This window comes from Microvirgula curvata (assembly GCF_054781615.1).
The window spans coordinates 1-109,824 of record NZ_BAAGUB010000036.1; the positions used below are offsets into that span (position 1 = coordinate 1).

Consider the following 109,824-nt stretch of genomic DNA (forward strand, 5'->3'; position numbering starts at 1 on the left):
GATTCGCGGGCGACGGGGAGAGACAGCGGGATGTCGAACGAGACCAGGCCGGCGGAGAGGGTGGGCCCGCTGCCGTCACCGGGGCCGGGAAGGGCGTCGTGGATGGTGGGCAGGGTCGGGCTGCTGAAGGTGACAGCAGGCGTGAAACGTTCATTTTGCACGATGGGGAAACCTGTCACAGGGTGCGCGTTGGGTCGCTGGCCATGGATAGCCGTGACATGTTTCTATGTTTACAAAGCGACCCCTGAAGATTCCAGCCGGGGCTGACGAATGGGGTCCGCAAGGCCGGCCGGGGGCAGGGAGGACGGGCTTCCGGTAAACTGGCGCTCTTGTATCGGGCCGGAAAAGGAAAGTCGTCGGATGAGTGAATGGATCAAACTGTGCGGGGTCGACGAGGCGGGCCGCGGGCCATTGTCGGGCAGCGTGTTCGCCGCCGCGGTGATTCTCGATCCGGCGCGGCCGGTTGCCGGTCTGGCCGACTCCAAGACGCTCAGCGAGGCGAGGCGCGAGGCGCTGGCGCCGCTGATCAAGGCCAATGCGCTGGCCTGGTGCATTGCCGAGGCGACGGTGGAGGAAATCGACCGGCTCAATATCCTGCAGGCGACCATGCTGGCGATGCGCCGCGCGGTGGCGGGCCTGACGGTGCTGCCGGACGAAATCGAAGTGGACGGCAATCGGTTGCCGGGCTTCGAACTGGATGTGCCGTCCCGCGCCATCGTCAAGGGAGACAGCAAGGTTGCGGCCATTTCCGCGGCTTCCATCCTGGCCAAGACGGCGCGCGATGCAGTCTGCATTGCCATGGACGGGCAGTATCCTGGTTATGGCTTTGCCCAGCACAAGGGCTACCCGACCGCCGCACACGTGGCGGCCATCGAACGCCTGGGGGTGCTGCCGGTGCACCGGCAGAGCTTTGGTCCGGTCAAACGCGTGCTGGCGGCCCGTCAGGGCGGGCTGGATCTGCCGGTCTGAACGGATGCCGGCCCATCCCTCCACACCTGAGGCGCCGGCGCTGAAACGCTGTTTCCCGCCGGTGGTCGCCGCCGATACGCGGGTACTGGTGCTGGGCTCCCTGCCGGGCGAGGCCTCGCTGGCCGCCGGTCAGTATTACGCGTATCCGCACAACCAGTTCTGGCGCCTGCTTGGCGATGTGCTCGGGCACGATCTGGTCAGTCTCGATTACCCGGCGCGCCTGCAGGCGCTGCTGGCGCAGCGGATCGGGCTCTGGGACGTGGTGGCCGAGGCCAGACGGCGCGGCAGTCTGGACGTGGCGATTCGTGATGCGCGGCAGAACGATCTGGTCGATTTTCTGGCGTCATTGCCGGCGCTGCGGCTGGTTGCTTTCAACGGCAAGACGGCGGCGCGGGCCGCGGTTCAGTTGCAGGGCATGGCATTGCACTGCCTGGAACTGCCATCGTCCAGCCCGGCCAATACCCGGGCCTATGCCGCCAAGCTGCAGGTCTGGCAGCAGATCGACGGCTGGCTGCGCGACTGATTCCCGGTTCCGGATGTTCGTTTCATGACAATGATGGTGACGCGCGGATGAAGGTTCGGTTTCGCAAATCACTGAAAACCGGGCGGATGGCCGTCCGCGGGCGGTGCATGGCTGCCTGTCCGGGCGGCGGCTCGCTGCGGATTTTGCCGGTGTGGCCGGAAATCCACTAGAGCATATTCTCTACAATGCATTGATTATCAAGAATTTTGCCGGATCGGAGTTGCGCGGGCAAAAAAAATGGCGCGAACCTTGCGGTCGCGCCGAATTCTACAAAGGAGAAATAGAGGAGAAACTATCAAGAAGCAATTGCTGCGTCTCAATTGCTGCGAATTATGGGGGTCGGTTTGTTCGTTGTCAATCGCGAAACGTTCAAAAGTGAAGATTTGTAATCCGGTGTCGTGATTTCTGAACTTCGCATGGGTTCGTCATCGGACATGGCGCGCCAGCGGGCCTCGCCGCCACTGGAACCACCGGGGGTGCGTCCGGCGGACAGTCTGGTCATCCTTTCTTGCCACCATCATTACGTGGTTCAATATTCGGTAATGAACATGCTCACCGCCGGCTGGCGTTGCGCCCTTGCCAAAGCCCGCCGCGGCTTGTGAGACAATGCACGATCGCCTGCTGGAAAAACCGAGGAACCCGTTTTCATGATGCTGCCTGATCCGCGCCTGATGCCGCGCGTCGCCCCCAAGAACGAACTGATTCGTGCCGTCATGTCGCTGCTGACCGAGCCGGATGGCGCGGAGGCCGAGCGCAAGCGCGGTGAACTGCGTCGACTGACGGCGGAAAAGCTGGAGTTCGACGACAACCAGTCGCTGTCGGTCGCCCTGCAACTGGCGCCTGACCAGACGGCATTCCGCACGCTGTGGCACAGCCTGGTCGATACGCTGGCGTCGCCGTCGACGGCGCGCCATGCGGTCGTGTTTGCCGTGCCGGTGGTGCTGGCCGCCGGCAGCAAGACGGCCACCACGCTGCCGGCGCAGGTCGACGCGGCGCCGCTGCTCGCGATCCTCAGACAGCACGGCGTGGTGCGTGCCGATGCCGAAGTGTCGCTGTCCGGTCGTCTGCTGCATGCCGACACGCTCGCCAGTGTCGCGTTCTCGCAATGGTTCCGCTTCGGCAGCTTCCTGACTGATGCCGCGCGCGGTGTGCCGCTGGACCTGGCCGGCAGTGAAGTGCCGGTGCATGAGGAAGGCGTATTCGTCCGTTATCTGCTCGGCGTGGCGATGCAGAACCCCGGTGAGGCACCCGCCATCTGCCTGGGCGGTTCGATGGGCGAGTGGGGGATGCCGTTCATGCAGCAGCTCAACGAACAGATGAAGACCCCGGGCGTGACGCTGTTCCCGATTCCGGCCGTGCCGAACGTGGTGCCGGAAGCGCTGCGTCAGGGCGCTGCGCTGCGGCTGGACGTCAATATGCAGATGTGGGCGTCCAATATCATCCGCAAGCTGCGCGCCGGCAATGCCGGGATCGCCGGCGTGGCGGCTGCGCACGAGAATGGCGAGCTGCGCTTTACCGTGTCCAGCCCCGGCGACGACAAGAACTGGGCTGCCTTCGTCTGGCCGCTTGCGCCGCTGGATGCGGTCGAGCGGATCGAGGAAAACTTCCGTGCGCTGATGGCCGAGTGTCAGGTCGAGGACGTGCGGGTGGTCGGGACGATCCAGCCGGACCGCATCGACGAGGTGCCGGTTTTTCTGACCTGCAACGACGCGATCACGCTGACGCCGCCGGAAAATCTCCACTGAACCCGACTGTACCGGTCGCAAACCGATACGGCTGTGCCGTGTCGGTGTCGCGGTCCATGGGTTAGAATTCACACCAGTTGTGCCCCTTGTTCACTTGGAAAATACGATGTTCGCAGCCGACCAAACCATTCATGTCTTCGATCCCGAACTCGCCGCCGCGATGGATGCCGAGTCTCGCCGTCAGGAAGACCACGTCGAACTGATCGCTTCGGAAAACTATGTCAGCCCCGCCGTCATGGAAGCCCAGGGCTCCGTGCTGACCAACAAATACGCCGAAGGTTACCCGGGCAAGCGCTACTACGGCGGCTGTGAATATGTCGACCAGGTCGAACAGCTCGCCATCGATCGCCTGAAGGCGCTGTTCGGTGCCGAATACGCGAACGTGCAGCCGCATTCCGGCTCGCAGGCCAACCAGGCCGTGTACGTCTCGGTGCTGAAGCCGGGCGACACCATCCTCGGCATGAGCCTCGCCCATGGCGGTCACCTGACCCACGGCGCGTCGGTCAACATCTCCGGCAAGCTGTACAACGTGGTGCAGTACGGTCTGAACGACAAGGAAGAACTCGATTACGAACAGGTCGAACGCCTGGCACGTGAACACAAGCCGAAGATGATCGTGGCCGGCGCCTCGGCCTACGCGCTGGAAATCGACTGGGCGCGCATGCGCAAGATCGCCGATGAAGTCGGCGCCTACCTGTTTGTCGACATGGCCCACTATGCCGGTCTGATCGCCGCAGGTGAATACCCGAACCCGGTTCCGCACGCCCACTTCGTCACCACTACCACGCACAAGACCCTGCGCGGTCCGCGCGGCGGCGTGATCCTGGCCAAGGCCGAATTCGAGAAGGGCCTGAACTCGGCCATCTTCCCGTGCCTGCAGGGCGGTCCGCTGATGCACGTCATCGCCGCCAAGGCCGTGGCGTTCAAGGAAGCGGCCAGCCCGGCGTTCAAGGACTGGGCCAAGCAGGTCAAGGTCAATGCCCAGGCGATGGCGGAAGTGCTGACCGCGCGCGGTCTGCGCATCGTGTCCGGCCGTACCGAGAGCCACGTGTTCCTGGTCGACCTGCGCGCCAAGCAGATCACCGGCAAGGACGCTGAAGCCGCACTGGGCCGCGCCCACATTACCGTCAACAAGAACGCGATCCCGAACGATCCGGAAAAGCCGTTCGTGACCTCGGGCATCCGCATCGGTACCCCGGCGATCACCACCCGTGGCTTTACCGAAGCCGACTCGCGTGAACTGGCCAACCTGATTGCCGACGTGTTCGACAGCCCGGCCGACGACGCCAATCTGGCCACGGTGGCCGAGAAGGTCAAGGCGCTCTGCGCCCGCCTGCCGGTCTACGGCAAGTAACAATCCGGCTGCCGTTCAGGCGGCGCCGGGCGGTACCCAAGGCGACGGACGCGAGTCCGTCGCTATTTGCCTATCTGGAGTCCCCGAATATGAAATGCCCGTTCTGCGGCCATCTGGATACCCAGGTGGTCGACTCGCGCGTCAGCGAGGACGCTTCCAGCATCCGTCGCCGTCGCCGCTGCCTCGGCTGCGACAAGCGCTTCACCACCTTCGAGACGGCGGAGCTGCGCATGCCGCAGGTGGTCAAGCAGGATGGCCACCGCGCCGAGTTCGACGAGGACAAGCTGCGGATCGGTTTCAACCGTGCACTGCACAAGCGGCCGGTATCGACGCAACTGGTCGACGAGTCGGTCGAGCATATCAAGCAGAAACTGCTGGCACTGGGCGAGCGCGAAGTCAGCGCCCGCGAGCTGGGCGAGATGGTGATGAGCGAGCTGGCCAGGCTCGACAAGGTTGCCTATATCCGCTTCGCGTCGGTTTACCGCAGCTTCCAGGATGTATCGGAATTCTCCGAAGCCATTCGCGAAATTTCGCGCAAGCAACACTGAACCGGTGGGCGGGCACAGCGCCCGTTGCCGTGACGGACTGTCGATGTTTACTGCTGAAGATCACCTCCACATGTCCCGGGCGCTGCAGCTTGCCGCGCTCGGCATGCGTACCACCTCACCGAATCCGCGCGTCGGTTGCGTCATCGTCAACCGGGGCCGGATTGTCGGCGAGGGCTGGCATGTGGCCGCCGGTACGCCGCATGCCGAACCGCATGCACTGGCCCAGGCAGGAGAGCTCGCCCGCGGCGCCACGGCCTATGTGACGCTGGAGCCGTGCAGCCACCATGGTCGCACTCCGCCGTGCGCCGATGCGCTGGTCGGTGCCGGGCTGGCGCGGGTGGTGGTCGCCAGCACCGATCCCAATCCGCTGGTGGCCGGGCAGGGCATGGCGCGATTGCGTGCTGCCGGCATCCTGGCCGAGTCCGGCCTGATGGAGGCCGAGGCGCTGGCGCTGAACCGGGGCTTCATGTCGCGGATGACGCGCGGCCGGCCATGGGTCACCGTCAAGCTGGGCATGAGCCTGGATGGCAAGACGGCACTCGACGACGGTCGCAGCCAGTGGATTACCGGACCCGCCGCGCGTCGCGATGTCATGCGCCTGCGGGCGGAAAGCTGCGCCATCCTGACCGGCAGCGGCACGGTGATGGCCGACGATCCGCAACTGACCGTGCGCGGCATCGATCCGCTGCAGCCGCCGGCGGACTGCATGTCGCCGGCCGCTGCGCTGATGCGCAAACAGCCGCTGCGGCGTCCGCTGCGCGCCGTGGTCGACAGCCGGCTGGCCACCAGCCCGGTGCGGGCCATTTATCTGAATGGCGGGGTGCGGCTGTATACCTGTGTCAGCGAAGGCGCACGCCATGCGCCGTATATCGGTCATGGCAATCTGGTGAGGGTGGTGCCGGCCCCGAACGGCCGGGTCGATCTGTCCGCCATCGTTGCCGACCTTGGCCTGCAGGGCTGCAACAATCTGCTGGTCGAGGCCGGCATGGGACTGGCCGGCGCCGTATTGCGTGCAGGCCTGCTGGACGAACTGGTCTGTTATGTCGCGCCGGCGATCATCGGCCACCAGGCGCTCGGCGCATTCAACCTGCCGCCGCTGGCATCGCTGGAAGACAAGGTTCGTCTGGCCTGGCATGACGTGCGCCCGGTCGGTGACGATCTGCGGCTGACACTGCGCCCGGTGCGCTGACAGCGGAGGCGGGCGCGCATCGGGCTTTAGCCCGGCAGCCGGTCGGCGCTATAGTCAGGGCAAGTTGTTTGCCGGATATCACGTAATGAAAATTTCTGTAGACCGTCTGCGCCGGCTGGCGCCGGCCACCCTGCGCGCCCTCGGCTGCGCACCCGACGAAGCCGACCTGGTGGCGACCCATCTGATCGAGGCGAACCTGCGCGGCCACGACAGCCACGGCGTCGGCATGCTGCCGTTCTATATCGCCAGTGCCCGCCAGGGCACGCTGAAACCGAATGCGCCGGCACGCCTGCTGAACGATGGCGGCGCCATCCTGCAGTTTGCCGGCGACCGCGGCTTTGGTCAGCGCACCGGGCGGGAGGCCATGGACGCAGCCATCGCGCGTGCACAGCAGACCGGCCTGGTGCTGATGACGCTGTCGGCGACCCATCATCTGGGTCGCATCGGCAGTTATGGCGAGCAGGCGGTTGCTGCCGGCATGATTTCCATCCACTTCGTCAATGTCATCGATTTTCCGCAGATGCTGGTCGCGCCGTTCAACGGCTCGTCGCCACGCTTCGGCACCAATCCGGTCTGCATCGCCATTCCGGGCGGTGAGCGGCATCCGGCCTTCGTGCTTGATTTCGCCACCAGCATGGTCGCTTACGGCAAGGCACGCGTGGCCTACCTGGCCGGGCGCCAGTTCGACGACGACGTCCTGCTCGATGCCGCGGGGCACCCGACCCGCGAGCCGCGCGTGATGTTCGAGCCGCCGCTGGGGGCCTTGCGGCCGATTGCCGGGCACAAGGGCGGCGGCCTGATCATGGCGGCCGAGCTGCTGGCCGGCCTGCTGTCCGGCGGCGGCTCGGCCCAGCCGGCGCATCCGCGCGATGGCGGCATCGTCAACAACATGACCACACTGGTCATCGACCCGGCACGGCTGGTCGACATGCAGTGGTTTGCCGCCGAGTACGATGCGCTGGTCGATTACGTCAAATCGTCGCCGTCCCCCGATCCGGCCGATCCGGTGCAACTGGCCGGCGACCCGGAGCGGCAGCGCCGCGCGCAGCGGCTGGTCGACGGCATCGAGATTGCCGACGGCGAGTGGGACGGCATCCTCGCCGCCGCTGCTCAGCTTGGCGTCGACGTCGCGGGCTGAGCTTCCGGAAACGCTTCCCGGCACAGTGCCAGCCAGGCACGGGCGGCCTGTGACAGATAGCCGTCATGCCAGACCATGCCGAGCTCCCAGCGCAGCGGCGGGTCGACCAGCTCGCGGCAGCAGATGCGCAGCGGGTCGAGCAGGGCGGCGATCGGCGCCGGCAGGATGGCAATGCCGGCGCCGGCCGCGACCAGTTCGCCGATAAAGTCCCAGTGCCGGCTCTGGCCGGCGATCTGCGGGCTGAAACCGGCGGCGGCGCAGGCATCGAGAATGACGCGGTACAGCACGAAATCGTCTTCGTACAGCACCAGGGGTTCGTCGCGCAGATCCGCCAGCCGGACCCCGTCGCGACTGGCCGGCGCGCGCTCGGCCGGAAAGGTCACCATCAGCGGATGGCGGGTCACCGACAGCGTCAGCAGTTCCGGCGCCATCTGCGGCAGCACGGTGACGCCAAGATCCAGTTCGCCGGCGAGAACCGCCTGCTCCAGTGCCTTGCCGCCCTGCTCGCGCAGGCGCAGCGTCACGCCGGGATACAGCTTGCGGTAGCGGGCGATCAGGCGGGCAAAGTAGCGGCCGGCCATCGGCGGAATACCGACATCCAGCTCGCCGCGCGCCAGCCCGGCGACCTCGTCCAGCTCCAGCTGCAGCCGCGCCACTTCGGCCAGCACCGCCTGGCCACGGACGAACACCACCTGGCCGGCATCGGTCAGCCGCAACTGACGGCCTTCGCGCAGCAGCAGTGGTCCGCCCAGTTCTTCCTCCAGGCTTTTGACCATCTTGCTGATCGTGGGCTGGGTCACGTGCAGCACTTCGGCGGCCCGGGTAAAGCTGTGTTGCCTGACCACCTCCACGAAGTAGCGCAGCGCACGAATGTCCATGTCATGTATTCCATATTGGAATGATTCGCATGATTTTAATTCATTTTTTTAATTGAAGGCGGGTTCATATACTGCGCAGTAACAAGGTGCCCCGGCTGGCCGGGCTGTTCCGCGCGGCGGGCACCCGGCAAGGAATGAACATCATGGAAACGCAGGCGCAACGGTCCTTTCCGTTCATGCGCGCACTCGTCACCATCCTGCAGGTGGTCGGGATTTCGGTGCTGTGGCTGCTGGCCGATCTGGCCCGCCACCGCTTCGACCTCGGCCTGCCGTCGAACATGATCGGCATGATGGTCATGGTCGGCCTGCTGTTTACCGGCATCGTCCGGGCGGACTGGATCCGGCGTGGCGCCAACTGGCTGCTGGCCGAAATGCTGCTGTTCTTCATCCCGGCCGTGCTGGCGGTGATCAAGTATCCGGATGTGGTGGTGGTGGACGGCTGGCGCGTGCTGGTGGTCATCGTCGTCAGCACGCTGATGGTCATGGTGACGACCGCCTTCGTGGTCGACCGGCTGTACCGCTTCGAGCTGAAGCTGTCGCGCCGCCGCAGCAACCGTCACGTTGCCGCCGGCCCGGCGCCGGCCGGCGCCCTGCAGATGCCGCGAGGCCGCCGCCATGACTGAAACCCTGATTGCAGCCGGCTGCTTCGTGCTGACGGTGGTGTTCTACTACATCAACAAGCGCATGTACGTGAAGCAGCACAAAATCTGGCTGATGCCGCTGCTGGCCACGCCGATGCTGCTGCTGGCCATCGTGCTGCTGGCCGGCATCAGCTACAGCGAATACATCGCCGATACCCGCTGGCTGATGTGGCTGCTCGGCCCGGCGACGATCGCCTTTGCGCTGCCGATCTACGATTACCGCGACATGATCCGCAAGCACTGGCTGTCGATCTCGGTTGGCGTGCTGGCCGGCTCGGCGATGTCGGTGGTCAGCTCGGTCTGGCTGGCCCGCCTGCTGGACCTGCCGCTGATGCTGCAGAAGGGGCTGGCCGTGCGTTCGATCACCACCCCGTTCGCGATGGAAGCGGCGCGCAGCATTGGCGGGCCGGTCGATCTGAGCGCCCTGTTCGTGGTCATTACCGGCGTGGCCGGCATGGCGATGGGCGAGACGGTGCTGCACCTGCTGCCGGTGATCCGCAGCAAGCTGGCCCACGGCGCGATCTTCGGCGCGGCAGCCCACGGCGCCGGCACCGCCAAGGCGCGCGAGATGGGCGATGCCCAGGGCGTGGTCGCCTGCCTGGTGATGATGATCGCCGGTTTTGTCACCGTGCTGGGGGCACCGCTGATTGCGAAGCTGATGTTCTGAGTGCCGGGCTGTTTGGGGGTGCCGGCAGCGGTGGTGCTGGTATTTGCCTGACTGCTGAAACTGCACGGAAAGACGGACTGAAAAAAACCGCCAATCAATATTGGCGGTTTTTTGCTGACGGGGTTTGCCCGCGTTACAGTTTGATCACCGTACTCTTCAGTTCGGTGTATTTTTCCAGCGCATGCAGCGATTTGTCGCGGCCGTTGCCGGATTGCTTGAAGCCGCCGAACGGCATGTTCATGTCACCGCCCTCGTCGTAGCAGTTGACCCAGACCGTGCCGGCACGCAGTGCGCGGGAGACGGTGTGGGCGGTGCTGAGATTGCTGGTCCAGATTGCACCGGCCAGGCCGTAGATGCTGTCGTTGGCCAGACGGACGGCGTCGTTGACGTCGTCGAAACCGACGATGGACAGCACCGGGCCGAAGATTTCCTCGCGCTCGATCACCGAACCGGGCTCGGTCAGGAAGGCGGTCGGCTCGATATACAGGCCGTTCTTGACCGGTTCCGCCGCATTGCCGCCGAACAGCAGCGTCGATTCGCGCCGGCCGGCATCGATATAGCCGCGCACCTTGTCGAACTGGATGCGGTCGACGATGGCGCCCATCGTCGTCTCCGGATCGAGCGGGTTGCCCGGTTGCCAGCCGCGTGCGGCCTCGGCCAGCGCCTCGACGAAGCGGTCCTTGATCCTGTTGTGCACCAGCACGCGCGAGCCGGCCGAACACACCTGGCCCTGGTTGAAGAAGATGCCGCCGGCGGCAGAGCGTGCCGCGCGCAGCAGGTTGGGGCAGTCATCGAGCACGATATTGGCCGACTTGCCGCCGAGTTCCAGCCAGACGCGCTTGAGGTTCGACTGGGCGGCATAGCCGGCGATCAGCTTGCCGACCCCGGTCGAGCCGGTAAAGGCCAGGCAGTCGATATCCATGTGCAGGGCCAGCAGGCGGCCGGTATCGCCGGCGCCGGGCAGCACCTGGAACACGCCGTCCGGAATGCCGGCGTCGCGGGCCAGCGCGGCCAGCCGGATGGCGGTCAGCGGCGATTTTTCGCTCGGTTTCAGAATCACGCTGTTGCCGGCCGCCAGCGCCGGAGCGATCTTCCAGCTGGCCATCATGATCGGGAAATTCCACGGCACCACGGCGGCGACCACGCCGATCGCTTCGCGGGTGACCAGACCCAGCAGCTTCGGGTCGACCGGCGCGACTTCGCCGCCGATCTTGTCGATGGCCTCGCCGTACCACTCGATCGCATAGGCCGCACCGCTGACGTCGACCGACGCCGCGTCGGCGACCGGCTTGCCCATATCGAGCGATTCGAGCAGCGCCAGTTCGTCGGCGTGCGCGCGCACCTGGTCGGCAAAGCGCTTCAGCGTGTCCTTGCGCGCGCGCGGCGCCATCTGCGACCAGACGCCGCTGTCGAATGCCTTGCGCGCAACCGCGACTGCGCGTTCGACGTCGTCGGCACCGGCGAGCGAGATGTCGGCCAGCTTGCGGCCGTCGATCGGCGATACGCAGGCGAAGGTTTCGCCCGATGCCGTCGGCGTGTACTGCCCGTCGATGAAGGCGCGTCCCTCTATATTGAGGATGGCCGCGCGGGCCTGCCAGTCACTAAGCGTCATGTCTGCCATGGTTTTATGTCCCCTGTGTTGTCCCTGCCGGGATTTCCGGCCACCGCGTCATGCCGTGGCCAAAATGCGTGCAGGTCAGAACGACGGCGGGGTACTGGCGCTGATGACCTCGGCGACCTCGCTGCCGACATTGCGGAAGCGATGCGGCTGGCGGGAGTCGAAGTAGTACGCCTCGCCGGCGCCGAGGATGCGCGTCTCGTCGGCCACGGTGAGTTCGATCTCGCCGCTGACGACAATGCCGCCTTCCTGACCTTCGTGTTGCAGCATGTCCGGCCCGGTGTCGGCGCCGACTTCGTAGCGCTCGGACAGGATGGCCATGTCACGCTTCGGGTGGGCCGAACCGACCAGCGACAGCCTGATCCGCTCGTTGCCGAGATTCGGCAGTTCTTCGGCCCGGTAAAACACCTGCATGTGCTGGGGCTCGGCGTCGAAGGTGAAAAAATCACCCAGCGTCATCGGCAACCCTTCAAGGACTTTCCGCAGCGAGCTGATCGACGGGCTGACCCGGTTCTGCTCGATCAGCGAAATGGTGCCGTTGGTGACACCGGCCCGCTTGGCCAGCTCGCGCTGGGACAGTCCGAACTTCTCGCGCACCATTTTCAGGCGCATGCCTACATCCATCGCATCAGCTCTCATCTGTCCGGTCTCTTTGAACCCGACCGTGGCGCCGCTCCGGCCCGTCGTGCGCGGAGTCAGGACGGCCAGAGCCAGTCCGCCGTGTCCGTCGTGGGGCGCGCGGCTCATGGCGCGACCTCCGGCGTGGTGGGGAAAGGGGTCCGGAATGTTAATGATATTAGACGTATGGTGTTTACGATTTTAGGCATTCGAATTGCTTAATGTTGCGTGGCAGCAATGAAAAACCTTGCCACTGCCAAGATTTTATAGTCAAAATCATAAACACACAAAGCCTGTTTTGTGCATTTTCTTAAACGTCTGCAACAGTACCGACGCAGTCTTCAAACCGTGAAGAACGAGGACGTTACCATGTTGATCGGTGTGCCCAAGGAAATTAAGAATAACGAGTACCGGGTGGGGTTGACCCCGGCCGGTGCCCGGGAACTGCTGTCGCTGGGCCACACGGTCCTGGTGCAGCGTCAGGCCGGCGCCGCCACCGGATTCGATGACAGCGAATACGTGGCCGCCGGCGCGCAGATGGCCTCCACTGCCGCACAGGTCTACGAGCAGGCGGAGCTGGTGATCAAGGTCAAGGAACCGCAGCCGGTCGAATGCCGCATGCTGCGTCCCGGTCAGACCCTGTTTGCCTATCTGCATCTGGCACCCGATCCCGAACAGTGCCGGCTGCTGGTCGAGTCCGGCTGCATGGCGATTGCCTATGAAACCGTCACCGATGCCCAGGGGGGGCTGCCGCTGCTGGCGCCGATGAGCGAAGTGGCCGGCCGCATGGCGATCCAGGCCGGTGCAGCATGCCTCGAAAAGGCGCATGGCGGCCGCGGGGTGCTGCTGGGCGGTGTCCCCGGCGTCGCGCCGGGCCGGGTGCTGGTGCTGGGCGGCGGGGTTGTCGGCCTGAATGCAGCCCGGATGGCCGCCGGACTCGGCGCCGACGTGACGCTGCTCGATACCTCGCTGGCGCGGCTGAAAGACATCGACATGGTGTTCGGCGGCCGGATCAAGACACTGATGTCGACTGTCCAGAACATCGAAGACGGGCTGCGCGAGGCCGACCTGGTGATCGGTGCCGTGCTGGTGCCGGGTGCCACCGCACCAAAGCTGGTGCGGCGTGCGCAGCTGAAGCTGATGAAGCCCGGTACGGTGCTGGTGGACGTGGCTATCGACCAGGGCGGCTGCTTCGAGACCAGCCGTCCCACCACGCATCAGCAGCCGACTTTCGAGGTGGACGGCATCGTCCACTACTGCGTTGCCAATATGCCCGGCGCGGTGTCGCGCACGGCAACCATGGCGCTGACCAATGCGACGCTGCCTTTCATACGCAAGCTGGCGGCGCTCGGAACCGGCCCGGCACTGGCGGCCGATCCGCATCTGCTTGCCGGGCTCAATGTCTGTGCCGGGCAGGTGACCCATGCCGCCGTGGCCCATGAGCTGGGCTATGACTATGTGCCGGCGGCCACGGCCGTTGAAGCACTGTTGTCACGATAACAATACGAGTCTGCAACACAGAGGAGAACACGCATGCGACCCCTTATCGCCATTCCGTGCGACATCAGACAGATCGGTGCGCACCCGTACCATGCCGTCGGCGACAAATACGTGCGCGGTGTTACCGATGGTGCCGGCGGCATCCCGTGGCTGGTGCCGGCGCTCGGCGACGGGGCGTGGCTGGACGAGGTCGTCGACCGGGTCGACGGTGTCATGCTGACCGGCAGCCCGTCCAATATCGAACCGTTCCACTATCACGGCACGCCAAGCCGCGCCGGCACCCTGCATGACCCGGCCCGCGACTCGACCACGCTGCCGCTGATTCGCAAGCTGCTGCAGCGGGGCGTGCCGTTTCTCGGCATCTGCCGCGGCTTCCAGGAAATCAACGTTGCCTTTGGCGGCACGCTGTACCAGCACGTCCAGGAAGAACCGGGCATGCGCGATCACCGCGAATCGCCGGACGATCCGCTGGAGCAGCAATATGCACCGGCCCACCGTGTGGCCTTCACCGCCGAGGGTCTGCTGGCGCGGCTGACCGGCCTGAAAGAGGCCCAGGTCAACTCGCTGCACCAGCAGGGGGTCAGGGAACTGGCACCGGGCCTGAGCGAGGAAGCGCGGGCTGACGACGGACTGATCGAGGCGTTCTCGGTGTCCGGCGCGAAGCAGTTTGCGTTTGCGGTGCAGTGGCATCCGGAATGGCGCTGCACCGGGAACCCGGTGTCGCAGGCGATTTTCGGTGCGTTCGGCGAAGCCTGCCGTGCGCACCAGAGCGCGCGGCGGGCGTAAGCCGTCTCCCCGCGCACGGCGGACGGGGCGGGAGGACGGCCCGTTACGCCACCCAAAGCAAGAAACTGAAAACGGCTTGAATCAGTTGAGAAACCATCATGAGTGACTACATCAGCGAATGGCTCCGAGAACATCGGATCACCGAAGTGGAATGCATCGTGCCGGACATGACGGGCGTGGCACGCGGCAAGATCATTCCGAAGGACAAGTTCCTGTCGGAACCGGACATGCGGCTGCCTGAAGCGGTTCTGATCCAGACTGTCACCGGTGATTATCCCGATGACTGCTACCTGGACCTGACCGACCCGGACATGGTGCTGCGTCCCGACCCGACCTCGCTGCGCTTCGTGCCGTGGGCGACCGATCCGACCGCGCAACTGATCTACGACTGCTACCGTTCCGACGGCTCGCCGGTCGAGACCTCGCCGCGCAGCGTGCTGCGCCGGGTGCTGGAACTGTACTCGGCCCGGGGCTGGGAACCGGTGCTGGCGCCGGAAATGGAGTTCTACCTGCTGTCGCCGAACCCGGACCCGGACATCCCGGTCCAGCCGCCGGTCGGCCGGACCGGCCGCGCCGAATTCGGCCGCCGCTCGTACTCGATCGATGCGGTCAACGAATTCGACCCGGTGTTCGAGGACATTTACGACTACTGCCATGCGCAGAACCTCGAAGTGGACACCCTGATCCACGAGGTCGGCACCGCGCAGATGGAAATCAACTTCGAGCACGGTGATCCGCTGGCGCTGGCCGACCAGGTGTTCCTGTTCAAGCGCACGGTGCGCGAGGCGGCCTTCCGCCACAACATGTACGCGACCTTCATGGCCAAGCCGATGGAAGGCGAGCCCGGCAGTGCGATGCACATGCACCAGAGCATCATCGACAAGCACACCGGCCGCAATCTGTTCTCGAACGAGGACGGCTCGCCGTCGCAGGCGTTCTTCCACTTTATCGGCGGGCTGCAGAAGTACCTGCCGGAAACCATGCCGTTCTTTGCGCCGTACGTGAACTCGTATCGCCGGCTGACGCCGAACGTGGCCGCACCGACCAACGTCGAGTGGGGCTACGACAACCGCACCGTCGGTCTGCGCGTGCCGCATTCGAGTCCGGCCGGACGCCGGGTGGAAAACCGCGTGCCGGGAGTGGACGTGAATCCGTACATCGCCATGGCAGCCTCGCTGGCCTGCGGCTATCTCGGGCTGGTGAACAGCATCGATCCGCGCGATCCGGTGGCCTCCAACGCCTATGACGTGCCGACCGAATTCCCGCACGGCACCGAAGAGGCGCTGGTACGGCTGACCCACTGCAAGGAAATCGCCGCCGTGCTTGGCGAACGGTTCGTCGAACTGTTCATCGGCATGAAGCAGAAGGAATTCGCCGAGTACTTCCGCGTGATCAGCCCGTGGGAACGCAAGTTCCTGCTGCTGCACGTATAAGCCGGACCCCATTCCGGTCGCCGGGATGGACCCGGTGGCCGATCGCGTGCGCCGCCAGTGCCGGACGCGCGCAGAACCGAGAGGAATCGACCATGAGCACGACTGCCCGTTCCACGAACGAATACCGCGAACTCGACGCCGCCCACCACCTGCACCCGTTCAGCGACATGGGATCGCTGAACAGGCAGGGCTCACGCGTCATCGTCAAGGGTGACGGCATCTATCTGTGGGACTCTGAAGGCAACAAGATCACCGACGGCATGGCCGGCCTGTGGTGCGTCAACATCGGCTACGGTCGCAAGGACCTGGCCGAAGTCGCCAGACAGCAGATGGAAGACCTGGCCTATTACAACACTTTCTTCAAGACCACCCACCCGCGCGTGGTCGAACTGTCCACGCTGCTGGCCGAAGTGACCCAGCCCGGCTACCAGCACGTGTTCTATACCAACTCGGGCTCGGAGTCGGTCGATACCGTGATCCGCATGGTCCGCCAGTACTGGTCGATCAAGGGCAAGCCGGGCAAGAAGACGCTGATCTCGCGCTGGAACGGCTATCACGGCTCGACCATCGGCGGCGCCAGTCTCGGCGGCATGACCTATATGCACGAGCAGGGCGACCTGCCGATCCCGGGCATCGCCCATATCGGTCAGCCGTGGTACCTGAAGGAAGGGCGCGACGGCGAGAGCGAGGCGGACTTCGGCCTGCGCGCCGCCAGCTGGCTGGAAGAAAAGATTCTGGAAATCGGCGCCGACAAGGTCGCGGCCTTCGTTGGCGAACCGATCCTGGGCGCGGGCGGGGTGATCATCCCGCCGGCAAGCTACTGGCCGGAAATCGAACGCATCTGCAACAAGTACGACATCCTGCTGGTCGCCGACGAAGTCATTTGTGGCTTTGGCCGTACCGGTGACTGGTTCGGTCACGAACACTTCGGCTTCCGGCCGCACCTGTTCACCATCGCCAAGGGCCTGTCGTCCGGCTACCTGCCGATCGGCGGCGTCATTATCGGTGACGAGGTCGCCCGCACCCTGATCGAAGGCGGCGACTTCAACCACGGCTTCACCTATTCGGGCCACCCGGTCTCGGCCGCCGTCGCCCATGCCAATGTGCGCGCGCTGCGCGACGAGGGCATCGTCGAGCAGGTGAAGAAAGACACCGGCCCGTACATGCAGAAGCGCTGGCGCGAGGCGTTCGGCGGTTTCGAGCATGTGACCGATGTCCGCGGGGTCGGGCTGATCCAGGCCTTCACCTGGGTGAAGAACAAGGCCACGCGTGAAATGTTCGCCGGCAGCGATGACGTCGGCACGCTGTGCCGCGATATCTTCTTCAAGCACAACCTGATCATGCGCGCCTGCGGCGACAGCATGGTCAGCGCGCCGCCGCTGATCATTACCCGCACCGAAATCGACGCCATGCTGTCGACCGCCGTGGAATGCGTCGAGCAGACCGAAAAACTGCTGCAGGAACGCGGACTGGTATAAGCAGATTCTCTCCGGGAGGTCACCTGGTCGTCAGGTCGCCACGTGCGCCCTGACGTTTTTTTTTGTCTTTTCGGACTTGGGTCATGCGGTTTGCAAGGCGACTTTGTTAGAATCTTGCCGGTATTCTTGCGGCATGACAGACGCTGGTTGCAGCGATTTCGGAATTGTCTCTTGTTAGGCCCCATGTTTTCCGCACGGTGGCCGATAACAGACAACGGAGGCCGGCGTGGACCCGATGCAAATACGGTTCGCCTCCTCGTTCACCAGATAAAGAGAAGACGGGATCTCCCTACATGTTCGTTATTATTGGTTACGTCATCGTACTCGGTTGCGTGTTCGGTGGTTTCCTGTTTGCCGGCGGTCACCTGGCCGCCCTGTGGCAGCCTGCAGAGCTGATCATCATCTTCGGCGCGGCGATCGGTTCCACGGTGGTCAGCGGTGGCGGTGCGCCGCTGAAGGCGACCCTGAAAGCAGTGCCGACCCTGTTCAAGGGCGACAAGTACAACAAGGCGCTGTACATGGAGCTGTTCGCGCTGCTGTACGAAGTCCTGACCAAGGTGCGCAAGGAAGGGATGATGTCGATCGAAGCCGATGTCGACGCGCCGCAGGAAAGCCCGATCTTCTCCAAATACCCGATCATCGTCGGTGACCATCACGTCATCGAGTTTGTCTGCGACTACCTGCGACTGATGGTCGGCGGCAACCTGAACCCGTTCGAGATCGAAAACCTGATGGACATCGAAATCGAAACCCACCACCACGAGGCCAGCGTGCCGGCGTCACTGCTGGCCAAGATGGGCGACGGCCTGCCGGCCTTCGGTATCGTGGCGGCGGTGATGGGCGTGGTGCACACCATGGAGTCGGTGGGCATTCCTCCCGCCGAGCTGGGCATGCTGATTGCGGCGGCCCTGGTCGGTACCTTCCTCGGTATTCTGCTGTCCTACGGCTTCATCACGCCGCTGTCGGTACGCCTGGAAAGCAAGGTGGCCGACCTGTCCCGGGTCCTGACCACGGTCAAGGTCACGCTGCTGGCCAGCCTGAACGGCTATGCGCCGCAGGTGGCGGTCGAATTCGGCCGCAAGGCGCTGTACGGCGTCGACCGTCCGAGCTTCCTCGAGCTCGAAGAGCACGTGAAGAGCACCAAGAACCGCTAAGCCCGTGACCGGCCCCGCCTCGGGGCCGTGTTGCATGACGGATCGGCCTGCGGGCCGATCCGCGTAATCCGGAGTCTCCATGGCTGACGAATCGCAACGTCCCATTATCGTCAAACGCATCAAGAAGGGGGGCCACGGCGCCCATGGCGGCGCGTGGAAAATCGCCTACGCCGACTTCGTGACGGCGATGATGGCGTTCTTCCTGCTGATGTGGCTGCTGTCGTCCGTATCGCAGGGCACGCTGGCCGGCATCGCCGAATATTTCAAGACCCCGCTGAAGGTCGCGCTGGCCGGCGGCGAGGGCTCGGGCGACACCACCAGCGTCATCAAGGGCGGCGGTGCCGACGTGACCCGCTCGGCCGGTCAGGTCAAGCGCTCGGACAAGAGCGAGGAACGCCGGCGCGAACGGATGGTGCTGTCCAAGCTGCAGCAGCGTATCTCGCAGGCGATCCAGTCCAGCCCGGAACTGCGCAAGTACCAGAACCAGCTGCTGCTGGAGATGACGCCTGAAGGGCTGCGCGTGCAGATTGTCGACGAGAAGAACCGGCCGATGTTCGACTCCGGCCGCTCGGCGTTGCTGCCGCACACCAAGGTGATCCTGCACGAGCTGGGCAAGATGTTCAACGAAGTGCCGAACCGCCTGTCCATTTCCGGTCATACCGACTCCGCCGCGTACTCCGGCGGCGAAAAGGGCTATTCGAACTGGGAACTGTCGGCCGACCGCGCCAACGCCGCGCGACGCGAGCTGCTTGATGGCGGCATGACCGAGCAGAAGATCCTGCGCGTGGTCGGGCTGGCGGCCGCCAACCCGCTCGATGCCGCCAACCCGTACAACCCGACCAACCGCCGCATCACCATCATCGTGCTGAACAAGCAGAACGAGGAGCAGATCCTCGGCGAGGGAGGAACGCCAAACAACGAGGCCGATGCGCCCGATGCCGCTGCTCCGGTCGTGCCGTCGCCGGCGACGGCGGCCGGTACGGCCAAGGCGGGCCCGCCGCAGTGATCTCGCGCCTGCCGCGCCACCTGGCCGCGTTGCCGCTGGCGGCGCTGCTGGCGTTCGGACTGTCTGCCTCGGTCGCCGTGGCGCCGATCTGGATCGCGCCGCCGCTGACGGTGCTGCTGGCGCTGGCGCTGGGGGCTCGTGGCCTGGTGCTGGCGGTGTATGCACTGTTCTGGCCGCTACTGGTCGGACTGGCATCGCTGGCCCTGCCGGCCTGGGCCTGGGCCCTTGCCGCGCTGGCGCTGTTCGCCGTGTGCCGGCATGCGATGACCGAACGGGTGCCCCTGTTTCTGTCCAGCCGCGCCGCGGTCGATGCCCTGGCCGGCAGCGTGCCGCAGGGCGTGCGTTTCGCCGATCTCGGCGCCGGTACCGGCAGCGTGGTCGTGCCGCTGGCACGGCGCCGGCCCGACCTGACCGTGATCGGTGTCGAGAGTGCCTGGCTGCCCTGGCTGCTGTGCCGCTGGCGCGGTCGCGACCTCGACAACCTCCGGGTGCGCTACGGCGACATCTGGAAGCAGGACTGGCACGGTTTTGACGTGGTCTATGTGTACCTGTCGCCGGCGCCGATGAGCCGGGTCTGGGCACGCTTCCGCAAGGATGCGCCGGCCGATGGCTGCCTGATCAGCAATACTTTTAGCGTCGACGGTGCGCCCCCTGACCGGACCGTGCCGCTCGACGATGCGATGGACTCGCAACTCTATTTCTGGAAGAACCGGCGATGAACCGACTCGAACTGCAACGTTTTGCCGCTCAGCCCTGGCCGGTCATGGGCTTCTCCAGCGAGCACATGGCTGCGCTGGTGATGGCCGACCGCGAGCGACTCAATAGCGTGGATATCGCCAACGTCGTCCTGCACGATCCGCTGCTGGTGTTCCAGCTGCTGCGGCATATCGGTACCGTTGACCGGGCACGGACCCTGACCGATACCGTGTGCGTCGAACATGCGCTGCTGCTGACCGGCGTCGACCCGTTCCTGACCCACTTCGGCCACCTGTCATCGATCGACACCCATCCGGGCATCACCCGCCAGCGCAAGCGCAATGTGGCGGCGCTGCTGGCCCGGGCGCGGCTGGCGGCCCTGCTGGTCAAGGAGTGGCTGTCGATCATCGAAGTGCACAAGGTCGAAGAATTCTTTACCGGCGCGCTGCTGTACAACGTGCCGCTGGCGTTCTACGCCATCGACAACGATCTGGTGCTGGATGGCGATGTCGAGCGTGCCGCCCAGCGCGCGCTGGGCGAGGATTACAGCCTGTTCGTGCGCTCGGTGTTCCAGGCTGCCGGCCTGCCGGCCAAGATGACCGAACTGCTGCTCGGCCAGCAGGACCTGTCGCGTCAGCGTCTGCTGCTGCGGCATGCGATCTACACCGCCAATCACCTTGCCTCCGGCTGGTGGCAGCAGGACCTGCAGTCGCACCTGCGCGGCGTGGCCGGCCTGCTGCTGGTGCCCGAGGACCAGGTATGGGCCAGTGTGGTCCAGTCCTCGCTGACCCTGGCGCGTTCTCCCTATACCCGTGCCTATGCCGACCCGGCCCGCTCGCTGCCGCTGGTGGCCGAACCGCCGCTGGTATCGGAGAACGAATTTCTCGAACTGGACTGGACTGACGACAGCCGTGCCGAAATGGCCCGTTTCGAACTGTCGGTCTGTGATGTCATGCGTCGCATCATCACCGTGTTCGGCGTTGAACGGACGGCCTATTTCCCGATCGGGCCGGACGGCAGCCTGCTGTGCCGCTTCCAGATCGGTTTTGACAGCAAGGACCCGCTGATCAGCGTCCATGTCGACCCGGCCGCCCCCGGCTTCTTTGCCTCGCTGACCGCACGGGCGCAGGCTTTCCGCGCCACGGCCGAGCAGTGGCCGACCCTGACGTCGCGCTACCCGCACCCGTTCTGGGACGCGGCCAGCCCGCTGGGCTGCGTGATGGTGTCGATCTTCCACAATGGCAAACTGGCCGGCGTGCTGTACGCCGACAACAAGGACCGCCACACCGGCATCGACGACGAAATCTATGCCCGGATCAAGCATGCCGCCGGCGCGCTGTCGGCCTGAGGCCGGGGCCGCCGCGCGGCGGTGATACACTTCGCCGCCATGAAACACATCTCCTCGGCGCACAACGATGCGCTCAAGACCCTGGAACGGCTGCTCGGCAAGCCGGCCGAGCGCCGCCGCAGCGGCCTGCTGGCGCTGGAAGGCCTGCATCTGGTTGATGCCTATCTGCGCGCCGGCCACACACTCGATGCCCTATATCTGCGCGAGGATGCGCTGGCGCATCCCGAAGTCGTCGCCCTGCTGGGCCGGATTGGCACGGCCTGCGACTGTGCAACGGTCAGTGCGCCGCTGCTCGGCAAGGTCAGCGAGCTGAGCTCGCCGCCGGAAGTGGTGGCGGTGGCGCGCATCCCGCAGGCGATGGCGGTGGCCGATCCGTCCTGCATCCTGCTCGATGACGTCCAGGACCCCGGCAACCTCGGCACCCTGCTGCGGACCGCGGCGGCCGCCGATGTGCGCAGCGTATACCTGTCACGCGGCTGCGCCGATGTCTGGGCCGGCAAGACGCTGCGTGCCGGCATGGGCGCACAGTTCGCCCTCGCCATTCATGAGCGTGCCGACCTGCCGGCCGTGCTGTCGGCCTTCGACGGACGCCGGCTGGTGACCCATCTGTCCGGCAGCGTGCCGCTGTGGCAGCTGGACCTGCGCGGACCGTGCGCATTCGTGTTCGGCAACGAGGGGGCCGGTGTGTCCGGGGCCGTGCTGGCCGAAGCCGGCGACCGGGTGCGCATCCCGATGCCGGGCGAGGCCGAGTCGCTGAATGTCGCCGCGGCCGCCGCCATCTGCCTGTTCGAGCGCGTGCGCCAGCGCGGCTGATTGTTTTTCTGCACACTCTCTCCTTATTTTCCTCATATTTGCACCATATAGGATGGGTAATCTGGTTCCGTCACCCAAACAAGGAGAGTCAGACATGAAACGCCATCTGCTCGTTACCGCACTGGCCGCCGCCGTTCTTTCCACCGCCGCCTTTGCTGCCGCCCCGGCCGACAACGGCGACATGATGATGCCGCGCCATGGTCGTCACCACGACATGGACAAGAAGGACTTCGAGCGCATGCGCGCCGATTTCCTCGCCCGGGTCGATACCAACAAGGACGGCAAGATCAGCCGCAGCGAAGCCGAAGCCAATGCCCCGCATCTGGCCGTGCTGTTCGACGCCATCGACACCAACAAGGATGGCCAGCTGACGCAGGAAGAGCTGGATACCTTCCACAAGAAGATGCAGGAAGCCCGCGACAGCGAACGCAAGCATTTCCTCGATGCCCGCTTTACCCGCCTCGATACCAACAAGGACGGTTTCATCAGCAAGGCCGAGGCCAGGGGCGACCGCTTCCTGGAACGTCGCTTTGACCAGATCGACACCAACAAGGACGGCAAGATCTCCAAGGCCGAGTTCGCCATTGCTGCCGACGGATTCGGTCGCCAGGGTGGCCTGCGTCACGGCGGTCCCGGTTTCGGCCCCGGCTTCTGATCCGGCGGTCTGCCTGATTGCATCCAGTCCCTTCCGTCCCCGCCGCTGCGGGGGCAGGGAACAGTCTGGCGCCGGCACGGTATCGTGCCGGCGCTTTTTCGTTCCCGCTTGACGCTGGGGGTGGTGCAGGCAATGATGGGAAAATTAAAACGACCGTTCTATTTTCCCATGACCCTGTCGCCGCGCGTACTGAAGACCGTGATCAACCTGTGGCCGCCGTTCCTGGGCGCGGGCATCCGCATCGAACATATCGACCCGTGCTGGGCGTCGGTCGACGTCGCACTGCGGCTGGGACGGCTGAACAGGAACTATGTCGGCGTGCATTTCGGCGGCAGCCTGTACGCGATGACGGATCCGTTCTTCATGCTGATCCTGATCCAGCGGCTGGGGCGGGACTACATCGTCTGGGACCGGGCCGGCCGCATCGACTACCTGAAGCCGGGGCGGGGCACGGTCAGGGCGCGCTTCAGCATCAGCGATGCACAGCTGGACGACATCCGCGCCCGCACCGCCAGTGGTGACAAATACCTGCCCGAACTCGGTGTTGACGTGCTGGACGCCAGCGGCGAGGTGGTCGCCCGGGTGGTCAAGACGCTGTATATCCGCCGCAAGGACAAGGGCGGCGGCGCCTGACGCTACAGCAGCGGGCGCAGCCTGGGTTCGACCAGTTTGACGATCAGCGGCTGTGCCGCCGCGACCGGATGGATGCCGTCATTCTGGAACAGCGCGGCATTGGCGCCGAAACCGGCGACCAGCGACGGCACCAGCGGCACTTTCTGCTGCCGGGCCAGGCCGGTGTATACGGCGGCAAAGTCGCGGGTGTAGCGCTGGCCGTAGTTCGGCGGCAGCTCGATGCCGGCCAGCAGCGGTCGGGCATGCTGCTGGCGGACCAGTGCCACCATGCTGGCCAGATTGGAACGCAAGGCGTCGAGCGACAGCCCGCGCAGTCCGTCGTTGCCGCCGAGTGCCAGAACCACCACATCCGGTTTATGCTGGGCCAGGGCGGCCGGCAGCCGCGTCAGCCCGCCGGCGCTGGTTTCCCCGGACTGGCTGGCATTGATGACGCGATGTCTCGGCCCCAGGTCCCGCGCCAGCAGGCTGACCCAGCCTTCACCCGGACGCAGTCCGTAGCCGGCAGACAGAGAATCACCGAATACCATGACCGTGGCGGCTTGCGCCTGCACGGCCAGCCAGCACCCCAACAACAACAGCAGAAAGCGAATGCGCATGTCGACTCCTTCCGAACCCCGGACCATTGTGCGAGCCAGCGGGCTGTCCCGGCAAGTCGAGTTGGGTGCGGAAACCCTGACCCTGCTGTCAGGGCTTGACCTCGACGTCGAGGCCGGCGACACGCTGGCGATCGTCGGTCGTTCCGGTTCCGGAAAGTCGACCCTGCTGGCCCTGCTGGCCGGACTGGATTTGCCGACGGCGGGCGATGTCTGGCTGGCCGGGGAATCACTGACCGGACTCAGCGAAGACGGGCGGGCGCGGCTGCGCCAGCGCGCGGTCGGCTTCGTGTTCCAGAATTTCCAGCTGCTGCCGGCGCTGACCGCACTGGAAAACGTCATGCTGCCGCTGGAACTGGCTGGCCGGCGCGATGCGCGCGAACAGGCGGCCGCCCTGCTGGAGCGGGTCGGGCTGGCCGATCGCCAGCGGCATCGCCCGCGCGAACTGTCTGGCGGCGAGCAGCAGCGGGTCGCACTGGCGCGCGCCTTTGTCGCCGAACCGGCCGTGCTGTTCGCCGACGAGCCGACCGGCAATCTCGATGCCGATACCGGCGCCATGATCACCGACCTGCTGTTCGAACTGAACCGTGAGCGTGGCACCACCCTGATCCTGGTCACCCATGACGATACGCTGGCTGCGCGCTGCCGCCGCGTGGTCCGGCTCGACCACGGACGCCTGCACGAAGAAACCCGGGAGGCGGCATGATCGGCCTTGCCTGGCGCATGGCCTGGCGCGAACTGCGTGCCGGCGATCTGGTGGTGCTGCTGGCAGCCGTGGCGATCGCCGTGGCTGCCCTGGCCAGCGTGACCCTGCTGGGTGACCGCACCGGCCGGGCACTGGAAAGCCGGGCTCGCGAACTGCTGGCCGCCGATCTGGTGATCAATGCCGACCATGTGCCGCGCGCCGGACTGGCAGCGGCAGCAGGGCGTTATCGGCTGGAAACCGGGCTGACGGCCACGCTGCCGTCGATGGCTTTCGCCGGCGGCATGCCGCAACTGGTGACGCTGAAGGGCGTCAGTGCAAACTGGCCGCTGCGCGGCGAAGTCACCCTCGGCGACGGCGCAAGCCGGCACAGCGGTCGCCTGGCGCCGGCCAGCGGCACGGCCTGGGCCGACCCGCGGCTGCTGAACCGGCTCGGGCTCAAGGTTGGTGACACGCTGTCGCTCGGTGACCGGGCCTTCCGCCTCGCTGCCGTGCTGGAACGGGAGCCCGACGGGACGCTCGACCTGTACAACTTCGTGCCGCGCGTCATCATCAATCAGGCCGACCTGCCGTCGACCGGGCTGCTGCAGGAAGGCAGCCGGGTGCGCTGGCGGCTGCTGCTGGCCGGCAAGCCGGCGGATGTCGCCGCGTTTGCCGCGTCGGTACGGCCCGGACTGGCGCGAGGAGAGCGGATCGAGGATATTCGCGAAGCGCGGCCGGAAATCCGTTCCGCGCTGGAACGCGCCAGCCGCTTTCTCGGTCTGACCGCACTGGCGGCTGTCTGTCTGGCCGCCGCTGCCGTGGCGCTGGCCGCCCGGCACTGGCTGATGCGGCAGACGCGGGCTGCCGCCGTGCTGTCGACGCTGGGGGCGACCTATCGCCTCCGGCTGCTGGTCTTTGGCGGGCAACTGGCGCTGGTGGCATTCGGGGCCTCGCTGCTTGGTCTGCTGGCCGGTGGCTTGACCCAGTCCCTGCTGGCGGCACAACTGACGGCCTGGTCCGGCGCCGCCCTGCCGCCGGCCGGCATCGGGACCTGGCTGCTGGCACCGGCGATCGGCGTCGTGCTGGTGGCCGGCTTTGCCTTGCCGCCACTGCTGGCGCTGATCCGGACGCCGGCGATGGCCGCGCTGCGAGCCGGGCTGTCGACCTCGACATCCGGCCGGCTGGCGGGGGGCATGGCACTGGCCGCGCTGGCCTGGCTGGCATGGGTGGCCATTGGCGATGCTGGCCTGGCCGCCTGGGGGCTGGGCGGCTTCGTGGTGTTCATGGCCGTGGTCTGGCTGGTGGTGCGCAGCCTGCTGGCCCTGCTGGTACGCCTGCCGGCGCGCGGCGTCGGCTTCCGTTACGGACTGGGCCTGCTTGGGCGGCGGCCGTGGCTGGCCAGCCTGCAGGCCGGGGCGCTGGCGGTCGGCACCATGGCCCTGCTGACCGTGGCCGTGGTGCGCGGCGACCTGCTCGATGCCTGGCAGCGCCAGTTGCCGGTCGACGCGCCCAACCGCTTTGCCATCAATATCCAGCCGGAACAGCGTGCGCCATTTGCCGCGTCGCTGCGGACGCTGGGCCTGGGTACGCCCGAGATTGCACCAATGGCGCGCGCGCGGCTGCTGGCCATCGACGGCCGGCCGATCCGTGCCGACCAGTATCCGGACGAGCGGGCGCGCAATCTGGCCGAGCGCGAATTCAACCTGTCATGGCGTCCCGGCGTCCCGGCGTCGAACCGGATCACGGCGGGTGAATACTGGACTGCCGCCACAGCGGGCAAGCCGGCCTTTTCGGTCGAGACCGGGCTGGCGAATACACTGGGTATCCGCCTTGGCAGCCGGCTGGCCTTCGACGTGGCCGGCCGCCGGGTCGAGGCGCCGGTCACCAGCCTGCGCGAGGTGCACTGGGACTCGTTCCAGGTCAACTTCTTCGTTCTCGCCAGCCCTGGCCTGCTGGACGATACGCCGGCCAGCTATGTGTCCAGCTTCTATCTGCCTGCCGCTGCGGTGAAGCCGTTCGAGCGGGCCTCGACTGCCTTCTCCAATGTCACCGTGGTCGATGTCAGCGCGATTCTGGCGGAAGTCAGGGCGCTGATCGACCGGCTGGCTCAGGTGATCGAATTCCTGTTCCTGTTCACCCTGGCGGCAGGCGGCATCACCCTGCTGGCGGCGACGGTGGCGACGCAGGCGGAACGCACCCGCGATGCCGTCCTGCTGCGGACGCTGGGGGCGACGCGACGCCAGCTGGTCGCCGTACTGATGGCCGAATTCGTCTGGCTGGGTGTGCTGGCCGGCACACTGGCCGCCGCCGGCGCCAGTACGCTGGCCATGGTGCTGGGCCGTCAGGCGCTGGATGTCGATATCGGCGTGAATCCGTGGCTGTTCGTCCATGGCGTGGCCATGGCGGGCGGGGCGGCGCTGCTGGCCGGCGCCTGGGCGGTGTCCCGGGTACTGAACCGGCCGCCGGCACGAAAACTGCGGGAGATCGCTGCCGACAGCTGATTATCAAACCGGAAAACACTGCCTGACCGGCAAAAAACCACACTTTTATCTGATATTTCCCGGCGCGTTTTCGGACTCTTCCTGCATACAGGGCCGCAGGGCGCGACTAGCCTCTCTGGGATCGCGGGACTGACCGCCCCTACCGGCGCGGCACCCGGCCATGTCAGGGAGACGGTGTGCTTGAATACCGGATAGGAACGATCGTACAGCTCCCCTCGGGGAAGACGGCGACGATAGTCGAGTTGCGATGTCAGTCGATGGTGCTGCGAACTTTCGACTTCGAACTGGTCGAGCTGACGCGGGAGTTCGTCAAGAAAATGCCCGTGCTGATGCACGTCGTGCCACCGCTGAGCGGGCGCGCGGCGCGCATCCGCCAGCGCTACGAGGACGCGCTGGGCACGCAGCGGCGCTAGCGGGAAGGGGGCGCCGCCGCAGCGCGCGAATCCGGCCTTGTGTCAAGTGGCCGCTCGCAATGTATAATACCGGGTACATCAACTTTTGATGTGGCACGAATGGTTGCATTTCCCGCCGCTGCCTGTCCTCTTCCTGTAGGGATAAGTCACTGGCCCGTTTCTGCGAACCATCACGATCGCAACGCGGCGTTTCACCTGACTTTCCCCCCCGCTGCAACTGACGCATTCAGCAGTCGAACGCGAACCCGCCCCGGGTTGTCGATGTCATGACGGCCGGTCGGCTTTGCGCGACTTTACTATCTGCTTCCCGCTGATCAAGCAGCCGGGAGCGAACAAGGAACATTATGGCTAAAGAAGAACTGATTGAAATGGAAGGCATCGTTGAAGAAGTTCTGCCGGATACCCGCTTCCGGGTCAAGCTGAACAACGGACACGAGATTTCCGCCTACGCGTCCGGCAAGATGAAGAAGCACCGCATTCGCGTGCTGGCCGGTGACCGCGTGACCGTCGAGATGTCGCCCTACGACCTGAGCAAAGGCCGGGTCCGCTTCCGTCACAAGGAAGAACGTCCCCATGTCCCTGCATCCAACAACTCGTCCTACAACGGCCGCCGCTGATCCGCTAACGCCGCCAGACCAGACGTACAGACAGCCCGTCGACACGACGGGCTTTCCTTTTCTGATAATTCCTGGCGTATTGCGATAGCCTGCGGCGCCCCGCTGGGGTAGACTTGCGGCGCAGTTCGGCGGGGGATCACGCCTCGCCCGTCTTTCCGCTCTTCGCGGGGCAGAAAGATGAAAAAAAGTGTTGACCCGGGTTTCTGACCCGCGTATAACTTTCCGCGCAAGAGTTTCAAGGTTGTGGAGTTTGGTTCAATTGCAGTTTCCGCCCGTCGGTACTTCAGGTTCATATTCCCTTCTTGATTTCTGTGTTTTCGCTGTACACATAATGTGTAGGGCATAATTTTTATCTTTAAGGAAGATAATATGGAAACCGGTACCGTTAAATGGTTCAACGACGCTAAGGGCTTTGGCTTCATCACTCCGGACGCGGGCGGTGACGATCTGTTCGCTCACTTCTCCGAAATCGCCGGCAACGGCTTCAAGACCCTGGCCGAAGGCCAGAAGGTCAGCTACGTGTCCGGCCGTGGCCAAAAGGGCCCGCAAGCCACCAAGATCCAGCCGCTGTAATACGCTGTAATACAGCCTGAATCCAACCCCCTGTCACGCATGGCGTGACAGGGGGTTTTTCTTTGTGGGTGCAGGCTATGCCGGTATAATCACGGCCTTGCAGGCAAGGGTAGGAAGGCGTCCCCGGTGGGGCGACCGGTCTTCAAAACCGAGTTGGGGCCGCCAGCGGTCCCGGGTGGGTTCGACTCCCATTTCCTACCGCCAGAACATGAAGAAAGCCGGACCTGGAAAGGTCCGGCTTTCTCTTTTCTGTCGCAGGCCTACGCGGCTTGCCTGCGGTTGAAGTCCCAGTTTGCCATGTGGATCAGGCCACCGGCCATGGCCAGGTTCTTCAGGAACATCAGCTGCTGAATCTCCGCCGCTTCCGGCGCCGCTGCCCAGAAGGCATGGAAGACTGGCGTGATGGCCAGAGTGAACAGGGCCAGCAGTGCCGCGCTGTAACGGACCTGGAAGCCCAGCGCCAGCGCGATGCCGCCACCGAGCTCGACCACGGTGGCCAGCACCAGCAGCACGGCGGGGAACGGCAGGCCCATCGAGGCCATCCAGGCCGTCGTACCGGCGAAGCCGGTAATCTTGCCGAAGCCGGAGATGATGAAGATAACGGCCATCAGAATGCGGGCGATGGCGAACAGCGGTGCGTTGCGGGTCATGACTGGATTCCTGGTAAAAGCGCGATGAGCAGGGCGAAACGCCTGATTCAGCGCAGATCAAACAGCAGCACTTCGCTGTCCTGGACCGATTCGAGATCGAGCCGGGCTTCGTCCTCGATAAACAGCCCGTCTCCTTCGTCGAGCGGCAGCCCGTTGACAGTCAGCGAGCCCCGGGCCAGTTGCAGATAACCGCGTCGCCGGGCCGGCAGTGCATGGGTCAGGCGTGCGCCGGTACTGAAACGACCGGCATGCAGGCGCGCATCCTGGTGTATCGCGACGGCGGCGCCTTCGCCGGCCGGCGCTGCGATCAGCGCCAGCCTGCCGGCCAGTGCCGCCGGGTCGAGCCGGGTCTGTTCGTAGCTCGGCGGATAGCCGTCACGGTCCGGCTGGATCCATATCTGGTAGAAATGCACGCAGTGGCTTTCCGATGCATTGAACTCGCTGTGCATCACACCGGTGCCGGCGCTCATGCGCTGGACGTCGCCATGCATCATCACCGAACCGTTGCCGAGGCTGTCGCGGTGCTCGAGCTGGCCGTCCAGCACATAGCTGATGATTTCCATGTCGCGGTGGCCGTGCCGGCCGAAGCCCTGGCCCGGCGATACCACGTCATCATTGATGACCAGCAGGTCCGAATAGCCGTCGAAACGGGGATTGCGGTATTGGCCGAAGGAGAAGGTGTGGCGGCTGGACAGCCAGCCGAACTCGGCGACGCCCCGGTCTTCCGCACGTCTGATTGTCAGCATGATGCCCTCCTGGCGTCTGTTTCCTGAGTGAATGGACGCATGTTACGCACAGCAAAATCGGGAAGATAGCGAAAGAATCGGTTCGGATTGTTCAATTTTATTGAACATTATTTCCAGGACGGGCAGGCGAAAAAAAACCGCGGACGATGCCGCGGTTCTCTCTGGGCCGGAAGGGGCTTACAGCTTCTGGATATTGGCTGCGGCGATGCCCTTGGGGCCGGTCTTGGTTTCATACTCGACCCGGTCGCCTTCGGCGAGCGTCCGGAAACCCTTGCTCTGGATTTCCGAGAAGTGGGCGAACAGATCGTCGCCGCCTTCGTCCGGAGTAATGAAGCCGAAGCCCTTGGTTTCGTTAAACCATTTCACCGTACCGGTTTGCTTGCTCATGAACTACGTTCCCTAAACGTCAGACAGAAACCCGCCCGTACCGTGGTTCCACGGCGGGCGTGGCAGGCCGAGGAAGGCCTGATTCGCGGATAGTAGCGTTGTGCCGGAGCGGGAGCAAGAGGGGCCGGGCAGTGACAGGATCCTACCCGTATGTGATGTGGCGGAGGTGGTCGGAGCCGGCTCAGTCCGGCTGCGGATCGCGGACGAATCCACCCCGTTCCGGCACCGTGGCGGCATCGACGGCGTGAAGCGGCAGCTGCAGACCCGCAAGTCGTACATGCCAGCCGTCGATCTTTCCTGCCAGCAGCATGGCTTCGTCGCCGGGGTGGTCATCGGCGGCCAGAAAATCGGCGCGGGCAAGATCACGACCGTCGAGCAGGGCGACCCGGCCCGGTCCGGCATACAGGAACAGGTCGCCCTCCGCGGTCAGCCATGCTTCGTGCGGCAGCAGGGCGGTATCGGGGCGGGTCTGCAGTCCGGGGGCGAGGCGGGCCACGAACGGCGCTGCCCCGAGGCGGGCAAATACCCGTTGCGGACCATTCTGGAAAAACCAGGCGCCCTGTGCGTCCGGCTGGTAGTTGCGGGCGATAAAGGCCAGCGTGGCCGGGTGATCGAGTCGCGCATCGCGTATCCACCAGTGGCCGCGCGCATCGAGCGTCAACCAGCCGTAGACGTCAGGGACGTTCGGCCATCTGGCCAGGGCGCGATGCACGATGTCGTCCATCGCTGTTCAGCCCTCAAGCCAGATCAGCGATACCATGCGGCCGGTCACGCGGTCGCGGCGGTAGGAAAAGAAGCGGTCACGATCGGTCACCGTGCAGTGCTCGCCGCCATGGACGGCGGTGATGCCGAGCCGGGCCAGACGCCGGCGGGCCAGCAGGTAGATGTCGGCCAGGTATTTTCCGTCCGGTATGGCGTGAAAGGCCTGTGCGGCATCCGCATCCCGGGACACAAAGGCGGCGCGGACCTCGGCGCCGACCTCGAAGGCATCGGGGCCGATGGCCGGCCCGAGCCAGGCCTGCAGCTCGCCGGCCGGACGCTGCATTGCCTCGACCGTGGCCTCGATCACGCCATCGCACAGGCCGCGCCAGCCGGCATGGGCTGCGCCGACCACGCTGCCGGCGCGATCACTGAGCAGGACCGGCAGGCAGTCGGCGGTCATGATGGCGCACACCGCACCTGGGCCCCGGGCGATGCTGGCGTCAGCGGCCGGCGGTTCGCTGGTGGAGACCGTGGCGGCATCGACCACGGTCGTGCCATGTACCTGGTTCAGCCAGGCCGGTTCGACCGGCACATGCAGGCGCAGCGAGGCGCGGTTGGCGGCCACCGCAACCGGGTCGTCGCCGACATGGGTGCCGACATTGAAGCCGGTATACGGGCCGGTGCTGACTCCGCCGGTCCGTGTGGTGATCAGGGTCCGGACGTGCGGCGGAGCGGGCCAGTCGGCGAGAAGGGAAGAGAGGGTCTGCATGGCGATGGCCGGGGTGACCGGCAAGGTGATGAACGGGAATGGACGACCGGAGCGGGGCTTGTGGCCGCGCACGGGCGTGCTCGAACCTTACCATGCGGGTCGGCGGGACGCGACGAAACGACGGCCGGGGGGAAGTCCGGCCGTCGTTTCGTCATCGGGAACCTGCTGTTACCAGAACTGGTACCAGGGCACCTGACGCGGGGTCCAGTTCTTTTCCAGATACTGGCTGTTCGGGTAGTTCTTCGCCAGCACGCGCTTGCTGTCGTCGCTCAGCTGGGGCTGCCCGAGCTTGTCGTAGGCGGTGACCATGATGGCCAGCGCTTCTTCGACGAACGGCGTGTCGGAGAATTCCTTCACCATGTTCTGGGCGCGGTTTGCTGCCGCGATGTAGGCACCGCGGCGCATGTAGTAGCGCGACACGAACAGGTCATGCTCGGCCAGACCGTAAACCAGATTGGTCATCTTTTCCCGCGCATCGGGCGCATACTTGCTGTCCGGGAAGCGGGTAACCAGCTCGTTGAATGCCAGGTAGGATTCACGGGCGGCCTTCGGGTCACGCTCGGCACGGTCCTGTCCGGTGTACTTGGCCAGGATGCCGCCGTCCTCGTTGTAGTTGATCAGGCCCTTAAGGTAATAGATGTAGTCGACGTTCGCATGCGCCGGGTGCAGCTTGATGAAACGGTCGCAGGCAGCCAGCGCCAGCGCAGGCTCCTGGTCCTTGAAATGCGCGTAGGCCAGGTCCATCTGGGCCTGTTGCGCATACCGTCCGTACGGGAAGCGCGCCTCCAGCGTTTCGTAGAGCTTGATCGACCGCGTATAATTTCCGCTGTTCAGCTCGTCATGCGCTTCATAATAGAGCTTTTCCACCGGCCAGCCGCGCGTCTCGTCGTTCGGCTCGGACGAACTGGCGCAGCCGGCCAGGCCCGCCACAATCAGCATCACAACCGCAATATTTTTCATGACCGATCTCGTTGCAAAGTTCGACGATTATAACGATATCGTCGAATCTCGTGTCCTCAGCATACCGGCCGAATTGGCCGGGGACCGTCTTGATGCCGCTCTTGCCGCACTGATCACCGATCAGTCGCGCAGCCGGCTGTCGCAATGGATCAAGGATGGCCATGTGCGAGTGGACGGTCTTACCGTTACGGTACCCAAAACGCGGGTCATCATTGGCCAGCAAATCGAAGTGGATGAACAGCTGTCACAGGAAGAACTGGCATTTGCGCCGGAAGACCTCGACATCCCCATCGTGTATCAGGACGACCACATCCTCGTGGTCGACAAACCCGCCGGCATGGTGACCCATCCCGGCAGCGGCAACTGGAGCGGCACCCTGCTCAACGGGCTGCTTTTCCACGTGCCGGCGCTGCGTTTCGTACCGCGTGCAGGCATTGTCCACCGGCTCGACAAGGATACCAGCGGTCTGCTGGTGGTCGCCAAGACCGTGGCCGCGCAGCTGGACCTGATTCGTCAGCTGCAGGCCCGCACGGTCAAGCGCCACTACCGCGCCATCGCCTGCGGTGACGTGGCGGGCGACATTACCGTCAACCAGCCGATCGGTCGCGATCCGCGCAACCGGATCAAGATGGCGGTGCTGTCGCACGGCGGCAAGCCGGCCATCACCCATGTCCGGCCGCTGGAACGCTTCGAGCATCACACGCTGGTCGAGTGCCGGCTGGAAACCGGCCGCACGCACCAGATTCGCGTGCACATGGCCCATATCGGCTGCCCGCTGGCTGCCGATCCGGTGTACGGCAACCCCCGTCTGCCGGCCACGCCGGAAGTGCGCGGCGCGCTGGCTGATTTTGGCCGCCAGGCGCTGCACGCGGCCAGGTTGGCGCTGATCCATCCGGACAGCAAGAAGCTGATGGGCTGGCGTTCGCGCATTCCTGACGACATGCAGGAGCTGATCGCCGTGCTGCGTGACGGCACGCTGGTGGATGATGACGACGACTGGGACGAGGAAGACGACGAGCTCAATGGCTGGGAAGTCGTCTACACCAAGGACTGACAGTCGCTGCATGTCAGCGTAAAACGGGCACCTCACGGTGCCCGTTTTCTTTATGCCTGTTGCGTGAAACCTGATTCCGGCCGGCGATCGCGGCGCGCATAGCGCTGTGCGATCACTGCGCAGACCATCAACTGGATCTGGTGGAAGATCATCAGCGGCAGCACGATGCCGCCGACCGCATGGGCGGCGAACAGCACCTTGGCGATCGGCACGCCGCTGGCGAGACTTTTCTTCGAGCCACAGAACACGATGGCAATCTCGTCCTCCTTGTCGAAGCCCAGCTTGCGGCTGCCGACCACGGTAATGGTCATGATCAGCGCCAGCAGCAGCCCGCTGGCGACGACCAGCCCGGCCAGCGCCGGCAGCGGCGTGGTGTGCCACAGCCCCTGGATCACCGCTTCGCTGAAGGCGGTATATACCACCAGCAGGATCGAGCCCTGGTCGACGAACTTCAGCACCGGCTTGTGGCGGTCGACCCAGGCGCCGATCCAGCGCCGGGCGATCTGGCCGGCGATGAACGGCACCAGCAGTTGCAGCACGATCTTGCCGATCGCGTCATACGAGAACGAGCCGCCACCCTGGCTGGCGAAAATCAGCCCGCCGATCAGCGGGGTCAGGAAAATCCCGATCAGGTTCGATGCCGAGGCGCTGCAGATGGCCGCCGGGACATTGCCGCGCGCGACCGAGGTAAAGGCGATCGACGACTGCACGGTGGACGGCAGCGTGCACAGGAACAGCACACCGAGGTAAAGCTCCGGGGTCAGCATCGGCTTCAGCAGCGGGCCGAGCGCCAGGCCCAGCAGCGGGAAAACGGCAAAGGTGCACAGCAGGACCACCAGATGCAGCCGCCAGTGGGTGATGCCGGCGACCACCGCTTCGCGCGGCAGCTTGGCGCCATGCAGGAAGAACAGCAGCCCGATGGCGAGATTGGTGATCAGATCGAAAGTCTCGGCGACCCGGCCTTCGCACGGCAGCAGGCTGGCGAGAATGACGGTGGCGACCAGCGCGAGGGTGAAATTGTCCGGCAGGAAGCGGGGACGTCTCATGGCAGGTTCCGGCGGAGGTGGAGGACAGGAATACGGCGGGATGGCCGTCATGCGCTGCATTTCACCGCGAAACCGAATAGGATACAAATTCATTTATCAGATGCATTGATGAATTTCACGCATGAACATTACCTTGCGCCAGCTGCGCGTATTTCTGGCCGTCGTCCGCCATCGTGGCTTTGGCCGTGCCGGTGCCGAAATCGGTCTGACCCAGTCGGCAGTCAGCCGCTGCCTGCGTGAGCTGGAGGCCGAACTGGCGGTCCGCCTGGTGGATCGCACCACGCGCGATGTCGAAACCACGCCGGAAGGCCGGGTGCTGGCCGGTGAGCTGGAACGGCTGCTGGGGGAACTCGACACCCTGCTGCTGACGGCGCGCAGCCGCAGCGCACAGCGCAGCGGCCGGGTGCAGGTCGCCTGCGCACCGACGATTTCCGCCAGCCTGATGCCGACGGTCATTGCCGAATCGAACCGGCAATACCCGCAGGTCCGGCTGGTGCTGCATGATCTGGCACAGCGGCAGGTGCTGGAGGCGGTGCGCGATGGCGAGGTGGACTTTGCCGTAATCGTCGATCCGATCCGGCATGACGAACTGGAGCTGGAGACGGTACTGACCGATCCGTTCTGCCTGATCTGCCCGAGCGGTCACCGGCTGGCCGGCCAGCACGCGGTACGCTGGGAGGCGCTGGCCGGCGAACGGCTGGTGCTGCTCGATTGTCACTCCGGCAGCCGGCCACTGATCGACCGGGTGCTGGCCGAACGGAAAATTGTCTGCGAGATCGCGCAGGAGGTCGGGCACGCGACCACGGTGTTCCGGCTGGTCGAGGCGGGCATCGGCATTTCGGTGATGCCGGCGCTGGCCCTGCCGCTGCCGGACAATGCCGGGCTGCTGGCCTTGCCGCTGTTGCCGCAGGTTACGCGGCAGATCATGCTGGCCAGACGTCACAACCGCTCGCTGTCACTGGCGGCCGAGGTCATCTGGAATCTGGTCCGCGCCACGGCGCGGGCCTTGCCGGCAACGAACGCAGGGGGAAGGGCATGAACTATCTGGCGCACCTGGTACTGGCCGGCGACGACCCGGCCGACCGGCTGGGCGGGCTGGCCGGTGATTTCGTCAAGGGCGTGCTGCCGGGCTCGCTGCCGGCTGACCTGGCTGCCGGGGTACGCCTGCACCGTGCGATCGACCTCTACGCGGATGCGCACCCGGCATTCCGGCAGAGCCGCGAGCGGGTCAGCACCCTGCGTCGCCGCTATGCCGGGGTGATGGTCGACATGTTCTATGACCATTTCCTTGCCGTGCACTGGGCGCGTTATCGCGATGAACCGCTGCGCGTCTACACCCGAAGCGTTTACGGGCTGGTCGCCGAGCGCGCCGGCGAGTTGCCGGCCTCGTTCGGCGATGTCGCGCCGTACATGGCCGCCCAGGACTGGCTGGCCAGCTATCGCGATCCGCGCGCGATTGCCACCGCGCTGGACCGGATGTCGCAGCACCGGCTGCGGCGGGCCAATCCGCTGGCCGGCGGCGGCCTCGAACTGCTGGACGACTACGCCGGCTTCGAGACCGATTTCCTGGCGTTCTTTCCCGACGCACAGGCTTTTACCGCCAGCCTGCGCGCAGACAGGGACCGGACCGGTGCCTGAGTGTGGCTATCGCCGTGCAAGGCAACTGCGATAGCGCCCTTCGACCCGGTCGGCAAACCAGGCGGTGGTGATCTTGCGCTGGATCTTCGGGCCGGTCAGCTGGATCTGCGGCAGCGTTTCGCGCGGCTGGTGGCCGTACTGGCGGTCGGCCAGTGCGAACAGGCGCTGGTAGGTCGGGGTGGTGGCGAACGGGCCGACCTTCTCCAGCTTCAGATCGCGCTGGATCTCGCCCGCTGACAGGCCGAGCCGGCCAGCCAGCGACAGGACGGCTGCCCGGGTGTCGCTGGCACCGGCCGAGCCGCCGTCGTAACTGAGGATATCGCCGTCGGCCGACAGCCTGCGACCGCTGAGCCGGGCGACTGCCTGCTGGAAGGCGGCATTGCGGCTGGCGTAGCGGCCGGCGTTGAAGTCGGCGAAGCGATAGCGCATCTGCGAGTACGGCGCCGGGTAGTCGAGCAGGATCGAGGTGCCGAAATAGATGCCGCCACGACGGGTAAACACTTCGTCGCGGATCGTGCCCTTCTTCGGGTACGGATACGGACGGTATTTCGCCTGCTGCTCGGCAAAGGCGACGCTGACCTGCATCGGCCCTCCGGTGCGGATCGGGTTCTTGCCGGCCAGCAGCGTCTTGCCGTACGGCAGTTCGTCGATCATGTCGCCGAACAGGTCGTTCATTTCGCGTTCGGTGCGCAGCGAGTCGATGCGGTCCTTGTAGCTGCGCCCGTTCGGCGAATGTTTCAGCAGCGCGGCGTCCAGCACCAGCTTCGGAATCAGGTATTTCTGCCGCCGGGTCTCGATTTCCTTCCACACCATCTGGTTCAGGCCCGGAATCGCCCGGTCAGCCTGCCACAGCGATTCCTGCTCGATGATTGCCATCACGGCGCAGAAGTTGTCGGCGCGATAGGACAGGTGCAGGGCGCTGAAGGCATTGACGATATCGTTGGTCCAGCCGGCGCGATCGCGCACATTGCCGGGCAGCAGACGCTGCACGGCGGCACGGGCCGCCGCTTCGTTCGGATAGGCCGGGAAGGCCGGCATGCCGGTCGGGTGCGGCGTGCCGGCTGGTGCGGTGACCGGCGGTGTCGGTGTGGCCGGTTCCGGGACCGGCTCGGGGGCCGGTTCCGGGAACAGCACTTCCGGGGTGACGGGCTCGGCCGGCCTGGCGGTCGGGGCCGGGGCGACGGGAGCCGGAGTCTGGGTGGCGCAGCCGGCGAGGGCAGCGGCAACCAGCAGGGACAGAAGGGGGATAGGCCGGATCATGGACGGGGGAGGAAAAATAGGCAGCCGCCATTGTATGCCCGTGGCGATTCCGGCTGCATGGAGGAATGCGCCGGTGCCGTTTCGCCCCGGCGCGCGCTGGCCGATAATGGCGCCAGCTTCAGGCTGGATTAAACCGCTCCGGATTTACTGCCACCGTATTGCCTTGCCAGGATGCCATGCCGATGGATACCGACCGACTGCCCCGCTGCCTGATCGTCGAGGATGACCGCATCCTTGGCGAAACCCTGTCCGACGCCATGGCTGACGCCGGTTTCGAGGCGGAGTGGATTGCCGACGGGCTGGCCGCGCGCGATCGTCTCGCTGCCGGGCCGGAGCCGGCACTGGTGATTCTCGACCTTGGCCTGCCAGGGCTGGACGGCACCGCGCTGCTGGCCTGGCTGCGCGCACACGGCAGCGAACTGCCGGTACTGGTGCTGACCGCGCGCGACAGCGTGGAGAACCGCATCGAAGGGCTGAACCTCGGCGCGGACGACTACCTGGTCAAACCGTTCGACCTGGCCGAGCTGCTGGCCCGGGTCCGGGCGCTGCAGCGGCGGATTGCGCCGGTGACGGTGGAGCGCGATCGCTGGGGCGATATCGAAGTGGCCTGCGACGCCAGCCAGGCGTGGCTGGGCGGCGAGCCACTGGAACTGACCGGGGTCGAGCTGCGCATGCTGCATGCTTTTGTCACCCATCGCGGGGCGACCCTGTCGCAGTCCCATCTGGAGCAGCATATCTACGACGACATGCCCGAGCACAGCAGCAATCCGTTTGCCGTTCACCTGTCCCGGCTGCGGCGCAAACTCGGTGAGGGGCGCATCGTCAACGAGCGTGGCCTCGGCTGGCGGCTGGCATGATCCGCTGGCTGACGGGGTGGCGCCATTCACTGCTGCTGCGGGTCTGTCTGCGGCTGGCGGTCGGCATTGTCGTTGCCGGCGCCGTGGTGATGGTGACGGTGACAGTCCAGGTCCGGCACGAGGTCCGCGATCTGCTGAAGGGCGAACTGCGGCGTGCCACGCAGTTGTACGACATCCAGCATGCCGATGCGATCGAGCTGCATCTGGACCGGGATTCGCACAGGCGCGAGCACAAGAAGATCAAGCGGCCCGACAGCGGGTATGCGGTTTACGGCGCCGATGGCGGCCTGCTCGATTCGCAGGGGCCGTCCCTGCCGCTGCCGCCGCTGCTCGGCAGCCATACCATCCGCCTCGATGACCATGACTGGATGCTGTACGGTGAGCGGGTCGGCACCCGGCTGGTCGTGGTCGGCGTGCCGCATGCGGTGGAGACCGAGCTGGCGCTGGAAGTGGCCGACGATATCCTGGTCCCGCTGCTGCTGGCATTCGGGCTGCTGATTCCGTGGACGCTGTGGGGGGTGTGGCGCGGCCTGCAGCCGTTGAACGCCTTTGCCCGCGAGGTACAGTCGCGGCCGGCCGACGACCTGTCGCCGTTTGCGACCGCGGTGCCTCGCGAGGCGCTGCCGTTGCGCGAGGCGCTGAACCGGCACCAGCATGCGCTGGCGGCCCGGATCGAGCGTGAACGGCGCTTTGTCGCCGATGCCGCGCACGAATTGCGTACGCCGCTGGCCGGTATCCAGGCCAGCCTCGATCTGGCGGCCAGCACCTCGCGCGACGAGGCGCGGGTGCGGGCGCTGGCCAATGCCCGTTCGGCCACGGCCAATGCCGGCCGGCTGGTCGCCCAGTTGCTGGAACTGGCCCGGCTCGACCACGATACCCATCCGTCACTGGAAATCATCGATCTGGCCGCCTGTGTGGACGAATACGAGCGCCATGGTGGCGAACGGGTCGAGCGGCGGGTCGGCACGCCATTGCCGGTCTGGGGACGCTGTGACTGGCTGGCGCTGGCGGTGCGCAATCTGGTCGACAATGCACGACGCTACGGCCGGCCCGATGGCAAGGTGTGGATCGATATTGACGGCACACGGCTGACGGTCAGCGACGACGGGCCGGGGGTCGACCCGGCAGTGATGGCGCGGCTCGGCGAGCGGTTCTTCCGGCCACCGGGACAGAGCATGCCGGGCGCGGGCATCGGCCTGTCCATCGTGTCGCGCATTGTCGAGCTGTGCGGCGGGCGGGTGTCGTTTGCCCGTTCGGCCGACGGCGGGCTGGCGGTCACGCTGCATTTGCGCGAAGCAGGCGGAAAATAGGCGCCTGGATTCGATCCGGGGCGGCGCGGAAAACCGAATCGCAATAGACTGTGGCCATTCCACCCTGTCCAGGACATTGAACGTGCACCTTTCCAACTGGCTGATCTTCTGCAGCGTCGCGCTGCTGGTGACCTTTACTCCCGGCCCGGCCGTGCTGATGGCCATTTCGAATTCGGTGTCGGTCGGCCCGCGCCGGGCGATGATCAGTTCGCTGGGCAATGCCGCCGGCCTGTTTCTGGTGTCTGCCGTGGCGATGGCGGGCATGGGGGTGGTGCTGGCGACTTCGGCCGTGGCCTTTACCGCCCTGAAGCTTGGCGGCGCCGCCTATCTGGTCTACCTGGGCATTCGCCAGTGGCGCAGCAAGGTGAGCCTGTTTTCGGAAATGGCCAGCACGCAGGCACCGGCCAGCGCCGGCGCGGACTGGCGGCTGTTCGGCCATGGCATGACCGTTGCGCTGACCAATCCGAAGGGCATTCTGTTCTTCTCCGCGCTGTTCCCGCAGTTCCTGACCCGGGAAGCGCCGGTCCTGACCCAGTTTTTTGTCCTGACCGGCACTTTTGCCTGCTGCGCGGTGCTGGCCCATGCGGTCTATGTGCTGCTTGGCCGGGCGCTGAAGCAGCAGTTCGCCAGTGCATCGCGCGTCCGCCTGTTCAACCGGATCTCGGGCGGGCTGTTTGTGGCGCTGGGGTTCAGCCTGCTGAGCCTGCGCAACAAGGCAGTCTGACCGACGGCAGCAAGGCCCGCCGTGCGCAGATTTCGCGGTGACTGACAAGACTGGCGAATTGCCGGATGTGGCTGCAGAATCTGCCGCTTGCTGTCGGGAGTCGTCGTGAAGAACTGGGTGTTTCTGCTGCTTGCCATCGTCTGTGAAACCATTGCCACATCGGCATTGAAATCCAGCGACGGCTTTTCAAGGCTGTGGCCGTCGCTGCTGGTCGTCGTCGGCTACAGCGCGGCTTTTTATCTGCTTTCGCTGACCTTGCGCACCATACCGGTCGGCATTGCCTATGCGATCTGGTCCGGCGTCGGCATTGTCATCGTGGCGCTGGCCGGGTGGCTGGTCTTCGGCCAGAAGCTCGACATGCCGGCCCTGCTCGGCATGGGGCTGATCCTGTCCGGGGTGGTCATCATGAACGTCTTCTCGAATGCGGGCGGGCATTAGCCCCGTCGCCTGACAGTGGCATCAGTCCGGCCATGGCCATGCCGGCTGCATGGTGTGTCGAGCCGCGCCTTACCCCCGCTGGCACGAGGGTTTATCCCGAATGAAATCAATCACTTCGTGCCGGTGGCGGGCAAATCTGGCACAATGCGCGCCTTGCCGTAGAACCTGCCGTCCATGACCCCGCATTCCGTTCCCCCGTTGCCGATCTTCTCCTACCCGAAATACTGGGCGGAGAGCCCGGAGCCCGCGCCGTTTCTGCCGATGAGTCGTCGGGAAATGGATGCGCTTGGCTGGGACAGCTGCGACATCATTGTCGTGGTCGGCGATGGGTATATCGATCATCCGAGTTTCGGCATGGCGCTGGTTGGCCGGCTGCTCGAGGCACAGGGATTCCGGGTCGGCATCATTGCCCAGCCGGACTGGCATTCGGCCGAGCCGTTCCGCCAGCTTGGTCAGCCGAACCTGTTCTTTGCCGTGTCGGCCGGCAATATGGATTCGATGATCAACCGCTATACCGCCGACCGCAAACCGCGCTCCGACGATGCGTATACCGCCAATGCCGAGGCCAACCGCCGGCCCGACCGTGCGGTGGCCGTTTATGCGCAGCGCTGTCGCGAAGCCTATCCGGGCGTGCAGGTGATGATCGGCGGCATCGAGGCCTCGCTGCGTCGCATTGCCCAGTACGACTACTGGAGCGACAAGGTACGCCAGTCGGCGCTGATCTACTCGAAGGCCGACATTCTGCTGTATGGCAATGCCGAACGCGCACTGGTCGAGGTTGCCCACCGCGCGGGGCGTGGCGAGCGGCTGGCCGACATGCGCGATGTGCGTGGCGCCGCTTTCCTGGTGCCGCAGGGCTGGTTGCCCGGCGATGACTGGAGCGTGGTCGATTCGAGCACGGTCGACACCCCGGGGCGGGTCGAGCCGCACCAGAACCCGTATGCGGAAGAGGGCGACAGGCAGGCGACGGCCAGCGATCCGTCCGCGCCGCAGCCGGTGCGGCTGGTGTCCGCCGCCGAGCGGGTCGCCGCGCGCAAGGCGACGCGAACGCGGACGGCGGTGCGCATTCCGGCTTACGAGGCGGTCGCCTACGATCCGGTGCTGTATGCGCATGCAAGCCGCACGCTGCATCTGGAGTCGAACCCGGGCAACGCCCGCGTGCTGATCCAGCAGCATGGCAATCGCGATGTCTGGATCTCGCCGCCGCCGATCCCGCTGACCACCGAGGAAATGGACTATGTGTTCGGGCTGCACTATGCGCGCAACCCGCACCCGAGCTATGGCGATGCGCGCTTCCCTGCCTGGGACATGATCCGTTTTTCGGTCAATATCATGCGCGGCTGTTTTGGTGGCTGTACCTTCTGTTCGATCACCGAACACGAGGGACGCATCATCCAGAGTCGCAGCGAGGAAAGCATCCTCAAGGAAATCGAGGATATCCGCGACAAGACCCACGGTTTCACCGGCCATATCACCGACCTCGGCGGGCCGACCGCAAACATGTACCGGCTGGCGTGCAAGGACCCGAAGATCGAGTCGTCCTGTCGCCGGCTGTCCTGTGTCTATCCGGGCATCTGCGAAAACCTCGGTACCGACCACGGGCCGCTGATCCAGCTGTACCGCAAGGTGCGCACGCTGCCCGGCGTCAAGCGTGTGACCATCGGCTCCGGCCTGCGCTACGACCTGGCGGTGCGCTCGCCGGAATACATCAAGGAACTGGTGACCCACCATGTCAGCGGGCTGCTGAAGATCGCCCCGGAGCATACCGAGGAAGGTCCGCTGTCGAAGATGATGAAGCCGGGCATCGGCACCTATGAGCGCTTCAAGGAGCTGTTCGAGCGCTTCTCGAAGCAGGCGGGCAAGAAACAGTATCTGGTGCCGTATTTCATTGCCGCGCATCCGGGCACGTCGGATCGCGACATGCTGAACCTGGCGCTGTGGCTGAAGCACAACGGCTTCCGCCCCGATCAGGTGCAGTCGTTCACGCCGACGCCAATGTCGCTGGCCACCACCATGTGGCATACCGGGCGCAATCCGCTGAAAAAGATCGGACGCAGCTCGGAAAAGGTCGATGTGATCAAGGACGGTTACCGGCGCAAGCTGCACAAAGCCTTTCTGCGCTATCACGATCCGGACAACTGGCCCTTGCTGCGCGAGGCATTGCTGAACATGGGCCGGGGTGACCTGATCGGCAATGGGCCCTGGCATCTGGTGCCGTCGCAGCAGCCGGGCGGCGGGCGCAGCGGGCCGGCATGGCAGGAGCGGGCTTATCACCATGCGCCGCCGGTGGCGGCAAAACCGCGCAGTGGTGGCGGGGGCCGGCCGGCCGGCAAGTCGGGCGGCGGCAGGCAGGCGGCTGCAGCGGGAAAGCCGCGCGGTCGCAGGTAGCCGCGCCGGCGGGGTGTCAGGTCATGCGACCCGGCATCCCGTGCTTACGTCTGGCGCAGCAGATTGCGGGCATCGACATGGGCGATGTAGCGGATGGTCTTGCCTTCCCTGGCCGGTACCAGCGCCTGCAGTGACACCAGCTTCTGCAGGTCGGCGCGCGCAGTGTTTTCGGTAACGCCGAAATCGTGCTTCACCTCCTTGACGGTGAAGGCCCGGCCCGGATGGCGCAATGCCTTGCGCAGCAGCAGGCCCTGTCGTGCATTCAGCGTGTCGGCGATGCCCTGGGTGTCCAGCCAGCACAGCAACTCGGCATGCTCTTGCTGCTTGCGCTGCAGGTGGGCGAGGAACTGACGAATGGCCCGGTGGATGATGCGCAGCTGGAAGTCGATGAAGTAGGTCAGGTCGAACGCGTCGGTTTCGCAGAACAGGTATGACTCGCCATACTGGACCGGCGCTTCCTTCAGCAGCGCGCTGATGGAGATGTACTCGAACGGCCAGTAGCCCTGCCTGAGCATGAACCAGTAGAACAGCGCGCGAGCGGTGCGGCCATTGCCATCGGTAAACGGGTGTTCATAACCCAGCATGAAATGCAGGATGATGGCCTTGACCGCCGGATGAATGAACGGGCGTCCGTCCAGGCCATCGTGAGCCGTATTGGCGAACGCACACAGCTGCTGCAGCCTGGAAACAAGCTGACTGGCTGGAGGCGGCCGGTGCAGCACGTCGCCATGCAGCCCCTGCACGACAACCTCGTCATGGTCACGCAGCCTGCCGGGCTGGACGTGCGCATTGCCGGTGTCGCGGGTGGCGATGTCGTGCAGACGGCAGATCCGCTCCACTGACAGCGGCTCATTCCGGGCGCGTTTGGCCGCTTTCATCAGCAGGAAATTGTTGAACACCATCTGCTCGCCCTCATCGCGGGGCAGACGTTCGTTTTCCAGCATGGCCTTGGCGATCTTGCGCGTGGTCGCCGCGCCTTCCAGCTGGGCGCTGGTGATGGCTTCCTCCATGGTCAGTGCATCGACCAGATAGCGATTGCGCTCGGGACCGGCAGCTGCAGCATCGTCGTCGGTTTCCAGTAACGGCGCGCACAGGCGGTCGATGGCATGCAGGTGGATCTGCAGGCTGGCAGGGATGGCGTAGACCAGCGCGTTGCCCTGTTCGCTGTGCAGGCCATCCAGGCGGTGTTGCGAGCAGGCGCGCGCCAGCCGGGTGGCAGCCCATGCCACTTCCTTGTCGATGCCGCCGGCGACGCGCCACCTGAATTCATGCCAGTGCAGGTAGCGCCCCCTGGCGTCGACTGCCGTATGGCGGGCGAGCTGCGCCAGCACCGCGTCGCCTTTGCTTGCCATGATGGCCATGAAGTCGGGAGGAATTTCAACCTTTGCCATTTTTCAACGCAAAATCAAGAGAATTGCGTCGAGATATAACGACCGCCGGTGGCCGCGTCAATTTCACGGCGGCATCAAGTGATGCCGCCGCAACAGTCAGCGCCGGAAACCGCCATGGAAGCCGCCGCCAGCGCGCGGGAAAAAACCGCTAGCGGGTCGGCTGGCACCCTGACCGGGTCGGGCACCGCCTTCCGGGGGCTGGAAATACTGTCGTGCCGGCGCCTGCTGCAGCCGCTGGTTGCCGGCCTGCCTGGCCTGGTGCTCGCTGTTCAGGCGCGATGTCTCCCTGTTGCCGGCCGGCACTGGCTGCCAGCCGTCAGGCGTGTGCTGTTCCCAGCTGCCGTCCGGGCTGCGGCGGTAAACATTGTTGTCATGGCCGGCATAGACCTCGCCGTTGTTCCAGGCCACGCCGGAGTCGGTGCGGCGGTTGCCGACAAAACCCTTGCTGTTCACGGTGCGGTCACCGCTGGCGGTATTGCCGGTCACCGTGGTCTGCTCGGCGCCGAAACGGCCGGTGCGGCGGTTGACGCCGGCGGCCTGGCTGCCTCCCGCATAGTTGCCGGTTGCGGCGTTGCCGGCAATGCCCTGCCGGCCGGCCCCGGTGCGCCCGGTTGCCGGACTGCTGAACGATCCCTGCCGACCGGCGGCATAGTTGCCGGTATAGGCGTTGCCGATGGCACCCCGGCTGGCCTGGAAGTGACCACCGGTATACGGGTTGAAGCCGGCGGCAGCGGTGCCGTGCCACTGGTTGCCGTTCCAGCCGTTCCAGCCGTCGACATGAGTGACGGTGCCCTGGCCCCAGCGACCATAGATATTGGTCTGGTTGACATTCACGTATTGCCAGCTTGGATAGCCGCCGCCCCACCAGCCCCAGTACGGCCCCCAGTACGGTGACGGAGCGCCCCACCAGGCACCGGCGGCAAAGCCGAAGGCGAACCCGACCGTGGTGCCGACCGCAAAACCGGCGCCATAACCATACGTGTCCGGATAGCCGTACCAGACCTCGCCGGTATATGGCGCATAGCTGTAGCCGCTGCCGTAGACGACGGTACCGCCGGGGGCGACCATCACGCCGAAATAACCCGGGGTATAGCCGACGACCACGTATTGCGGCGTGTGCGAGTACACATGGACATAGGTTACGTAGTGCAGCGGCGACGAGACCGGGATGGTGTAGATCGCCCCCGGTACGCTGTCCGCTACCCGCCAGGCACCGGTCGGCGTGGCCGCCGTGAACCAGATGCCGCTGGACAGCGCATAGTAGTGGCGGCTGTCGACCTCGATGACCGGCAGTGCGCTGTTCGGCGCGTAATGCAGGCTCGTGCCGGCGACCGGGATGAAGTGCGGCGCGCCGTCGTAGCTGACAGTCAGGCTGGCCTTGTTGCGATAGACCGTGGCGGTCTGCGGAATGGAGGCGGCAATGACGGCTTCGCGCGCTTGCGGGGTGCCGGGCACCGACACCAGCACATTGGCTTTTGGGCTACCGGCCGGGATGCGGGCGAAGTCGGCCGGCAGCGCTGAACCGGCGACCGCATGCCAGGGACCGGCCAGGTCACGGCCGGCAAACCAGCGCCCGGAAATCAGGAGATAGTAGTCATTGCTGGCCGGGTCGAGAAACAGCGCATGGTCGGCATTGCCGACAGTCAGCAGGTTGACACCATCGACCGGCTGCATGGCCGGCTGGCCGTCGGTGACGACCAGCTCGGTCGGTTCGGTGGCGATCAGTACCGCCGGTGCCGTTGCCGGTTTTTTGCCGCTGGTCGGCAGCATCGGGTCCGGCTTGACGGCCTTCGCGGCCGCCTGGGCGGCGGCCAGCAGGTTCGTCGCCGGCTTGCCGGTCACGACCCAGCTGCCGTTCAGCGCCGGCGCCTCGTACCAGCTGCCGGCGGCGTTCAGGTGATAACGTTCGCTGGCGTCGCGCAGCAGCAGTGCCCGGGTATTGATCACGCGTTGCCAGCCACTGGCGCCGGAGACCGGACGCAGTACCGGCGTGCCATCGATGCGGACCAGCAAAGTGGGCGTGCTGGCAAACATGATATGTGGAGGATCATTGCGTACGGCGACACTGCCGGCCTTGCTGATCTGCTGTGAAACCAGATAACTGGTCTGCAGCTCGTCAAGCGGGACCGACATGCCGCCTGTGGGCAGACGCTGCTGCAGCATGGTGCGGTAGCCGGCCGCCCGGTCCTGGGCGGTCGGGATCTGCACGTCGTCGATAACGATGCCGGTCAGCGTGACGATGCCGCCGGGTTTGTCGATGGCAGCGTTGGCACGAAAGTGGGCGATGCCGTACAACGGCGCGCCCTTTTTGCTGCTGATGGCCAGCGCCGCGCGGCCGGACAGCTGATTGCCATCCCATTTTTCGATCTGCGGCTGGAACAGCTCGACGTGACTGTCGCCGGCGCTGAGGGTGCGCGGCCAGGTCGGGGCCAGGGTCGGTGCGGCAGCGGCCTGCGCCGGTGCCACCAGCACGTGCGGCGGCAGGGTGCTGCCGAACGCCAGGGCCAGACCGATGAGCAGTGCCGGGCGGGTGATGAGGCGGGTACGCATGGAAATCTCCAGGGACGGGAAAGCCGGGCCGTCCCTCTGCGTTGTAGACAGGGCCCGGTGGATGAGCCAGTGGCTTTGCTGTTATACATTCATATAGAAATGTATAACAGCAAAGCCAGCAGACTGTGTCCATCCGGCACAAATCTGTTTCCAGAGATGTCTGCCGCGTTCAGTCGCGGCCGTTGCTGCGTTCGATTACCGGGTAGGCGATGGCGCAGATATGCGAATGGATGCGCTTGAAGTCGCGCAGCACGTCCAGATGCAGCGAACTGGTCGAAATGCTGTCCTTGCGACCCTCACGCAGCCGTGCCAGGTGGTTGTCACCGGCCTCGCGGACAATGTCGCGCACCCGGGCCTTGTCTTCCAGCAGCCGGCCGGCCGCGTGCAGGTCATTGGCCATGAAGGCGGCCATGGCGCGGCGGAAGCTTTCCAGCACCAGTTCGTGCAGGGCACTGAGCTCGGTTGCGCCGTCGCCGGAGAAGCGCAGCCGGTTCTTGGCCTTCTTGGCCGCGAGTTCCATCAGGTTGCGGTCGATGATGTCGCCGATGTGCTCCATATTGATGACGAAGGCAATGATGGCCATCGCCTTGCTGCCCTGTTCGGGGTCCAGACTGTCGCGGGTCACGGCGGTCACATAGAACTTGATGCGTTCGTACAGCCGGTCGACTGCATCATCGCGGCGGGCGATGGTGGCAATCAGCCGCCGGTCGCCGGTCAGCAGCGCGGGCAGGCTCTGGGTCAGCATGTCCTCGACGATATCTCCCATGTGCAGCGCTTCGCGGGTCGCGTTGACCAGGGCTTCTTCCGGCGTGCCGATGGCCGACGAGTCCAGATGACGGGGCGCGTCCGGATCTTCCGCCGCTTCATTATTCTGCGGGTAGATCTTTTCCAGCAGGCGGGCGACCGGATCGAGCAGACCGATAAACAGCACCGCAATGGCGATATTGAGCCCGGTATGGAAATCGGCGATCCGGTGGCCGGGGATACCCGGCAACTGCATCAATGCATCGGCCAGCGGGCCCGTGACGGCAAGCAGCACGAGACAGACACCGCCGCGCAGCAGCAGATTGCCGGCCGGCAGGCGTTTCCGCAGGTTGTCATTGCCCTTCGCACCGGCGAAATACGGATTCAGCGCGCTGCCGATATTGGTGCCCAGCACCATGGCGATGGCCGTGCTCATCGGGATGGCGTTCGAGGTGGCCAGCGACATGACGAACAGCACGATCGGAATGCTGGAGTGGGCGGCCCAGGTCAGCAGCGCGGCGATGGCGGCATTCAGTGCCGGCATGTCGGCCAGCGCCCCGAGCACCGTGCGCAGGGCCGGGGCCGCCTCGGCCGGTGCCATGGTGTCGACCAGCAGTTCCAGCGCCAGCAGCATCAGGCCGAGACCGATGATGGCGCGGCCGAAATCGCGCATCTGCGAGCCCTTGCCGCGCTCGAACATGGCCATGCCGACAACCAGACAGGCAGGCGAGATCCAGCTCAGGTTCAGCGAGAACGCCTGCACGATCAGGGTCGAGCCGATATTGGCGCCAAGCATGATGGCCAGCCCGGTCACCGGGCGCATGATGCGCCGGGCGGCGAACGAGGTGGCGATCAGCCCGGTGGCGGTGGCGCTCTGCAGGGCGGCGGTCACCGCCAGTCCGGCGAACAGCGCGCTGAAGCGGTTGCCGAGGCTGCTGGCCATGAAACGGCGCAGCGACGAGCCCAGCGCCCGCATGAAACCGGACTCCACCATGTGGAGTCCCCAGGTCAGCAGCGCCACGCCTCCGGCGAGATGCAGCAAGATGAACATGTTCTTTCCTCCCGGGTGGCGGCGCGGCGGGCAGGATGCCGGCAAAAGCGGGCGGGACGGTCAGCAACGTGCGGGAGAATGCCCTTGCCGGCAGGCATGGGGCCTGAATCAGGTCCTCGGACTGTCCGCATACCCCGCTTGCGAAGAATGGACGGGCGAAGCAAGGTTTCTCCCCGGCGGCGGGGGCGGAAGAGGCAGGATTCAATCAGGCAGACTGCCGTGCTTGCCGACAGATCCTGTCAGTCGGGCGACGCCACTGTAATCATTGTGCTCACATCCATGAGCCGTCCGGGCTCATGGGGCAGGACCTGTATACATAGGCGAAATGCACGGGAAAGGCAAATCGCGCCCGGAGGCGGGCGCAAACGGAAATGCCCGCGCCGGTGGCGCGGGGCTGGAAGCGATGACCGGATCAGGTGTTGTTGCTGCTCAGTGCCCGGCGGCGCTCGGCGGCAAGCAGCGACACGATGCACAGATTGGCAGCACCCAGGGCCAGCGCCGTGACCAGACCGGCTGCGGCACCCAGTGCCTGCATCGCACACAGCAGCGCCACCAGGGTGAGCAGGCCTGCGTAGCGGCGACCGGCCCGCAGCCGGCGGGCGATCAGTTGCTGGGTGGGCGAGGCGACATGGAGCGCCAGCGCGGCAGCCAGCGAGAACAGGAAGGCAAGAACCAGCATGATGGGGACTCCGGTAAAACAGGGTTGCATACCATCAATAATAATGATTCTCATTTGATATGCAAGCCGGACGACAAGGCCGCGGCGATCGTGTCTATATTCAGAGGCCTGACGGCGCCCCGTCACCGCCCCTTACCCACAAGAGGAGAAACCATGAACAAACGACTGCCCGCTCTGCTGATGATGGCCGGCCTGACCGGTTCCGCACTGGCTGCGGCACCGGTGCCGGTCGACATGCAGCTGGTCGACCAGAAAGGCCCGGTCTGGCAGATCGGCACGATACAGGCCACCCAGTCGGCCTACGGTGTGGTGTTCACGCCGAACCTGGACGGCCTGCCGCCCGGTGTTCATGGCTTCCATCTGCATGCCAGTGCGGACTGCGGTCCGAAGCTGATCGACGGCAAGATGGTGCCGGCCGGCGCGGCCGGCGGCCATTTCGATCCGGCCGGAACCGGCCGGCATGAAGGCCCGTGGGGCGAAGGCCATCTCGGAGACCTGCCGGCGCTGTATGTCGGTGCCGATGGCCGCGCGACCCAGCCGGTGCTGGCGCCACGGCTGAAACTGTCCGATCTGGCCGGGCATGCGCTGATGATCCATGCCGGTGGTGACAATCACGCCGACATGCCGGCGGCGCTGGGCGGCGGCGGTGCCCGTGTCGCCTGCGGGGTAATCCGCTAGCAGAACGTATCGCCGCAAACGACAAACGCGGGCCCGAAGGCCCGCGTTGTGGTTGAAGCTGCTGCTACGTGATCAGCGCGTGACCGGCTTGTAGCGGATGCGCTTCGGCTTCGCGCCTTCTTCGCCAAGGCGTTTCTTCTTGTCGGCTTCGTATTCCTGATAGTTGCCATCGAAGAAGGTCCACTGCGAATCGCCTTCCGCCGCCAGGATATGGGTGGCGATACGGTCGAGGAACCAGCGGTCATGGGAGATCACGAACACGGTGCCGGCGTATTCCAGCAGCGCGTCTTCCAGTGCGCGCAGCGTTTCGACGTCGAGGTCGTTGGACGGTTCATCGAGCAGCAGCACGTTGCCGCCCTTCAGCAGCGTCTTGGCCAGGTGCAGGCGGCCGCGTTCGCCGCCGGACAGCGAGCCGACCTTCTTCTGCTGGTCGCCGCCCTTGAAGTTGAACCGGCCCAGATAGGCACGGCTCGACATCTCGAACTTGCCGACGTTGACCAGTTCCTGGCCACCGGACACGTCCTCGAACACGGTCTTGTCGTCGTCCAGCCCTTCACGGCTCTGCTCGACGAAGGCCATCTGCACGGTCTGGCCGATCTTCACCGTGCCGCTGTCCGGCTGTTCGCGGCCGGCGATCATCTTGAACAGCGTCGATTTGCCGGCGCCGTTCGGGCCGATGATGCCGACGATGGCGCCGGCCGGTGCCTTGAAGCTCAGGTTGTCGATCAGCAGGCGGTCGCCGAAGCCCTTCGACACCTGGTCGAACTCGATCACTTCGCTGCCGAGCCGCTCGCCGACCGGAATGAAGATTTCCTGGGTTTCATTGCGCTTCTGGTATTCGAACGACGACAGTTCCTCGAAGCGGGCGATACGGGCCTTGGACTTGGCCTGGCGTCCCTTCGGGTTCTGCCGCACCCATTCCAGTTCCTGCTTCATGGCCTTCATGCGCGCAGCTTCACCCCTGGATTCCTGCTCCAGGCGCTGTTCCTTCTGTTCCAGCCACGAACTGTAGTTGCCTTTCCACGGGATGCCGTGACCGCGGTCGAGTTCCAGGATCCATTCGGCAGCGTTGTCGAGGAAGTAGCGATCGTGGGTAACGGCGACCACGGTGCCGGGGAAGCGCACCAGGAACTGCTCCAGCCATTCGACCGATTCGGCATCGAGGTGGTTGGTTGGTTCGTCGAGCAGCAGCATGTCCGGCTTGGACAGCAGCAGCTTGCACAGTGCCACGCGGCGCTTTTCACCACCGGACAGCTGACCGATGCGGGCATCCCATGCCGGCAGGCGCAGCGCATCGGCGGCCAGTTCCAGCTGCAGCGAGGTGTTGTCGCCGGCGCCGGCGGAAATGATCGCCTCGAGCCGCGCCTGCTCCTCGGCCAGTGCATCGAAGTCGGCATCCGGCTCGGCGTAGGCGGCATAGACTTCTTCCAGCCGCTTTTGCGCGTCCATGACGTCGCCCATGCCGGCTTCGACTTCCTCGCGCACGGTGGCGTCATTGTCGAGCAGCGGCTCCTGCGCCAGATAGCCGATCTTTACGCCGGCCAGGTGCTGGACTTCGCCGTCATACTCCTTGTCGACACCGGCCATGATTTTCAGCACGGTGGATTTGCCCGCGCCGTTCAGCCCCAGCAGGCCGATCTTGGCACCGGGGAAGAAACTCAGGGAGATGTCCTTGATGATCTGACGCTTGGGGGGGACGATCTTGCTCACGCGGAGCATCGACATTACATATTGGGCCATGCAGAATTCCGTAGGAAGAGTCAGTGTCTAAGCCGTGGAGTGTAGCAAAGCCGGCCGCCCCGGTGGCCGGCATGACAAGAAGAAGGGGGCAATGATGAGCAGGCATTCGATACCCGCGGGCATGCACAACGAGGGCAATGACGAGGACGAGGAGGTTGTCCCGGTTCCGGTACCCTATTTCCGCCGCTACGACAGTCAGGTGGTCGCCCGGCAAATCTCCTTCTATCTGTCCGGCGAGATCGGTCCGGCGATCGCCTATACCGATCTGCTGAACGCGCTGTCGACTGCCAGCGAATACGACGTGATCTTCCTGCACCTGAATACCCCCGGCGGGATTTTCGACACCGGGTTGCAGATCATCAACAACATCCAGGCCTGCAAGGCCAAGGTCATCACCGTGCTGGAAGCGCGCGCCTACTCGATGGGTTCGCTGATCTTTCTCGCCGGCGACGAGCTGATCGTGCACGACAACTGCCAGCTGATGTTCCACAACTACTCCGGCAGCCTGATCGGCAAGGGCAACGAGCAGCACGCGCAAGTGATTGCGCATGGCAAGTGGTTCGACAAGGTCATGCACCGGCTGTGCTACCCGTTCCTGTCCAGCGAGGAACTGGAGGCGATCATGCGTGGCGCCGACATCTGGATGGATTCGGACGAGATCCGCCGCCGCATGCAGAAAGTCATTGCCGCGCGGCAGTTGCCGGCGCCGCCGCGCGCCGCACGCGGCAAGAAGGCGGAGGCAACGACGCCGCCGGTGCTGGATGCGGAGCCGGTCCGTCCGGTGGAGGTCGAGGTCAAGGCCATGAAGCCGGGCGGCAGCAAACGCCCCCGGACCCGCAGCTAGGGGCGCCTGGCCGGCAGCGCGGTCCAGATTTCCGCCCAGCAGCACGAGTGGTGCAGGTCGGAAACGCACGCACTGCCGGTTGCCGGCCGGCGGGAAAACCGTCGGCGTAGGCATCGGCCACCTGGCGCGGCACGATGCGATCAGCGTCGCCGACCAGCAGCCACTGCGGGTTGCGTTGCGCAATCTGCTCGCCAATGCCGACCGGCATGCCCCGGCTGGTAAGGTCAGCGCACGACGACGCCGGCGTGACCGTGGGCCAGCTCGCCGATGTCTGCCGCGTAATCGAAGCCGGCAGCATGGAAACGGGCCAGAACGGCATCGGCCGCTTCCGGCGCCACGGCGACCAGCAGGCCGCCGCTGGTCTGCGGATCGGCCAGCAGCCGCTGTTTCCAGGCCGGCACGTCGTGGGCGAAGCGCACGCCATCGCCGAAACTGGCCCAGTTGCGTTCGATGGCGCCCGGGCCGATGCCCTGTTCGGCAAAGCCAAGCGCTTCGCGGATGACCGGCACCCGGTCGATGTCGATCATGCCGGTCAGGCCGGCGCCGCGGCAGACTTCCAGCAGGTGGCCGGCAAGGCCGAAGCCGGTGACGTCGGTCAGCGCATGCACCTCGTCGAGTTCGGCCAGTTCGGTGCCGACCGTGTTCAGCCGGGTAGTGCTGCCGATCAGCGCGGCGTAGCCGGCGTCGTCGAGCAGTCCCTTTTTCATGGCCTGGGCCAGGATGCCGACTCCCAGTCCCTTGCCGAGGATCAGCCGGTCACCGGCGCGGGCGCCGGCATTGGTCTTGATCCGGCGCGGGTCGATAATGCCGATGCCGACCAGACCGTAGATCGGTTCCGGGCTGTCGATCGAGTGACCGCCGGCGATCGGGATGCCGGCCGCCGCGCAGACCGACTGGCCTCCGTCGAGGATGCGGCGGATGGTTTCCGGCGGCAGCACATTGACCGGCATGCCGACAATGGCCAAGGCAAACAGTGGTTTGCCACCCATGGCATAGATGTCCGACAGCGCATTGGTGGCGGCGATGCGGCCGAAATCGAACGCGTCGTCGACGATCGGCATGAAAAAATCGGTGGTGGCGACAATGGCCTGGCTGTCGTTGATGCGGTAGACCGCGGCATCGTCCGAGGTGTCGATGCCGACCAGCAGGTCGGGGAAGGGCAGCGACGGCCGTACGCCGGCGAGGATGGTTTCCAGAACGGCGGGCGCGATTTTACAGCCGCAGCCGCCACCGTGAGACAATTGCGTCAGTCTGACATCACTCATTTTTACTGCCCTTTATCATGCGTTTCTTGCCGCCCGCGACCATAGCACAGCGCGACGAATTCGATGAGGTCATCGACGTGCGCACACCGGCGGAGTTCGCCGACGATCATATTCCCGGTGCCATCAATTGTCCGGTGCTGTCCGACGACGAGCGCGTCGTCGTCGGCACGCTGTACAAACAGGCATCGCCCTTCGAAGCGCGCAAGGTGGGAGCTGCGCTGGTCGCGCGCAATATCGCCCATCACCTTGATGCCCGTTTCCACGACCGGCCCAAGAGCTGGCGCCCGCTGGTCTGCTGCTGGCGCGGCGGACAGCGTTCGGGTGCGATGACGCTGATCCTGCAGCAGGTTGGCTGGGGCGCGCGGCAACTGGAAGGCGGCTACAAGCAGTACCGCAAGCAGGTAATGGATGCGCTGGCTGAAGCGCCGGCCCGGTTCCGGTTCCGCGTGCTGTGCGGGCCGACCGGCTCGGGCAAGAGCCGGCTGCTCGATGCGCTGGCGGAGGCCGGGCATCAGGTGCTCGACCTCGAACGGCTGGCCTGCCATCGCGGATCGGTGCTGGGGGCGTTGCCGGACGAACCGCAACCGTCGCAGAAGCGTTTCGAGAGTCTGCTGTGGCTGGCACTGTCCGCACTCGATCCGGCCAGGCCGGTCCATATCGAGGCCGAGTCGCGCCGGATCGGCCGTCTGACCGTGCCGGGCAGCCTGATCGATGCGATGCATCAGGGGGACTGTCTGTGTCTGGAGGTGCCGCTCGGCGAGCGGGTCCGTTTCCTGCTGGAGGATTACGACTACTTCCTGCGCCAGCCGGCGCCGCTGATGGCGCGGCTCGGTCAGTTGCGCGAGTTGCACGGCCGGGAAAAACTGGCGCAGTGGGAAGCGCTGATCAAGGCCGGCGCTTTCCCTGCACTGGTCGAGGCGCTGCTGGTCGAGCATTACGATCCGCTGTATGGCCGTTCGACGGATCGTCACTATGCGAATCTGGCCGAGGCGCAGCACTTGCGGCTGGACAACCTGTCCGTTCCGGCGCTGACCGCACTGGCGGCGAAATGGCAGGATGACCGGCAAAAAATATCGGCGCCGCCCCCCTCGTCTTGAGACAGGCTGACGGCTTTTCGCCGACGACCGGCGCAAACAGTGCTGTCACCATGTCATCCCCTGCCAGAAGTCGTGTTTATGTCTTGGCGGCGGGTGCAAGCAACCCTTATTCTTGTGGCATCGCCCCGCCAGACCGGACCGACTGATGAACCTGTGGCGCTATATCGCCAAACGCCTGCTGCTGATGGTGCCGACCCTGTTCGGCATCCTGCTGGTCACCTTCATGGTGATCCAGTTCGTGCCGGGCGGCCCGGTCGAGCAACTGGCCCGCGAACTCCGTGGCGCGCAGGTCGGCGAGATGGTGACGACCAATACCGGCTTCTACCGCGCATCGGGCGGGCTGGATGCCGACCGGCTGGCCGAACTGAAAACGCTGTACGGTTTCGACAAACCGGCTTACCAGCGTTTTGGTGACATGATCTGGCGCTACCTGCATTTCGATCTTGGCGAGAGCTTCTATCATCACCAGTCGGTGGGGTCGCTGGTGGTGTCCAAGCTGCCGGTGTCGATGAGTCTCGGCCTGTGGACGTTCTTCCTGACCTATCTGATCTCGATTCCGCTCGGCATTCGCAAAGCCGTGCGCGATGGTTCCGCCTTCGATGTCGCCACCAGCACGCTGCTGCTGGTCGGCTATGCGATCCCCGGCTTCGTGCTTGGCGTGGCCCTGCTGGTACTGTTCGGCGGCGGCAGTTTCCTGGAAGTGTTTCCGCTGCGCGGACTGGTGTCCGACAACTGGAACGAGCTGGACTGGCCCGCGCGCATTGCCGACTATCTGTGGCACATGGTGCTGCCGGTGACGGCATCAGTGGTCGGCAGCCTGGCAGTGATGACGCTGCTGACCAAGAACACCTTTCTCGAGCAGATCCGCAGCCAGTATGTGCTGACCGCCCGGGCCAAGGGTGTCAGTGAAAACCGCATCCTGTACAAACACGTGTTCCGCAACGCGATGATCCCGCTGATTACCGGTTTTCCCTCCGCCTTTATCGGCGCTTTCTTTTCCGGCAGCCTGCTGATCGAGACGATCTTCTCGCTCGACGGACTCGGGCTGCTGTCCTACGACGCGGTGGTCAAGCGTGACTATCCGGTCGTGATGGGCACTCTGTACCTGTTTACGCTGATCGGGCTGGTGGCGAGGCTGCTGTCCGACCTGTGCTATGTCTGGGTCGACCCGCGCCTGCGCTTCGACTCTGTGGGCGGATAGGAGCCGATGATGGATCTGTCCTATGCGCAAATGCTGGAGAACGCCCAGCGCAACGAGGTGGTGCTGCGGCGATTCCAGGCGATCGAACTGGCACTGATCGGTGCCAGCGGCTTCGGCCAGTTTCTGGCCGGGATACGCGATCAGTTGCCGGCGCGCATGGCGCTGGAACAGGCATGGCTGCTGCTGGCCGACAGCCATGGCGAGGTGTCCGCCATCCTTGGCTACGACGAGGTCCTGCCGGACGGGCTGCTGCTCGAGCGGGAGCCGGCCCGGCTGGTCGAGCGCCTTGGTGAATTGCCGACCCGGGTGCGGCTCGGCAGTCCGGGCGAGGTGCTCGGCGAACTGGCGCTGGACTGGGCAGAATTGCCCGGCAGTGTGGCGCTGATGCCGCTGTGGCGCGACAGCACACTGATCGGGCTGGTGGTACTCGGCAGCCGCGACCCGGAGCGGTTTGCACCGGATCAGGCCACCGACTTCATTGAACGGTTCGCTGCCGTGACTGCGCTGTGTCTCGACAATGTGCTGAACCGCGAGCGGCTGAAGCAGCTCGGCCTGACCGATCCGCTGACCGGCCTCTACAACCGGCGCTATTTCGACCAGCGCATCGACGAGGAACTGGCGCGGGCGCGCCGGCATGGCGCGCCGATTTCCTGTCTGTTTCTCGATGCCGATCATTTCAAGCGCATCAACGATACCCACGGTCACGTCGCCGGCGACATCGTGCTGCGCACGCTGGCCAACCGCATGCGCGGTCAGTTGCGCGGCTGTGACGTGGCCGCGCGCTATGGTGGCGAAGAATTCGCCGTCCTGCTGCCGCAGACCGCGCTGGGTCAGGCTCGGCTGGTGGCCGACCGCATCCGCACCCAGATCGGCGGCGAGCCGGTCGTACTGCCGGACGGGCGGCGTGTGCCGCTGACCGTATCCATCGGCGTGTCGACCTGCGGCAATCAGCTGGCCGACAGCCCGATGCAGTTGCTGGCCCGCGCCGACGCGGCGCTGTACCGGGCCAAGGAAGCCGGTCGCAACTGCATCATGTCCGTCGAAAGCGGAGCGCAGGCATGACCGAAGCCGCCGCGCTGCCGCCCCGCGCCCGGGCCTGGCGCCGTTTCCGCGCACACCGGCGCGGTTATGTGAGCCTGATCCTGTTCACGCTGCTGTTCGTGCTGAGCCTGTTCGCCGACGTGCTGTGCAATGACAAGCCATTGCTGGTGCGCTATGACGGCCGGTACTACTTTCCGCTGCTGGTCGACTATCCGGAAACCGCTTTTGGCGGAGACTTTGTCACGCCACCCGACTATCACGACCCGTTCATCGTCGACAGGCTGAAGCGCGGTGGCAATTTCGCCGTGTATCCGCCGGTGCCGTACCGTTTCGACAGCATCAACTACTATGCGCGCGACCCGAACCCGGCGGCGCCGTCGCGCGAGAACTGGCTGGGAACCGATGACCGGGGACGCGACGTGCTGGCCCGGGTGGTCTACGGCTTCCGGCTGTCGGTGCTGTTCGCGCTGGCGCTGACGGTGGTCGGCAGCCTGGTCGGTGTGCTGGCCGGTGCGGTGCAGGGCTATTTCGGCGGCAAGACCGATCTGTTCCTGCAGCGCTTTATCGAGATATGGGGCTCGCTGCCCGAGCTGTACCTGCTGATCATTTTTGCGTCGCTGTTCACGCCGAGCCTGTCGCTGCTGCTGATCCTGCTGGCGCTGTTCGGCTGGATGGGACTGGCCGACTATGTGCGGGCCGAATTCCTGCGCAACCGGCAGATGGAATATGTGCTGGCGGCGCGCGCGCTCGGCCTCGGCAGCGCACAGATCATGTGGCGGCACGTGCTGCCGAATTCGATGACGCCGGTCATCACCTTCCTGCCGTTTCGCGTGTCCGGCGCCATTCTGGCGCTGACCTCGCTCGACTTTCTCGGCCTGGGGGTGCCATCGAGCACGGCCAGCCTTGGCGAACTGCTGGCCCAGGGCAAGGACAACCTGGATGCCTGGTGGATCGGTCTGTCGACCTTTCTGGTGCTGACCGGCACGCTGACATTGCTGATCTTTATCGGTGAAGGCCTGCGCGAAGCCTTCGACCCGCGCCGGGAGGGACGATGAGCGATACGGTGCTGCTGCAGGTGGAAAACCTTGCCGTTCGCTACGATGGGCAGGCTGTGGTCGACGGAGTGACATTCGACATCCGTGCCGGCGAGAAACTTGCCCTGGTCGGCGAGTCCGGCTCCGGCAAGACCCAGGCTGCCAGTGCACTGCTGCGGCTGCATCCGGAAGCCACCCTGTCCGGCAGCGTGCGCTGGGCGGGGCGGGAGCTGACCACGTTGCCCGAGCGCGATATTGCCCGGCTGCGCGGGCACGATATCGCCATGATCTTCCAGGAGCCGATGACGGCGCTGAACCCGCTGTATCCCATCGGCAACCAGATTGCCGAGTCGCTGACCGTCCACCGCGGACTGAGCGGCCGGCAGGCGCGGGCGGAAGCGCTGGCGCTGCTGGGGCGGGTGCGCATTCCCGAGCCGGAAAAAAAGCTCGGGCGCTATCCGTTCGAGCTGTCCGGCGGTCAGCGTCAGCGGGCGATGATTGCCATGGCGCTGGCCTGTCGTCCGCAACTGCTGATTGCCGACGAGCCGACTACGGCGCTGGACGTGACCGTGCAGGCGCAGATCCTGTCGCTGCTCGACGAGCTGCAGCGCGAGTTCGGCATGGCGATCCTGTTCATTACCCATGATCTGAATCTGGTGCAGCGCTTTGCCGATCGCGTGGCCGTGATGCGCCATGGTGCGCTGGTTGAGAGCGGGCCGGTGGCGGACGTCTTTGCCCGGCCCCGGCACGAGTACACCCGGACGCTGCTGGCCAGCCGCCCCGAGCCGCTGGCACCGCAGGCGCCGTCGACCGAGCCCCCGCTGCTGGACGCGGAGGCGGTGCGGGTCGTTTTCTCCCGTCAGGCCGGCTGGTTCCGGCGTGAGGAAACGGTGGCGGTCGACGGGGTGTCCTGTTGCATTGCACCGGGGCGCACGCTGGGCCTGGTTGGCGAGTCCGGCTCCGGCAAGACCACCTTCGGGCTGGCGCTGCTGCGGCTGCTGCCGGCTACCGGCCGCGTGGTCTTCGCCGGGCAGTCGGTATTGGCTCTGGCGCCGCGTGCGCTGCGCAGCTTGCGGCGCGACGTGCAAATGGTGTTCCAGGACCCGTATTCCTCGCTGTCGCCACGGCTGACCGTTGGCGAGATCGTCGGTGAAGGACTGGCGCTGCACCGGACCGACCTGTCGGCATCGGCACGCCGGGCCCGGGTGGTGGAGATCCTGCGCGAAGTCGGGCTGGACGAGAAGGCCTGTGATCGCTATCCGCATGCGTTTTCCGGTGGGCAGCGCCAGCGCATAGCCATTGCCCGGGCGCTGGTGCTCGAGCCACGGCTGTTGCTGCTGGACGAGCCGACCAGCGCGCTGGACGTGTCGATCCAGCGCCAGGTGCTGGAGCTGCTGAAACGGCTGCAGCAGAAATACGGTCTTGCGTATCTGTTCATTTCGCACGATCTGGCGGTGATCCGCGCCATTGCCCATGATGTAGTGGTGCTGCGCAACGGACGGGTGGTCGAGGCCGGACCGACGCGGGAAGTGTTCGATGCACCACAGGCGTCGTACACCCGGGAATTGCTGCAGGCGGCGCTGGGTGTGGCGCCGGCACCCGCTTGCTAGTGTCATGACCGTGCAATGCAGCACGACACCCGGTCGCGTGCCTTGTCGGCGCAGGATGCGCTTGTTACTATCAATCGATACAGCCCACGCGCACCAACACGGAGAACACAATGAGCAGCGAACTGATCGTCCATGTCACCGACGCCTCTTTTGAAGAAGAAGTGTTGAAGGCACAAGGCCCGGTACTGGTCGACTACTGGGCCGAATGGTGTGGCCCTTGCAAAATGATCGCGCCGATTCTCGATGAAATTGCCAAGGAATACGACGGCAAGCTGAAAATCACCAAGCTGAACATCGACCAGAACGAAACCACGCCGCCGAAGTACGGCATCCGCGGCATCCCGACGCTGATGATTTTCAAGGACGGCAATGTGGTTGCCACCAAGGTCGGCGCTCTGGCCAAGAGCCAGCTGACCGCGTTTGTTGACAGCAACATCTAATCTGTCTAAGCTGAGTCAAGAAATCTCTCGGGCGGCGTCCAGGCCGCCCGAAACCGTACCGTTTCCCCTTCCTCCTTCCGCGTCACCCCCCACACGTTCCTCGCGTGCACTCACCCTTTATGCATCTTTCCGACCTTAAACATCAGCACGTCAGCCAACTCGTCGAGACGGCGGCTTCACTCGAAATCGAAGGCGCGAACCGCCTGCGCAAGCAGGATCTCATCTTTGCGCTTTTGAAAAACCAGGCCAAGAAAGGCGAAAGCATTTTTGGCGATGGCACGCTTGAAGTCCTGCCCGACGGCTTCGGTTTTCTGCGCTCCCCGGATACCTCGTATCTGGCCGGCCCGGATGATATCTATATCAGCCCGTCGCAGATCCGCCGCTTCAACCTTCATACCGGTGACACCATTGAGGGTGAAATCCGCATGCCGAAGGAAGGCGAGCGGTATTTCGCGCTGGTCAAGGTCGACCGCATCAACGGTGAGACCCCGGACAAGGCCAAGAACAAGATCCTGTTCGAAAACCTGACGCCGCTGCATCCGACCGAGCGGATGTCGCTGGAACGCGACATCAAGAGCGAAGAAAACATCACCGGTCGCGTCATCGACCTGGTCGCGCCGATCGGCCGTGGTCAGCGCAGCCTGCTGGTTGCTCCGCCGAAGTCCGGCAAGACCGTGATGCTGCAGCATATCGCCCATGCGATCGCCGCCAACCATCCGGACGTGATCCTGATCGTGCTGCTGATCGACGAACGGCCGGAAGAAGTGACGGAAATGACCCGGACGGTCAAGGGTGAAGTGGTGGCGTCGACCTTCGACGAACCGGCCACCCGCCACGTCCAGGTCGCCGAAATGGTTATCGAGAAGGCCAAGCGCCTGGTCGAGCACAAGAAGGACGTTGTGATCCTGCTCGACTCGATCACCCGTCTGGCCCGTGCCTACAACACCGTCGTGCCGAGTTCCGGCAAAGTGCTGACCGGTGGTGTGGACGCCAATGCGCTGCAACGCCCGAAGCGTATTCTCGGTGCGGCGCGCAACATCGAAGAGGGCGGTTCGCTGACCATCATCGGCACTACGCTGATCGATACCGGCAGCCGCATGGACGATGTGATCTACGAAGAATTCAAGGGCACCGGCAACTCGGAAATCCACCTGGACCGCCGCATGGCGGAAAAGCGGATCTTCCCGGCGATCAACATCAATCGCTCCGGCACCCGCCGCGAGGAATTGCTGCTGCCGCAGGACCAGCTCCAGCGCCTGTGGGTGCTGCGCAAGCTGCTGTACCCGATGGACGACATCGAGGCGATGGAGTTCATGCTCGACAAGCTCAAGAGCACCAAGACCAACCAGCAGTTCTTCGACTCGATGCGTCGCTGAACGCGTGGAACGGTTGCGGATGTGATAAAAACGCCGGGTGCCTGTCGCCCGGCGTTTTTTGCGCCGGCATGCGCAGGTCCCCGATTCGAGACCGACAATCCCGTGACGATGCCTCCCTCCCTGATTCTGCCTCCCGCGCTGCCGGACGCCGCGCGCTGGCTGTCCGACTGTCTTGCCCGCTTCGATCCAGGCCAGCAGGCCGGCGATATCCCCGATCGTCACCACGATGCCGACGCACGGCCTGCTGCGGTGCTGGTGCCGCTGGTCTGGCGTCCGGACGGGCCGGGTGTGCTGCTGACGCGGCGTACCGAGGGGCTGCGCCACCATGCCGGGCAGATCAGCTTCCCGGGCGGCAAACGCGAGCCCGGTGATGTCGATGCCGTCGCCTGCGCACTGCGCGAGGCGCAGGAAGAAATTGCGCTGGCGCCGCACCTGGTGCGACTGGTCGGCGAGCTGCCTCCGTATGTGACCATTACCGGCTTCTCCGTCACGCCGGTGGTCGGCCTGCTGCTGCCGCCGGCCGGGCTGGTGCCGCAGCCGGGCGAGGTGGCGGAGATCTTCGAGCTGCCGCTGGACAGGGTGCTGGATGTACGCCAGTACGAAAGGCATACCATCGAGCGCGACGGCCGTCTGCGCCACTACCTGTCGCTGAGCCACGGCGACCACTTTGTCTGGGGTGCCACCGCCGCCATGCTGCGCATTCTTGCCTGTGCCGTGACCGGTCGCTGACACTGCCGCTGGTCTATCGTCGTCTTGTCGCCTACAACGAGAGTGCGCGGCATTCCTGCCGCGCCTTCCATTCCCCCTTCAGGAGCGCTCTCATGCAGAAGACGGCATCGGCAAAATGGCATGGCAGCATCAAGGATGGCGCGGGTACGATCTCGACCCAGAGCGGCGTTCTGCAGGATACGCCTTACGGATTCAAAAGCCGCTTCGAAGGCGGGCCCGGCACCAATCCCGAAGAACTGATCGGTGCTGCCCATGCCGGCTGCTTCTCGATGGCGCTGTCGCTGCAACTGGGTGACGCCGGCATGGTGGCGGACAGCATCGAGACCAGGGCAGCGGTGACGCTGGAGAAAGGGAACGGCGGTTTCACCATCACGGCCGTGCACCTGGACGTGGTGGCCCGTATCCCCGGCGGGGACCCGGAGGCTTTCGACCGGGCGGCCAATGCCGCGAAAGCCGGTTGTCCGGTCTCGAAACTGCTGAATGCGACCCTTACCCTGTCAGCGCGCCTGATCGGCTAGCAGATTTGTATCAGGACAAGTGGGGGGCGGGTCCGGATTGACACTGGCAATGCGGCTTGCCCACACTGATATGTACTACCGGTTTCCTGGCGAAGGCACGCATGACCCTCGACGCAGATCTGCTTGAACAGATGAAAACCTGGCGGCGCATGATCCACCGCCATCCTGAACTGGCTTTTGACGAATACCGTACGGCGGGCCTGGTTGCGGAAAAGCTGGCCGAATTCGGACTCGATGTCGAGCGCAATATCGCCGGGACCGGTGTGGTGGGCACGCTGCGCAATGGTGCCGGCCCGTCGATCGGGCTGCGTGCCGACATGGATGCACTGCCGATCAGTGAAGAAAATACCTTCGATTACCGTTCTGCCCATCCGGGATGCATGCATGCCTGCGGGCATGACGGCCATACCGCCATGCTGCTGGGAGCGGCGGCGCATCTGGCCCGGCATCGTGATTTCTGCGGCACGCTGCATTTCATTTTCCAGCCGGCGGAGGAAATGGCCGGTGGCGCGGGAGAGATGATCCGGGCCGGGCTGTTCGACCGCTTTCCGTGCGATGCCGTCTATGCGCTGCATAACTGGCCCGGGCTGAAGCTTGGTCATTTCGCCATCAATCCCGGGCCGATGATGGCGTCACTGGATACGTTCGAGATCATCGTCAGCGGCACGGGGGCCCATGCCGCGCAGCCGCACAAGGGCGTAGACAGCCTTCTGTGTGCAGCGACGATCGTGACCAGCCTGCAGAGCATCGTCAGCCGCAGCATCGATCCGCATGAGGCGCTGGTGGTGACCGTGACCCAGTTGCATGGTGGCGATGCGTGGAATGTGATCCCGGCCAGCACCGTCATTCGCGGCACCGTCCGCGCCATGCGCGAAGTGGACCGCCAGCTGGCGAAACGGCGGATTCGCGAAATTGCCGGCAATACTGCCGCCGCTTTCGGCGCCACGGCGGATGTGCGTCATATCGATGGCTATCCGCCGACGGTCAACACCTCGCGGGAGACCGATCTGGCCATTGCTGCCGCACGCCGGGTGGTGGGAGACGGGGCGGTCGAGTTCGACTGCGTGCCGTCGATGGCCTCCGAGGATTTCTCGCTGATGCTGCAGCGGCGCCCTGGCGCCTATATGTGGCTCGGGGTCGACGGGGACGCCCATGTCGCGCCGTTGCACAATCCGCATTACGACTTCAATGACCAGGCGCTGGGCTACGGCGCCGGGTTCTTTGTCGAAATGGCGCGCGGCACGCGCTACTGAGCGGATTCGAAACGGACGGTCAGCACCCCCAGCTCGCCAAAGCGGAGGGTGAGGGTCTCCGCGACCGGCAGCGTCACCACGCCGGCATAGGAACCGGTGATGACGGGCTGACCGGCCCGGACCGTCCGGCCGCGGCTGCGCAGGAACTCGACCAGCCAGTAAAGCGGCGCCTGTGGCAGGCCCGCGGGATGACGGGCGTCGAGTGCCAGCCGTGGTTTTCCGCCCCAGGCGACCTGCAGCGGAAAGGTCGCGGCACGACGGGCCAGGGTCATTCCGACGGCGGGACCGATAACCAGGCCTTCATTGCTCAGACCGTCAGCCAGCCGTTCCGGGAACGTCGTGTCTTCCACCGGCAGGTAACGGCTGCCGACCCGTTCCAGCGCCAGGTGGATACTGCCGATGGCGGCATCCACTTCCGCTTCCCGGTAAGGAACGGAGCGCGCCGGCAGATCATGGGCCAGGACAAAGGCGAGTTCGGGTTCGACCTGCACGCTGTTGCCCCGGACCGGGACCGGGCTGTCTGCGTGGCAGTCACCGGCATGGATGGGGGCGGCAATCGGCTGTTCGGTGCCAGGCAGACCGCATTTCCAGCCACCAATGCGCTCGCCGAGCCGGGCGATGACCGCTTCCTGGATCTCCAGGGCGCTGTCGGCATCGGCCGGGCGGCAGTCCGGGGGCAACCGGGGACCGGGCTGGCCGCTGCGGCGGCGGTCGGAGAGCAGGCGGGCGGCAACGGAGAGGGAGTCGGACATGGTGCGGACGTGAGTGGTGATGGTTTTCTTTACGCCATTGCCGCCCGTTGCGCAATGGGCGGCAGGGCATCAGCCCTCCGCCCGGTCCAGCACCGAGAGCCGCTCCAGGATTTTTGCGTTCAGGGTGAGCACGACCTGCTGCAGTCGGGCAACCCCTTCGGTCATCGCCGGGTGTGAGCCGGACGCGCTCGCCTGTTCGACCGCTTCGCAGGCATCGATGAAAGCCGGATAGTCGATCAGCCGGGCAGGGCCCTTCAGTCGATGGCCCAGCTCGCCGAGCGCGCGGAAATCCTGTTGCCGCCATGCCTGCCCGATGCGGGCCAGGTCGGCATCGTTGCTGTCGCGCCACTGGGCCAGAAAGGTCCGTTCGGCATGCCGGTTGCCATGGAAGGTCTCGTCGAGCCGGTCCAGCGAGACGGCGTCGGCCGAAGGATGCGCTGGGTGGGCAGGCAACTGCTCCGAGATGATGTCCACCAGCATGTCGATGTCGACCGGTTTTGACAGGCAGATGGTCATGCCGGCATCCGTCGCATCGCGCAGGCTCTCGGGCTGGGTGTTGGCCGTCAGGCCGATAATGATCATGGCTGCCCGTCCCTGGCGTGCTTCGTCGGCCCGGATGGTGCGGGTCAGGGCCTCGCCGCTCAGGCGGGGCATGTAGCTGTCGGTTATCAGCAGGTCGAATTCGTCGGCACGCCACCTGTCCAGTCCATCCTGACCATCGATGGCCTCGATGACCCGGCACCCCAGATACTCCAGCTGGTTGCGGAGCACGATACGGTTGGCCGGGTGATCGTCAACGATCAGGACGCGCAGGCCGGAAAACCGCCCTTCCACCATCTGGCCGTCGTTCTGGTCCGGACGCTCGACCTGGACTGCCGGTCGTGGCGCGATATCGAGCCTGACCTGGAACGACACGGTGGTGCCCTTGCCCGGCGTGCTTGCCATGCTGATCTCGCCCCCCATCAGATCGATCAGCTGCTTGCAGATCGCCAGGCCCAGTCCGGTGCCGCCACAATGGGCGCGGCTCGGCAACTGGACGAAGGGCTGGAACAGACCGGCCTGCTCGGCCGCATCGATGCCGACGCCGCTGTCGATGACACTGACGCTCAGCTGTACCTGGCCCGATCCCTGCGGCTGGAGGCTGCTGGAAAGCCTGATGCCGCCGGAATGGGTGAACTTGATCGCATTGGACATCAGGTTGGTGATGATCTGACGCAGCCGTACCGGATCGGCCATGACCCAGCAGGCCAGCGTCGGATCCGCATCGATGTCGAACGCCAGCCCCTTCTGGCGCGCCAGTCCGTGAAAGACCCGGGCTGTGCTGTCAACCAGCGTGCCGAGCTCGACCGGGCGTGGAGCCAGATCCAGCTTGCCGGCCTGTATCTTCGAGACATCGAGGATATCGTCCAGCAGTGCCATCAGCTGTCGGGCGGCATGGCAGGCGGTATCCAGCGTCTCGCGCAGCTTGTCCGGTGGTGGCGGCTGGCGCAGCGCAAGGTCAAGCAGGCCGATGATGGCGTTCATCGGTGTGCGGATCTCGTGGCTCATGGTCGACAGGAAGGTGGATTTGGCCCGGTCCGCACTTTCCGCCGCATCCTTGGCGACCTTCAGTTCCTTTGCCAGCCGGGCCCGTTCGGTAATGTCGAGCCAGCCGCCCAGCTGCCCGCGCTGACGGCCGTCGGCAGCATAGAACGGGGTCGTCCAGAACAGCAGGTCGATCTGCTGGCCAAACCGGGTGACCTGCACGTCCCGGAAAATGGGACGGTCTTCTTCCAGCGACTGGCGGTACAGCGCCATGATGAGGCGTACCGAGGCATCGTCGATGGTCAGGTCGGGCACTTCATCGAGGCGGCGGCCGACCAGCGCCGAGCCGGGGCGCTTGTTGAACGACAGGTACGAGCGGTTGCAGCTCAGCAGCTTGCCTTCCAGGTCGCGGACGACCACCGGCTGCGGGATGCTGTCGAGCAGGGTGGACTGGAAGGCGAGCTGGTCGCGCAATGTGCGCTCCGCGCTTTTCCGGCGGCGGACCTCCCGTTTCAGGGAGTGGCTCCACAGCAGGATCATCAGCAGGGCGGCAACGACGACCGCCGCCGCATAGAACAGCAGGTCGCTGTAGCGGTCCCAGCTCGATTCCGGATGCGGGCGGCTGGTCAGCCAGCGATGCCGCAGCGACTCAAGCTCGCTGGGCGACAGGCTGATGATGGCCTTGTTGACGATATCCAGCAGCTCCGGGTGGTGGGGAGCAATGCCGAGGCTGATCGGTCGCGGCAGATCGCCGGCGGTGCCGCTGATGACCAGGCGGTTGTGATGGAACTGGTTGAGACGGTAATTGGCGATGGAGATGCTGACGATGGCAGCATCCACCTTGCCGTTGGCCAGTTGCTCCAGTGCTTCCCTGGCCGAACTGGCCGGGTGGACGGTGACGCCCCGGTATTGCCGGCGCAGCGTGTCGTGGAGCGGATTCATCGTCATCACGGCAACGGTCTTGCCGGTCAGGGCGCCGATATTGCGCAGGTGCGCTTCGCCCTTGCGTGTAACGATGACCATCAGGTCGCTCAGGTAGGGAAGCGAGCGCAGTGGCAGGTGCTTGTCCGGTGGCATCTCGTACATCGAGGACAACAACTGGGCCTTGCCCTGTGCCAGCGCTTCCCGCGCCCTGGCCTGGGTATCGTACAGCGTGCCGGTGAATTTCAGACCGGTGCGTTCGCCGATCAGGTTCATCACGTCGACCGACAGGCCGGCTGGCTGGCCATCCCTGCCGCGGAAGATGAAGGGTGGCATGTCACTGATGCCGGCGTAGCTGACGACCGGGTGCAGGCTGATCCAGTTCTTCTCCGCGGCCGACAGCTGCACCTTCGTGATCGGCTGCATGTGGTTGGCGAACGTCTCCCAGCGTGCGCGTGCTTCCACCTGGAATGTGGAGGGCAGGGCCATGAGCGCCTTGTTGACCATGTCCAGCAGTACGGGCTGGCGGTTGCTGACGGCAAAGGAAAAACCATCCTCGTCGAAAGCGGCGAAATTGGTAATTTTCAGGTTCAGCAATTGCAGCTGGTCAATATCGTAGTTGGAGACCGTCATGTTGCCGATATAGGCATCGGCGTCGCCGAAGGAAACGGCCTGCAATGCCTCGATAATTCCCCGGTAGGGCTGATGACGCCAGTCGGGATAGTATTTTTTCAACTGGCCGGGCTGTATGTGCTCACGGACGAAAGCGAGTGTGGGGGCGGTGTTTTCATCATGCCGGGCAAGTGCAGGGGATCGCTCGACGATAGCCAGCTTGTTGGGAATGTAATTGTGTGAATAAAGAATGTCTTGGTTTTCCTGGCGCATGTGTGCGGTGGTCACGACATCGATTTCGCCATTGCGCAGCGCGGCTTTCATTTGTGTCCGGGATGGATATGGCCGCCATTCTATATTCACTCCCAGTTCGCGCCCGACTGCTTCGAGGTAGTCGACGCTGATGCCCCGGTATCTGCCTTCAAAGTCGACCAGATCAAAGGGGGGCAGGTCGTTGGGCACCAGCCCGGCCACGATTTTCTGGCCGTGGCTGCTCAGCCAGGCCTGATCGGCCTGATTGAGCGCGACGGTGGCCCGGGCCGGGGAGGCATCGGCATGCGCCGCTTGCGGCGATGCCTCCCGGCTCTGGCCCAGGCCGGGGACAAGGAGTGCCATCAGCAGGATGGCGGTACGAATCAATCTGGATGGCTGCATATTTTGGCGGTGTGGTTCACTGATGCAGTCATGTATTCCCGCTGCTTTCGCGGGGGCGGGTATTTCAGGAAGAATCTTTGGCATGGTGCGACGGGCTGTGCAGCGACGCGATTGATTGATCATCCACGGCTGGAACGGGTTTTGCAATCCTGGCAAATTATGCATGCGTTTCTGTTTGCCGTGGGCGGTAATCTTGATTCGCTTGAGAGTTTATGTCATGAGGCTAATGGATAACCGCTATTTGAATTTCACGCGAAAACAGAATTCAAAAAAAACCGGTGCCAATATCCGGCCGGCGCCATCACTTTTCCTTCCCCGCGTGGTGGTGCCCGGCTCCTGTGGGCACGGTCGTGTTGTCAAGTGGCCTCGCGCTGGGAATAATTGCGCCTTGCAACGATCACACCAAGGAAGTACAGCAACATGGACGAACCCAGCGTAGAGCGATTGGCAGTGCATCGTGTCGGCAACCTGTCTCGCGGAGAGCGCCTGCAGCTGTCCGATCGGGCCACCGAGGTTGACGAGGCGGTGTCGGACCTGATTCTGGCGGGCTACCTGAAGGGGATCGTCTCCGACAAGCGCAAGTACCAGTTTTTTCACGAGTCCGATCTGAACCAGAACGAGCTCTATCATTTCACCCGTCAGTTCTTCCGTGGCGAGCTGGATTTCCTGGCCGTGTCACAGCGGATCGCCAGGCATCTGCAGGCGCATTCGCAGCATCCGAACATTCGCGAGGGGGATCTGCTGGTCATCCTGTTCAACGGCCTGCCTTATGGCGAAGACACCCAGCGTGGTCTGGGCGTGTTCAAGTCCGAGGTCCGTGACGATTTTCTGACCGTGATCGAGTCGGCCAATGTGTTCGATGTGTCGCATGCGTCGGGGATCAACCCGCGTCTGATCGACAAGGGGGCGCTGATTCTGGAAAACGGGCCGACGGTCTATGCCGTCGACCGGCTTGGCAACCAGACCAAGTTCTGGCTCGACGATTTCCTCAAGGCGCTGCGCGTGCCGGATACCGGCTCCAGCAGCAAGATGATGGTGGAAGTGCTTGACCAGCTGTCAGATGACATTGACGACCCGTCCGCACAGGCGCGCTTCAAGGACGAGGTGCTGACGCTGTGCCGTGAGGAAACCGATGTGTCGCCGCGTCAGGTGGCGGCCATGGCCGAGAAATTCGTGCCGCGCGAGCACGTCAGTCAGGCACTGGACAATGCGGCCGAGTCCTATGGCTTTGCGCTCGACCATGATGCCGGCCTGCCGGCGCAACGGGTGTTCAAGCGGCTGGAGCGGACGTGGAGCAAGGTCGGGGTCGGCCATGGCATCAGCGTGCTGCTGCCATCCGAGCTGAGCCTGCAGGGCGTGCGTTCCAGCGATGATGACGAGGGCGAACTCACGCTGACCCTGACGCTGCTGCGTCGCCCGCCGAACGAGTAGCATGCTGGCGGCGGGGCGCCGACGCGGCTAGACTCGGCCTCTTTCCGCCCTGTTTCCGGAGTCGCTTCCCATGCCCGTCCTGCCTGCCGCCCACCTGATTGCCCGTGATGTTGCCACTGCGCTGGCCGAGGATATCGGCGCGTGTGACTGGACGGCCAGTCTGGTTGCCGCCGACGCGCAGGGCCATGCCACGGTACTGGCCCGGGAACCGGCCGTTATCGCCGGCATCGCCTGGTTCATCGAGTGCTTCCGCCAGGTCGAGCCGGCCGTGCACATCGTGTGGCGGGTTGCCGATGGCGACCGCGTCGAATCCGGCACGGTGCTGTGCGAGCTGGACGGGCCGGCCCGTGGCCTGCTCAGCGGAGAGCGCTGCGCACTGAACTTCCTGCAGTTGCTGTCGGCGACCGCGACCGCGACCCGCCGGCATGCCGACCTGGTTGCCGGCACCCGGGCCCGGGTCTATGACACGCGCAAGACCCTGCCGGGCCTGCGCCTGGCGCAGAAGTACGCCGTTTGCGTCGGAGGGGGCGAAAATCAGCGCATCGGCCTGTACGACGGTGTGCTGATCAAGGAAAACCACATTGCCGCTGCCGGCGGCATCCGCGAGGCACTGGCACTGGCAGCCGCCACGGTGCCGGCCACGGTGCCGGTGCAGATCGAGGTGGAAACGCTGGGTGAGCTCGAGCAGGCACTCGAAGCCGGGGCAACCCTGGTGCTGCTCGACAACTTCGATACCGACGGTCTGCGTGCCGCCGTGGCACTGACCGCAGGCCGTGCCCGGCTCGAAGCCAGCGGCAATGTCAACGCCGACACGCTGCGCGCCATCGCCGAAACCGGCGTCGACCGGATCTCCATCGGCAAGCTGACCAAGGACGTACAGGCCATCGACCTGTCGATGCGTTTCGCCTGATGTGGGCTGCTCACCTGTCTGTCACTCCCCGTCCATAGCGCCCGGATCTGTCCGGGCCTGTCGTGGCGCGGGTTGCGGCGGATCGGGGGCGGGTGGTGTCTGGCGCGGGCGGGGCGGTGCCGGCGCGGTTTTGACGCGCTGTGTGACACCGCCCGCATCGTTCAGGCGATCTGGCGTCCGAACCAGACCACGCGGCCGATGATGGAGAAATCGTCCGGCGGGTTGTGGCTGTCGACCGAAAACGGCTTGTAGGCCTCGTTGGCGCTGGAGATTTCCAGTGTGCCACCGGGTAGCCGCTGCACGCGCTTCACCACCAGATCCCCGTCGATGCGCAGCACGAACAGGCCGCTGGTTGCAGAGGTATCGCTGCGGTTGATCAGAATGACGTCCTTGTCATTCAGTACCCCCTCCATCGAATCCCCCTTGACCGAGATGACCGACAGGTCGTGCGGGTCCGCATGCAGGTAGTTGACGATCCAGTAGCGGCGGAACGCCATGGTGAACACCGGCTTCTCGCCGTCGCTCGCCGCACCGTGCCCGGCCGATGCCTGCAGATTGTAGCGGGGGACGAACACGAACTCGTCCAGATCGACCGGACTGCCCAGCGTGTCCAGGCACAGACACGGCTCGGCCTCGGGCAGGGGCGCCCCGCGCAGCATCGCGCCTTCACCGGTCAGCAGCCAGCCCGGATCGACATTGAACTGCGCGGCCATCGCCCGCAGCAGCGACGGCTTCGGCTCGCGCTTGCCATCCTCATACAGCTGCAGCGAACTGCGCGTCATCTGCAATTGTTGCGCGAAATCGTCGCGGGACATGTGCGCGACCTGATCGCGCACGACACGGATGCGGTCGCCCAAAGCAGGGAACTCCATTCGGGGTTTGCCGTAGGAACCCAGAATCGACTCTTTGGCGACGACACCCCGTTCGGGGTTTGCGTCAACCGCCTGATTCGAATAAGTATTCGCCATTTAAACCTCGATTAGTGTTGACAACGACCCCGAAAAAAGACAGAAATATCTCAAAAGTGGTTGTTGTGTGTTTCTTCTGGGGTTAGCATGCGCTCATGAACTCACCCGAAAGGAGTCATCCATGAGTGCATCACACCCGCCAAAAAAGCCCGCCCACGACTGGCATCGGGCGGACATCGTCGCAGCCCTGCACAAGGAGGGCTGGTCATTGCGGGAGTTGTCCCGGCAGAGCGCATTGAGTGCGGGAACACTGAAAGCAGCGCTGGATCGCCCGTGGCCGAAGGCAGAACGCATCATTGCGACCGCGATCGGGGTTGCGCCGGAATCGATCTGGCCAAGCCGATACAAACGGCGACATTTTAAGCCAGTTTTGTCACGCATTTCTGAGAGAACTGAGGAAACTCATCAACTTGGCGCACCCGAAAGTGGGCTTTCGACCACGGTTGATGACGTTTGCAGACCGAAAAGTCCGAAAACAACCCCGATTGCATTCCCGGGCAAGGAGCCGCTGCCATGCCAGCGTGCCTGAAGTCGCCCGCCCCCCCGTCGCCGGTCAGCATCAAGACCCATTACAGCGCGGCGGAACTGGCGGCACTGAAACTGCCTGGACTGCCGGCAACCGAGCGCGGCAACCAGCTGCTCGCCAAGCGGGAAGGCTGGGCATCGCGCAAGCGCGCCGGCCGCGGCGGCGGACGGGAATATGCGCTGGATGCCTTGCCGATCGGGGCGCGTGACTGCCTGCGGGCCCGGGTTGCCCGCCAGTTGCTGGCGACGGGACCGGTCGTGGCACCGGCGCCGGCATGGCAGGAACCGGCGCTGCGCGAACCGGTTTCGCTGACCGGCCGCCAGCAGGGCGTGGAAGCCGCGCGCATGGGCGTATTGACGGCCATCGAGCGGCTGATGGGCAGTTGCGGACTCAGCAAGGAGCGCGCCATGCAGCACCTGCTGGCCAGCGTGCAGACCGGGCAGGCCGACGCACTGACCGTGGCGATGCTGAAGCGGGCCTGCGACGAACGCGGTCGTCGCCATGGCGACGGGCTGCCCGGCATCCGCACGCTGAAGCGCTGGTTTGCCCGCCGCGAAGCCTGCCAACTGGCGCCGAAGGTGCGCCAGACCGACCTGTCGCTGCCGTGGTGGGCGCGGGATTTCCTCGGTCACTGGCAACAGCCGCAGAAACCGTCGGTCGAACTCGCCTACCGGCTGTTCGTCGCCGGGCAGCTGGCACAGGACCCGGAACGCGAACTGCCGAGCATCCATGTGATACGCCGTTTTCTGAGAAAGCTGGGCACGGTCAGCCGCGAAGCCGGCCGGCTTGAAGCGCGTGAACTCAAGCGCCTGCAGCCGTTCGTCCGTCGTGACTTTGCCGATTTGCTGCCGAACGACGTGTGGAGTGCCGACGGTCACTGCTTCGATGCCGAGGTCCAGCATCCGTTGACCGGGCGACCGTTCCGGCCGGAAATCACCAGCATCATCGACATCGCCACCCGGCGGGTGGTCGGCTGGTCGATCGACCTGGCCGAGTCAGGGCTGGCCGTGCTGGACGCGTTGCGGATGGCGGTCGGCCAGGCCGGCACGCCGGCGATCTTCTACGTCGACAACGGCTCCGGCTACGTCAACGCGCTGATGAAGGACGAGGGCACCGGCCTGATGGGCCGGCTCGGCATCAGCATGAGCCACTCGGTCGCCTACAACTCGCAGGCCCGGGGCGTGATCGAACGGCTGCACCAGACGCTGTGGGTCAGCGCGGCCAAACAACTGCCGAGCTATATCGGTGCCGACATGGACCGGCAGGCACGGCAGCGCCAGTTCCGCATCACCCGTGCCGCGGGTCGCCACGGTGGCCGGCTGCCGATGATGGGCTGGGACGATTTCCTGGCCTTCGCCGGCGAACGGGTCGCCGAGTACAACGCCCGCCCGCACGCCAGTCTGAAAAAGCGCAGCCCGGATGCGGTCTGGACCGGTTTCGAGCAGCGCGGCTGGCAGGCGCAGCGCGAGGACGATGCCACGCTGGAACGCCTGTTCCGCCCGCGGCTGGAGCGGACGGTGGACCGGGGCCAGGTGCGGCTGTTCAACAACGTCTATTTCAGCACCGCGCTGACCGAGCTGCATGGCGAGTCGGTACAGGTCGCCTACGACATCCATGAAGCCGAGCGGGTGTGGGTGTACCTGCCCGATGGCCGCTTTGTCTGCCATGCCGACTGGAATGCCAACCGGACCGCGTACTTCGCCCGGCCGGTGATCGAGCAGAAGCGTGCGGCACGTGCCGAGGCCGCCCTGCGCCGGCTCGACGAGCGGCGTGATGCGGTCGAGGCCGAGCGTGACGGCAGGGCGGCACTGGCACCGGTCACGGCACCGGTACTGCCCGGGCTGGCCGGACGCGACATCGCCGGCGCCTTCGAGCGGCTCGATGCCATTGACGTGCCCGCTGCCGAAGCCGCGCCGCGCCGGCTTGCCCCCGCGCCGGCCGGCGACGACTTCAGCGTGCCGCCGACACCGGCCCTGCGCTATCGCGCCTGGCTGACTCTGGAGGCCCGCACCGCTGACGGTACGCCGCTGACGGCGCGGGAGGCCAGGTGGCTGGCCAGCTATGCCCGCAGCCATGAATTCAACGTGATGAAGCAGACCGGTCACAGCGACGCCACCGCGTAGCCGGCCCCCGGTACACCGAACAAGAAAGGACCGCGCCGATGAATCCCTGCGCACCGAACCGCATCGCCGCCATTTCCAGCCTCGACCTGGTCGCGGTGGTCATGGAAAAACTGCTGCACCGTCAGGACGGCCTGCCCGGGCTGGCGGTCTATTACGGCCCGTCCGGCTGGGGCAAGACCACGGCCACGCTGGCGGTGGCCAACCGCACCCGTGCCTATTACGTGCAACTGCGTTCCAGCTGGGCACGCAAGGATCTGCTGGAAAAAATCCTGCAGGAAATGGGCATCCGCCCGGTCGGCCGCACCACCCAGCTGCTGGACCAGATCTGCGAGCAGCTGGTCGCCAGCCGCCGCCCGCTGGTGCTGGACGAGTTCGACTATGCGGCGACCCGCGACGTGATGATCGAGCTGGTGCGCGACATCTACGAAGGCAGCCAGTCCAGCCTGCTGCTGGTCGGCGAGGAACGGCTGCCGCACAAGCTGAAGCGTCACGAGCGCTTCCATGGCCGGGTGCTGAGCTGGCTGCCGGCCGCCCCGGTCAGCCATGACGATGCGCGCCGGCTGGCCGACAGCTACTGCCCGGACATCCGCGTCGCCGATGACCTGCTGGCGCAGCTGGTCGCCCTGGCGCACGGCTCGGTGCGGCGGGTGTCGGTCAACCTGGTCAATGTGTACGACACGGCGCTGGTCGAGGGCTGGGACGAAGTCGACCGCGCGCTCTGGGGAGAACGACCGCTGTACACCGGTGACGCACCACGCCGGCGCGGGCGGGGGGAGGCCGGATGAGCACCCCGAACCGCATCCTCGACGCTGGCGTGACCGCACGGCTGGGCCGGCAGAACCGGGTACTGCGCCACCTGCGCACCCTCGGCGTGCCGGTGCTGGCCGCCGGCCTCGACGACGAACTGACCCTGGTTGTCGCCGCCGTCGACGGCCGGCGGCTGCGCCGGCAGGCCAGCTGCGTGACCCGCCGCCGTACTGGCATCGGCGAGCTGTTCAGCATCCATATCGACGGCTGCCGGGTGACCTGGCTGGAAACGCCCACCCCCGACGAACCGACAACGAACCGACAACGGAGCAAACCATGAATGCCATTCCGCACGGCTACAAGCAGGATGCCAAAGGCCGCCTGATCCCGCTGGAAGCCATCAAGCCGATCGACCTGGCCCGCGATGAACTGGTCGACGACATCGTCGAGCGGGCCCGCACCCTCAGCCAGGCCCTGGCTGCATTCAAGGCTGGCGTGTTCGCCGACATCGGCGCCTTTATCGAGCTGTCGGCCGAGCGCTACGACGCCCGCGTCGGCGGTGCCAAGGGCAATGTGTCGCTGGTCGGCTTCGACGGCCGCTACAAGGTCCAGCGTGCCGTCCAGGACACGCTGACCTTCGACGAGGGACTGCAGGCCGCCAAGGCGCTGATCGACGAGTGCGTCCACGAATGGACTGCCGGTGCGCGCAGCGAAATCCGCGCGCTGATCAACGACGCATTCAATGTCGACAAGGAAGGCAAGATCAGTACCGGCCGCATTCTCAGCCTGCGCCGGCTCGATATCCACGACGGCAAGTGGCAGCGCGCGATGGACGCGCTGAACGACTCGGTACGGGTGCAGTGCTCGCGCAGCTATATCCGCGTGTACGAACGCATCGGCGACAGCGACCAGTACCGGCCGATCCCGCTCGACATCGCCGGCGCGTGACAGGGTCACCATCGGCGAAGGCGATGAAATCACCCACCGGGTTAGCGCCGGCGTGACCGCCTAAGCTGCGCAGGACAATGAAACCGGTCATGCCCGGCCGGTTTCCTACTGCCCATATCAAAAGGAAAGCACATGACACGTCATCCGGCATCGGTGGCCGTCACCTGTCGGCCCGGGAGGCAACCGGCATGAAACTGGAACAAGTCGAATACCTGTTGCCGGAAATGGCCCGGCTGATCGCCACCCTGATCGGCCTGCCGCGCACGCTGAGCCTGATCGAGGCCTGGGGCGGGACCACCTTCCCGGTCAGCAAGAACAAGCGCCGCGACGGACAGATCCGCTACGACGCGCTGGCCGAAGTGGTCGGCGTCGAGGCGGCCGACATCCTGACCCGCCACTTCGGCGGCGAGGTGCTGGCGATTCCGCGCTGTGCGGCAGCCATGCGCGAAGTGCGCGACCGCATGATCCGCGCCGAGTTCGACGCGATGACGCGGGAACACGCCGCCCTGTTCGCCGCCAACCAGCTGGCACGCAAGTACCAGATGACCGAGCGCAACGTATGGCTGGTCCTGAAGAAAGCCGACCAGCTTGCCGACAGCACGCAGCCGGCCCTGTTCTAGCCTGCCGGCACCCGGCTTACTGAAGCCTGTCACCACGCCCCGCCCGGGGCGTTTTTTTATGCTGGTGCCGTTCCGTTTCCTGCGAATTTCATCATGGCAAGCCGCCGAATCGAAGACCTTCATCCCGACCTGCAGCCGTTGTGCACTGCCTTTCTGCGCCAGTGCCGTGCGGCCGGCATGGACCCGCTGATTACCTGCACGTACCGAGATGGCGCCGAGCAGGACGCGCTGTACGCGCAGGGCCGCACCCGGCCCGGTCCGCGCGTGACCAACGCCCGTGCCGGCCAGTCCGCACACAACTTCACCCTGGGCGGCAAGCCGGCCGCCCGTGCCTTCGACGTGGTGCCGCTGATCAACGGCAAGGCGATGTGGGATGCCGCGCACCCGCACTGGCAGCAGATGGGCCGCATCGGCGAGCAACTGGGCCTGAACTGGTACGGCAGGCCGACCGCCCGCTTCCGCGAGTTCCCGCACTTTGAACTGGCGAAGGGCGGGGCGTGATGCGCTGGTCCGAGCTGCTCACCCACGCCGACAGCGGCCGCCTGAGCCACACCAAACTGTGGGCGAACATCGCCAGCGCCTCGTCGACCGGCATGTTCATCTATCAGGGCATCCACGACACGCTGACGTCGGAAACCTGGCTGATCTACCTCGGCCTGGTCGGCGGCTATGCCGCCGCGCTGCGGCTGATCGCCGCCTGGCGCAGCCGGCCCCGGCCGCAGGACCCGCCAACGACCTGAAAGGACTGCCGATGTTCGACCTGAAACCCACCCCGCTGTCGCTTGCGCTGCGCGTCGGCGCGCTGCTGCTGCCGCTGGCCGTGGCCGGCTGGTTCGGCTTCGATGCCGGCCGCCGCCATGCTGCCAGTGACTGGCAGACCAGGCTGGCCAGCCTGGACGCCAGCCATGCCCGTGCGCTGCAGACCATGGCCGATGCCCGCGCCGCCGAGCTTGGCGCAGCGCTGATCGAGCAGCAGCGCCTCGATGCGCTGGCGCAGCAGACCGGACGGGAACTGATTGCAACCCGCGCCCGGCTGGCCGACAGCCGGCGCGAACTGACCCGGAGAATCGACGATGCGACCCGTCATGATGGCGACCGCTTTACTGGCCTCGGCCCTGACAGCCTGCGCGTCTACCGCGCCGCCCTCGGCTACCCCGAACGTGATCCGGCTGTGCCCGCAGCCGACGCCGGACATGCTGCACAAGCCGGTGCGGCCACCGGCGCCGACACCGGGCTACCGGCGGCCGACCTCCTTGAACACGCCGCCGACTACGGCCAGTGGTGCCGCCAGCTCGACGCCCAACTGAGCGCCTTCCTTCGCCTGCATGGCGAGCCGGGTGCGGAGACCCCCGAATGACTGATTACTACGACCGCGCCCAGGCGCTGGAGGCGCGGCAGCGCGAGGCGGCGCTGGCAGCGCATCGCGCAGGCCATGCCGGCGCCGGGCAGGACCACTGCGAGGACTGCGACGGCGAAATCCCGGTGCCACGCCGTGCCGCCGTGCCGGGCTGCACCCGCTGCGTCGCCTGCCAGGCCCGCCACGAACAACGGAGAAGCCGATGGCCGATGAACACAACGAACTGACCCGCGCGCTGGGGCGCATCGAAGGCAAGCTGGACATGATTGTCGCCAGTCAGGCCAGCCAGAACGAGCGTCTCGACGCCATGGACGAGCGCCTGCGCCATGTCGAGCAGCAGGCGGCCCGGGTCGGCGCCATCAGCGGCGGCATCGTCGCCATCGGCACCGCACTGGCCGTCGAAATGGTCCGCCGCGCAATCGGCTGAATACCGCATCCGGCAGGAAGAAAAGGGCTGTCCCCTCCAGGGGCAGCCCTTTTTGCTGCCCGTCGTTCGCGCCGACCCGGTCGTCAGCCTACTGAAGGCGCCCGGCTGCCGGCCACCCGGGGCCGGGCGGCACACTGCACGGCATGGCACATCGATATTTCTCCCTCGCCGCATCGACGGCGCAACCCATCCCGGACCGGCGTACCGCGTCCGGCAAGGAGGCTTGAACGTGTACGCGACCCAAGACGACATGGTGCTGCGTTTCGGCGCAGCGGAAGTGATCGCGCTGACCGACCGCAACAACAGCGGTCGCATCGACGACGCCGTACTGGCCCGGGCGCTGGACAGCGCCAGCAGCGAAATCGACGGCTACCTGGCCGTGCGCTACCCGCTGCCGTTTGCCACCACGCCGAAGATCCTGACCGGCTATGCGTGCGATATCGCCCGCTACCGGCTGTGCGGCGCCGCCACCCAGACCAGCCTCGACATCCGCGAGCGCTTCCGCGACGCACAGCGTTTCCTCGAACTGGTCGCGGCCGGCACGCTGACGCTGGGCCGCCTGCCGGCCGGCGGGAGCACGCAGCCATGATCCTGATCCGGACCGAGAACGCCATCATCGAGCGACTGCGGCAGGGGCTGGGACAACTGGTGCGCGAGGTCGGCAGCTATGGCGGCGAACTGGACGAATCGCTGCCGGACGCAATCCGTCGCTTTCCGGCCGCGTGGGTGACCTTCGGCGGCATCAGCCAGACCGTAGCGCACGGCACCAGCCGGCAGAAATTCAGGGCGACCGGGCAGTTCGTGGTCATGGTCGCCGACCGCAGTGTGCGCGGCGAGGCCGCCGGCCGCCATGGCGGTGCCGGCCCGGGCGAAGTCGGCAGCTATCCGCTGGTCTACGCGGTGCGCCGGCTGCTGTCGGGCCAGGACCTTGGCCTGCCGATCGACGCGCTGCTGCCGGGCCGCGTGCGTTCGCTGTCCGGCGTGCAGACCAGCGCCCAGGCGCTGTCGGTATTCGCTTGCGATTTCCAGACCGCCTGGATCGAGGACGCGCTGCCGCGCGGCCACTGGCCTTCCCCGCAACACCCGGCCGAGCCGGACAGGATTTTTGCGCAATACGCCGGCCGGCTGGAACAGCCTGCTCCGGACTGGTTGCGTACCGGACTCGACTACCACCTGACCCCGGACGATGGCGTCGCCGACGCCCGGGATCTCATTTCCACCAGGAGCGAAGCATGAAAGCAGACGCCGCGTCCGGCTTCACCGGTCACACCCACGATTCGCACGTAGTGCAACAACAGAAAGGAGCCGCGTAATGGCCAGCCCGAACATCAGTTTCGACAGCATCCCGGCCAGCATCCGCAAACCGGGCAAGTATTTCGAGTTCAACACCAAACTGGCCGTGCGCACCCTGCCGGGCAACCTGCAGAAGGTACTGGCCATCGGCCAGCGCCTGGCCACCGGCACCCAGCCGGCGCTGGCACCGGTCGACGTGTTCAGTGACGAGCAGGCCGCACAGCTGTTCGGTCGCGGTTCCGCCGCCCACCTGATGGCGCGCGCCGCCATCACCGCCAATCCGTACCTGCAACTGACCGTGATCGCCGTCGACGACGCCGAAGCCGCCGTGGCTGCCACCGGCACCGTCACCGTGACCGGCCCGGCTACCGGCGCCGGCGTGGTCAGCCTGTCGGTCGGTGCGACCCGCGTCGACGTCGCCGTCGCCAGCGGCGACACCGCTGCCGCCATCGCCACCGCGCTCAAGGTCGCGCTGGACAAGAAGGCCGACCTGCCGCTGACCGCCACGGTCGAAGCCGGCGTGCTGACGCTGGCCGCCCGCCACAAGGGCAGCTTCGGCAACGGCATCGTGCTGAAGAGCGCGGTTACCGCCCCGGGCGTGTCCGCCACCGTGGTGGCGATGGCCCATGGCGCCGTCGATCCGGACCTGGCGCCGGCCCTGGCCGCCGTCGTGGCTGGCGGTCACAACCTGATCGTCAGCCCGCTGGCCGACAGCGTCAGCCTGGGTGCGATCCGCGACCACCTGGAGTTCGTCTCCGGTCCGATGGAACAGCGCGGCGCGGTCGGCGTGTTCGGCCATGCCGGCAGCCTGGCCAGCGGCTCCACCCTGGCCGGCCTGATCAACAGCGGCCGCGTCACCGGTGCCTGGCACCGTGGCTCGGTGCGCCTGCCGGCTGAAATCGCCGCCGGCTACGCCGCCGTGCTCGCCTTCGAGGAAGACCCGGCCCGCCCGCTGAACACCCTGGAAATCAAGGGCCTGGACGTGACCGGCATCGACCAGTGGCCGAGTCGCACCGAACAGGAAAACGCGCTGTACCACGGCCTGACCCCGCTGGAAGTCGGCCCCGGCGACCGCGTGCAGATCGTGCGTGCCATCAGCACCTACACCCGCGACCCGCAAGGCGTCGACGACGTGGCGCTGCTCGACATCACCACCATCCGCACCCTGGACTACGTCCGCAAGGCCTGCCGCGAACGCATCAGCCTGCGCTTCCCGCGCGAAAAGCTCAGCGAGCGCACGCCGGACAAGGTCCGCTCCGAGCTGCTGGATGTGCTCTACAAGCTGGAAGAGCTGGAAATCGTCGAAGCGGTGGACGCCAACAAGGCCGGCCTGATCGTCGAACGCGACAGCCAGGACGTGAACCGCCTCGACGCCAAGATCCCGGTCGACGTGGTCAACGGTCTGCACGTGTTCGCCGGTCGCATCGACCTGCTGCTGTAACCACCACCCGGGGGCGGTAACCCGGTCCGGAAAGACCGCCCCCAACCCATCAGGAGAATTCAAATGGCACTTCAGGAATACGCCGGCGCCATGGCGCTGGAAGTCGACGGCAAGGAAATCGAAGTCATCGACCTCAATGTCGTCACCAAGACCGGCCGCAAGCTGGTGAAAACCATGACCCGCAGCGGCCGTGCCAAGGGCTACTCGAAGGGCGTTGCCGAATATTCGCTCGACCTGACCGTGGCGATCCCGCTGTCCGGCGACCTCGACTGGGAAGCGATCGACAAGGCCAAGCTGACCATCTACCCGGCGACCGGCGACGGCCAGCGCGAAAGCTACCTCGACTGCTTCGTGATTGAAATCGGCAACAAGTTCACCGTCGACAGCGAAGGCCGTCGCACGCTGAAGCTGCAATCGCTGCGCCGGGTGATCGAATGACCATGACCCTGCTGGAAAAGCTCAAGCACGCCGGCGCTGCCCGCTACCCGGTTGCGCTCGGTGACGCCAGCCTGACGCTGCGCCTGCTGTCCGAAAAGGACTACGGCGCAGCCGGCCTGGCCGCTCACCTGGCGTTTGCCGATGTCGAGCTGACGCCGACCAGCGGCGAGCTGTACGAGCGGCATCTGGCCGACCTGCTGCTGGCGCAGGCCGTGCTCGACCCGGAGACCGGCAAGCCGGTGTTCGAGTCGGCCGACCAGCTGGCGGAAACGCTGACCCGCGAACAGAAGGTCTTCCTGCTCGACGAGTACCTGGGCTTCGAGCGCGATTACAGCCCGACGCGGATGAGCGACGACGCCTTTGACGCCTTGCTCGACGAGGTAAAAAAAACGCCACAGACAGCGCGTTTGAACGCTTCAAGTACCGCCACGCTGAAAAGGCTGGTGCGGTGTTTGGCAAGCCAGCTGTCGAACTGACCGAAGCCGAGTGGCTGTACCTGCTGGCGATGTCGCGGGCAGTCGCCGATGAGGACAACGGCGCCGGCGCCTCTGCTGCCGGTCGCCGCGTCACATCGCAACGCCGCCGGATTCCCGCCGAAGGCAAGTGACGGGGAATGGTCGCAACGGAAGGGCGCGGGTGAAAGCCCGCGCGCCTTTCCATTACCTACAGGTCAAGAATGCTATGAGTAAACAGTCATCCTCTTCGGCTGTAAAAGAGATTAATTCCGACAACGATCCGCAACTGGCCGCCATCCGGAAGTTCAATAATTCCCGCTGGGCCCCGAAAGTGCTCTCGGGGGCAATGACTGCCATTTCTGTGCCGGGGCAAATGATTGGGCTTGCCGAGAGCACAAAGGCGAACCGGGAGTACTGGGCGAGAGTCAAGGCCTTGCGGGCGGCCAATGCCTCGCTGGATGCCAGGGAAGCCGAGGCACTGGGCCAGTTTGTGGACTGGCTGTCTCCCGACGCCTATCAACCTTCCAAAGACATGCTGGGCGCGGCCGAAGTATTCAACAAAGCCAGGTACGCAGCAGCAGACAACAAAGAGAGTACGCGCCAAAGCGGGCGTGCCGCGACGGTCTATCAGGTCGCGCCGAGCGATGTGGCCGGCATGGATCTCGCACTGTCCCAACAGATGGGCATCGACCGTTCGCGGGTGGGTGCCGTGCACAACCTGCTTCAGGTCCACCGCAAGAGCAGGAACATCGATATCGGTCAACTTTCACGCGGGGATTCGACCCTGTGGCAGGAAGCTGCTGCCGTCGGTATCAATGGCGAGAAAGGGCTGAACCTGACCGCTTCGCTGCTGCCGGAACTGATGCGCTCGTCCGGCAAGAACGATCCGAAATGGGCGGCAGCGGAGGCTGCGCACGGGCTGAGAAATCTGGCTGATCCGACAGTGCTCAAGCAGATCGGCCAGGTTACCGGCATCAATACCCGCCGGTATGTGAAGGATGGCAAGTTCACCGGCGAGAATGGGGTGGACGGCATCCTTGGCCTTTCGGATGCGCTGGCGAAAAAAGGCCTGACAACCGAGGCATCGCTGAAAAAGGCCGGCATTACCAACCCCTCGCTGGTGCCGACACTGGTCGCGATGAGCAGTCGGACTGCGGCCATCCGTGCCCGGATGGATCAGGCATCCCAAAGCGCCGCAGCCAAGCCTCTCGAGGCCGAACTGGCGGCGTTCAAAAACTCGGATAACGGCAAGACCAGGATGCGTGAAGTCCAGGCCGAGCGGGACAAGCTTGCCCCTCCCGTCACGCTGGTGCGCGAGGGCTGGGACAAGCTCATGCCAATAAAAATGGACGATCCGTGGGCATTGTTCGGAGGCGCTGTGCTGACCGGGGCTGCCAGCGAGGCATTCAATATGGTTCCGATGCCATACAAGGCGGCGGCCGGGGGCGTCGCATGGGCCGCTGCGCTGGGCTATATCGCGTCCAAGGTCACCAAGGAAGATCACGAAAAAACGGCCAGGCGAATGGCTGTCACCCGCTTCGGCAAGGACATCAGTCCGCCGGTATTCAAACCGCTCCCGATTTCCAGCCCGCAACAGGCCGTCCGCAAATTCGACCCGGCCCTGCAACGGCAGGCCGCAGGCCGCTTTGGTCTGGGCGAGACGCCGCGTTCACCCCGGCTCGATCGGGCAGCAAACAGTGCACAGAAAGCCGGCAGCACCATGCAGAACATCAATATCAGCGTGAACCTCCATGGGCTGGCTGACAAGATCTTCTCCATCGTCACCGAAGCCAACACCCGCAACGCAAGGAGACAATAATGGCCTGGGAATACACCCTGCTCGACGCGTCGTTCCGTGGCGTGCCCTTCGATTGCCTGGAAACCGAGGACAGCGCCAGCCGCGCCGTGGCCAGCCATGAATACCCGTACCTGGACGGCGCCGACGTCGAGGACCTCGGGCGCAAGGCGCGTACGGTCAAGATCACGGCCTTCTTCCATGGCGACAGCTATGAATCGCGGCTGCAGACCCTGCTGGCGGTGCTGGACCAGGGCGGGACCGGTGAACTGATCCACCCGGTGTTCGGCAGCATCAAGGACGCGCTGCCGACTGGCTACACCATCTCCCACAAAGGCGAAACGCCGGACTCGTGCACGGTGGTGCTGAACTTTACCGAGGCCACGCCGGGCAACCCGTTCTTCGTCCGCCAGCTGCCGCTGCAACTGGCCGACGTGATTTCCCTGCTGATGTCGGCTGCCTTCGGCAACGGCGCCGGTGCCTTCTCGTCGGTGTTCGACACACTGAAGGGAATCAAGAACAACCTGGCACGGCTGAATGCGCTGCGCAGTGTGCTGACCGGCACGCTGAGCAATATCCGCAGCCAGATCAGCGGCGTGATTGGCACTACCCTGGACATGATCGACTACCCGCGCGCCTTCGCCAGCGATGTGGTGGGCATGATGCGCGGCATGGCCGAGCAGTGCGGTTTCGGCAGCGGCGCGGTGCTGTCCGACTGGAAAAGCCTGGTGCGCCAGTTCGATGGCGTGGTCCAGTTGCCGGCCCGGGTCGCGGCCGGCACGGTGTCGACCACGGCCGGCAGCAGCGGCTCGGGTTCCGCTGCCGCGAATGCCGCCGTCCAGCCGGTCGGCGCCCATGCCGACGATGTCGCGCTGGTGACGGCCATGGTGCGGGTGGCGGCCTCGACCGCACTGGCCGAGACCGCCGGGCAGATTTTTGCGGCCGAAGCCGAACAGCCAACGCTGTCGCCGCAGGAGATCGAGCAGATCAGCAATGACGTGCGCGAATCGCTGCAGGCGAGCATCGATGCCTGGCGCGACCTGCTGCCGGTCGAGACCGCCCGCCCGGTGACCGAATCGCTGAAGGATGCCGCACTCGGCGTGCAGCGTGCGGCCGTGTCCGTGATCGACGTGCTGCCGCCGCTGGTGACACGCCGCGTCGAGGCGCCGGGCAACCTGCACCTGCTGGCCTTCCGCTGGTACGGCGACTACAGCCGCGCCGGCGAACTGGCCCGGCTGAATCCGACCCTGATCAACCCCAATGGCCTGCAGACCGGAGACACGCTGAATGCCTACGCCCGATAACACCGTATCGCTGCTGATCGGCGGCAAGGTCCACAGCCAGTGGAGCAGTTATGACCTGGACTCCAATCTGGAGACGATTGCCGATGCCTGGCATGTGACGCTGGGTCTGCCACGGGGCGAAGTGCCGGCCATTGTCGACATCGGCGCCACCATCCAGGTGCGCGTTGGTGCCGACACGGTGATGACCGGCTACATCGACGAGATCGAAGAGTCGATCGACAAGGGCGGCCACACGCTGATGCTGAGCGGTCGTGACCTCGGCGGCGTGCTGGTCGACTGCTCCGCACCGCTGCTGAACCGCAAGCAGATCACGCTGGCCGAGCTGATGGCCGATGTCGTCCGGCCGCTTGGTATCGACAAGATCCAGTTCGATCCGAAGTATGCGCGGCGGCTGGAGAAAGTCGACGTCGAACCCGGCTCGACCGCCTGGGACCTGCTGAAAAAGCTGGTCGAAGCCAACGGCCTGTGGGCGTGGTTCCAGCCGGATGGCACGCTGGTGATCGACGGCCCCGACTACAGCCAGCCACCGGTGGCCAGCCTGGTGATGCGCCGCGCCGGCCGTGGCAACAACCTGGTCAGCCTGAAACGCCGTCGCAACATGACCGGGCTGTATTCGAAGATCACCGTGCTCGGTCAGTCGCAGGGCAATGCGCTCAACGCTGGCAAGCATGCCATCAAGGGAGTGGCGACCAACCCAGAGCTGAAACTGCAGCGTGAACTGATCCGGCCGAGAAACGACGTCGAGAACGACGTGCTGGCCGGACTGGCCGCCCGCAAGCTGATGGCGGATGCCCGGCGCGGCAGCTTTGCGCTGACCGCCGTGGTCAGTGGCCATCGCACCAGCGACGGCGTGCTGTGGGAACCGGGCCAGCGCATCCATGTGCTGTGCGAGCCGCACGACATCGACGGTGAGTACTTCCTGATGTCGCGCAAGTTCCAGGGTGGACGCGAGCAGCAGGCGACCACCACGCTGACCCTGGTCGAGGACGGCGTATGGGTCGTGGATGCCGATCCGGGCAAATGGACCCGCCGCGCCAGACGCGGCAGCAAGAAATGACAGGAGAACATGATGTGGAATGATGTGGACCAACGAATCCAGCGGGCAATGTCGGGCGTACGCCAGGCGTTTCGCGGCGTGCTGACGCGCGCCGACAGCGCGTCGGCCACGCAACTGGTCCAGGCTGACGGCCTGGCCGGCGAGCGCTTGCAGGACAACGAACTGTTCCAGCACTACGGCTTTACCTCGAACCCGCTGCCGGGAACGATGGCGGTGGTGCTGCCGATTGGCGGACGAACCAGCCACGGCATCGTGATCGCCACCGAGCACGGCAGTTACCGGCTGAAGGCGCTCGAAGCCGGCGAAGTGGCGCTGTACACCGACGAGGGCGCGAAGATCGTGCTGAAGCGCGGACGGGTGATCGAGACCGAGTGTGACGTGTTTCGCGTCAACTGCAAGCAGTGGGAGGTCAATGCCAGCGACAAGGCCGACTTCAACACGCCGATGCTGACTGCCAGCGCCCAGCTGACCGCCCAGGGCCAGTTCAGCGGCAATGGCGGCATGGCGCTGCAGGGCGGCAGCGGTGCGGCGATCACCGGCGGGCTGACCGCGACCGCCGACGTGGTGGCCGGCGGCAAGAGCCTGATGAGCCACACCCACCCGGGCGACTCCGGCGGCGTGACCGGCGCGCCGAACTAGGCTGTGCCATACCCGATGCAGAAAGGCAGCGCGATGCGCTGCCTTTCTGCATTTATGGCCGGCTGTCGCTGTGCACTGAAAGCACCCAACTGAGCGCCATCCGGGCCGCCCGGCACAATCGGTTCATGGACGCTCTTATCGACCCGCAAACCGGCGACTACGCCGGTACCCGCACCGACACCCTGGCCAACGCAGTCTACCTGCGGCTGATGACGCCGCTCGGCAGCTACTGGGCCGATCCGACGCTGGGCTCGCGCCTGCATGAACTGCAGCGCGAGAAGGATGTCAGCCGCGTTGCCGTACTGGCCCGCCAGTACAGCGAACAAGCGCTGGCCCCCCTGCTCAAGGACGGTCGCGCCACCCTGATCGACGTCACCACCTCGCGGCCCGACACGCCGTCGACCGGCTGGCTGGCGCTGCAGATCGGGGTGACGGACGCCAGCGGTCGTCTCCATCACTTCCAACATCCCGTGAAGGTGGCCTGATGCCGTTTACCGTACCCGCTTTCGCCAGCATTCGCGACGCCCTGCTGCGCGACATCAAGAACCAGCTGCCCGACGCCGACACCGGCGCCGACAGCGACTATTTCATCCGCGCCACCTCGGTGGCCAGCGCGGTCGAGGGGCTGTACCAGCACCAGACCTGGATCGTGCGCCAGATTTTTCCCGACACCGCCGACCGCGAGTACCTGGAACTGCACGCCCGCGTGCGCGGCCTGAGCCGCAAGCCGGCGGTGGCTGCACAGGGGGTGTTGCAGGTGACCGGCACGCCGGGTGCGGCACTGTCGGCCGGTCTGACCGCCCGGCTGGGCGAGCAGAGCTATGTCACCACCCGGGCGGCAGCGATTGATGCGGCCGGCAAGGCCAGCGTCGCCATTGCTGCCGCCAGTGCCGGTACCGTGGGCAATGTCGGTATCGACACGACCGTCGAGCTGACTGCAGCCCCATCCGGCATATCCAGCCAGGCTGTCCTGCATGACATGACCGGCGGCGTCGACGAAGAATCGGACAGCGAACTGCTGGCCCGCCTGCTGGAACTGATCCGTCGCCCGCCGGCCGGTGGCAACAAGTACGACTACCGGCGCTGGGCGATGGAAGTCGCCGGCGTCTCGGCGGCCTATGTGTACCCGCTGCGCCGTGGCCTCGGCACCGTTGACGTGGTCATCACCGCCGGCGGCGCACTGCCGTCCGATGCCACGCTGGCCGCCGTGCAGGCGCATATCGACGACCTGCGCCCGGTCACTGCCCGCAACAGCCTGGTGCTGGCGCCGACGCCGAAGACCATCGACATCGACATCCGGGTCTCCCTGTCCGGGCTGACCCTGCCCGCCGCCCAGGCCCAGATCCAGGCCGCGCTGGCCGGCTACTTCAACCAGCTTTCGCCCGGTGACAGCGTGATCCGCAGCCGCATCGAGGCGCTGGTCTCCGACCTGCCCGGCGTGGTCGACCGCGCCATCGTCCAGCCGACGGCCAATGTGGTGCCGCTGGTCGACGCCGGCAAGGTCGAGTGGGTTCGCCTCGGCAACGTCACGGTGGGGGCGCTGTAATGAGCGGACATCGCGAGCTACTGACCCTGCTGCTGCCTCCGGTCAGCTACGCCCCGGACGGCAGCGCGCTGCGCACCGGCCTGCGGGCCGAGGGCGGCGCGCTCGACGCCACGCAGACCGGCGCCGGCCGGGTCCGGGGTGCGGTGACGCCGTTCTTCGCCGAACAACTGCTGCCGGACTGGGAGCGGGTGTGCGGCATCACCCCGTCGGTCGACATGCCCTACCAGCAGCGCCTGCAGAACGTGCTGGCCAAGCTGGCCGAAACCGGCGGACTCAGCATCCCGTACTTCATCCGCCTGGCGGCCGGCATGGGCTACCGCATCACCATCGCCGAACCCCAGCCGTTCCGCGCCGGCATCAACCGCGCCGGCGACCGGCTGTGGGCGGCCGACATCCACTGGGTATGGCAGGTGATCGTCCATGGCGGACAGCAACTCGTCTACCGCTTCCGCGCCGGCCAGTCTGCCGCCGGCGAACGCCTGACCGCGTTTGGCGACCCGGTCATCGAGGCGGTGATGAACGACCTGAAACCGGCGCACACCTTTGTGTACTTCGCATATCAATCCTGATTGAGAGGCTTCAATGCAACAGATCAATACGCCGGATGGCTTGTTCCATGACGGCGCCCCGTCCACCGGGGAACTGGGAACCATCGTCTCCGCCAGCTGGCTGAATAGCGTGGCGAATGAACTGGAAAACGTCGTTACCGGCCTCGGCGGCACGCTCGACCCGGCCCGTGACGACCAGATCAAGTCGCTGTTGACCGAGACGTTTGCCAGCAAGCACGACGCTGTCCTGACCGGCACGCCGGTCGCACCGACTGCGGCGGCCGGCACGGCAACCGACCAGCTCGCCACGACCGGCTTCGTCAGCAAGGCCATGAGCAAAAATACCGGCCTGCCGCTGCTGTTCCCTCTGTGGTGCCCGAACCGTGCTGCCATTCCGGCTGGCTACGCGCCGGCCGATGGCCAGGCGCTGTCGCGCAGTCTGTACCCGGATGCCTGGGCCGGCATCGCCGCCGGCAATGTGCCGGTCGCCACCGACGCCGCCTGGCTGGCCACGCCGACCGAGCGCGGCAAGTTCACGGCCGGGGATGGGGCGACCACGTTCCGGCTGCCGGACTACAACGGCAAGTCGGCGGGGAGTCTCGGGGCGGTGTTCATGCGCGGGGATGGGACGCTGTCGGCTGGGGCGGATGGGGTGATTCAGCCGGACGAGCTGCGGTCGCATGTGCACACCATCCCGTATGGCAACCTGCAGTTCCCCATCAGTTCGTCATCCGGGACGTCACTGGCCTACGCTGGCGGAGGCCAAATGACCGGCACATCTTCCGTGGGCGGCGCCGAGACCCGCCCCCTCAACGTCACCGGCTGCTGGGTCATTCGCCTGTTTGGCGCGGTGGTCAATCCCGGTGCGGCCGATGCGGCGCAACTGGCGACTGAACTCAGCAAGCTGGGGGCAGACAAGGTGCCGTTCATGGCTTTTCAGGGGGCGAACCAGTCGTTGGTGGCCAATGGCTACCAGAAATTGCCGGGTGGAATGATTCTGCAATGGGGGTCTGTAGGGGCACATGTTGGCACCGCAGTGGTCACATTCCCTGTCGCATTCCCAAATTTTCTTTGCTCTTATGCATGTCAACGCGGTGGTGCGGTATCAACTGTTCTAAGGCCAATCGAGGTCAATTCTCATTCGACTACCGGGATGGTTGTTGATGCCGCTGTTACTGATGCAGGTAAGCCAGCATTCCGCTGGATCGTCATCGGATGTTAAGGAGTTTTATGCGTTATTCAAAATCAAACAGTGGCTTCTATAGCCCTGAGATTCATGGCAATGCTATTCCGGCTGATGCGGTTGAAATCACTGGCGACGAGTACGCCGCACTGCTCGCTGGCCAGTCCGCCGGCCAGCGTATCGAGGCGGATGAGCATGGCCGCCCGGTGCTGCGCGATGCGCCGGCCCCGGACAACGACGCCCTGGCCGATACCGCCCGCGCCCGTCGCGATGCCCTGATCACCGCCACCGACTACCTGCTGATGCCGGACTACCCGATCGGCGCCGGACAACTGGCCGAAGTCCGCACCTATCGGCAGGCGCTGCGCGATCTGCCCTTGCAACCGGGGTTCCCGATACATATCGACTGGCCGCAGTGACAACCCTGGCGCCAGCAGGTGCCAAATTCATTACCTGCTGACATCTGGTGTGATTCTACTGATTGGCTACTGAACGGCTTCAGCTCCTGCCCCCTGTGCCCTTGCCCTGAAAATTCTGGCCATGGACACGTTGTCCATTTGACAGGAGGCAAGACCATGCAGGATGTGATGCACCCGATCGATACCCCGGAGCCGTATTTTGATGATGGCAAGCCGGTCATCAACAGCGTGATGGACGACCTCAAGCCGGCTTGCGCTGCTATGCGCATGGCCCATCAACACTGACCGGGAGACTGCGATGCAACAGATCGATACACCGGATGGCCTGTTTCATGACGGCTCGCCGTCCACCGGAGAACTGGGCACCATCGTTTCCGCTGACTGGCTGAACAGCGTGGCCAGGGAACTGGAAAATGTCGTGACCGGTCTTGGCGGCAGCCTGGACCCGGCTCGAAATGACCAGATCAAGTCGTTGCTGGTCGAGAAGCTGGCCAGCAAACACAATGCCGTGCTGACCGGCACCCCGGTCGCACCGACTGCGGAAGTCGGGACGGCAACTGACCAGCTCGCCACGACCGGTTTCGTCAGCAAGGCCATCGGCAAGAATACCGGCCTGCCGCTGCTGTTCCCCCTGTGGTGCCCGAATCGTGCCGCCATCCCGGCCGGCTATGCACCGGCAGATGGCCAGGCGCTGTCGCGCAGCCTGTACCCGGAAGCCTGGGCCGGCATCGCTGCCGGCAATGTGCCGGTTGCAACCGATGCTGCCTGGCTGGCCACGCCGACCGAGCGCGGCAAGTTCACGGCCGGGGATGGGTCGACCACATTCAGGCTGCCGGACTACAACGGCAAGTCGGCGGGGAGTCTCGGTGCGGTGTTCATGCGCGGGGATGGGATGTTGTCGGCGGGGGCTGATGGGGTGATTCAGCCAGATGAAATCCGGAGCCATGTTCATCCATTGTCTGGGCGTACTTATTCCGCACTGTCGACCGGCATCTCGAACGGTGGCGCAGGTAGTGGTGTTAATGGGTATCTGGTCACGGTCGCAGGGGAATCGACCGCACTACCTGCCGGTGGCGTCGAGACCCGCCCGCTCAATATCACCGGCTGCTGGGTCATCCGCCTGTTTGGCGCGGTGGTCAATCCCGGTGCGGCCGATGCGGCGCAACTGGCGACCGAGGTCAGCAAGCTGGGGTCGGACAAAGTGCCGTTCATGGCTTTTCTGGGGGCGAACCAGTCACTGGCCACAAGTGGCTATCAGCGGCTGCCGGGCGGGTTGATCTTGCAGTGGGGGATGTACTCGATTGCATCGGCGACGAATGTTGCAATTACATACCCAATGGCATTTCCGATGGGAACACTGGTTGCCGGGGCATTCCTTCCAAGCTTTGCTATTCCTGTGTCGACGCAGGCGTGGACGGCTTCCGGACTATCGGTTTATGCAGGATCGAACGTAACCACTAACGGCGTCTGGTTTGCGCTGGGGAAATAAGGGATACCAATGTTTTATTCAAAATCGACTAGTGGTTTCTATTCCGCCGAAATCCATGGCGACGCCATCCCTGCCGATGCCGTCGAAATCACCATCGACGAGCACACCACGCTGCTCGCCGGCCAGTCCGCCGGCCAGCGCATCAAAGCGGACGAATACGGCCACCCGGTGCTGTGCGATGCGCAACCCCCGAGCGACGACGCCCTGGCTGATACCGCTCGCGCCCGTCGCGATGCCCTTATCACCGCCACCGACTACCTGCTGATGCCGGACTACCCGATCAGCGCCGGGCAACTGGCCGAAGTCCGCGCTTACCGGCAGGCACTCCGCGACCTACCACTGCAACCGGGGTTCCCGCAGCATATCGACTGGCCGCAGTGACAACGTAAGCGCTAGTGAATGCCAGATCCGCCGCCTGCTGACATCAGCGTCCCAGACGACGGCGGATCAGCACCACGGCCAGCCAGTACGAGGCAACCGCATAAACAACCATGATCAGCACCGGCTGCAGCACCGACACCGGCCAGCCGCCATTGACCACCGGCCGGACCAGATTGATGGCCTGGGTCAGCGGCAGGGCACCGGCGACGGTCTGCAACCAGCCGGGCAACTGGGCGACCGGGTAGAACACGCCGGACAGCAGCACCATCGGGCTGATGACCAGGGTGAAGTAGTACATGAAGAAATCGTAGCTCGGCGACAGCGCGGTCATCACCAGCCCCATGGCGGAGAAGGTCAGGCCGGCCAGCAGCACGACCAGCATCAGCCATGGCGCGTCGGCAAGGCGCGTCAGGCCCAGTCCCCACATGACCAGAAAGATCGCCAGCCCGGACAGTACGCTCTTGCTGGCCGCCCACAGCCATTCGGCCAGCACCACGTCGTCGATGTCGATCGGCGCGTTGATGATGGCCAGCCAGGATTTCTGCACGTGCATGCGCGAGAACGCCGAGTACAGCGCCTCGAAGGTGGCGCTGTTCATGGTCGAATAGCACAGCGTGCCGGCAGCGAGAAACTGCAGGTACGGCACGCCGTCGACCTGTGGCAGCAGACTGCCGATGCCGAAACCGAGGCCGAGCATGTACAGCATCGGATCGGCAAGGTTGCCGAGTACCGACGGCACGGCCAGTTTTTTCCACACCAGGAAATTGCGCTGCCAGACCGGCCAGAAGCGCAGGCTGAAACTCGGCAAGGCGGTCATGCGGACTCCGGCATCTAAAGAGGGGGTTTGTTGTACAGGTAGCGACGGTCGTCGAAAGTGGCGACCCAGTGCGGCTTGTAGACGACGAAGATCGACATCATCAGGCCAGTGGTGAACGCCTCGGACCAGGACAGCAGGAAATAGAACGGCAGCACGTCGTACAGCAGCTCGTCGGCCGGATAGGCGCCGGCCAGGCCCAGCGTGGCGACCAGCAGCAGTGCGCTGGCGAAGAAGCTGGCCCCGCCGATCAGAAAGGCGTTGAGAAACAGATAAATGAAATAATTGGCCGGCAGGAAGCGCTGCGCCAGTCGCAGGGCCACGCCGGTGATCGTGACCGGGCAGGCGACGCAGATCAGGAAAATCAGCCCCAGCGACCCCCAGTCCAGCGTGCCCCAGGCGGCCAGGGCAAGCAGCACGATGGCCATGCCGATCATGGCCATCCACGGGCCGGCCAGCAGGGTGAATGCGGTGCTGCCGAGCAGATGGAACGACAGCCCCGGCTTGAAACCGCCACTCAGTTGCCAGAACAGGATGATGACGACGCAGGCGCCCATCCATGCATTCAGCGCCACCGGGTCCAGTTTGCGCCAGCGCACCCGGGTCGCCGCCAGACCGAGCACGGCCAGCGCGCCGGCACCGGCGGTCAGCAGGATCGGGGGGGAGAAGAAGTCGGCGGGCAGGTTCATGCGGCGGCTGGAGCGGGGCAGGGGATAAAGTCATCATATCACCTGTCCCGCATCCGGCCCGCCGCACGGGGTTACTTGCCGGTCGCGGCCTGCAGCCGGGTCTGCATGCAACTGGCCTCGGCCAGTTGCGCCAGCAGCTCGGTCACGTGGTTGGACGCGTCTTCCATCGCGGCCAGTGCGTCCGCCGCGTGCTTGAAATCGCCGGCGTTCAGCGCTGCAACCGCATTGCGGCCATATTCGTGCACCTGCTGGTGCGGCGTTTCCAGACGGTGGAACACGGCGCTGTCACCGCATTGCTGCGCGCCGCGACCGTCGTAGTACCACTTGCCCATCCGGCAGTGCTGATGGCTGCAGATATCGTGCTCGTCCAGTTTGACCAGGCCGAGGAAGGCCTTGTAGATACTGAGCTTGAAAGCAAAGTGGTCGAGACGCACGATATCGAGGAAGCTGGCATGCGCCGCTTCGGCAATGGCGCCGGCCATCTTGCCGCTGTGGCGAACCAGCACGTTGACGGTATGCGTGGTTTCCAGGCTGGTGGCGTGATAGGCGCGGGCCTGCTCGGCCGTGCTTTCCACCTGGTGGCGTGCGTCCTGGGTACCGGTGACGATGGTGTTGACCAGGGTGGCGATCTCGCTGGTCGCCTGGCTGGTGCGCTCGGCCAGCTTGCGGACCTCATCGGCCACCACGGCAAAACCGCGCCCCTGCTCGCCGGCACGCGCAGCCTCGATCGCTGCGTTCAGCGCCAGCAGATTGGTCTGGTCGGCAATGTCGTGGATCAGTTGCACGAAGCGGCCGATATTGCCCGAGTGTTCGGACAGGGTATCGATGCGGGTTGCGGTCTCGGACTGGGCGCTGACCATGTGGTCAAAGCTGTCGGAAATACCGCTCAGCGCAGTTTCGCTGCTGCTCAGCGTCTGCGTGGCTTCACAGGCGGTATCGAATTCGTGGTCGAGCTGTCCGGCCAGTTCGGCGAACGAGGCGCGGATGGCCTCGACGCTGTCACAGCAGCGACCGAGGGCGGCGTTGTAAGCCCCCTGACGGGCCAGCCGGCGTTCGTGTTCGTCCAGTTGCAGCCGGGCATCGGCCAGTTCGGCGCGCGCCTGGACCAGGTCCTCCTCCAGCTCGGCGGCGCGTTGTGTCAATTGCTCATTGCGCTCGGTCAGCGCGGCGCGTTCTCGTCGTCCAGTAAAAATCATGATTATTATGGTTTTCCGTCTGTCCCGGCCCGGGCTGGGGGTCTGTATGAAGTTAGGCGGCTCGTCTTGCGCGGGCCGTTCCGGCCACGCAAGCGAGTCTAATACCTTGTCATTTCAGCGCGGACTTGATCTTGATCAAGATCAAGTTAATGACATTGGGGTTGTGCCTACTTCACCAGCCGCAGTTCGCTCAGTTGACCGGCGATGTTCTGGAAGATGGTCTGCAGGTCGCTCCCACTCGGTGCATGGTAGTAGGCTTCACTGGCACAGTTGCGCATGACGTTCTGGATCGATGGGCTACTGGCGTCCGAGCCAAAGGTGATGGTCCAGATTTTGATTCCATCGTTGCGGGCTGCAGAGCAGGTTGCCAACAGCAACCTGTCGAGGGTGCCCTGCGAATCGTCATAATTTTGGTTGTTTTTTAAATACAGACGGCCATATGGCGGCAGATTGGCGCCACCGTCACCTGACACATAATTGTCTACATTACCCACGTAATAACCATTTTTTTGCGGGGGAAGCGCTGACAGCTTTGGCGTGCCAAATTGGTTGAAACGGGCTGCACTCCATCCTCCCAATTGGCCATTTTTCCCATCCGTCATGATAATCATTGCTTTAGTCAGGAAACTGTCCCTGTCTTGAGGTAACGTAGTGCTACCCCAACCATCGCTCCCTCGCCAGGTTGGCGATAGCATCCTCCATCCCCATAGCGTACCCGTTGCAATTGCTGTACCTCCATAGGCGTACATTGCATTGATGCCAGACTTAATGGTTTTTGCATTGCTGGTAAGAAATGTTGTCGGACTTGGAACGCAATAGCCATTATCAAATTGAAAACGTGCCTCCCAATAGCTAGAGACAACATTGGTGCTGTAATAGGGAGTGAAAGATTTGCTGGATGGAGACAATACTTTGGGAGGATTGGGCTGCAAACCATTGCTTTCTTGTGGCTCAACGATGCATCCATCCCATGATCCAATCGAGGTGAATGGTTGGACGGACCCATTCTTGAGCCAGCGCACAGGTTTTGCGCCGCTTGCGTCTCTTACATTGACCGTACTGGCAAATGGTACCAACCCAATATTGAAATTCGAGTCGGTGTCTCCATTGCCAAATAGGGTATCCACTAGCGTGTTGGCGGCTTTTTTCAATGCGGTTAGCCGTGTCTGGCCACTACCAGCCGAGTCGTCCATTGACTTGGTATTGTCCAGAACCATCACCAGCTCCAGATCGCGGCGGTTCTTGCGCATTGCGGTATTGCCGGCGACCAGAGGCATGGTCTTGGTAACCAGAAAGCCGGCGACCAGCAGTGGCAATTCGCCAGTGGCTTGCATGCTGATCGTCTGGCCGGTACGCGCTTCGCCACTGACCGTGACCACAACCTTGCCAATGTCGTAACTGCTGCCCATATAGCCGTCCGGCATGTTGGCACGCAGATAACCGATTGCATCCTGCTTCCATGCATCCTGCGAGGCCTGATTAGGCGAGCTACCAAGGTTGCCGAGGTTGCGACCGGCGGCCAGCACAGCCGAATCCAGCGCACTTTGCATCCGTGACTGCACCAGGTTGTAGCGCATGATGTCGATGGCGGCAAACAGGCTCAGCGTGATTGACATCATGCTGAACAGAAACACGATGGTCACCGAGCCACGCTGACACCGGATGGACAAGGGAAGGTCTGTCATCACTCGAAGGTATCCAGATCGTTGAAGCGTGGGCGGAAATACACGCGCCGGTACAGCTCTGTAGTCGGAAGCTTGTCCTTCGGCAGGAACAGCGCCAGCGCCTGGAATGGGGTGAAGGTGTACATCACTTCGACGACCACGGTATTGTCCCTGGCATAGAACGGAAAGCCGGCCGGCAGCGGTTTTGCAGCACTTATTTGCGTCGTTGCCTTGGACTTCCAGCCAGGAGCGCTTCGCTGCCAGGCAATCTTTGGTTTGGCCACGCCGCCATCATTGACCACGGTGATGACCACCATACCGTTTTCCGCCATATCCAGCGGCTGGGCACTGACCGCCGCTGCCTGCCAGTACACGCCAATATTGCTGCTGTCACTGGGGCTGTTGCTGTCGTGCAGGCTCGGCCGCTGCGCAACCATGTCGCCGATTGAGAAGGCGGTGCGCTCAACGATGCTGAGTGCGCGCAGGTATTGGTGCAGTTCGGAAAAGCCGAGCAGGATACACAGGAACAGTGGAGCGAGCATCGCCAGTTCGAGGCCAGCTGCGCCACGTTCATTGCGGCAGTGAAAGAATAAGCGGCTCATGATTCGTTCTGTATCACGATGCGGCGTTCAAAATGATACAAGCCCATGTTGAGCAGATTGAGGATGCCGGTGAATGATGGACGGTCGAACCAGACCCGGTATGAAACGATGTCGCCGCGGCCACCGGCACCAGTGAGGCCCATGTCCGGATCCCATTTGTTATTGCCATTGATGTCAGTGAAACTGCCGGTACAGGTGCCTGTTTTCTGGTAGGAGTCGTCTCCACACGGTTCCGGTTGGCCGACATTGGCAAACGATGAATAGACCCGGGTTTCAATATGCAGCCGAGACGGATTGCCAACCCAGTCGCCGACACCGGCCCAGATGATGTCGCGGATCGCTTCTTCGCGGGTTTTCCCTGTCGGAACGGAGGTAGTGATGCCGAGTCGGGTTGCGGCACGAACACTGCGTTCAAGGAAGCCGTCGGTCAGCATGGCGATTGCAATATCGAGCGTGCCGATAATCAGCAAAAGCAGAAAGGGCGATACCAGCGCGAACTCGAGCGCTGAGGCGCCGCTGTCGCCGCGCCAGCGCCGGATCATGAGCCTTTGCCCTGCTGGCCGAGCCGGGCTCGCACGGCACGATAGAAGCGCAGATTGTCCTGTACCTGGCTGTCTGGCAGGTCGATCTGCAGGATGCGCTCGGCGGCATCGGCATTGCCGAGCATGCCGTAGGCCAGCGCCAGGTTCTGCCGGCCCTGGGGCGGAGCGGACGGGACATTGGCCAGGTCGAGCAGCATGTTGGCACCGGCGCGCGGCTGGTGCGACAGGATCAGCGACAGGCCGAGATTGTTGCGCAGCGCCATGTCGGCCGGATGGGCGGCCAGCCCGGCGCGATAGGTCGCCTGTGCCTGGGCGTGATCGCCTTTCAGGTCATAGGCGACGCCGAGGCCGGCCAGCGCCTGGGCATCGTCGGGCCGCTGGGCCAGCAGCGCCTGGTAGCGGGGGATGGCAGCGTCCGGCTGGCGCTGGCGCAGGTCGATGCGGGCCAGACCGAGGGTGGCTGCGCGTGCCTCGGCGCCATGGGGCGGCAGGGCGGCATAGGCCTGGCGCGCCTGCTCCAGTTCATTGGCCAGGAACAGGCTGTCAGCCAGACCGAGGCGGGCCGGGGCCGAGTCCGGTGTCGCGGCCAGCACTTTGCCGAACAGCGTTGCCGCCATGCTGGTGTCACCACTTTCGAGTGCACTGCGCGCCAGGCGCAGGTCGGCATCCGGCGACGACAGATTGGATGCCACGGTGCGCGAGGGAGCTGCATAGGTGCCGCAAGCGGACAGCGCGGTGGCAAGCAGCAACGGGAACAACAGGGATGCGCGGGACATTAGCGGCCTCCAAAAGCGGACATCAGGTTCAGTGCGGCGGGACCGCCAGCAATCAGCACCACGGTTGGCAGGATAAATACGATCATCGGCACAGTGATCTTGGTCGCCAGCTTGGCGGCCTGCTCCTCCAGTGCCAGCATGCGTGTATTGCGTTCGGTTCGGGCCAGCATGCGCAGCGACTGGGTAATCGGCGTACCGTATTGCTGGGCCTGGATCAGCGTCGCCACCAGGCTGCGCACCGATGGCGTGCCGACCCGGTCGGCGAGGTTGCGCAGCGCGGTGTTGCTGTCGCCGCTGAGCTGCAATTCGCCGGTGGTCACTGTGAGTTCATCGGCCAGCGCCGGGCACACCCGTTCCAGCTCGCGTGCGCTGCGGCCCATGCTGGCGGCCAGGCTGTAACCGGCGTTGGTGCAGATCACCAGCAGGTCGAGCGCGTTCGGCAGTGCAGACTCGATCTGCCGCTGCCGGTTCTTTACCCGGTGCTTCAGTGCGTACTCGGGCAGGATCAGCCCGATGACAAAAGCACCGATGCCGGCCAGTGCGCGCATCGACAGGGTAGTGCCAAGCAGGTCGGGTGCCGATGTCTGCTGTACCAGCACCAGTGCCATTCCGCAGCCGAGCTTGGCACAGGCCAGGATGGACAGGGCAAGTGGACTACGCAGCCCGGCCTGGCGCAGCACAGTGGCCAGCCGGGTGCGCTGCATCGCATCAAACAGTGGCAGGCTGTCGCCAAACCTGGCTACTCGTCGCAGAAGTCGCTTTAGTGGTGGCATATTGATGCTGGCGCTTGAGCCAGGGCGCGCTTCGGTCAATGTGCGCAGGCGTGTGGAAACGCGATTGCCGACGCCAGAACGTGCACTGATATAGAACAGCGCTGCGGCGCAAATGACAGCGAACAGCAGCAGATCGACCAGAGTATCCAGTTCAATGGGCATGTCAGGTCTCCAGCTTCGACATTCGGTTGATCAGTAGCAGGCCCAGGGTTGCCAATGCAGTGGCGGTCCACAGGATGTGGCGACCACTCTCGGTATGGAACAGCACACCGATATAGTCTGGGCTGCTGACCCACAGCGCGGCCAGAATGCAGACCGGGACGGCCGCGATCACCTTGCTGGCGGTACGGCCCTCGGCCGTCAGTGCCTTGGCCTTGAGGCCCAGCTCGCGCCGGGTACGGATGATCTGCGACAGGTTCTCCAGCGTCTCGGTCAACTGGCCGCCGGTTTCGCGCTGCAACTGCAGGCAGACGACAAAGAACGAAAAATCGGAGATGGCAATGCGGCGATCGGCGTCTTCCAGCACCTGCTGCATGTCGATGCCGAGCCGCAGGGCGTCGCCCATCAGCCGGAACTCGGTGCTGATCGGCGCGGCAAATTCGTCGCCGGCGCTGTGGATGGCCTTGGCGACCGGCACGCCGGCGCGCACTGCACGCACGATCAGGTCGAGCGCGTCGGGAAACAGGTGCAGGAAGCGACGGTTGAAACGTGCGACCAGAAAACGGTAGCCGAGCACGGCAAGCAGCGGTGGCAGGGCGGCGACCAGCAGCGCCGACTGCCACAGCGCCAGCGGCAGCAGCGGTGCCAGCAGCATGCCGGCAACGGTAAGGAGAATGATGACTACGAGCAGGATCTTGCTGTCGCGCGGTCCGGCGACGGTTTTCAGGCGACCCAGGTAGCGGGCGGCAAGCCGCTGCAACAGGCCATCCTGCTGACGGCGCTTGAACAGCGCATCGCCTCCCTGAGCATCGCTGCCGCCGGTATCGACCATGCGTTCCGCCAGGCTGGCAAACAGGCGGTCGCGTATGCGCTGCGGCGGGCGCTGGCGCCACGCGTCGCGGCTCCAGACCACGGCCAGCCCGATCAGCAGCGCGGCGATGAATGCCGCCAGCGTCAGCAGATTCAGGGTGGCCGGGTTCATGACTGCATCGCCTCCAGCAGCGCTGTTTCCAGTCCGTAGTAGGTCGCACGGGTGGCGAACACCGGACGCATGCGCGAGCTCTCGAAACTGCCCTTGACCTCGTCGCCATAGGTGCTCGGATCGTATTTGAACTGGAACAGGTCCTGGGTAATGATCACGTCGCCTTCCATGCCGGCGATTTCGGTGATGCTGGTAATGCGGCGCATGCCGTCGCGCATGCGCTCGATCTGCACGATCAGGTGCACGGCGCCGGCGATCTGGCGGCGGATCGACACCAGCGGCAGGCTGCCGTGCGACATCATCACCATGCTTTCCAGCCGGGTGATGGCATCGCGCGGGGTGTTGGCGTGGACCGTGGTCATCGAGCCGTCGTGGCCGGTGTTCATCGCCTGCAACACGTCGAACGCTTCCGCGCCCCGGGTTTCACCGAGAATGATGCGGTCGGGGCGCATCCGCAGCGCGTTGCGGACCAGGTCGCGCTGCGAGATCTGGCCGAGGCCTTCGGCGTTTTCCGGCCGGGTTTCCAGCCGGACCACGTGCGGTTGCTGCAGCTGCAGTTCGGCGGCGTCCTCGATGGTCAGGATGCGTTCATTGCTGCTGATGGTGCGTGACATCGCATTCATCAGCGTGGTCTTGCCGGAGCCGGTACCGCCGGAAATCACCACATTCAGCCGGCAGGCACTGGCGATTTCCAGCAGTTTCGCCATCGGCGCCGACAGGTTGCCCTGCTGGACCATGCGCGAGAACGTGATGTTCTTCTTGGAAAATTTGCGGATGGCGATGCAGGCGCCATCCAGCGCCAGCGGCGGCAGCACCACGTTGACCCGGCTGCCATCGGCGAGCCGGGCGTCAACCATCGGGCTGCTTTCGTCGACCCGGCGACCGATCGACGCAGCAATGCGCTGGGCGACATTGACCACGTGGGCATTGTCGCGGAACTTCTGCGGTGCCAGTTCCAGCCGGCCATGGCGTTCGACATAGATCTGGTCCGGGCCGTTGACCAGGATATCGGTCACGCTGTCATCGGCCAGCAGCGGCTCGATCGGGCCGATGCCGAACATGTCGTTGAGAATCTCGTCGACGGCCTGGCCCTGCTCCTGGGTGGTGATGCGGATGCGCTCGTGATCAATCAGGTCGGAGACGATCTTTTCCACATCGCTGCGTACCTGCTCGCGGGTCTTCAGCACCGCAACCGACACGTTCATCGATGCGAACACCGCATTGCGCAGGGTGTGGAACTCGGACGAACGAACCAGCAGTTCGCTGTCGTCGACCGCCACCGGCCGCTCGGGCACGGCCGCGGGCTCGGCACTGCCCGTGCGGGAGACCGGGGCCGGCGCAGCGGCGGCCGGTGCCTCGTTCTGCTTGCGTCCGAACATGTTCAGCCTCCCCGCTTCAGCAACTGACGCCAGCGCGACAGCGCCTGCGGTTTCTGCGCCGTGCCGCTGAGATCGTCGGCCAGCCGGGCGATGGCCAGACCGAAGGTCGATTTCGCCGCCAGGGCCTCGCCAAGATTCTCGGCCGTGGCCACGCTCAGCGCGTCATACGGCAGCTCCTGCAGTACCGCGCGCCGGCAGGCGTCGGCAAGGTCGGCGCTGGCAACATGGGCGGCGCTGACCGGCGCCGGCTGGTTCAGCAGCAGCGACACTACCGGTTCGTTTTCGCGGTTGCCGGCATAGCGCACCAGCCGGGCGATATTGCGTGCCGAGTGGACGCTGCGGTCGGCAACCACATACACCACCTTGGACTGGGTCAGCGCTTCTTCGGTCAGTTCGCCATGGCACAGGCCGGGCGGCGGGGCGTCGACCAGCACGTAGTGGAAGTGCTGTTTCAGTACATTGATCAGTTCGGCGGCTGCACCGGCGCGAAGCGGAAATGCCTGCTCGAAATCGAGCTCGGCCGACAGCACGAACAGCCGGCTGCTGTGGGCGACCAGCGTCCGCTCCATATACTGGGTATCCAGCCGCTGCACGTTCTGCAGCACATCGGTCAGTCCGTTATTGCTGTCCAGCCCGAGCAGGATATTGACGGTGCCGCCATGCAGATTCAGGTCGACCAGTGCCACCCGGCGCTGGCTGACATTGGCCAGATAGCGTCCCAGATGGGTGGCGATAGTGCTGACGCCGACACCGCCCCGGGTGCCGAGCAGGGTGATGACCTTGCCGGTGCGCGCCTGTTGCAGCGGTTCGGACTTGCCGAGCATGCGCATCAGCAGGTCGACCGTCAGCGGCTTGACCAGATAGTCGCGCACGCCGAGCTGCAGCAGGCTGCGATACAGGCCGACATCGTTCTTGCCGCCGACCACATAGACCTCGACCGACGGCTCGCAGGCATCGGCCAGCCGCGCCAGCTCCGACAGCGGCGTGTCCGAGCCGGAGACGTCGATCAGCAGTTGCAACGGCGCCCGTTCCAGCTTCTGCAGGAATTCAATCGCCTGGTCGACGTTGCCGCGTGCCACATGCGCATGCGGCAGCATCCGCTGCGCAACATAGCGCTGAACGATGGCGGCGCTCTCGTCGTCGGCCAGAAAGGCGACGAATTCGGCATGGCTGGCCTGTTTGCCGGCCGACGGGCGCAGCATGTCGATCATGCTCATTGCGATCCTCCGCCGCTGCTGCCGCCGCCCTGCTGGCCGTCAGTCGACGAGGTATTGCGCAGCGGGGTGACCTTGCCGTCCTTGTAGCGCTGGACGGCGCTGCTGGCGGTGGTGGCGTCCTGGCCGGTGTAGTCGCGGCCGCGCAGCAGATCGTTCGGATCGGCAATCATCGTGGCCAGATTGCGCTGGGTCGCGCAGCCGAAAGCTATCACCGGCCGTTTCCTGAATTTGAGCGTGTCCCACATGTATGAGCGCTGGGCCAGCGGTGCACAGTCAGGCACGCTGGCGTGGCCGCTGGCATCGACACGGATGATTGATGCGTCCGGCATTCTGGCGGTGCCAAACGGCGCGCAGGCCGTCAGCATCAGCAGCAGGGGCAGGACACGGAGCAGGGGGAAACGAGAATTCGGCATGAGGCGCTCCCGGTTCAGTAGGCAAAGCCGGCATTGCCGGTCAGGCGCGGCGTGTCGCCATCAAGCGGATCGAGGCCAATCTGCTGCTGCAGCACGGTTTCGACATCGCTGGCCGGGCGGATGCTGTCCAGTGCCGAACGCAGCTGGCCGGCACCGGCCGGTTTCACCAGATACGGCGTAACGATGACCACCAGTTCGGATTTGTTGTTCTGATAGTCGGTCGACGAGAACAGCTTGCCGAGAACCGGCAACTGGCCGAGGCCGGGCAACTGGCTGAGGATGTCGCGCACATTGTTCTGCAGCAGGCCGCCGATGGCGAAGCTCTGGCCGCTGCCGAGTTCGACCGTGGTTTCCACCCGGCGGATCGACAGCCCCGGGATGGTAGAACCATTCATGACGATGCTGTTGGCCTGGCTCAGTTCGCTGACTTCCGGTCTGACTTTCAGGCTGATGCGGTCGTTGGCCAGCACGGTCGGAGTGAAGTCCAGCGCAATGCCGAACGATTTGAATTCGACCGTGATTGCCGCCGAGCCGCCACTGCCGCTGCCGGTCTGGGCGACCGGGATCGGGAATTCGCCGCCGGCCAGGAAGCTGGCGGTCTCGCCGGACACGGCGGTCAGATTCGGCTCGGCCAGTATCGTCATCAACCCTTCGCGGTCGAGAACGTCGATCACGCCGGTAATCGACGTGTTGCCGGTCTTGTAACCGCCGAGCAGCGAGTAGCCGCCACCGGACGGCAGGATGAACTTGCCGGCATCGGTATAGGCATCACGGCCACTGATAAAGCCCCACATCGAGTTGCCGGACGAGCCGATTGCCGCCCAGTTGATGCCGAGCTGCTGTACCACGTCACGCGATACCTCGGTAATGCGCACCCGCAGGTGGACCTGGGTCGGACTGGACAGCGTCAGCCGGTTGATCAGCGTTTCCTTGTCGCCCAGCGATGGTTGCAGGGTCTGGGCAACGGCATTGATTTCCTGCGCGCTGTTGACCGCGCCGGACACCATCAGCGAACCAGGGGCCGACTCGACCTTCAGTCGCAGGTCCGGGAAGCGCTGGCGCAGCAGCCGGGACAGTTCGGTCACATTGTGCTGGACCGCGATCCGCCGCTGCAGCAACGGCCGGCCGGCGGCATCGAGTGCGTACAGTGTGGTGGTGCCGGTCTTCTTGCCGAGCACGAACACGGCATTGGCCCTGGGCACCTGCACATCGGCGATGTCCGGGTCGGCGATAAAGACGGTCGCTGCCGCGCCGGGCAGGTGCAGCAGTTCGCCACTGCCCATCGCCAGTGTCAGCAGTTCGGCATTGGCCGAGACGGCCGGTGCGGCCAGGGCCGGCAGTGGCGACAGGGTCAGCAGGCTGGCAAGCAGCAAACGGGAAGGGGAATACATCATGGCGAGGCTTCGATTCATTGCGGTGGCGGCACGGGAGCCGTGGCAGAGGCGGGCGCCAGCAGCCCGGCAAGGCCGGTGGGCACGCCGGTCTGATTGTCGCGTTTCGACCCGCGCAGGATGACCACGCCTGCCGCATTGCCGGTGGAGAGTCCACCCGACGACGGGGCTGCTCGCTCACTGCGCGGTGGCGTCGCTGCCCGGGCGGCCTGCGAGATGTCGCCGGCCCAGGTCATGCCGCGTGCCGGCGGGATTTCCTCGGTCGGTGCGCCTTCGCGCCCCTCGTTGGCGAAGCTGCGCAGCGCCAGCGACAGTTCGCCCATGCGTGCCGCGACGGTAATGATCTCGGCTGCGCGCGGCGACACTTCCAGTGACGCCGTGCTGGCACGGGTATTGGCGCTGTCGGCGTCCTTGGGACGGGCAATGGTGCTGCCGACGGCAATGACGCGCAGGCCGGTGGCGATGGTTTCGCTGACCACTGCCTGGCCGGGCGACGCTTCGCGCATCGACTGGGTCAGGATCAGATCGATAAAGTCACCGGGCTGGATCAGGCCGGAGTTGCCGGACACATCAGTAATCGGTACCGAGATCGCGCGCATGCCCGGCTTCAGGGCTGCAGCGAGGAAACCCGGCGTGTCGGCGGCGATCACGTCTTCAAGACGGATCGGCGCACCGGCGGCCAGCGGATGGCGCACCAGCGCGCCTTTCAGTTGCGCCAGCTTGTCAGTCTCGTTGCGGGTGATGGCGCCTTTCGGCACCTGATTGACGGCCATGTCCTGCCAGTTCATTTCACTGTCGCGCAGCAGACGGCCCGGCGGCAGCTCGGTGGCGGCGACACGGACCGGTACCCGTTCCGGCTTTGCGGGTGCGGTCGGGGTGTTGGCATTGAGCAAGGCGGTACGCAGCACAAGCGCAATCACGGCCGCCGCGATCAGCAGCAGGCAGCCTCGAAGTACAAGTTTCATTCAGATTCAGCCGTTGATCATGCATGCATCGAGAAGGAGGTCCATACCGCATACAGACCGCCCAGGGACAGCGCGATGCCATAGGGCACGCCAGGGACCGGTACCAGACTGGACAGAGCCCGATGCAACCGGCTGTCAGGTGCGAGGCGAGGCAGCATTCTTTCCGCCGCCAGCCCGGTCAGAGCAAGCAGCAGTCCGGCCTGGGTAATCAGCAGCAATGTGGTACCGGCAGCAGCAGGACCGGCCCACAACATGACTGTTGCCGCCAACTTTGCATCACCGCCACCAAAGCCGCCGATGGCGACCAATATGGCGCAGAACAGCAATGTGACCAAGGCAATGGCAAGATGGGGAATCAACTGGCCGGGAGGCCAGCCTGCACTCAGGAGCTGTACTGGAAACAGCAGGGCGAGGCTGGCTACCTGCTGATTTGGCAACCGACGATACAGCAGGTCGTGCCACGCCAGCCCCACGAGTATCAGGCTGGATGCACTGGAAATGCCCAATGATGCCCAGTGCTGCGCGCCAGTCCAGAAACTCTCCATCAGTTCACTGCGTTTGCTTATTCTTTTGGTGTCGCCTGGGTGTCAAGCTTGCCGACCGCATCGGTTGCCTTTGTGAAGGTAGAAGTGTAAAGCGCAGTAATCTTCGGGCCGATGGCAACCACGGCAACGGCAACCACGGCCGCCAGGATCGCGTATTCCAGAGCACTGACACCACGTTCGTCGCGGGCGAATTTTTTCAGGAAGGATTTCAGTTTCATGGCAGTTTTTCCGGGGTCGTTCACAAAAACAATGGCACTCCCCACAGCAGGGAAGCCATCGCCGCTCCGGAACGGCGTTCATGGCGCATGGACGAAGAGGGTCTGCCGCGCACATGATGCCAAGCACTCCGGGGCGTCTGGGATTGGGCGCAATATCGACCTTTCCGGACTTCCGGTGGTTGATGCACATCAATCGTCACTGCATATTTGATGAAATTTGCATCAAATTCAATCCGCAGAAGTACGAATTGACATTTCGCATTTGATGGCTGGCGAAAATCTTGTGTTTGAGCGGCCGCCATGGCTGCAATCTGCTGGCGATTGAAACAGAAGTAAATCGTTCAACTATTTGAGAGTATTGGTGAGTTTTTCCTGTTTTTCGGAGTTTTCATGCCATTGTCCGATTATGCCAAAGCGCTATTGATTGTTATTGTCTGGGGCGTCAACTTCGTCGTGATCAAGTGGGGCCTGGCCGGTCTGCCGCCGCTGCTGCTGGGGGGCGTGCGCTTTACCCTGGCGGCTTTGCCGGCCATCTTCCTGATTCGCCGGCCGGCAGTGCCGTGGCGCTGGCTGGTTGCCTACGGGCTGACCGTCGGCTTGTGCCAGTTCGGCTTTCTGTTCTCGGCTTTGTATGTCGGCATGCCGGCCGGGCTGGCGTCGGTGGTGCTGCAGTCGCAGGCCTTCCTGACCCTGGTGCTGGCGGCCTGCCTGATTGGCGAGCACTGGACGCGGCCGCAACTGGCCGGCCTGCTGTTCGCCGGCGCCGGGCTGGCCCTGATCGGTGCCAGCCACGGCCATGGCATGACACTGCTCGGTTTCCTGTTAACCGTGGCGGCCGCGGCCTGCTGGGCGGCGTCCAATATCGTGGTGCGCAAGATGACGCAGGAAGGCCACCACCCGGACATGCTGGCGCTGGTGGTGTGGTCGAGTCTGGTGCCGCCGCTGCCATTCCTTGCCCTGTCGCTGGCGATCGAGGGACCGTCGACGGTGTGGGCGGCGCTGGCCGGCTTCAGCCTGCAATCACTGGCCGCCGTCGCCTATCTGTCATTCGGCGCGACGCTGCTCGGCTACAGCCTGTGGAGCGGTCTGCTGGCACGCCATCCGGCCAACCGGGTGGCACCGTTCTCGCTGCTGATTCCGGTGGTCGGCCTGAGCACGGCGGCACTGTTGCTTGATGAATGGCCGAGCCCGCTGCAGTGGGGCGGCAGTGCGCTGCTGATCGTCGGGCTGGTGGTCAACGTTTTCGGCGGGGGGTGGATGGCGCGAATCAGGGCAAGGGCCGCCTGATCAGGCCGGCGGGCGGCGGGCCGGCGGCGGATACCAGTCTTCCGGTGCCACCATCTGTGGCGTGTGCGGGTCGTCCTCGTAGTTCGGCGAGGTGATCTGCACGCCGTACTCGTTGAACACGTCGAGAATGTGGCTGTGCAGCTCGTCGAGAATGCGCAGCCGCTCACGCGGTTCGTCCAGCGCCACGCGCAGGCTGTATTCGACATAGTAGTCCGACAGCCGGGTCTGGAATACGAACGGTTTCGGGTCTCGGCGCACGCCGCTGGTGCGATCGGCGGCCATCAGCAGCATTGCCTCGACCTGGCGCCATGGCGTGCCGTAGCCGATGGTCAGCGTGACCAGCTGGATCACGCCGCCATCGTGCGCGAGGCGGGAGAAATTCTTGACGCTCTGGCTGACCAGCACCGAGTTCGGAATGCTGACTTCCTCGCGCAGATTGGTGTGGATCTTGGTCGCGAACAGACCGATATTGGCGACCGTGCCTTCGATCTCGCCAACCGACACGTATTCACCGGGACGGATCGCGTGCGAGTAGATCAGGATCAGCCCGCTGGCGAACTGGCCGACCACGCTCGATGCGCCGAGCGACACCATCAGGCCGATCACCACCGACAGCCCCTTGAAGGCATCGGTGTTGGCGCCGGGGAAATACGGATACATCATTGCCAGCGCAAACAGCCACAGGGCAACGATCAGGAGCTTGCGCGTCGTCCCGGCGGTGTCCTGATCGAACAGGGGCAGGGTCAGCTCGCCGCTTTCGAC

The 109,824-nt window shown here is 65.0% G+C and carries 115 protein-coding genes, 1 tRNA gene and 2 pseudogenes (1 of these 118 only partly in view); 78 read left to right on the forward strand and 40 right to left on the reverse strand.

Annotated elements, in window-relative coordinates; all coding sequences use genetic code 11:
* Window positions 1–360 precede the first annotated feature (360 nt).
* From rnhB to ACYVG8_RS16885, 7 genes are all read left to right on the forward strand, one after another.
* Window positions 361–969 (forward strand): ribonuclease HII, encoded by a 609-nt coding sequence (gene rnhB / locus ACYVG8_RS16855; RefSeq protein WP_112692285.1) that lies wholly within the window; start codon window positions 361–363, stop codon window positions 967–969.
* A 4-nt stretch (window positions 970–973) separates the two neighbouring features.
* On the forward strand, window positions 974–1,492 hold the full coding sequence (locus ACYVG8_RS16860) for a DNA-deoxyinosine glycosylase (RefSeq protein ID WP_051528704.1): 519 nt from the start codon (window positions 974–976) through the stop codon (window positions 1,490–1,492).
* Window positions 1,493–2,139: 647 nt separating this feature from the next.
* Window positions 2,140–3,237 carry a hypothetical protein gene (locus ACYVG8_RS16865; RefSeq protein ID WP_460746380.1) on the forward strand — a complete coding sequence of 366 codons (1,098 nt, stop codon included), beginning with the start codon at window positions 2,140–2,142 and terminating at the stop codon, window positions 3,235–3,237.
* Between the two features lie 106 nt (window positions 3,238–3,343).
* Window positions 3,344–4,591, forward strand: a complete 1,248-nt coding sequence (gene glyA / locus ACYVG8_RS16870; RefSeq protein ID WP_028498449.1) for a serine hydroxymethyltransferase — start codon at window positions 3,344–3,346, stop codon at window positions 4,589–4,591.
* 89 nt (window positions 4,592–4,680) lie between these two features.
* The gene (gene nrdR, locus ACYVG8_RS16875) at window positions 4,681–5,139 is read left to right on the forward strand and encodes a transcriptional regulator NrdR (RefSeq protein WP_028498448.1); all 459 of its coding nucleotides are present in this window, start codon (window positions 4,681–4,683) and stop codon (window positions 5,137–5,139) included.
* Window positions 5,140–5,182: 43 nt separating this feature from the next.
* Window positions 5,183–6,328 carry a bifunctional diaminohydroxyphosphoribosylaminopyrimidine deaminase/5-amino-6-(5-phosphoribosylamino)uracil reductase RibD gene (gene ribD, locus ACYVG8_RS16880; protein WP_460746382.1) on the forward strand — a complete coding sequence of 382 codons (1,146 nt, stop codon included), beginning with the start codon at window positions 5,183–5,185 and terminating at the stop codon, window positions 6,326–6,328.
* Window positions 6,329–6,413: 85 nt separating this feature from the next.
* A complete protein-coding gene (locus ACYVG8_RS16885) occupies window positions 6,414–7,466 on the forward strand; it encodes a malate/lactate/ureidoglycolate dehydrogenase (RefSeq protein ID WP_460746383.1) in 1,053 nt (350 codons plus the stop codon).
* Here the strand turns inward: ACYVG8_RS16885 and ACYVG8_RS16890 are convergent.
* Window positions 7,439–8,344, reverse strand: a complete 906-nt coding sequence (locus ACYVG8_RS16890) for a LysR family transcriptional regulator (protein ID WP_028498445.1) — start codon at window positions 8,342–8,344, stop codon at window positions 7,439–7,441. The two genes, ACYVG8_RS16885 and ACYVG8_RS16890, sit on opposite strands and share 28 nt — an antisense overlap.
* Window positions 8,345–8,487: 143 nt before the next feature.
* Here ACYVG8_RS16890 and ACYVG8_RS16895 point away from each other — a divergent pair, with 143 nt between their 5' ends.
* Together ACYVG8_RS16895 and ACYVG8_RS16900 are read left to right on the forward strand one after the other, a co-directional pair.
* Window positions 8,488–8,967 carry a CidA/LrgA family protein gene (locus ACYVG8_RS16895; RefSeq protein WP_233495210.1) on the forward strand — a complete coding sequence of 160 codons (480 nt, stop codon included), beginning with the start codon at window positions 8,488–8,490 and terminating at the stop codon, window positions 8,965–8,967.
* A complete protein-coding gene (locus ACYVG8_RS16900; RefSeq protein WP_028498444.1) occupies window positions 8,960–9,652 on the forward strand; it encodes an LrgB family protein in 693 nt (230 codons plus the stop codon). Before ACYVG8_RS16895 ends, ACYVG8_RS16900 begins: the two co-directional genes overlap by 8 nt.
* A gap of 133 nt (window positions 9,653–9,785) precedes the next feature.
* Here ACYVG8_RS16900 and ACYVG8_RS16905 read toward each other — a convergent pair whose 3' ends face one another.
* Together ACYVG8_RS16905 and ACYVG8_RS16910 are read right to left on the reverse strand one after the other, a co-directional pair.
* A complete protein-coding gene (locus ACYVG8_RS16905) occupies window positions 9,786–11,273 on the reverse strand; it encodes an aldehyde dehydrogenase (protein ID WP_107888635.1) in 1,488 nt (495 codons plus the stop codon).
* A gap of 75 nt (window positions 11,274–11,348) precedes the next feature.
* Complete coding sequence (locus ACYVG8_RS16910; RefSeq protein WP_233495209.1) at window positions 11,349–11,882, reverse strand: cupin domain-containing protein; 534 nt, start codon at window positions 11,880–11,882, stop codon at window positions 11,349–11,351.
* Between the two features lie 375 nt (window positions 11,883–12,257).
* Here ACYVG8_RS16910 and ald point away from each other — a divergent pair, with 375 nt between their 5' ends.
* The 11 genes from ald to ACYVG8_RS16965 all read left to right on the forward strand — a co-directional run bounded on the left by ald (window position 12,258) and on the right by ACYVG8_RS16965 (window position 23,390).
* The gene (gene ald, locus ACYVG8_RS16915) at window positions 12,258–13,388 is read left to right on the forward strand and encodes an alanine dehydrogenase (RefSeq protein ID WP_112692283.1); all 1,131 of its coding nucleotides are present in this window, start codon (window positions 12,258–12,260) and stop codon (window positions 13,386–13,388) included.
* Between the two features lie 33 nt (window positions 13,389–13,421).
* Window positions 13,422–14,174 (forward strand): gamma-glutamyl-gamma-aminobutyrate hydrolase family protein, encoded by a 753-nt coding sequence (locus tag ACYVG8_RS16920; RefSeq protein ID WP_028498440.1) that lies wholly within the window; start codon window positions 13,422–13,424, stop codon window positions 14,172–14,174.
* A gap of 98 nt (window positions 14,175–14,272) precedes the next feature.
* Entirely contained in the window at window positions 14,273–15,607 is a 1,335-nt protein-coding gene (locus ACYVG8_RS16925; RefSeq protein ID WP_028498439.1) for a glutamine synthetase family protein, read from the forward strand.
* Window positions 15,608–15,699: 92 nt separating this feature from the next.
* The gene (locus ACYVG8_RS16930; RefSeq protein ID WP_028498438.1) at window positions 15,700–17,085 is read left to right on the forward strand and encodes an aspartate aminotransferase family protein; all 1,386 of its coding nucleotides are present in this window, start codon (window positions 15,700–15,702) and stop codon (window positions 17,083–17,085) included.
* Window positions 17,086–17,378: 293 nt separating this feature from the next.
* Window positions 17,379–18,239, forward strand: a complete 861-nt coding sequence (gene motA, locus ACYVG8_RS16935; protein ID WP_028498437.1) for a flagellar motor stator protein MotA — start codon at window positions 17,379–17,381, stop codon at window positions 18,237–18,239.
* A 79-nt stretch (window positions 18,240–18,318) separates the two neighbouring features.
* A complete protein-coding gene (gene motB / locus ACYVG8_RS16940; RefSeq protein WP_112692282.1) occupies window positions 18,319–19,245 on the forward strand; it encodes a flagellar motor protein MotB in 927 nt (308 codons plus the stop codon).
* Window positions 19,242–19,964 (forward strand): class I SAM-dependent methyltransferase, encoded by a 723-nt coding sequence (locus ACYVG8_RS16945; protein WP_051528701.1) that lies wholly within the window; start codon window positions 19,242–19,244, stop codon window positions 19,962–19,964. The genes motB and ACYVG8_RS16945 overlap by 4 nt, the downstream gene beginning before the upstream one ends.
* Window positions 19,961–21,289 (forward strand): hypothetical protein, encoded by a 1,329-nt coding sequence (locus tag ACYVG8_RS16950; protein ID WP_036385288.1) that lies wholly within the window; start codon window positions 19,961–19,963, stop codon window positions 21,287–21,289. Before ACYVG8_RS16945 ends, ACYVG8_RS16950 begins: the two co-directional genes overlap by 4 nt.
* A 39-nt stretch (window positions 21,290–21,328) precedes the next feature.
* Window positions 21,329–22,102, forward strand: coding sequence for a TrmH family RNA methyltransferase (locus ACYVG8_RS16955; protein WP_028498435.1), 774 nt, complete (start codon window positions 21,329–21,331; stop codon window positions 22,100–22,102).
* A 94-nt stretch (window positions 22,103–22,196) separates the two neighbouring features.
* Window positions 22,197–22,757, forward strand: coding sequence for an EF-hand domain-containing protein (locus ACYVG8_RS16960; protein WP_158537417.1), 561 nt, complete (start codon window positions 22,197–22,199; stop codon window positions 22,755–22,757).
* A gap of 168 nt (window positions 22,758–22,925) precedes the next feature.
* Window positions 22,926–23,390, forward strand: a complete 465-nt coding sequence (locus ACYVG8_RS16965; RefSeq protein WP_199489771.1) for a DUF4442 domain-containing protein — start codon at window positions 22,926–22,928, stop codon at window positions 23,388–23,390.
* Window positions 23,391–23,392: 2 nt separating this feature from the next.
* Here the strand turns inward: ACYVG8_RS16965 and ACYVG8_RS16970 are convergent, their stop codons facing one another.
* Window positions 23,393–23,986: an arylesterase gene (locus ACYVG8_RS16970; protein WP_460746387.1), complete on the reverse strand. Its 594-nt coding sequence runs from the start codon at window positions 23,984–23,986 to the stop codon at window positions 23,393–23,395.
* On the opposite strand from ACYVG8_RS16970, the gene ACYVG8_RS16975 reads away from it, so the two are divergent.
* The 6 genes from ACYVG8_RS16975 to ACYVG8_RS17000 all read left to right on the forward strand — a co-directional run bounded on the left by ACYVG8_RS16975 (window position 23,985) and on the right by ACYVG8_RS17000 (window position 28,976).
* Window positions 23,985–24,689 (forward strand): ABC transporter ATP-binding protein, encoded by a 705-nt coding sequence (locus tag ACYVG8_RS16975; RefSeq protein WP_036385283.1) that lies wholly within the window; start codon window positions 23,985–23,987, stop codon window positions 24,687–24,689. The genes ACYVG8_RS16970 and ACYVG8_RS16975 overlap by 2 nt on opposite strands.
* Window positions 24,686–27,169 (forward strand): ABC transporter permease, encoded by a 2,484-nt coding sequence (locus ACYVG8_RS16980; RefSeq protein ID WP_460746389.1) that lies wholly within the window; start codon window positions 24,686–24,688, stop codon window positions 27,167–27,169. The genes ACYVG8_RS16975 and ACYVG8_RS16980 overlap by 4 nt, the downstream gene beginning before the upstream one ends.
* Window positions 27,170–27,426: 257 nt before the next feature.
* Window positions 27,427–27,582, forward strand: coding sequence for a hypothetical protein (locus tag ACYVG8_RS16985; protein ID WP_156952477.1), 156 nt, complete (start codon window positions 27,427–27,429; stop codon window positions 27,580–27,582).
* A 344-nt stretch (window positions 27,583–27,926) separates the two neighbouring features.
* The gene (gene infA / locus ACYVG8_RS16990) at window positions 27,927–28,199 is read left to right on the forward strand and encodes a translation initiation factor IF-1 (RefSeq protein ID WP_028498430.1); all 273 of its coding nucleotides are present in this window, start codon (window positions 27,927–27,929) and stop codon (window positions 28,197–28,199) included.
* Between the two features lie 369 nt (window positions 28,200–28,568).
* Window positions 28,569–28,772, forward strand: coding sequence for a cold-shock protein (locus ACYVG8_RS16995; protein ID WP_028498429.1), 204 nt, complete (start codon window positions 28,569–28,571; stop codon window positions 28,770–28,772).
* Window positions 28,773–28,880: 108 nt separating this feature from the next.
* A tRNA-Sec gene (locus ACYVG8_RS17000) sits at window positions 28,881–28,976 on the forward strand.
* Window positions 28,977–29,032: 56 nt separating this feature from the next.
* On the opposite strand, the gene ACYVG8_RS17005 is transcribed toward ACYVG8_RS17000, so the two are convergent.
* The 6 genes from ACYVG8_RS17005 to ACYVG8_RS17030 all read right to left on the reverse strand — a co-directional run bounded on the left by ACYVG8_RS17005 (window position 29,033) and on the right by ACYVG8_RS17030 (window position 32,986).
* Window positions 29,033–29,422, reverse strand: a complete 390-nt coding sequence (locus ACYVG8_RS17005; protein WP_107888630.1) for a DoxX family protein — start codon at window positions 29,420–29,422, stop codon at window positions 29,033–29,035.
* 47 nt (window positions 29,423–29,469) lie between these two features.
* Window positions 29,470–30,168, reverse strand: a complete 699-nt coding sequence (locus ACYVG8_RS17010; RefSeq protein ID WP_460746391.1) for a pirin family protein — start codon at window positions 30,166–30,168, stop codon at window positions 29,470–29,472.
* A 177-nt stretch (window positions 30,169–30,345) separates the two neighbouring features.
* Window positions 30,346–30,555, reverse strand: coding sequence for a cold-shock protein (locus ACYVG8_RS17015; RefSeq protein ID WP_028498426.1), 210 nt, complete (start codon window positions 30,553–30,555; stop codon window positions 30,346–30,348).
* 181 nt (window positions 30,556–30,736) lie between these two features.
* On the reverse strand, window positions 30,737–31,279 hold the full coding sequence (locus ACYVG8_RS17020) for a DUF2946 family protein (protein ID WP_460746392.1): 543 nt from the start codon (window positions 31,277–31,279) through the stop codon (window positions 30,737–30,739).
* 6 nt (window positions 31,280–31,285) lie between these two features.
* Window positions 31,286–32,026: a peptidoglycan editing factor PgeF gene (gene pgeF, locus ACYVG8_RS17025; protein WP_107890262.1), complete on the reverse strand. Its 741-nt coding sequence runs from the start codon at window positions 32,024–32,026 to the stop codon at window positions 31,286–31,288.
* 168 nt (window positions 32,027–32,194) lie between these two features.
* On the reverse strand, window positions 32,195–32,986 hold the full coding sequence (locus ACYVG8_RS17030) for an outer membrane protein assembly factor BamD (RefSeq protein WP_028498423.1): 792 nt from the start codon (window positions 32,984–32,986) through the stop codon (window positions 32,195–32,197).
* Here ACYVG8_RS17030 and rluD point away from each other — a divergent pair.
* On the forward strand, window positions 32,985–34,040 hold the full coding sequence (rluD, locus tag ACYVG8_RS17035; protein ID WP_028498422.1) for a 23S rRNA pseudouridine(1911/1915/1917) synthase RluD: 1,056 nt from the start codon (window positions 32,985–32,987) through the stop codon (window positions 34,038–34,040). The two genes, ACYVG8_RS17030 and rluD, sit on opposite strands and share 2 nt — an antisense overlap.
* A gap of 50 nt (window positions 34,041–34,090) precedes the next feature.
* On the opposite strand, the gene ACYVG8_RS17040 is transcribed toward rluD, so the two are convergent.
* Entirely contained in the window at window positions 34,091–35,086 is a 996-nt protein-coding gene (locus ACYVG8_RS17040; RefSeq protein ID WP_028498421.1) for a bile acid:sodium symporter family protein, read from the reverse strand.
* Window positions 35,087–35,207: 121 nt separating this feature from the next.
* Between ACYVG8_RS17040 and ACYVG8_RS17045 the strand changes: the two genes are divergently transcribed.
* The gene (locus ACYVG8_RS17045; protein ID WP_460746394.1) at window positions 35,208–36,125 is read left to right on the forward strand and encodes a LysR family transcriptional regulator; all 918 of its coding nucleotides are present in this window, start codon (window positions 35,208–35,210) and stop codon (window positions 36,123–36,125) included.
* Complete coding sequence (locus ACYVG8_RS17050; protein WP_460746395.1) at window positions 36,122–36,724, forward strand: acyl carrier protein phosphodiesterase; 603 nt, start codon at window positions 36,122–36,124, stop codon at window positions 36,722–36,724. Before ACYVG8_RS17045 ends, ACYVG8_RS17050 begins: the two co-directional genes overlap by 4 nt.
* A gap of 6 nt (window positions 36,725–36,730) precedes the next feature.
* Here the strand turns inward: ACYVG8_RS17050 and ACYVG8_RS17055 are convergent, their stop codons facing one another.
* Entirely contained in the window at window positions 36,731–37,984 is a 1,254-nt protein-coding gene (locus ACYVG8_RS17055) for a DUF1615 domain-containing protein (protein WP_460746396.1), read from the reverse strand.
* 182 nt (window positions 37,985–38,166) lie between these two features.
* Between ACYVG8_RS17055 and ACYVG8_RS17060 the strand changes: the two genes are divergently transcribed.
* The 5 genes from ACYVG8_RS17060 to ACYVG8_RS17080 all read left to right on the forward strand — a co-directional run bounded on the left by ACYVG8_RS17060 (window position 38,167) and on the right by ACYVG8_RS17080 (window position 43,701).
* Entirely contained in the window at window positions 38,167–38,841 is a 675-nt protein-coding gene (locus tag ACYVG8_RS17060) for a response regulator transcription factor (protein ID WP_036385281.1), read from the forward strand.
* Window positions 38,838–40,151, forward strand: a complete 1,314-nt coding sequence (locus ACYVG8_RS17065; protein ID WP_460746398.1) for an ATP-binding protein — start codon at window positions 38,838–38,840, stop codon at window positions 40,149–40,151. Before ACYVG8_RS17060 ends, ACYVG8_RS17065 begins: the two co-directional genes overlap by 4 nt.
* 82 nt (window positions 40,152–40,233) lie before the next feature.
* A complete protein-coding gene (locus ACYVG8_RS17070; RefSeq protein WP_028498416.1) occupies window positions 40,234–40,875 on the forward strand; it encodes a LysE family translocator in 642 nt (213 codons plus the stop codon).
* Window positions 40,876–40,980: 105 nt separating this feature from the next.
* A complete protein-coding gene (locus tag ACYVG8_RS17075) occupies window positions 40,981–41,313 on the forward strand; it encodes a DMT family transporter (RefSeq protein ID WP_028498415.1) in 333 nt (110 codons plus the stop codon).
* Window positions 41,314–41,487: 174 nt separating this feature from the next.
* Window positions 41,488–43,701, forward strand: coding sequence for a YgiQ family radical SAM protein (locus tag ACYVG8_RS17080; RefSeq protein ID WP_028498414.1), 2,214 nt, complete (start codon window positions 41,488–41,490; stop codon window positions 43,699–43,701).
* Between the two features lie 44 nt (window positions 43,702–43,745).
* Here the strand turns inward: ACYVG8_RS17080 and ACYVG8_RS17085 are convergent, their stop codons facing one another.
* The 4 genes from ACYVG8_RS17085 to ACYVG8_RS17100 all read right to left on the reverse strand — a co-directional run bounded on the left by ACYVG8_RS17085 (window position 43,746) and on the right by ACYVG8_RS17100 (window position 50,116).
* Window positions 43,746–45,092, reverse strand: coding sequence for a Fic family protein (locus tag ACYVG8_RS17085; protein ID WP_112692276.1), 1,347 nt, complete (start codon window positions 45,090–45,092; stop codon window positions 43,746–43,748).
* Window positions 45,093–45,188: 96 nt separating this feature from the next.
* The gene (locus tag ACYVG8_RS17090) at window positions 45,189–47,642 is read right to left on the reverse strand and encodes a hypothetical protein (RefSeq protein WP_460746399.1); all 2,454 of its coding nucleotides are present in this window, start codon (window positions 47,640–47,642) and stop codon (window positions 45,189–45,191) included.
* Window positions 47,643–47,811: 169 nt separating this feature from the next.
* Window positions 47,812–49,437 carry a Na/Pi cotransporter family protein gene (locus ACYVG8_RS17095; protein WP_107888622.1) on the reverse strand — a complete coding sequence of 542 codons (1,626 nt, stop codon included), beginning with the start codon at window positions 49,435–49,437 and terminating at the stop codon, window positions 47,812–47,814.
* A gap of 412 nt (window positions 49,438–49,849) precedes the next feature.
* Window positions 49,850–50,116 (reverse strand): hypothetical protein, encoded by a 267-nt coding sequence (locus ACYVG8_RS17100; RefSeq protein WP_028498411.1) that lies wholly within the window; start codon window positions 50,114–50,116, stop codon window positions 49,850–49,852.
* A gap of 153 nt (window positions 50,117–50,269) precedes the next feature.
* On the opposite strand from ACYVG8_RS17100, the gene sodC reads away from it, so the two are divergent.
* A complete protein-coding gene (gene sodC, locus ACYVG8_RS17105) occupies window positions 50,270–50,794 on the forward strand; it encodes a superoxide dismutase [Cu-Zn] SodC (RefSeq protein ID WP_460746401.1) in 525 nt (174 codons plus the stop codon).
* A 72-nt stretch (window positions 50,795–50,866) separates the two neighbouring features.
* Here sodC and ettA read toward each other — a convergent pair whose 3' ends face one another.
* Window positions 50,867–52,534 carry an energy-dependent translational throttle protein EttA gene (ettA, locus tag ACYVG8_RS17110; RefSeq protein ID WP_028498409.1) on the reverse strand — a complete coding sequence of 556 codons (1,668 nt, stop codon included), beginning with the start codon at window positions 52,532–52,534 and terminating at the stop codon, window positions 50,867–50,869.
* A 91-nt stretch (window positions 52,535–52,625) separates the two neighbouring features.
* Between ettA and ACYVG8_RS17115 the strand changes: the two genes are divergently transcribed.
* A complete protein-coding gene (locus ACYVG8_RS17115; RefSeq protein ID WP_460746402.1) occupies window positions 52,626–53,378 on the forward strand; it encodes a Clp protease ClpP in 753 nt (250 codons plus the stop codon).
* Between the two features lie 224 nt (window positions 53,379–53,602).
* On the opposite strand, the gene selD is transcribed toward ACYVG8_RS17115, so the two are convergent.
* On the reverse strand, window positions 53,603–54,643 hold the full coding sequence (gene selD / locus ACYVG8_RS17120; protein ID WP_107888619.1) for a selenide, water dikinase SelD: 1,041 nt from the start codon (window positions 54,641–54,643) through the stop codon (window positions 53,603–53,605).
* Window positions 54,644–54,660: 17 nt separating this feature from the next.
* Between selD and mnmH the strand changes: the two genes are divergently transcribed.
* The 10 genes from mnmH (at window position 54,661) to ACYVG8_RS17170 (ending at window position 64,942) form a co-directional block, all read left to right on the forward strand.
* On the forward strand, window positions 54,661–55,740 hold the full coding sequence (gene mnmH / locus ACYVG8_RS17125) for a tRNA 2-selenouridine(34) synthase MnmH (protein ID WP_051528697.1): 1,080 nt from the start codon (window positions 54,661–54,663) through the stop codon (window positions 55,738–55,740).
* A gap of 151 nt (window positions 55,741–55,891) precedes the next feature.
* Window positions 55,892–56,941, forward strand: a complete 1,050-nt coding sequence (locus tag ACYVG8_RS17130; RefSeq protein ID WP_199489769.1) for a microcin C ABC transporter permease YejB — start codon at window positions 55,892–55,894, stop codon at window positions 56,939–56,941.
* Between the two features lie 6 nt (window positions 56,942–56,947).
* Window positions 56,948–58,003: a GGDEF domain-containing protein gene (locus tag ACYVG8_RS17135; RefSeq protein ID WP_051528696.1), complete on the forward strand. Its 1,056-nt coding sequence runs from the start codon at window positions 56,948–56,950 to the stop codon at window positions 58,001–58,003.
* Window positions 58,000–59,037 (forward strand): ABC transporter permease, encoded by a 1,038-nt coding sequence (locus ACYVG8_RS17140; protein ID WP_028498406.1) that lies wholly within the window; start codon window positions 58,000–58,002, stop codon window positions 59,035–59,037. Before ACYVG8_RS17135 ends, ACYVG8_RS17140 begins: the two co-directional genes overlap by 4 nt.
* Window positions 59,034–60,626 carry an ABC transporter ATP-binding protein gene (locus ACYVG8_RS17145; protein WP_028498405.1) on the forward strand — a complete coding sequence of 531 codons (1,593 nt, stop codon included), beginning with the start codon at window positions 59,034–59,036 and terminating at the stop codon, window positions 60,624–60,626. The genes ACYVG8_RS17140 and ACYVG8_RS17145 overlap by 4 nt, the downstream gene beginning before the upstream one ends.
* A 110-nt stretch (window positions 60,627–60,736) precedes the next feature.
* Window positions 60,737–61,066, forward strand: coding sequence for a thioredoxin TrxA (gene trxA / locus ACYVG8_RS17150; RefSeq protein ID WP_028498404.1), 330 nt, complete (start codon window positions 60,737–60,739; stop codon window positions 61,064–61,066).
* 119 nt (window positions 61,067–61,185) lie between these two features.
* Window positions 61,186–62,442, forward strand: coding sequence for a transcription termination factor Rho (gene rho / locus ACYVG8_RS17155; RefSeq protein ID WP_028498403.1), 1,257 nt, complete (start codon window positions 61,186–61,188; stop codon window positions 62,440–62,442).
* 108 nt (window positions 62,443–62,550) lie between these two features.
* On the forward strand, window positions 62,551–63,171 hold the full coding sequence (locus tag ACYVG8_RS17160; protein ID WP_051528695.1) for a CoA pyrophosphatase: 621 nt from the start codon (window positions 62,551–62,553) through the stop codon (window positions 63,169–63,171).
* Between the two features lie 92 nt (window positions 63,172–63,263).
* A complete protein-coding gene (locus tag ACYVG8_RS17165) occupies window positions 63,264–63,689 on the forward strand; it encodes an OsmC family protein (RefSeq protein WP_107888618.1) in 426 nt (141 codons plus the stop codon).
* Between the two features lie 101 nt (window positions 63,690–63,790).
* Window positions 63,791–64,942, forward strand: a complete 1,152-nt coding sequence (locus ACYVG8_RS17170; protein WP_460746404.1) for a M20 aminoacylase family protein — start codon at window positions 63,791–63,793, stop codon at window positions 64,940–64,942.
* Here ACYVG8_RS17170 and ACYVG8_RS17175 read toward each other — a convergent pair.
* Together ACYVG8_RS17175 and ACYVG8_RS17180 are read right to left on the reverse strand one after the other, a co-directional pair.
* Window positions 64,936–65,694 carry a 2-keto-4-pentenoate hydratase gene (locus ACYVG8_RS17175; RefSeq protein WP_460746406.1) on the reverse strand — a complete coding sequence of 253 codons (759 nt, stop codon included), beginning with the start codon at window positions 65,692–65,694 and terminating at the stop codon, window positions 64,936–64,938. The genes ACYVG8_RS17170 and ACYVG8_RS17175 overlap by 7 nt on opposite strands.
* Before the next feature lie 69 nt (window positions 65,695–65,763).
* Window positions 65,764–69,366, reverse strand: coding sequence for a transporter substrate-binding domain-containing protein (locus tag ACYVG8_RS17180; protein ID WP_460746407.1), 3,603 nt, complete (start codon window positions 69,364–69,366; stop codon window positions 65,764–65,766).
* A 459-nt stretch (window positions 69,367–69,825) separates the two neighbouring features.
* Here ACYVG8_RS17180 and ACYVG8_RS17185 point away from each other — a divergent pair, with 459 nt between their 5' ends.
* Both ACYVG8_RS17185 and nadC read left to right on the forward strand, forming a co-directional pair.
* Window positions 69,826–70,836: a nucleoid-associated protein gene (locus tag ACYVG8_RS17185; protein WP_107888616.1), complete on the forward strand. Its 1,011-nt coding sequence runs from the start codon at window positions 69,826–69,828 to the stop codon at window positions 70,834–70,836.
* Between the two features lie 70 nt (window positions 70,837–70,906).
* The gene (nadC, locus tag ACYVG8_RS17190) at window positions 70,907–71,746 is read left to right on the forward strand and encodes a carboxylating nicotinate-nucleotide diphosphorylase (RefSeq protein ID WP_460746408.1); all 840 of its coding nucleotides are present in this window, start codon (window positions 70,907–70,909) and stop codon (window positions 71,744–71,746) included.
* Between the two features lie 161 nt (window positions 71,747–71,907).
* On the opposite strand, the gene ACYVG8_RS17195 is transcribed toward nadC, so the two are convergent.
* On the reverse strand, window positions 71,908–72,618 hold the full coding sequence (locus ACYVG8_RS17195; RefSeq protein ID WP_107888614.1) for an XRE family transcriptional regulator: 711 nt from the start codon (window positions 72,616–72,618) through the stop codon (window positions 71,908–71,910).
* Window positions 72,619–72,835: 217 nt separating this feature from the next.
* Here ACYVG8_RS17195 and ACYVG8_RS17200 point away from each other — a divergent pair.
* The 29 genes and pseudogenes from ACYVG8_RS17200 to ACYVG8_RS17340 form a co-directional block, all read left to right on the forward strand.
* Window positions 72,836–73,093: pseudogene (locus ACYVG8_RS17200) on the forward strand (helix-turn-helix domain-containing protein); the annotation flags it as partial.
* Between the two features lie 134 nt (window positions 73,094–73,227).
* Entirely contained in the window at window positions 73,228–75,363 is a 2,136-nt protein-coding gene (locus ACYVG8_RS17205; protein ID WP_460746410.1) for a transposase, read from the forward strand.
* Between the two features lie 38 nt (window positions 75,364–75,401).
* Window positions 75,402–76,148 carry an AAA family ATPase gene (locus tag ACYVG8_RS17210; RefSeq protein ID WP_112692272.1) on the forward strand — a complete coding sequence of 249 codons (747 nt, stop codon included), beginning with the start codon at window positions 75,402–75,404 and terminating at the stop codon, window positions 76,146–76,148.
* Window positions 76,145–76,450 (forward strand): hypothetical protein, encoded by a 306-nt coding sequence (locus ACYVG8_RS17215; protein WP_112692271.1) that lies wholly within the window; start codon window positions 76,145–76,147, stop codon window positions 76,448–76,450. The genes ACYVG8_RS17210 and ACYVG8_RS17215 overlap by 4 nt, the downstream gene beginning before the upstream one ends.
* Window positions 76,447–77,058, forward strand: a complete 612-nt coding sequence (locus ACYVG8_RS17220) for a DUF3164 family protein (RefSeq protein ID WP_112692270.1) — start codon at window positions 76,447–76,449, stop codon at window positions 77,056–77,058. The genes ACYVG8_RS17215 and ACYVG8_RS17220 overlap by 4 nt, the downstream gene beginning before the upstream one ends.
* A 188-nt stretch (window positions 77,059–77,246) precedes the next feature.
* A complete protein-coding gene (locus tag ACYVG8_RS17225; protein ID WP_036385411.1) occupies window positions 77,247–77,678 on the forward strand; it encodes a Mor transcription activator family protein in 432 nt (143 codons plus the stop codon).
* Between the two features lie 93 nt (window positions 77,679–77,771).
* Window positions 77,772–78,179, forward strand: a complete 408-nt coding sequence (locus ACYVG8_RS17230; RefSeq protein WP_028498391.1) for a M15 family metallopeptidase — start codon at window positions 77,772–77,774, stop codon at window positions 78,177–78,179.
* Window positions 78,179–78,418 carry a hypothetical protein gene (locus ACYVG8_RS17235; protein ID WP_107888611.1) on the forward strand — a complete coding sequence of 80 codons (240 nt, stop codon included), beginning with the start codon at window positions 78,179–78,181 and terminating at the stop codon, window positions 78,416–78,418. Before ACYVG8_RS17230 ends, ACYVG8_RS17235 begins: the two co-directional genes overlap by 1 nt.
* Window positions 78,419–78,429: 11 nt before the next feature.
* On the forward strand, window positions 78,430–79,035 hold the full coding sequence (locus ACYVG8_RS17240) for a hypothetical protein (protein WP_281659919.1): 606 nt from the start codon (window positions 78,430–78,432) through the stop codon (window positions 79,033–79,035).
* Window positions 79,032–79,262, forward strand: coding sequence for a TraR/DksA C4-type zinc finger protein (locus ACYVG8_RS17245; protein WP_107888609.1), 231 nt, complete (start codon window positions 79,032–79,034; stop codon window positions 79,260–79,262). Before ACYVG8_RS17240 ends, ACYVG8_RS17245 begins: the two co-directional genes overlap by 4 nt.
* Window positions 79,238–79,462, forward strand: coding sequence for a hypothetical protein (locus ACYVG8_RS17250; protein WP_028498377.1), 225 nt, complete (start codon window positions 79,238–79,240; stop codon window positions 79,460–79,462). Before ACYVG8_RS17245 ends, ACYVG8_RS17250 begins: the two co-directional genes overlap by 25 nt.
* 229 nt (window positions 79,463–79,691) lie before the next feature.
* Window positions 79,692–80,051 carry a gp436 family protein gene (locus tag ACYVG8_RS17255; RefSeq protein ID WP_084299875.1) on the forward strand — a complete coding sequence of 120 codons (360 nt, stop codon included), beginning with the start codon at window positions 79,692–79,694 and terminating at the stop codon, window positions 80,049–80,051.
* Window positions 80,048–80,698, forward strand: a complete 651-nt coding sequence (locus ACYVG8_RS17260) for a DUF1834 family protein (RefSeq protein WP_028498376.1) — start codon at window positions 80,048–80,050, stop codon at window positions 80,696–80,698. Before ACYVG8_RS17255 ends, ACYVG8_RS17260 begins: the two co-directional genes overlap by 4 nt.
* Before the next feature lie 76 nt (window positions 80,699–80,774).
* Window positions 80,775–82,196 (forward strand): phage tail sheath C-terminal domain-containing protein, encoded by a 1,422-nt coding sequence (locus ACYVG8_RS17265; protein WP_460746412.1) that lies wholly within the window; start codon window positions 80,775–80,777, stop codon window positions 82,194–82,196.
* A 63-nt stretch (window positions 82,197–82,259) separates the two neighbouring features.
* Window positions 82,260–82,634 (forward strand): hypothetical protein, encoded by a 375-nt coding sequence (locus tag ACYVG8_RS17270; RefSeq protein ID WP_028498374.1) that lies wholly within the window; start codon window positions 82,260–82,262, stop codon window positions 82,632–82,634.
* Window positions 82,631–83,110 (forward strand): hypothetical protein, encoded by a 480-nt coding sequence (locus ACYVG8_RS17275; protein ID WP_107888607.1) that lies wholly within the window; start codon window positions 82,631–82,633, stop codon window positions 83,108–83,110. The genes ACYVG8_RS17270 and ACYVG8_RS17275 overlap by 4 nt, the downstream gene beginning before the upstream one ends.
* Window positions 83,083–83,241, forward strand: coding sequence for a hypothetical protein (locus ACYVG8_RS17280; RefSeq protein WP_156952474.1), 159 nt, complete (start codon window positions 83,083–83,085; stop codon window positions 83,239–83,241). The genes ACYVG8_RS17275 and ACYVG8_RS17280 overlap by 28 nt, the downstream gene beginning before the upstream one ends.
* 29 nt (window positions 83,242–83,270) lie before the next feature.
* Window positions 83,271–84,908 (forward strand): hypothetical protein, encoded by a 1,638-nt coding sequence (locus tag ACYVG8_RS17285; RefSeq protein ID WP_460746414.1) that lies wholly within the window; start codon window positions 83,271–83,273, stop codon window positions 84,906–84,908.
* A complete protein-coding gene (locus tag ACYVG8_RS17290; RefSeq protein ID WP_028498370.1) occupies window positions 84,908–86,188 on the forward strand; it encodes a DNA circularization protein in 1,281 nt (426 codons plus the stop codon). The genes ACYVG8_RS17285 and ACYVG8_RS17290 overlap by 1 nt, the downstream gene beginning before the upstream one ends.
* On the forward strand, window positions 86,172–87,245 hold the full coding sequence (locus tag ACYVG8_RS17295; protein ID WP_036385268.1) for a phage baseplate assembly protein: 1,074 nt from the start codon (window positions 86,172–86,174) through the stop codon (window positions 87,243–87,245). Before ACYVG8_RS17290 ends, ACYVG8_RS17295 begins: the two co-directional genes overlap by 17 nt.
* A gap of 12 nt (window positions 87,246–87,257) precedes the next feature.
* Complete coding sequence (locus ACYVG8_RS17300; protein WP_112692266.1) at window positions 87,258–87,884, forward strand: phage baseplate assembly protein V; 627 nt, start codon at window positions 87,258–87,260, stop codon at window positions 87,882–87,884.
* Between the two features lie 125 nt (window positions 87,885–88,009).
* Window positions 88,010–88,369: a phage GP46 family protein gene (locus tag ACYVG8_RS17305; RefSeq protein ID WP_028498368.1), complete on the forward strand. Its 360-nt coding sequence runs from the start codon at window positions 88,010–88,012 to the stop codon at window positions 88,367–88,369.
* Window positions 88,369–89,430, forward strand: coding sequence for a baseplate J/gp47 family protein (locus ACYVG8_RS17310; protein WP_460746415.1), 1,062 nt, complete (start codon window positions 88,369–88,371; stop codon window positions 89,428–89,430). Before ACYVG8_RS17305 ends, ACYVG8_RS17310 begins: the two co-directional genes overlap by 1 nt.
* Window positions 89,430–89,999, forward strand: coding sequence for a YmfQ family protein (locus ACYVG8_RS17315; protein WP_460746417.1), 570 nt, complete (start codon window positions 89,430–89,432; stop codon window positions 89,997–89,999). The genes ACYVG8_RS17310 and ACYVG8_RS17315 overlap by 1 nt, the downstream gene beginning before the upstream one ends.
* 13 nt (window positions 90,000–90,012) lie before the next feature.
* Window positions 90,013–91,200: a phage tail protein gene (locus tag ACYVG8_RS17320; RefSeq protein ID WP_460746418.1), complete on the forward strand. Its 1,188-nt coding sequence runs from the start codon at window positions 90,013–90,015 to the stop codon at window positions 91,198–91,200.
* Window positions 91,201–91,208: 8 nt separating this feature from the next.
* A complete protein-coding gene (locus tag ACYVG8_RS17325) occupies window positions 91,209–91,580 on the forward strand; it encodes a tail fiber assembly protein (RefSeq protein WP_460746420.1) in 372 nt (123 codons plus the stop codon).
* Window positions 91,581–91,736: 156 nt separating this feature from the next.
* Window positions 91,737–91,865, forward strand: a complete 129-nt coding sequence (locus ACYVG8_RS17330) for a hypothetical protein (RefSeq protein WP_255420193.1) — start codon at window positions 91,737–91,739, stop codon at window positions 91,863–91,865.
* A gap of 13 nt (window positions 91,866–91,878) precedes the next feature.
* Window positions 91,879–93,069: a gp53-like domain-containing protein gene (locus ACYVG8_RS17335; protein ID WP_460746421.1), complete on the forward strand. Its 1,191-nt coding sequence runs from the start codon at window positions 91,879–91,881 to the stop codon at window positions 93,067–93,069.
* A 9-nt stretch (window positions 93,070–93,078) separates the two neighbouring features.
* The gene (locus ACYVG8_RS17340) at window positions 93,079–93,450 is read left to right on the forward strand and encodes a tail fiber assembly protein (RefSeq protein WP_112692263.1); all 372 of its coding nucleotides are present in this window, start codon (window positions 93,079–93,081) and stop codon (window positions 93,448–93,450) included.
* Window positions 93,451–93,493: 43 nt separating this feature from the next.
* On the opposite strand, the gene ACYVG8_RS17345 is transcribed toward ACYVG8_RS17340, so the two are convergent.
* From ACYVG8_RS17345 to ACYVG8_RS17430, 18 genes and pseudogenes are all read right to left on the reverse strand, one after another.
* Window positions 93,494–94,267 (reverse strand): ABC transporter permease, encoded by a 774-nt coding sequence (locus ACYVG8_RS17345; protein WP_107888598.1) that lies wholly within the window; start codon window positions 94,265–94,267, stop codon window positions 93,494–93,496.
* A gap of 14 nt (window positions 94,268–94,281) precedes the next feature.
* On the reverse strand, window positions 94,282–94,953 hold the full coding sequence (locus tag ACYVG8_RS17350; RefSeq protein ID WP_028498362.1) for an energy-coupling factor ABC transporter permease: 672 nt from the start codon (window positions 94,951–94,953) through the stop codon (window positions 94,282–94,284).
* 71 nt (window positions 94,954–95,024) lie between these two features.
* Entirely contained in the window at window positions 95,025–95,435 is a 411-nt protein-coding gene (locus ACYVG8_RS17355) for a CZB domain-containing protein (protein ID WP_233495217.1), read from the reverse strand.
* 24 nt (window positions 95,436–95,459) lie between these two features.
* A pseudogene (locus ACYVG8_RS17360) lies at window positions 95,460–95,738 on the reverse strand (methyl-accepting chemotaxis protein); the annotation flags it as partial.
* 578 nt (window positions 95,739–96,316) lie between these two features.
* Window positions 96,317–97,834, reverse strand: a complete 1,518-nt coding sequence (locus tag ACYVG8_RS17365) for a TadE/TadG family type IV pilus assembly protein (protein WP_028498361.1) — start codon at window positions 97,832–97,834, stop codon at window positions 96,317–96,319.
* On the reverse strand, window positions 97,834–98,415 hold the full coding sequence (locus ACYVG8_RS17370; protein ID WP_036385262.1) for a TadE/TadG family type IV pilus assembly protein: 582 nt from the start codon (window positions 98,413–98,415) through the stop codon (window positions 97,834–97,836). Before ACYVG8_RS17370 ends, ACYVG8_RS17365 begins: the two co-directional genes overlap by 1 nt.
* Window positions 98,412–98,957 carry a TadE/TadG family type IV pilus assembly protein gene (locus ACYVG8_RS17375; protein WP_460746423.1) on the reverse strand — a complete coding sequence of 182 codons (546 nt, stop codon included), beginning with the start codon at window positions 98,955–98,957 and terminating at the stop codon, window positions 98,412–98,414. The genes ACYVG8_RS17370 and ACYVG8_RS17375 overlap by 4 nt, the downstream gene beginning before the upstream one ends.
* Window positions 98,954–99,733 (reverse strand): tetratricopeptide repeat protein, encoded by a 780-nt coding sequence (locus ACYVG8_RS17380; RefSeq protein ID WP_036385372.1) that lies wholly within the window; start codon window positions 99,731–99,733, stop codon window positions 98,954–98,956. The genes ACYVG8_RS17375 and ACYVG8_RS17380 overlap by 4 nt, the downstream gene beginning before the upstream one ends.
* Window positions 99,733–100,668: a type II secretion system F family protein gene (locus tag ACYVG8_RS17385; protein WP_036385260.1), complete on the reverse strand. Its 936-nt coding sequence runs from the start codon at window positions 100,666–100,668 to the stop codon at window positions 99,733–99,735. The genes ACYVG8_RS17380 and ACYVG8_RS17385 overlap by 1 nt, the downstream gene beginning before the upstream one ends.
* 1 nt (window position 100,669) lies before the next feature.
* Complete coding sequence (locus ACYVG8_RS17390; protein WP_460746425.1) at window positions 100,670–101,647, reverse strand: type II secretion system F family protein; 978 nt, start codon at window positions 101,645–101,647, stop codon at window positions 100,670–100,672.
* On the reverse strand, window positions 101,644–103,026 hold the full coding sequence (locus ACYVG8_RS17395) for a CpaF family protein (RefSeq protein ID WP_460746426.1): 1,383 nt from the start codon (window positions 103,024–103,026) through the stop codon (window positions 101,644–101,646). Before ACYVG8_RS17395 ends, ACYVG8_RS17390 begins: the two co-directional genes overlap by 4 nt.
* A gap of 2 nt (window positions 103,027–103,028) precedes the next feature.
* Complete coding sequence (locus ACYVG8_RS17400) at window positions 103,029–104,243, reverse strand: AAA family ATPase (RefSeq protein ID WP_460746428.1); 1,215 nt, start codon at window positions 104,241–104,243, stop codon at window positions 103,029–103,031.
* Entirely contained in the window at window positions 104,240–104,656 is a 417-nt protein-coding gene (locus tag ACYVG8_RS17405) for a CpaD family pilus assembly lipoprotein (RefSeq protein ID WP_460746429.1), read from the reverse strand. The genes ACYVG8_RS17400 and ACYVG8_RS17405 overlap by 4 nt, the downstream gene beginning before the upstream one ends.
* A 14-nt stretch (window positions 104,657–104,670) precedes the next feature.
* Window positions 104,671–106,050, reverse strand: coding sequence for a type II and III secretion system protein family protein (locus ACYVG8_RS17410; protein ID WP_460746430.1), 1,380 nt, complete (start codon window positions 106,048–106,050; stop codon window positions 104,671–104,673).
* Window positions 106,051–106,064: 14 nt separating this feature from the next.
* Window positions 106,065–107,012, reverse strand: a complete 948-nt coding sequence (gene cpaB, locus ACYVG8_RS17415) for a Flp pilus assembly protein CpaB (RefSeq protein ID WP_028498354.1) — start codon at window positions 107,010–107,012, stop codon at window positions 106,065–106,067.
* A 17-nt stretch (window positions 107,013–107,029) separates the two neighbouring features.
* Complete coding sequence (locus ACYVG8_RS17420) at window positions 107,030–107,557, reverse strand: A24 family peptidase (RefSeq protein ID WP_051528688.1); 528 nt, start codon at window positions 107,555–107,557, stop codon at window positions 107,030–107,032.
* Between the two features lie 17 nt (window positions 107,558–107,574).
* Entirely contained in the window at window positions 107,575–107,775 is a 201-nt protein-coding gene (locus ACYVG8_RS17425) for a Flp family type IVb pilin (protein ID WP_460746432.1), read from the reverse strand.
* A gap of 20 nt (window positions 107,776–107,795) precedes the next feature.
* Window positions 107,796–108,077: a hypothetical protein gene (locus ACYVG8_RS17430; protein WP_156952472.1), complete on the reverse strand. Its 282-nt coding sequence runs from the start codon at window positions 108,075–108,077 to the stop codon at window positions 107,796–107,798.
* A gap of 88 nt (window positions 108,078–108,165) precedes the next feature.
* On the opposite strand from ACYVG8_RS17430, the gene ACYVG8_RS17435 reads away from it, so the two are divergent.
* Window positions 108,166–109,062: an EamA family transporter gene (locus tag ACYVG8_RS17435; RefSeq protein ID WP_028498352.1), complete on the forward strand. Its 897-nt coding sequence runs from the start codon at window positions 108,166–108,168 to the stop codon at window positions 109,060–109,062.
* On the opposite strand, the gene ACYVG8_RS17440 is transcribed toward ACYVG8_RS17435, so the two are convergent.
* A protein-coding gene (locus ACYVG8_RS17440) for a mechanosensitive ion channel family protein (protein ID WP_460746434.1) crosses the window boundary here: on the reverse strand, window positions 109,063–109,824 show its 3' end. It continues 825 nt past the right edge of the window; the window shows 762 of its 1,587 coding nt (coding positions 826–1,587); the start codon falls outside the window, past its right edge; its stop codon occupies window positions 109,063–109,065. It lies immediately after the preceding gene.

What these genes read in the sequence shown, in the direction of transcription:
- rnhB (WP_112692285.1), top strand. Translation starts at nt 361, where the DNA reads ATGAGTGAATGGATCAAACTGTGCGGGGTCGACGAGGCGGGCCGCGGG.
- ACYVG8_RS16860 (WP_051528704.1), top strand. Translation starts at nt 974, where the DNA reads ATGCCGGCCCATCCCTCCACACCTGAGGCGCCGGCGCTGAAACGCTGT.
- ACYVG8_RS16865 (WP_460746380.1), top strand. Translation starts at nt 2,140, where the DNA reads ATGATGCTGCCTGATCCGCGCCTGATGCCGCGCGTCGCCCCCAAGAAC.
- glyA (WP_028498449.1), top strand. Translation starts at nt 3,344, where the DNA reads ATGTTCGCAGCCGACCAAACCATTCATGTCTTCGATCCCGAACTCGCC.
- nrdR (WP_028498448.1), top strand. Translation starts at nt 4,681, where the DNA reads ATGAAATGCCCGTTCTGCGGCCATCTGGATACCCAGGTGGTCGACTCG.
- ribD (WP_460746382.1), top strand. Translation starts at nt 5,183, where the DNA reads ATGTTTACTGCTGAAGATCACCTCCACATGTCCCGGGCGCTGCAGCTT.
- ACYVG8_RS16885 (WP_460746383.1), top strand. Translation starts at nt 6,414, where the DNA reads ATGAAAATTTCTGTAGACCGTCTGCGCCGGCTGGCGCCGGCCACCCTG.
- ACYVG8_RS16890 (WP_028498445.1), bottom strand. Translation starts at nt 8,344, where the DNA reads ATGGACATTCGTGCGCTGCGCTACTTCGTGGAGGTGGTCAGGCAACAC.
- ACYVG8_RS16895 (WP_233495210.1), top strand. Translation starts at nt 8,488, where the DNA reads ATGGAAACGCAGGCGCAACGGTCCTTTCCGTTCATGCGCGCACTCGTC.
- ACYVG8_RS16900 (WP_028498444.1), top strand. Translation starts at nt 8,960, where the DNA reads ATGACTGAAACCCTGATTGCAGCCGGCTGCTTCGTGCTGACGGTGGTG.
- ACYVG8_RS16905 (WP_107888635.1), bottom strand. Translation starts at nt 11,273, where the DNA reads ATGGCAGACATGACGCTTAGTGACTGGCAGGCCCGCGCGGCCATCCTC.
- ACYVG8_RS16910 (WP_233495209.1), bottom strand. Translation starts at nt 11,882, where the DNA reads ATGCGCCTGAAAATGGTGCGCGAGAAGTTCGGACTGTCCCAGCGCGAG.
- ald (WP_112692283.1), top strand. Translation starts at nt 12,258, where the DNA reads ATGTTGATCGGTGTGCCCAAGGAAATTAAGAATAACGAGTACCGGGTG.
- ACYVG8_RS16920 (WP_028498440.1), top strand. Translation starts at nt 13,422, where the DNA reads ATGCGACCCCTTATCGCCATTCCGTGCGACATCAGACAGATCGGTGCG.
- ACYVG8_RS16925 (WP_028498439.1), top strand. Translation starts at nt 14,273, where the DNA reads ATGAGTGACTACATCAGCGAATGGCTCCGAGAACATCGGATCACCGAA.
- ACYVG8_RS16930 (WP_028498438.1), top strand. Translation starts at nt 15,700, where the DNA reads ATGAGCACGACTGCCCGTTCCACGAACGAATACCGCGAACTCGACGCC.
- motA (WP_028498437.1), top strand. Translation starts at nt 17,379, where the DNA reads ATGTTCGTTATTATTGGTTACGTCATCGTACTCGGTTGCGTGTTCGGT.
- motB (WP_112692282.1), top strand. Translation starts at nt 18,319, where the DNA reads ATGGCTGACGAATCGCAACGTCCCATTATCGTCAAACGCATCAAGAAG.
- ACYVG8_RS16950 (WP_036385288.1), top strand. Translation starts at nt 19,961, where the DNA reads ATGAACCGACTCGAACTGCAACGTTTTGCCGCTCAGCCCTGGCCGGTC.
- ACYVG8_RS16955 (WP_028498435.1), top strand. Translation starts at nt 21,329, where the DNA reads ATGAAACACATCTCCTCGGCGCACAACGATGCGCTCAAGACCCTGGAA.
- ACYVG8_RS16960 (WP_158537417.1), top strand. Translation starts at nt 22,197, where the DNA reads ATGAAACGCCATCTGCTCGTTACCGCACTGGCCGCCGCCGTTCTTTCC.
- ACYVG8_RS16965 (WP_199489771.1), top strand. Translation starts at nt 22,926, where the DNA reads ATGACCCTGTCGCCGCGCGTACTGAAGACCGTGATCAACCTGTGGCCG.
- ACYVG8_RS16975 (WP_036385283.1), top strand. Translation starts at nt 23,985, where the DNA reads ATGTCGACTCCTTCCGAACCCCGGACCATTGTGCGAGCCAGCGGGCTG.
- ACYVG8_RS16970 (WP_460746387.1), bottom strand. Translation starts at nt 23,986, where the DNA reads ATGCGCATTCGCTTTCTGCTGTTGTTGTTGGGGTGCTGGCTGGCCGTG.
- ACYVG8_RS16980 (WP_460746389.1), top strand. Translation starts at nt 24,686, where the DNA reads ATGATCGGCCTTGCCTGGCGCATGGCCTGGCGCGAACTGCGTGCCGGC.
- ACYVG8_RS16985 (WP_156952477.1), top strand. Translation starts at nt 27,427, where the DNA reads ATGGTGCTGCGAACTTTCGACTTCGAACTGGTCGAGCTGACGCGGGAG.
- infA (WP_028498430.1), top strand. Translation starts at nt 27,927, where the DNA reads ATGGCTAAAGAAGAACTGATTGAAATGGAAGGCATCGTTGAAGAAGTT.
- ACYVG8_RS16995 (WP_028498429.1), top strand. Translation starts at nt 28,569, where the DNA reads ATGGAAACCGGTACCGTTAAATGGTTCAACGACGCTAAGGGCTTTGGC.
- ACYVG8_RS17005 (WP_107888630.1), bottom strand. Translation starts at nt 29,422, where the DNA reads ATGACCCGCAACGCACCGCTGTTCGCCATCGCCCGCATTCTGATGGCC.
- ACYVG8_RS17010 (WP_460746391.1), bottom strand. Translation starts at nt 30,168, where the DNA reads ATGCTGACAATCAGACGTGCGGAAGACCGGGGCGTCGCCGAGTTCGGC.
- ACYVG8_RS17015 (WP_028498426.1), bottom strand. Translation starts at nt 30,555, where the DNA reads ATGAGCAAGCAAACCGGTACGGTGAAATGGTTTAACGAAACCAAGGGC.
- ACYVG8_RS17020 (WP_460746392.1), bottom strand. Translation starts at nt 31,279, where the DNA reads ATGGACGACATCGTGCATCGCGCCCTGGCCAGATGGCCGAACGTCCCT.
- pgeF (WP_107890262.1), bottom strand. Translation starts at nt 32,026, where the DNA reads ATGCAGACCCTCTCTTCCCTTCTCGCCGACTGGCCCGCTCCGCCGCAC.
- rluD (WP_028498422.1), top strand. Translation starts at nt 32,985, where the DNA reads ATGACCGATCTCGTTGCAAAGTTCGACGATTATAACGATATCGTCGAA.
- ACYVG8_RS17030 (WP_028498423.1), bottom strand. Translation starts at nt 32,986, where the DNA reads ATGAAAAATATTGCGGTTGTGATGCTGATTGTGGCGGGCCTGGCCGGC.
- ACYVG8_RS17040 (WP_028498421.1), bottom strand. Translation starts at nt 35,086, where the DNA reads ATGAGACGTCCCCGCTTCCTGCCGGACAATTTCACCCTCGCGCTGGTC.
- ACYVG8_RS17045 (WP_460746394.1), top strand. Translation starts at nt 35,208, where the DNA reads ATGAACATTACCTTGCGCCAGCTGCGCGTATTTCTGGCCGTCGTCCGC.
- ACYVG8_RS17050 (WP_460746395.1), top strand. Translation starts at nt 36,122, where the DNA reads ATGAACTATCTGGCGCACCTGGTACTGGCCGGCGACGACCCGGCCGAC.
- ACYVG8_RS17055 (WP_460746396.1), bottom strand. Translation starts at nt 37,984, where the DNA reads ATGATCCGGCCTATCCCCCTTCTGTCCCTGCTGGTTGCCGCTGCCCTC.
- ACYVG8_RS17060 (WP_036385281.1), top strand. Translation starts at nt 38,167, where the DNA reads ATGGATACCGACCGACTGCCCCGCTGCCTGATCGTCGAGGATGACCGC.
- ACYVG8_RS17065 (WP_460746398.1), top strand. Translation starts at nt 38,838, where the DNA reads ATGATCCGCTGGCTGACGGGGTGGCGCCATTCACTGCTGCTGCGGGTC.
- ACYVG8_RS17080 (WP_028498414.1), top strand. Translation starts at nt 41,488, where the DNA reads ATGACCCCGCATTCCGTTCCCCCGTTGCCGATCTTCTCCTACCCGAAA.
- ACYVG8_RS17085 (WP_112692276.1), bottom strand. Translation starts at nt 45,092, where the DNA reads ATGGCAAAGGTTGAAATTCCTCCCGACTTCATGGCCATCATGGCAAGC.
- ACYVG8_RS17090 (WP_460746399.1), bottom strand. Translation starts at nt 47,642, where the DNA reads ATGCGTACCCGCCTCATCACCCGCCCGGCACTGCTCATCGGTCTGGCC.
- ACYVG8_RS17095 (WP_107888622.1), bottom strand. Translation starts at nt 49,437, where the DNA reads ATGTTCATCTTGCTGCATCTCGCCGGAGGCGTGGCGCTGCTGACCTGG.
- ACYVG8_RS17100 (WP_028498411.1), bottom strand. Translation starts at nt 50,116, where the DNA reads ATGCTGGTTCTTGCCTTCCTGTTCTCGCTGGCTGCCGCGCTGGCGCTC.
- sodC (WP_460746401.1), top strand. Translation starts at nt 50,270, where the DNA reads ATGAACAAACGACTGCCCGCTCTGCTGATGATGGCCGGCCTGACCGGT.
- ettA (WP_028498409.1), bottom strand. Translation starts at nt 52,534, where the DNA reads ATGGCCCAATATGTAATGTCGATGCTCCGCGTGAGCAAGATCGTCCCC.
- ACYVG8_RS17115 (WP_460746402.1), top strand. Translation starts at nt 52,626, where the DNA reads ATGATGAGCAGGCATTCGATACCCGCGGGCATGCACAACGAGGGCAAT.
- selD (WP_107888619.1), bottom strand. Translation starts at nt 54,643, where the DNA reads ATGAGTGATGTCAGACTGACGCAATTGTCTCACGGTGGCGGCTGCGGC.
- mnmH (WP_051528697.1), top strand. Translation starts at nt 54,661, where the DNA reads ATGCGTTTCTTGCCGCCCGCGACCATAGCACAGCGCGACGAATTCGAT.
- ACYVG8_RS17135 (WP_051528696.1), top strand. Translation starts at nt 56,948, where the DNA reads ATGATGGATCTGTCCTATGCGCAAATGCTGGAGAACGCCCAGCGCAAC.
- ACYVG8_RS17140 (WP_028498406.1), top strand. Translation starts at nt 58,000, where the DNA reads ATGACCGAAGCCGCCGCGCTGCCGCCCCGCGCCCGGGCCTGGCGCCGT.
- ACYVG8_RS17145 (WP_028498405.1), top strand. Translation starts at nt 59,034, where the DNA reads ATGAGCGATACGGTGCTGCTGCAGGTGGAAAACCTTGCCGTTCGCTAC.
- trxA (WP_028498404.1), top strand. Translation starts at nt 60,737, where the DNA reads ATGAGCAGCGAACTGATCGTCCATGTCACCGACGCCTCTTTTGAAGAA.
- rho (WP_028498403.1), top strand. Translation starts at nt 61,186, where the DNA reads ATGCATCTTTCCGACCTTAAACATCAGCACGTCAGCCAACTCGTCGAG.
- ACYVG8_RS17160 (WP_051528695.1), top strand. Translation starts at nt 62,551, where the DNA reads ATGCCTCCCTCCCTGATTCTGCCTCCCGCGCTGCCGGACGCCGCGCGC.
- ACYVG8_RS17165 (WP_107888618.1), top strand. Translation starts at nt 63,264, where the DNA reads ATGCAGAAGACGGCATCGGCAAAATGGCATGGCAGCATCAAGGATGGC.
- ACYVG8_RS17170 (WP_460746404.1), top strand. Translation starts at nt 63,791, where the DNA reads ATGACCCTCGACGCAGATCTGCTTGAACAGATGAAAACCTGGCGGCGC.
- ACYVG8_RS17175 (WP_460746406.1), bottom strand. Translation starts at nt 65,694, where the DNA reads ATGTCCGACTCCCTCTCCGTTGCCGCCCGCCTGCTCTCCGACCGCCGC.
- ACYVG8_RS17180 (WP_460746407.1), bottom strand. Translation starts at nt 69,366, where the DNA reads ATGGCACTCCTTGTCCCCGGCCTGGGCCAGAGCCGGGAGGCATCGCCG.
- ACYVG8_RS17185 (WP_107888616.1), top strand. Translation starts at nt 69,826, where the DNA reads ATGGACGAACCCAGCGTAGAGCGATTGGCAGTGCATCGTGTCGGCAAC.
- nadC (WP_460746408.1), top strand. Translation starts at nt 70,907, where the DNA reads ATGCCCGTCCTGCCTGCCGCCCACCTGATTGCCCGTGATGTTGCCACT.
- ACYVG8_RS17195 (WP_107888614.1), bottom strand. Translation starts at nt 72,618, where the DNA reads ATGGAGTTCCCTGCTTTGGGCGACCGCATCCGTGTCGTGCGCGATCAG.
- ACYVG8_RS17205 (WP_460746410.1), top strand. Translation starts at nt 73,228, where the DNA reads ATGCCAGCGTGCCTGAAGTCGCCCGCCCCCCCGTCGCCGGTCAGCATC.
- ACYVG8_RS17210 (WP_112692272.1), top strand. Translation starts at nt 75,402, where the DNA reads ATGAATCCCTGCGCACCGAACCGCATCGCCGCCATTTCCAGCCTCGAC.
- ACYVG8_RS17215 (WP_112692271.1), top strand. Translation starts at nt 76,145, where the DNA reads ATGAGCACCCCGAACCGCATCCTCGACGCTGGCGTGACCGCACGGCTG.
- ACYVG8_RS17220 (WP_112692270.1), top strand. Translation starts at nt 76,447, where the DNA reads ATGAATGCCATTCCGCACGGCTACAAGCAGGATGCCAAAGGCCGCCTG.
- ACYVG8_RS17225 (WP_036385411.1), top strand. Translation starts at nt 77,247, where the DNA reads ATGAAACTGGAACAAGTCGAATACCTGTTGCCGGAAATGGCCCGGCTG.
- ACYVG8_RS17230 (WP_028498391.1), top strand. Translation starts at nt 77,772, where the DNA reads ATGGCAAGCCGCCGAATCGAAGACCTTCATCCCGACCTGCAGCCGTTG.
- ACYVG8_RS17235 (WP_107888611.1), top strand. Translation starts at nt 78,179, where the DNA reads ATGCGCTGGTCCGAGCTGCTCACCCACGCCGACAGCGGCCGCCTGAGC.
- ACYVG8_RS17240 (WP_281659919.1), top strand. Translation starts at nt 78,430, where the DNA reads ATGTTCGACCTGAAACCCACCCCGCTGTCGCTTGCGCTGCGCGTCGGC.
- ACYVG8_RS17245 (WP_107888609.1), top strand. Translation starts at nt 79,032, where the DNA reads ATGACTGATTACTACGACCGCGCCCAGGCGCTGGAGGCGCGGCAGCGC.
- ACYVG8_RS17250 (WP_028498377.1), top strand. Translation starts at nt 79,238, where the DNA reads ATGGCCGATGAACACAACGAACTGACCCGCGCGCTGGGGCGCATCGAA.
- ACYVG8_RS17260 (WP_028498376.1), top strand. Translation starts at nt 80,048, where the DNA reads ATGATCCTGATCCGGACCGAGAACGCCATCATCGAGCGACTGCGGCAG.
- ACYVG8_RS17265 (WP_460746412.1), top strand. Translation starts at nt 80,775, where the DNA reads ATGGCCAGCCCGAACATCAGTTTCGACAGCATCCCGGCCAGCATCCGC.
- ACYVG8_RS17270 (WP_028498374.1), top strand. Translation starts at nt 82,260, where the DNA reads ATGGCACTTCAGGAATACGCCGGCGCCATGGCGCTGGAAGTCGACGGC.
- ACYVG8_RS17275 (WP_107888607.1), top strand. Translation starts at nt 82,631, where the DNA reads ATGACCATGACCCTGCTGGAAAAGCTCAAGCACGCCGGCGCTGCCCGC.
- ACYVG8_RS17290 (WP_028498370.1), top strand. Translation starts at nt 84,908, where the DNA reads ATGGCCTGGGAATACACCCTGCTCGACGCGTCGTTCCGTGGCGTGCCC.
- ACYVG8_RS17295 (WP_036385268.1), top strand. Translation starts at nt 86,172, where the DNA reads ATGCCTACGCCCGATAACACCGTATCGCTGCTGATCGGCGGCAAGGTC.
- ACYVG8_RS17300 (WP_112692266.1), top strand. Translation starts at nt 87,258, where the DNA reads ATGTGGAATGATGTGGACCAACGAATCCAGCGGGCAATGTCGGGCGTA.
- ACYVG8_RS17305 (WP_028498368.1), top strand. Translation starts at nt 88,010, where the DNA reads ATGGACGCTCTTATCGACCCGCAAACCGGCGACTACGCCGGTACCCGC.
- ACYVG8_RS17310 (WP_460746415.1), top strand. Translation starts at nt 88,369, where the DNA reads ATGCCGTTTACCGTACCCGCTTTCGCCAGCATTCGCGACGCCCTGCTG.
- ACYVG8_RS17315 (WP_460746417.1), top strand. Translation starts at nt 89,430, where the DNA reads ATGAGCGGACATCGCGAGCTACTGACCCTGCTGCTGCCTCCGGTCAGC.
- ACYVG8_RS17320 (WP_460746418.1), top strand. Translation starts at nt 90,013, where the DNA reads ATGCAACAGATCAATACGCCGGATGGCTTGTTCCATGACGGCGCCCCG.
- ACYVG8_RS17325 (WP_460746420.1), top strand. Translation starts at nt 91,209, where the DNA reads ATGCGTTATTCAAAATCAAACAGTGGCTTCTATAGCCCTGAGATTCAT.
- ACYVG8_RS17330 (WP_255420193.1), top strand. Translation starts at nt 91,737, where the DNA reads ATGCAGGATGTGATGCACCCGATCGATACCCCGGAGCCGTATTTTGAT.
- ACYVG8_RS17335 (WP_460746421.1), top strand. Translation starts at nt 91,879, where the DNA reads ATGCAACAGATCGATACACCGGATGGCCTGTTTCATGACGGCTCGCCG.
- ACYVG8_RS17340 (WP_112692263.1), top strand. Translation starts at nt 93,079, where the DNA reads ATGTTTTATTCAAAATCGACTAGTGGTTTCTATTCCGCCGAAATCCAT.
- ACYVG8_RS17345 (WP_107888598.1), bottom strand. Translation starts at nt 94,267, where the DNA reads ATGACCGCCTTGCCGAGTTTCAGCCTGCGCTTCTGGCCGGTCTGGCAG.
- ACYVG8_RS17350 (WP_028498362.1), bottom strand. Translation starts at nt 94,953, where the DNA reads ATGAACCTGCCCGCCGACTTCTTCTCCCCCCCGATCCTGCTGACCGCC.
- ACYVG8_RS17355 (WP_233495217.1), bottom strand. Translation starts at nt 95,435, where the DNA reads ATGGCCGGCGCCATTGCCGAAGCGGCGCATGCCAGCTTCCTCGATATC.
- ACYVG8_RS17365 (WP_028498361.1), bottom strand. Translation starts at nt 97,834, where the DNA reads ATGACAGACCTTCCCTTGTCCATCCGGTGTCAGCGTGGCTCGGTGACC.
- ACYVG8_RS17370 (WP_036385262.1), bottom strand. Translation starts at nt 98,415, where the DNA reads ATGAGCCGCTTATTCTTTCACTGCCGCAATGAACGTGGCGCAGCTGGC.
- ACYVG8_RS17375 (WP_460746423.1), bottom strand. Translation starts at nt 98,957, where the DNA reads ATGATCCGGCGCTGGCGCGGCGACAGCGGCGCCTCAGCGCTCGAGTTC.
- ACYVG8_RS17380 (WP_036385372.1), bottom strand. Translation starts at nt 99,733, where the DNA reads ATGTCCCGCGCATCCCTGTTGTTCCCGTTGCTGCTTGCCACCGCGCTG.
- ACYVG8_RS17385 (WP_036385260.1), bottom strand. Translation starts at nt 100,668, where the DNA reads ATGCCCATTGAACTGGATACTCTGGTCGATCTGCTGCTGTTCGCTGTC.
- ACYVG8_RS17390 (WP_460746425.1), bottom strand. Translation starts at nt 101,647, where the DNA reads ATGAACCCGGCCACCCTGAATCTGCTGACGCTGGCGGCATTCATCGCC.
- ACYVG8_RS17395 (WP_460746426.1), bottom strand. Translation starts at nt 103,026, where the DNA reads ATGTTCGGACGCAAGCAGAACGAGGCACCGGCCGCCGCTGCGCCGGCC.
- ACYVG8_RS17400 (WP_460746428.1), bottom strand. Translation starts at nt 104,243, where the DNA reads ATGAGCATGATCGACATGCTGCGCCCGTCGGCCGGCAAACAGGCCAGC.
- ACYVG8_RS17405 (WP_460746429.1), bottom strand. Translation starts at nt 104,656, where the DNA reads ATGCCGAATTCTCGTTTCCCCCTGCTCCGTGTCCTGCCCCTGCTGCTG.
- ACYVG8_RS17410 (WP_460746430.1), bottom strand. Translation starts at nt 106,050, where the DNA reads ATGATGTATTCCCCTTCCCGTTTGCTGCTTGCCAGCCTGCTGACCCTG.
- cpaB (WP_028498354.1), bottom strand. Translation starts at nt 107,012, where the DNA reads ATGAAACTTGTACTTCGAGGCTGCCTGCTGCTGATCGCGGCGGCCGTG.
- ACYVG8_RS17420 (WP_051528688.1), bottom strand. Translation starts at nt 107,557, where the DNA reads ATGGAGAGTTTCTGGACTGGCGCGCAGCACTGGGCATCATTGGGCATT.
- ACYVG8_RS17425 (WP_460746432.1), bottom strand. Translation starts at nt 107,775, where the DNA reads ATGAAACTGAAATCCTTCCTGAAAAAATTCGCCCGCGACGAACGTGGT.
- ACYVG8_RS17430 (WP_156952472.1), bottom strand. Translation starts at nt 108,077, where the DNA reads ATGGCGGCCGCTCAAACACAAGATTTTCGCCAGCCATCAAATGCGAAA.
- ACYVG8_RS17435 (WP_028498352.1), top strand. Translation starts at nt 108,166, where the DNA reads ATGCCATTGTCCGATTATGCCAAAGCGCTATTGATTGTTATTGTCTGG.